Genomic DNA, 113356 nt, shown 5'->3' on the forward strand with positions numbered 1-113356 from the left:
GGTGCCGGACCTTGCCGATGCCATGCCGGTCATCAGCCCCGATGGCCTGACATGGCGGTTGCATCTCCGCTCCGGCCTGCATTTTTCCGATGGGTCTCCCGTGCGTGTGGAAGACGTGGTGGCGTCTTTCCGCCGGATATATCGTGCCGGAGGCCCGACGGCGGGATCTTTCTATGGCGGTATCGAGGGGGCTGCGGATTGTCTGGCAAAGCCTGACCGCTGCACGCTTCCCGGCGTCGAAGGACATCCGGAGACTGGCGAAATCGTCTTTCACCTGACGAAACCGGACGGCGAATTTCTCTACAAACTGGCCTTCCCCCATGCCGTGATTCTGCCCGCCACAACTCCCGCTCATGATATGGGCGGCACAACCATTCCCGGAACCGGACCATATCGCATCACGCAGTACGATCCCGGACATGGCATGGTTCTGGAGCGCAATCCGTATTTCCATATCTGGAACCCTCAGGCCCAAACAGACGGCTTCGTGGACCGTATTGAATATGATTTCGGTCTTTCGGATGAAGCGCAGGTCACGGCGGTCGAGCAGGGCCGGTATGACTGGATGCTGGACGCCAAGCCGGGGGACCGACTGGGCGAACTCGGCGCGCAATATACGGCGCAGGTCCATATCGAGCCATTGCTGGGTCTGTATTATCTGGCGATGAACACGCACGAAAAACCGTTCACCGATGTGCGGGTGCGTCAGGCCGTCAGCATGGCTGTCAACCGGCATGCCATGACGATCCTGTTTGGGGGCAGCGCGATCTCTGTTCCCCTGTGTCAGATGGTGCCGCACGGTATTCCCGGCGCGGATCTGGGACTGGACTGTCCGCAGGATGTGGAGCGCGCGCGCCGTCTGATCCGTGAAGCGGGGGTGGAGGGGGCGTCGGTCACATTGGTGGTGCCTAACCGTGCCATGGAACTGGGTATGGGCACCTATCTGCGCAATGCCTTGCAGGCAGTAGGCCTGAACGCGCAGCTTCGCCCCATCACGGCGGGCCTTGCGGAATCCTACGAACAGAATACCGCCAACCACGTCCAGATCGCGCTGGCCTACTGGTTCGCGGACTACCCCTCCGCCTCAACTTTCCTCGACGACCTGTTCGGCTGTGACAATTACCATCCCAATTCAGCCGTCTCCCCGAATGTCACTGGCTTCTGCGACCCGCACATCCAGTCTTTGTTCGATCAGGCAAAAGCCCAGATAGACCCGTCAAAAGCTGCCCCGATCTGGCAGGACGCAGGCCATGCCATCATGCAGCAGATGCCCGGTGCTCCGATAATTCAGATGAAGACAGTCGATTTTGTTTCAAAACGGCTCGGGAATTATTATTCGACTCTTCTGAACCACATGCTGTTTTCCCATGTCTGGGTGCAGTGAAGTCCGGGCGGGCGCCAGAGGATGTTTTCAGGAAAACCCTTTTCTGCCTGTTCCGCAACGGGACTGGCAATCGCGCTGGCCTCTCTCGCTTCGGCCGGAGCGGCAGGCCAGACGCTCTGTCAGTCCATTGTTGCGCGTGTGCCTGCCCATCGTGCTGCCCCCGCGACATTGCTGGATCTTCTTGATCACCCCGTAAAGGCGCCGAGACAGTCTTTTGCAGCAGGGGATATTGTTCCTTCCGGAATTTCGGAACGACGGACCTGTGTCTCTGGCGGTGCGGACTGTGCCTGGATTGCCAGCGCCTCGCTGGGAATGATGAGCATGGTGCAGGGCACTGCGGAATGTCTGGATATCCGTTTTGCGCACAGGATCGGCGCGCGGTTTTCGCCAGTGCCGTTACCGGCGGGGATCCATAACTTTCCCTGCTGGGATGAGGGGATATGGTTCGGTACCGTATCGGGTGTGCCGGCGCTGGCGGAAGAAAACGGGGCGTCCGGCGACCGCGCCCGTAGGATGGCGGTATCGATGTGGCATAAGGATGCCTGGCAGAAAGCGTGCCATCTCTTTGAAACGCATTCCATTATGCTGAAGCCCGAGTTTGCGTCCTGTGATGCCGGGGTGCCATGCGCGCAGCTTCAGAAAAAGGCGCAGGTTCTGGCCGGGCAGGCGCAGCGCAGACGTGAAATGCTCATTCCCGCCGAGGGACATTCCAAAACGGACGGGGCGCATGTTGATGCCCGCATGTCGGTTCCGGCTGGCCCGACGCCGGTGAATGGCTATCAGGATATTTTCGGCGCATCGGTTTCAGAGCAGGACGTGGCCGGACGCCGCTACCGCTTTACCGTGGGAGGCGGGATGATTGGATGGCGGATCTATGACGGCTGGCTGGTACGGGTGGAGGCCTTGCCGCAGGGGCAGCCTCCTGTTCCCGTCGCCGGTTTCCAGTTCGCGCGTGTGCCGGATCGGATCCTCTCGCTGAGGGCCTCCCCCTGAAACGGGCTGCTTACAACCCGATATCGTTACGGAAAATCTTGTCCTCCCACTGGATCGCAGACGCCCCTTCATAGGCCAGCTTGCGGGCCTCTTCCGGCGTTGCCGCCTTGGCGCAGACCGTCAGGACACGGCCGCCATCCGCGACCAGAACACCATCCGTCAGCTTCGTTCCAGCATGGAAAACCGAGACGCCTGGAACGGCTTCTGCGCGTTCGATTCCGCTGATCCGACCACCCTTTTTCGGGGCATCCGGATAGCCGTTGGCGGCCAGAACCAGCGAGATCGAATGCTCGTCCGAGAACTCGGCGGCGGCGTGTTCGAGATTGCCCTGTGCCAGTGCGGCAAGAACTGGCAGCAGGTCTGATTGCAGGCGGATCAGCAGGGCCTGTGCTTCGGGGTCGCCAAAACGGACGTTATATTCGATCAGCTTCGGCCCTTCGGTCGTCAGCATCAACCCGGCAAAGATCACCCCCCGGAATGGCGTACCACGACGGACCATCTCGGCCAGCATCGGGCGCACCATGATGTCGAGCGCTTTTTCCTGCATCTCGCGCCCGAAAGCGGGGGGAGGGGAAATTGCTCCCATGCCGCCAGTATTCGGGCCGGTATCACCATCGCCGAGGCGTTTGTGATCGCGGGCGGCACCGATCAGAACAGCTTTGTCGTCCGAGCAGAAGGCAAAAAGCGAGACTTCCTCGCCCACCAGACATTCCTCGATCACGAGCGGCATGCCGAGCCTGCGGATGGCGTCCTCAGCCTCATCCACGCTCTGTGCCACCACGACGCCCTTGCCCCCGGCCAAACCGTCCGCCTTGATGACGATAGGCGCGCCCCGACGACGCACGAATTCGATGGCCGGAGCCTCGTCTTCAAAGCGTTCCCAGCGCGCGGTCGGAATGCCGGCCGCATCGGCCACGTCCTTCGTGAACGCCTTGCTGCCCTCCAGCAGGGCCGCAGCTTTCGTCGGACCGGCGCACGGAATGCCCGCTTCGGCACAGGCGTCTGCCAGACCGGCCACCAGCGGCGCTTCCGGGCCGGGGACGATCAGGTCGATCTTCTGCTCCTGTGCGAACCGGACCAGCCCCGGAACGTCATCGGCTTTCAGCGGAACGAGCGTTGCAACGGACGCCATTCCGGGATTGCCCGGCGCCGCATAAAGAGCGGTCAGGCTCGGCGAGCGCGCAAGACATGTAGCCAGGGCATGTTCACGCCCTCCGGAACCGACCAGCAAAACGCGCATTCCGCTTATCCTTTATTCTGCACTCATGGGCTTCGTTTGAGGGCGTGCGTAGCATAGACTGGCGCCATGATGGAGAGTGATGGCGCGTCGATCCGCGGGAATGTACCGCAATATTCGGTTTCCGAGATTTCCGGTGCGATCAAACGCACTCTGGAGAGCGGATTCGGGCGCGTGCGCGTGCGTGGCGAGATTACCGAACTCAAGCGCTATCCGTCGGGGCATATTTACCTGTCGCTCAAGGATGAGGGCGGTAAGATCGCGGGTGTGATCTGGCGCGGGAGTGTCTCGCGCCTTGGCATGGCACCCGAGAACGGCAACGAGGTCATCGCGACCGGGCGCGTCTCGGCCTATGGCGAACGCTCCAGCTATCAGCTCGTCATCGACCGCATGGAGTTTGCGGGTGAGGGGGCGCTTCTCGCCAATATCGAGCGCCTGCGCCGCAAACTGCTCGAAGAAGGGCTGTTTGACCCCGAGCGCAAGAAGGCTATCCCATTCCTGCCGGCTCTTGTGGGGGTCATTACATCGCGCTCCGGTGCGGTTCTGCACGATATCATCACCACGATCAGCCGCCGCTTCCCACGCGATGTTCTGCTCTGGCCGGTTCCAGTGCAGGGCGAAGGCGCGGCATCCCAGATTGCCGCCGCCATCGAGGGCATGTCCGTTCGCCGTCCGCGCACGCCGGATGTGCTGATCGTTGCGCGCGGCGGTGGCTCTCTTGAAGACCTGATGGCGTTCAACGACGAGCGCGTCCTTCGCGCCGTCGCGGCCTGTCCGGTTCCGGTCATTTCCGCAGTCGGGCATGAGACCGACACGACCCTGATCGATCTTGTCTCAGACCGTCGCGCGCCCACCCCGACCGCCGCCGCCGAAATGGCCGTGCCCCTGCGTTCGGAAATGGTCGCGGACATGGCGCATCGCAATGCGCGTCTGACAGGCTCGCTGACCCGCATCATCCAGACGGCCCGCGCGCGGTTGGATCAGGCCGCCGCCCGTCTGCCCGACCTGCCGGGACTGCTGGATTCCGCTCGAATGCGTCTGGAGGATCGGGGGCAGCGGCTCGATCTGGCGCTGCCGTCCTTCGTCATGCGCGTCCGGCATCGACTTGATGCGCCGGGGATGCATCTGCCATCGCCAGAGCTTCTGATCGGACGCAGCCAAGCGCGTTTGCAGGCACTGCGTCTGCCCGCGCCAGAACTTTTGGTCAGCCGTGCCCGAGCCCGCCTGAACGCCCCTGCTGCCCATCTGCCGAACCCCGAGTTACTGATCGAACGTCGCCGTGCCGCCTTGCAGATGGTGTCCGGCGGTCTGGACGCGGCATGGCAGCGGTCGCTCCAGACCTTCCATTTGCGCACCGAACGCCAGCGCCTGTCGCCAGACGTTCTCAGAAGCGCCATCCGCCTTCAGCAGGCGCGGCTTCAGGGGCTGGGCAGCCATCTTGAAGCCGTCTCGCCCCGCGCCATTCTCAGTCGTGGTTATGTGCTCGTTCAGGATATGAACGGACAGCCTGTTACGAGTGCGGAAGCCCGACCTATTGCTGATCGCGTCGTTCTGTCTTTCGCGGACGGAGATCGTGGCGCAAGACTGGACAGCCTGTCGCCGCAGGGCGATCTTGGGCTTTGATTTCTTCATCCATCTGATCTGCGATCCGGAGTCTGCATGCGTTCGTTCTGGTTGAGTCTCGTTGCCTTGCCACTGCTTGCAGCCTGCGCCGAGCAGCCCACGGCCCCCGCGCGCCCTGCCGCCGCTACGACGCAGGCCCGGATCCCGCCACAGGATTTTGCGCCGGGTCTGGCGGAAGAAGCGCCTGAAGACGGCAAGAAGAAGCTGTTCAATGATCCTTCCGCGCCGCTGAACACACCGCTCTGCGGATCAGCGCTTCAGGAACAGGCACAGGCTGGTGCGGCGCTGTATCCGCAAAGTCTGGCCAGCACGAGTTCCTGTCCGCGCAATGCCTGTTTCCAGCCGCTGACCGGCACCTATATCGCGGCAACCGGGGCGCAGAGCGTCTGCCGCTGAAGCAGGTCACCGCTTCATTCAGTTTCAAAGAAAAAGGCCGGTCAGGATTTCCTGACCGGCCTTTTTTATAGGTGTGGAAAGTGCTGACGGATCAGCGCTTCCACCATCCCGCACGACGCTTCGCCGGAGCGACTTCGTCAATATTTACCGGCTGAAGGATGTTTCCATCCTCGGCAGGCGCCTCAACAGCGGCGGCCTTCGGCGTGCGACGGGTCCGGCCACGCTTCGGCTTGGCAGGCTCTTCCGCTGCGACTTCTACCGGAGCTGCCACGATTTCCGCAGCGGGTTCGGCCGGGGCTTCAGCGGCAACAGCCTTCGGAGCGCGACGGGCCCGGGTCCGGCGGGGCTTGGGTGCCTCTTCGGCTGCGGGTTCTTCTGCAGCCGGAGCAGGAGCGACGTCTGCCGCAGGGGCTTCCAGAACCGTCTCGGCAGGAGCGGCATCCACCGCCTTGGCACGGGCCGGGCGACGTCCACGACCACGGCGGGGCTTCGGAGCCTCTTCCGTTGCCGAAGCTTCCGCTACTGGAGCTTCGGTTGCGGGCTCTTCCACGACAACGACCGTTTCGACAGCCGGAGTATGCTCGATCACAACATCCGTAGGGATGCTGATCCCGGTCTGAAGGGCCTGTGTCGTCCCTTCAAATTCCGCCTGTTCGATCACGTCGAAGATGTCGAAGCTGCCACCGAACGGATCGGCAGGCGTGGGCCCCGTATAGCGATGCTGGACGGGACGCTCCTCGCGTTCTTCCCAGCGGCGCGGGTTGCGGGCGACGGGCGCCGGTGCGGCAGGACGCGCTGCGGGAGCAGGACGCCGGGGTGCCACCTCGCGGGCTTCGGCCAGCGGCTCTGCGTGGGGTGCTTCGGAGCCTTCGGTCTCCTTGACGACGCGCTTGAAGCGGGTGCGACGGCGGCCCGGAATGATGCCGTTTTCGTCGGCACTGTCCGCAACCTGGGTCTCACGCTCTTCGGGCGCATGGACGATATGGTCCTGCGGTGCGTCCGCTGCGACGTCTCCGTTATGCTCGCGACGACCGCCACGACGGCGACGGCGACGGCGGCGGCGGCCATCGTTGCTGTCCTCGTGACCTTCCGACGGCACAACATCCTCGATGATTTCCGCATCGACGACCGGCGTTTCCGTTCGTAGGGCGATCGGAGCCTGTTCTTCGATGATTTCGATCGTGCGGACGCTTTCCGGCGGACGCTCCATGGCGCGTTCCGTCCGTTCCGGAGCACGGGCCTGTGCCGGAGCCGGGATCTGGGCTTTCAGACGTTCGATCCGCATATCTGCCGCTGCAAGGTTTTCTTCTGTGCGGAAGACGACCTGCATGCGATGATGGCGTTCGATATCCGCAAGCCACGAGCGCTTGTGGTTGAGAATATAAAGCGCGATCTCGGAGCCGACATAGACTTCGATTTCGGCTGAGCGCTGGCGTGCGCCTTCTTCGTCAATGGCGCGCAGAACGTGCAGGGCCGAGCTTTCCGTCCCGCGGATGAAGCCGGTGCCCTGACAATGCGGGCAGGGCGTGAGGACGGATTCTGCGATGGACGGACGCAGGCGCTGGCGGGACATTTCCAGCAGACCGAAATGGGAAATATGCCCGACCTGGATGCGCGCACGGTCGGAGCGCAGGGCTTCCTTGAGGCGCTTTTCCACCTGTGCATTGTGGCGACGGCTTTCCATGTCGATGAAATCGATCACGACGAGCCCGGCCAGATCGCGCAGACGGAGTTGGCGACCCACTTCCTCGGCGGCTTCGAGGTTCGTGCGCAGGGCCGTTTCCTCAATGTTGCGCTGCGACGTGGACTTGCCGGAGTTCACGTCGATGGCGACGAGCGCTTCGGTCTGGTTGATGACCAGATAGCCGCCCGAAGGCAGGCGAGCGGTTGGCGAGAACATCGCGTCCAGATGGTGTTCGACATTATAGCGCGCAAACAGGCTCTGGCCGCGGTTCTGCCACAGCTTCACCTTGTTGGCGTTGCTCGGCATCAGCAGGCGCATGAACTCGCGTGCGCTCTTCCAAGCGGCTTCGCCATCCACGAGGATGTCTTCGATGTCCTTGGAAAACAGATCGCGAATGACGCGCTTGATGAGGCTTGCTTCCTCATAAACCAGCGTCGGCGCGACCGAGGACAGGGCGTGGGAGCGGATATCATCCCAGAGTTGCAGCAGATATTCGCAGTCGCGCGTCACTTCCTGCGCCGGGCGTCCGGCACCAGCCGTGCGGACGATCATCGCCATGGACTTCGGCAGGTCCAGTTCCGCAATCACGTCGCGCAGACGGCGGCGGTCAGCATCGGACGTGATTTTACGCGAGACGCCACCGCCACGCAGGGCGTTTGGCATCAGGACACAATAGCGACCGGCAAGGGAGATGTAGGTGGTCAGGGCCGCGCCCTTGTTGCCGCGCTCTTCCTTGACGACCTGCACCAGCAGCACCTGACGGCGGCGGATGACTTCCTGAATCTTGTAGTTGCGCAGGAAACGGGCCGTGCGCCGCGACGATGCGCTTTCCTCGCCCGTATCATGCTCGCCACCGACGGTTTCGGGCGCACGACGGTCGTGATTGTCACCGTCTTCGCTTTCGGAGGCGTCTTCGGAAACCGTTTCGTTGTCGGTCGCATCTTCGGCATCACCGCGTTCGGCAATTTCCTCTTCCTGGAGCGCGATGAGCTTTTCGCGATCTGCGACAGGAATCTGGAAATAGTCCGGGTGGATTTCGCTGAAGGCAAGGAAGCCGTGGCGGTTGCCGCCATATTCGACGAAAGCGGCCTGAAGGCTCGGCTCTACGCGAATGACCTTGGCAAGATAAATATTGCCCTTGAGCTGCTTCTTGGTCGATGTCTCGACGTCGTAATCTTCGACGCGGTCACCATCCATGACCACAACACGCGTTTCTTCCGCGTGCGTGGTGTCGATGAGCATACGCTTGGTCATGGAACACTGAACTCCACGACGCTCCGCAATGGCTGCCTGGGCCGGGGGGAACGTCAGATTGTGTGGGGTGGGGGGAACGGCGCAGTCCGAACGCACAGCGACGGGACATGTTGGGTCCCGTTTCACTGAGGTTGTTGGCTGCGAGCACGTTGAGTGACATTCGTCCCCTGAACAGACGGCCGGTCCGGAACTCCGGAGCCGGATGAAAAACCTGATCCGGACGGGCGTCTGGCCTGTACCGGAGTGACATATCACCAGTTCGATCCGGTCAGGACAGGGTGCGGAAGGCTAGTCGCGCATCTGTCAAACGACGGGACGTCGTGGCGGAGACAGGAAAAGGCGGGAGCGGCACGGGAAAGGTTAAGGCCCGTATCCGGTCGGACCGCGCTTTACAGGTCCCTGTCGCGCAGGATGACCGAAACTGCTGTCTGTGGCAAGTCCGGGGTAGAGGCGGCATTTTTCATTTCTGCGTGGGGCGATGTCGGCCTAAGCCTTCTGCCATGTTCCTGACAGGGTTTGGTGCTGTATGGTGGTTTCGTCATTCACCGCTGCAACCGGGAAACAAGGGATGCTGACGCGACGCATATTGGCTTTCGGCGGTCTTTCGGGAGTGTCTCTGCTGACGCCTCTGACAGCCTTCGGACGTCACCCGGTTCACGTAAAGCTGCACGCTCCCGCCGTGCATCGTGGTGCGCTGCCCCCGAAACCTCTTGTGATGCTGGACCCCGGACATGGTGGCAAGGACCCTGGCGCCATCGGGGTTTCAGGCACCTATGAAAAACATATTGCCGAAGCCGCTGCGTCCGAACTGAGCCGCCAGCTTATGGCCTCGGGCCGGTACCGTGTTGCCATGACCCGTTCCGAAGACCGGTTCATTCCGCTTGAAGGACGTGTCGAACTGGCGCAACGGCATCAGGCGCATCTCTTTATTTCCATGCATGCCGATGCCCTGCATGACAGGGATGTGCGGGGCGCGAGCGTCTATACACTTTCAGGCGGGGCGTCGGACGCGCAGACAGCATCTCTTGCACGGACGGAGAACAGTGCCGATCGCTTTGCCGGACCGGCATTCCACGGCATGTCGCCCGACGTACAGCAGATCCTTGCGAGCCTTGTTTCGGAAGAAACGCGTCGGGGGTCGGCCCATATGGCGGCCAGTGTCGTCAATTCGTTCCGGAACAGGATCGGGCTCCTGACCCATCCTTCGCGGCATGCGGCCTTCGTGGTTTTGAAATCTTCCGAAATTCCATCGGTTCTGGTCGAGATGGGGTTCATGTCGAACCGGCTGGATGAAGCGGCCCTGCGTCAGGCAGTGCACCGCACACAGGTCGCCAGCGCCATGAAAACCGCCATAGACCGTTATTTCGCAACGCATTCCGGTGTCATGACCGGCTGACCCGCTTTGTGCGCGGGGGAGACTTTATGATCATGCGGGTTGCGCATGGCGCAAGAATCGGTAATTTAACGCAGCCATGACGTTTCTTTCGATCCTCTCGCTTCGACTTATCGGCCCCTGAACGCCTTATTCTAGGCGGACAGCGCTCCGTTGCGTTCAGGGGATAACAGACCGAAAGCCACCCTGAACCAGACGAGACGATCACAATCATGACTTTTCATCACCCGTCCTTCGGCACCATCGCCGACGACCGCGTCATCATTTTCGACACCACGCTGCGCGACGGCGAACAGTCCCCCGGCTTTTCGATGAACCTCGAAGAGAAGCTCCGCATGGCTCATGCGCTCAGCGCTCTGGGCGTTGACGTGATCGAGGCCGGGTTCCCCGTGGCGTCCGAAGGCGATTTCGAGAGCGTGCGCCGGATTGCCGAGGACGTTCGTGGTTCGGTGATCTGCGGTCTGGCCCGCAGTGGTGGCAAGCGGGATATTGAATCCTGTGGCGAGGCGCTGAAGAAGGCCGAGCGTCCGCGTATTCATAACTTCATTTCCACGTCTCCGCTGCACATGAAATATAAGCTACGGATGGAGCCGGAAACTGTTCTGGACATCATCGCGTCCGGCAACCAGAAGGCGCGCCAGTACACGGATGACGTAGAATGGTCTGCCGAGGATGGTTCGCGGACCGATCCCGACTTCCTGTGTCGCTGTGTAGAAATGGCGATCCGCAATGGCGCGAACACGATCAACATTCCCGATACGGTCGGCTTCGCCACGCCGGAAGAAATGCGTGCGATCTTCACTATGCTGCGCGAGCGCGTTCCGGGTGCGGATCAGGTGATTTTCTCGGCCCATAACCACAACGATCTGGGCCTCGGCGTTGCCAACACGCTGGCGTCTGTTGAGGGCGGGGCGCGTCAGATCGAATGCACAATCAACGGCATCGGCGAGCGCGCAGGCAATGCCGCGCTTGAAGAAATCGTCATGGCCCTGCGGACCCGTCACGACCAGTACGGCAAGGTGACCGGCATCGAGACGACGAAGCTGCTGGGCATGTCCCGCATGCTGGCGACGATCACGGGCTTTGACGTGCAGCCGAACAAGGCCATCGTCGGGCGCAATGCATTCGCGCATGAAAGCGGCATCCATCAGGACGGAATCCTGAAAAACGCTGCGACCTACGAAATCATGACACCGGAGAGCGTGGGTTGGAACAAGACCTCGCTGGTCATGGGCAAGCATTCCGGCCGCGCGGCGTTCCGCGACAAGCTGGCGCAGCTCGGCTATCCGCCGCTGGAAGACGAGGCTCTGAACGCTGCTTTTGCGCGTTTCAAGGATCTGGCTGACAGCAAGAAAGTCGTGTTCGACGACGATATCCGCGCCCTTGTCGATGACGAGAGCCGCGATCATGAGCGGGTCCACCTGATCTCGTTGGAACTGGCTTCCGGGACGAAGCAGAAGTCTCAGGCCAAGCTCGAAATCAGCGTGGACGGCGCCATTCAGTACGCTGCGGTCAGTGGTAACGGCCCGGTCGATGCCGCTTTCCGCGCCATTGGTGAAGCGTTCCCGCACACAGCCGAACTGGCGCTGTTCTCGGTGGCGAACGTCACGGAAGGCACGGATGCTCAGGCGCGTACGACCGTGCGTTTGCAGGAAAACGGCAAGCTTGTGGACGGGCAGGGGGCTGATGCCGATACGGTGGTGTCCGCTGTCCGTGCCTATATTCATGCACTGAACAAGCTCCTGACCAAGCGTGAGCGTCGGGAGCCGGAAGCTCTGTCCTGATCCAACCGAAACGGTTTTCCTTTAGTCAGCGGGCATGCAGAGGATCTCTGCATGCCCGTTTTTTTTGTCCGTCACACATATTAACTATAGAATATAGTTTATATAAGCAGTAGACAAATATAACACGATCGGTATGGTTTTCTTATCTGGCCGGACAAGGAACCCTCATGCCGCATTCATGGCTCTATACGCTTTCAGGACTGCTGGTAGGCTTTCTGGTTGGAATGACCGGCGTGGGCGGTGGCTCCCTGATGACCCCGCTGCTGATCCTGCTTTTCGGCGTTAAACCGCAATCGGCGGTCGGCACTGATCTGCTTTATGCCGCTATTACCAAGATCTTCGGGACGGCACTCAATCGCCATCACGGTGTTGTACGCTGGAGGATCGTTTTTCTTCAGATAGCTGGAAGTCTTCCGGCGGGTTTGCTGTGCCTGATTTTCTTGCGTCATTTTGGTCCGAGCCCGTTCATCTCGAAACTCATCACCGAAGTGCTGGGCATCGCACTTTTGCTGACGGTACCTGCCATCCTGTTCAAGCCGTGGCTCCAGAAATGGTCTGCCAATGCTGGTACGCTGCGTCCGCAGACGGTGGATGTGCTGACGGTCGTTCTGGGTGTCGTTCTCGGAACGCTGGTCACGCTGTCATCTGTCGGGGCCGGGGCAATCGGCATGGCCGCGCTGACGGTGCTTTATCCACGTGTCAGTACGCGCGAACTTGTAGCGACGGACATCGCCCATGCCGTACCGCTGGCGCTTCTGGCCGGTGGCGGACACTGGCTTCAGGGCGCGGTCGATTCCGTTGTGCTCGTGGAACTGCTGATGGGGTCCATCCCCGGCATTCTGCTGGGAACGCTTCTGGCAGGACGGCTGCCAGAGGATGCACAGAGATGGTTTCTGGGCATCCTTCTGGCCATTATCGGCCTGAGAATGATCTGAGGCCGATGGGGCAGGGTGTTACGGCTCAGTAGCCGTAATTGCCCGGATAGCTCTGGGCCGGGGGTTGCTGCTGATAGCCACCCTGCTGGGAATATCCGCTATTGGGCGGGTAGGTATTGTTCGGATATCCATTGGGATATTGCGGCTGCTGGCAGTTCGTGTTTGGCGGACACTGGTACTGTGGCTGCATATACTGACCCTGCTGTTGCGAGTAAGCGCCCTGCTGATTGTTGTAATAGCCCTGCTGCTGGCCATAGCCGCTTTGGGAACTGGGGCGGTTAGGTGTGGTGATCGCACCTGCACCGGCACCCAGAACGCCGCCTGCCAGAGCACCGATCGCCGCGCCACGACCGCCGCCAGCCAGCGCGCCGATCGCCGCACCTGTTCCGCCGCCTAAAAGGCCGCCTCCCAGTGCGCGGGAGCCAGGGTTGTAGTTCCCCTCACATCCACCCAGAGCCATGATCGTGGCAAATGCTCCGACCAGCGCCGTGCAGCGCAGGCCAGTATGGGAAAAAGCGGTCCTCATAGTCCGAATCCTTGATCGTCTCTCACGGAGTGAGCGCTGCTTATAGCTCAATATCCGTTGCGTGGGCGGTTAGGTGTCGTTGCGGCACCAACTGCGGCCCCCGTGCCGCCACCAGCCAGCGCACCGATGAGCGCACCGCGGCCACCACCGGCCAGCGCGCCGATTGCTGCACCACCACCTGCACCGATCAGGGCGCCGGACCCGGCACGGGATCCGCTGTCATACGGGCTGCCGCAGCCGGTGAGAGCGACGCCACAGAGAGCCAGAGCTGCCAGAAAGCGGGGTGTTGTAAGGGTTTTCATGACAAATCATCCTGTTTGACGTTCCGGTCCGTCATCCGGTGATCGGTTCGGAAGGAACGGTTTCGCACTTCTAGACACATATAACGTGACAGAAGGGTGGCAGGATCGGGGCGCACGATTATTTTTTTCCATGTCCCCGGATGGGATCTGAAAAATGGGATCTGGACGCCCTGATCCCGTCGCGCGCATTATATTGACTCTCCGGGCCTTGCTGAACCTGCCGCGTCTGGTTAAGTCCACCCGCGGGGAACCGCCCCGCAATCACGATCCGCCATCTGTCACCCGCACAGAGCCGCGCCAGGAGTTTTGGATGTTTTCTCGTCTGCTGGGTCTCATGTCTGCCGACATGGCCATCGACCTCGGCACTGCCAACACGCTCGTTTATGTCAAGGGTCGCGGCATTGTCCTCGATGAGCCCTCCGTTGTGGCGATCGCCGAAGTGCGTGGCAAGAAACAGGTTCTTGCGGTTGGCAATGAAGCCAAGCAGATGGTTGGCCGCACGCCGGGAAACATCACGGCCATCCGTCCGCTGCGCGATGGTGTGATTGCGGACTTTGAAGTCGCGGAAGAAATGATCAAGCATTTCATCCGCAAGGTTCACAACCGCCGCGCTTTCGCCAGCCCGCAGATTATTATCTGCGTGCCTTCCGGCGCCACGGCGGTCGAACGTCGCGCTATCCAGGAAAGCGCAGAGAGCGCGGGCGCACGCAAGGTCATGCTGATTGAGGAGCCCATGGCGGCAGCCATTGGCGCGGGCCTGCCGGTCACGGAACCCTCGGGCAGCATGATCGTGGATATTGGCGGTGGTACGACGGAAGTTGCAGTCATTTCCCTCGGCGGCATCGTCTATGCCCGTTCCGCGCGCGTGGGCGGAGACAAGATGGACGAAGCCATCATCTCCTATATTCGCAAGACCTATAATCTTCTGGTCGGCGAAAGCTCGGCTGAGCGGATCAAGATCGAACTCGGCTCCGCCATGATGCCGGACGATCCTGCCAACCCCGACGGTCCGCTGACAGAGATCAAGGGTCGCGACCTTATTAATGGCGTGCCGCGCGAAGTGGTCGTCAGCCAGGCCCAGATCGCCGAGAGTCTGGCCGAACCCGTGATGCAGATCGTCGATGCCGTGACGACTGCGCTTGAAAACACGCCGCCCGAACTGGCCGCCGATATTGTGGACAAGGGCATCGTTCTCTCGGGTGGTGGTGCGCTTCTGTATCGTCTGGACGAGGTGCTGCGCCTTTACACGGGCCTGCCGGTCACGGTTGCGGAAAACGCGCTGTCGTGTGTCGCGCTCGGAACGGGGCGGGCGCTTGAGGAAATGCGTCGTCTGCGTAGTGTTCTGAGCAGCATGTACTGAGGACTGGCTGACGCCGGATGCTGTCCATCCATGCCCGGCAGGTGCTTGCAAAGGCCATCCTGCCTCTCCTGATCCTGCTGGCGGTCGGGCTTGTCCTTCTGGGGCTGGTCCGTCGTCCGGCCGTTGACGGCGTGCGACTGATGGCGACGGATTTCATGGCCCCGGCCTATCATGGGCTGGTCTGGCCGCAGGAACGTGCGATGGTCTGGCTGACGGATCTGCGCGGCGCGACCGATCTTGCCAAAGAGAATTCTCGTCTTCGGGACGAAAACCGCGCCCTGCGACACTGGTACGATGTGGCGGTTGCGCTGGCGGCGGAAAATGGCCGTCTGAAAAACAGCCTGCACTGGATTCCACAAACCGTTCCCCAGTACGTGACGGGGCGCGTCACCCGCGATGATGGCGGTCCGTATTCGCGGGCGGTTCTGCTGGATGTCGGCAGCGGCCATCAGGTCCGGATCGGGGATGTCGCGCTGGATGCCGCCGGATTGCTGGGGCGCGTGACGGAAGTCGGGCCGCATACGGTCCGTGTTCTGATGATCAATGACGATGCCAGTCGTATTCCCGTCACGCTGGCCTCCTCGCATGGGGATGCGATCATGGCCGGTGACGATACCGCCGCGCCGCGCCTGATCTTTTATCCGCAGGACCATCATCCCGTTGAAGGTGAACGCGTCGAGACGCGGGGCCAGAGCACGATGCCCGCCGGGCTGCCGGTCGGCACGGTGCATTACAGCGCACCGAACCGCCCCGTCGTCGTACCTGATGCGGATCTGGACCGGCTCGATATCGTGCGCGTGTTTGATTATGGCGATGACGATTCGCAGGCGCCGGATGCGCCGGGCCGCGTGCGGGTAAAGAAGCTGCCGCAGAATCCGCTTACCGGGCCGTTGCCATTTTCATGGCTGCCCAACCTGCCGGATATGCCGGGACGGGGAGGGCAATAAGCGCATGGTTGCCGAGAACTCCACGCCCCATCTGCATTCCGCAGTGGAACCCAAACAGACGTTCCGCCGCGCACTCGACATGTCCAGCCGGGCGGCGATGCCGTCGCTGTTCATCATGTTCTCCGCCATCCTGCTGTCCGCGCCGTTCGGAATCCCCGGACAGGCGCAGCTTCAGTTTGGGATTGCGATGTGTACAGTCTGGTTCTGGGCCCATAGCCGTCCCCGCTCCATGCCGGCGCTTGCAGTCTTCCTGTGCGGGCTGGTTGTAGAAATTTTCAGTTTCGGGCCGCCGGGAACGGTGCTGCTGTCGCTTCTGGTGATTTACGGCGTGGCGCATCACTGGCGTTATGGCCTGTCGCGCCTGGGATTTCTCATGGGGTGGCTGATTTTCAGCGTTTTTGCTATAATCGCCTCCTTCTTTCAGTGGGCGCTCGTGTGTCTGCACGCCGTGGCGCTGCTCTCTCCCGCACCTGGCCTCTTTCAGGCGGCGCTGACAATCGGTATCTATCCCAGCCTGACCGCGCTGTTCGTCTGGGGACGCCGCACATTTGCCAATCCCGATCAGGCCTGACAGCGTCCTTCTGCGTGCCGCGTCGAAGGCTGTTTTCTTTTCCGGATCTGAATTCCTGCCCTGATGTTTTCCCGAAAGACCCCCTTCCGCTCGCGGATACGCCAGAAACGTCAGGCTGAGCCTGTGCGTTCGGGGCGCGGCGTTTTCACGCGCCGCGCTCTGCTGGTCATGGCCGTGCAGGCCGGGGTTCTGGGTGTGCTCGGGCGGCGACTGTACAATCTTCAGGTCGTGGATGGCGGCCATCTGCGCCAGCTTGCCGAGCGTAACCGCACCAGCAAACGTCTTCTCGCGCCTGCGCGCGGCACGGTCCATGACCGTTTCGGTGTGGCTCTTGCAGACAACAAGGTCAGCTGGCGCGCGCTTTTGATGCCGGAAGAAACGACCGACATCCCGGCCGTTATCGAGCGTTTCTCCCAGATCGTGCCTTTGGACGAGCATGACCGCGCGCGTATCGAGCGTGATCTGCGACACGTCCATAAATACGTCCCTGTCACGCTGCATGAATTCCTGTCCTGGGACGACATGGCCCGGATCGAACTGAATGCGCCCTCTTTGCCGGGCGTACTGGTCGATGTCGGCTCGACGCGGCTTTATCCGTTCAAAGGACTGACCGCCCATATCGTGGGCTATGTCGCGCCTCCGAACGAGGAGGACGTGGCGAAAGACACGACACTTTCCCTGCCGGGAATGCGCGTCGGTCGTGCCGGGATCGAGCAGACGCAGGAAGCCTCCCTGCGTGGCGAGCCGGGCTCTGTGGAGATGGAGGTCAACGCGGTCGGGCGCGTCATTGGCGAGATCGACCGTGTAGAAGGGCAGCAGGGCGAGGACGTGCGTCTGACGCTGGATTCCGTTCTGCAACAACAGGTTCTTGATCGTCTCGAAGACCGTGTGGCGAGTGCGGTCGTCATGGACTGTCGGAACGGCGAAGTGATGGCGATGGTCAGCACCCCGTCTTTCGATCCGTCCCTGTTCGATTCAGGCGTGAGTCACGCGCAGTGGAACGAATGGGCCAGTGATCCGCGTACGCCGCTCGTGGACAAGGCTGTGTCCGGTCTCTACCCGCCCGGCTCGACCTTTAAGCCCGCCGTGGCGCTCGCAGCCCTCAAATCCGGTTCCGTTACGGCGCAGGACCGTTTCAACTGCCCCGGATATTACGATCTGGGCGGCGTGCGTTTCCATTGCTGGAACCGCTGGGGCCACGGCATGATCAACATGCGCGAGGGCCTGAAATATTCCTGCGACGTCTATTTCTATGAAGTCGCGCGCCGTTGCGGCATGGACCCGATCAAGGCGGTTGGCAACACGATGGGGCTGGGCGTCAAACCGGAAATTGAATTGCCACATGTTCGTTCCGGCGTGATCCCGACGCCCGAATGGCGTCAGAAGCACGGCTTTCACTGGAATGGCGGCGATACAGTGAACGCGGGCATCGGGCAGGGGTTCGTCCAGGTTACCCCGCTGGAGCTTGCCACCTATACCTCCCGCATCGCTTCGGGCCGCAATGTTCAGCCGCATCTGCTGCGGGCGACCAATGACCAGATTTCCACAATGGCTTCCACGGACGATGTGCCAAAGGTCGATCTGCCGCCGGAATTTCTGGATGTCGTACGCGGCGGCATGTTTGCGGTCGTCAACGATCAGCACGGCACGGCCCCCAAGGCGCGGCTGGACCTGCCGGGGATCCAGATGGCCGGCAAGACAGGCTCGGCGCAGGTTCGGCGTGTGTCGCGGGCACTGCGTGAATCCGGGCACTTCAACTCCATGAACCTGCCGTGGGAATACCGCCCCCATGCGCTGTTCATCTGCTTTGCGCCGTACGACAATCCGAAATATGCCGTTGCGGTGGTGGTGGAACATGGCAATGCGGGCGCGGACGAAGCCGCTCCGCTCGCCAAACTCATCATGACCGATACTCTGCTGCGCGATCCGGCCAGTGACGTCCGACCTGCCGCTCCGCAACCCCCTGTGGAGGCACAAACGCCGTCCGTCCCTGCTGAAGCCAGCGCTTCTGCTCCCACGGAGAACCCCGTTGCAGACGATCAGCCGGAGCGGGGAGCGACGCAATGAAACGCAACGGCCTGAACACGTTCGGCTTTCTCAAATCCGACCGCCGCCTCCTGCGTGCCGAGCCTGATTTCAGGCCCATGGCACGTCTGCTTCAGGTCAACTGGCTGTATGTCCTGCTGGTCTGTGTGCTGGCGGGTGTGGGCTATATCGCGCTTTATTCCGCGGGCGGAGGCTCGGCCAAGCCGTTTGCCGGGCCGCAGATGGTGCGGTTCGGCTTCGGCCTTGTCATGATGATTGCGGTCTCGCTCGTCAGTCCGCGCGTTCTGCGGATGGCGGCGGTTCCGGTCTATCTGCTTTCGGTCACGCTGCTCGCTCTTGTGTTGCGGATGGGCCATGTGGGGAAGGGGGCGGAACGCTGGATCAATCTGGCGGGAATGCAGTTCCAGCCTTCCGAATTCGCCAAAATCGGCCTCGTCCTGATGCTGGCAACATGGTTTCACCGCATCGGCAACGAGCGGATGGGCAACCCTCTGCGCCTGATCCCCCCTGCGCTCCTGACATTGCTGCCGGTCCTGCTGGTGCTCAAAGAGCCCAACCTTGGAACGGCCACCATCATTGGCGTTATCGGGGCGACGCTGTTCTTCGCGGCGGGAATGCGGCTGTGGCAGATCCTGCTGCTCGTGGCGCCGCTGCCTTTCATGGGAAAGCTGATCTACAGCCATCTGCATGACTACCAGAAGGCCCGGATCGACACCTTTCTGCACCCCGAACATGATCCGCTCGGCGCGGGCTACAACATCATCCAGTCCAAAATCGCCCTTGGTTCGGGCGGGATGTGGGGCGAGGGATATCTGCATGGCAGTCAGGGACAGCTGAACTTCCTGCCGGAAAAACAGACGGACTTCATCTTCACCATGATCGGGGAGGAATGGGGTTTCGTTGGCGGCATCGCCGTCATTACGCTGCTTGCAACGCTCGTCATGGGCGGAATGCTCATTGCGATCCGCAGCCGCAATCAGTTCGGGCGGCTGCTGGGTCTGGGCATTGCGATGGATTTTTTCCTGTACTGCGCCGTAAACCTGTCGATGGTTATGGGCGCGATCCCGGTCGGCGGTGTGCCGCTGCCCCTGATTTCCTATGGCGGCTCGGCGATGCTGACGATGATGTTCGGCTTTGGCCTGCTCATGTCCGCCTGGGTGCATCGGAACGAACGCGATCCGGGGATGGAAGACGATGAGGACTGAGTATCTGCGTGCCCTCACGATCCCTCAGGGTGGGATGTCCGTGCGTCAGATGGTGCTTTGGGGACTGCTCTTCGCAGTGGCCCTGTTCCTGAGACATCCAGGCGCACTGCTGATGGCGCAGTTCTGGGGAGAAGATTCATGGGTCTGGTACCCGCAGGCCTATGAGCAGGGTCTGGCCAGCCTGCTCAACCCGGAGACGGGATATCTCCAGACCTTCCCCCGCCTGATCGGCCTTCTGGCGCAGGGTCTGCCGTTCCATCTGGCTCCGACCCTTTTTGCGTTCGTGGCCTTTCTGGTGCAGCTCGCGCCACCTCTGTTCCTGCTCACCGGACGTCTGGATCAGGCATGGCCGGACAGGAGGTCGCGCCTACTGTTCGCGCTGTTCATGGTTGCATTGCCCAATTCCTACGAAGTGCAGGTCAATCTCACCAACTCCCAGTGGCACCTCGCCATTCTGGCGTTTCTGGTTCTCCAGAGCACGCCGCCACAGGGATGGGGGGAGCGCCTGTTCGATGGCGCAGTCCTGTTGCTGTCAGGGCTGACAGGGCCGTTCTGCGTCTTCCTGTTTCCGATCGCTCTGCTCCGGGTTGCGGCGGTCCGGGATCGTTCACATCTGATACGACTGGCGTTCGTTACTCTGTGCGTCGGGTTGCAGGCGCTGACCTATCTGCACAAGGCACATCAGCGGGTTGGCACCGAACTTGGCGCCTCGCTCATCACGGGGATGCGCATCATCGCCCTCAATATCGAGATCGGTCTTTTGTTCGGACAGCATGCGGCTGCGGATGTGGCGGGGTCGGCATTGTGGTGGCAGCACCGCAGCCCGGCGGTTGTACTCTGTCTTCTGGGTATCGCCGCCCTGATCTATGCCTGTCTACGGGGTCCCGCGATTTTCCGTGAGGCGCTTCTTGTTTCCGGGCTGACGTTTGCGGCGGCCCTGGCCCATCCTCAGGTGTCCATTGATCAGCCCCAGTGGCATGTCATGCAGTATTCCGGCTGGAGCGATCGGTATTACATCTTCGCGATGCTGACCCTGCTCGGGTCATTCTTTGTTCTCGCCAAAGCGCCGCGTCCTGCGGTGAGGGTAGCCGGGGTATCGGCGCTCCTGCTCGTCACAGCAGCCTGTATCCGGGACTGGCACTTTCCATTCTTTCCAATGTCGGATTTCTATACGAAAGCCGCGGAGTTCGAGCGCGCCCCTTCCGGAACAATCATTACTTACGGCATCCAGCCTTCACCAATGACCGCGCAGATCCGCAAACGCTGAGAGCCGACGGGTCCTGCGTGTGCCCCTCAGGTCCTGTGACGCCCGGCCAGAATATCGGCGGGTGTCCGGGCTATAGATGTCGGGGTGATGTGTTGAAGTCCGTAATCGAAGCGTCACGGGCCTCGGGCGGGAGGGCTTCGATCATGGTCAGACGGGCATTAGCGGCCTGAATCTGTGGCATGGTCACAAACGTGAATTTCCCCGCCAGATAGAGCATGAGCGGGGCCAGAACGAGCCCGACCCCGAAAAATATGGTGAAAAGCGACAGAAAAGCCGCCGCCCACAGATAGATCGCTATAGCTCCGCTACTATGACGATAGGACGTCCCGTTGCTCAGGTTCAGGACGGACAGAACACCCCATTCCCCGGTCTTTGTCTTGCGACACAGGACAAGCAGCCTGTCTCCGGCCCGGATCGGAAGCTTCCCGTTAACCTGACTGAGCGTATAGGCCCGGTTTTCGTAAAAGATATGCGTGGAGAGAATGGTGTCAGTGCGCCCATGAACCATTCCGACCGTACCGGACTGTCCGCCGACGACGCCTCCGCTGACATGTCCCTTGACGATGGCAGACGTGTCTGTGGCTTCGGCGGTAATGAGGTGAATCTGAAGCGGGTTCATCAGCGTCGCCTTTTTTGTGGAAGGGAACAGAGCGTCTGTCGGTCGACGTTCGGTCGAAGGAGAAGCGAAGGACATTCGTATCCTGCGCTTCCCCTGAAAATCAGCCCTCGATCTGCCCGAAATCGGCAATCAGGGCCGTTGTGGCGCGGAAGCGGGCCAGCAGTTTGAGGCGATTGGCTCGCACCTCCGGCTCCGGTGCATTGACCGTCACGGCCTCGAAGAAGCGATCCAGCGTCGGGCGCAGGGCCGCAATGGCCTGCATCGCATCCGTGAAACGCTCTTCTTTGAGAGCTGTTTCGATCGCAGGAACGGCCTGATCCAGATCAGTGGCCAGAGCGCGTTCTTCGTCCTGCGTATAGAGAGCCGGATCGGGTGCGCCGGTATGCGGGCCGTCCTTTTTATCCTCGATACGCAGAATGTTGGCGGCGCGCTTGGCGGCGGCAAGCAGGTTGCGCCCGTCTTCCGTCTGGATCATGTCCGACAGTGCCGAAGTTCTGGCCAGAAGTCGGACCAGATCGCCATCCAGACCGTGCGTCAGGATGGCCGCAAGAACGTCATGCCGTTCGCCTTCGCTGCGAAGCTGCACGCGCAGACGCTCGGCCATGAAGTCCGGCAGCTTGGCCAGTTCGTCACCCGTCCGGCCATTGGCGGCCTGTGCGAATAGCGTCGTCAGGTTTAGACGCAGCCCATTGTCACGGATCGTGCGAATGATGCCGAGTGCGGCACGGCGCAACGCATACGGATCGCCCGAACCGCTCGGCAGTTCGCCAATGGCAAAGAACCCGGCCAGCAGATCCAACCGGTCTGCAAGAGCAACGGCCACTGAAACCGGCGCTTTTGGCGTGTCGTCGGACTGACCGCGCGGCAGATAATGCTCGGCCACAGCGCGGGAGACGGCCTCGTCCTCGCCATCATGCGCCGCGTAATAGCCGCCCATGACGCCCTGAAGTTCCGGGAACTCGCCGACCATTCCGGTCGTCAGATCTGCCTTGGCGAGAAGACCCGCGCGTACGGCTTGATGAATTTGTAAGCTATTGAGGCCCATGGCTTCCGCCACGCAACCCGACAACATCTCTATCCGCTCGGCGCGTTCGGCCTGCGTGCCCAGCTTGGCATGGAACGTCACCGCTGCCAGCGCCGGAACACGGTCGGCCAGTTTTGTCTTTCGGTCCAGATCCCAGAAATGCCGCGCATCGGCAAAACGGGCGCGGAGCACGCGTTCATTCCCCGCCGTGGTCAGCTTGCCACCGTCCTTGAACGGCAGATTGCCAATGAAGGCGAAATACGGCGCGGCTTTGCCATCCGGATTGCGCAGCGCGAAATAGCGCTGGTTGATCCGCATGGAGACCTGCATCACTTCGGCCGGCAGATCCATGAAGGCAGCGTCGATTTGGCCTAGCAGCGGGACCGGATATTCGACCAGCCCGCAGACTTCATCGACCAGCCCGTCATCCTGCACGACGGTAATGCCATGCTGCTCCGCCAGACGCGCCACGCCGGTGCGGACCATGTCGCGGCGGCTGTCCATGTCCACGATGACCGAGCGCGTTTCAAGCTCGTCCTGCCACTGCGAGGCGGACAGGACTTCGAACGCGCCGGGTGCAAGGAAGCGATGACCTTCGGAGAGGTTGGACGCTTTTAGCCCATGCGCGTCATCCCCGTCACGGGCGATGGCGAACGGCACGACATGCCCGTCAAGCAGACACGCGATCCGGCGCAGCGGACGAACCCATGTAAAGTTCGAACCCGCCCCCCAGCGCATGGATTTGGGCCATGGGAACTTCCACAGCAGATCCGGCACGGCTTCGGACACGCGGCTTTCCGCACTCACCGGATCGAGCGACTTGTTCAGAACCCAAAAGCCGTTTTCCAGCGTCAGATCCGCCGGTGTGACGCCATGCTTGCGCGTGAAGCCTTCCAGAGCCTTTTCCGGCGCACCCTCGCGCGGGCCGCGTTCGGACACGCTGCGGGCCGGGATTTCAGCATCGATGTTTAGAACCGCCGCAATGCGTCGGGCCCCGAAAAACGTCCGCAGATCGCGCGGATTCAGACCATCAAGCGCCTTGGTCAGCAGCGATCCCAGATCGTCCGCCGCACGGGCCTGCATGCCGGAGGGGATTTCCTCGCTGAACAGTTCGAGAAAGAGTTCAGCCATGGGACGTCTCCTCACCGGCGAGCCAGGCGTCGCAGGCGGCTTTGGCAAGCGCACGGACGCGCCCGATATAGGAGGCGCGCTCGGACACGGAAATCACGCCGCGTGCATCCAGAAGATTGAACAGATGCGAGGCCTTGAGGCACTGGTCATAGGCGGGCTGAGCCACGCCAGCCTCGGACAGACGCATGGACTCGCGCTCGGCATCGTTGAAATGCGTCAGCAGCATCTGCGTGTCGGCAAGCTCGAAATTATGACGCGAATAATCCTGTTCGGCGCGCAGGAACACATCGCCATAAGTCAGGCCACGGCCATTGAAATCGAGGTCGTAAACGTTCTCGACGCCTTGCACATACATCGCCAGACGCTCAAGTCCGTAAGTCAGCTCCGTGGACGGCATGACGGTCGGAATACCGCCAACCTGCTGGAAATAGGTGAACTGCGAGACTTCCATCCCGTCACACCAGACTTCCCAGCCCAATCCCCAAGCGCCGATGGTCGGGTTTTCCCAGTCATCCTCGACGAATCGGATATCGTGCAGTTCGGGGTCGATCCCGATGGCGCGATAGCTGTCGAGCAGAAGCTGCTGGCTGTCTTCCGGCGTGGGCTTGAGCAGCACCTGATACTGGTAATAGTGCTGAAGACGGTTCGGGTTCTCGCCATAACGGCCATCCGACGGACGGCGGCAGGGCTGCACATAGGCCGCAGCCCACGGCTTGGGACCGAGCGCACGGAGCGTGGTGTGAGGGGAGAGCGTGCCCGCTCCGAGTTCGGTATCGTAGGGCTGCAAAATGGCGCAGCCCTTCTCGGACCAGAATTGATGAAGGCGCAGGATCAGGTCCTGAAAACAGAGCGGCCGGGTCGCAGACAATTCGATAGGCTCCGGTTGGCAGAAATCGGGCGCCACCTTACAGGCACCGGCCCGGAACCGGAAGGGAGCCTCCTGCGGTTGATCTTGTAGACTGGCCGTGGCTGCATCATATGATGGAGGCTCAGCAATTTCTTCATCTGGAAGGATGATGACGATGAACAACGAAGAACGCGATCTGATCGCCCGTTTCGTCGCCCGTGTCGGGGGAGGGCCGCAGGTCACGGGACCCGGCCAGCCACCGGCCGCCCCTCTGCCGCCCGTCGACCCCGAAGCGGACCGCTTCATCGCCGAGAACTTCCAGCAGTACCCGGAAGCCCGCTATCGCGTCACCCAGATGGCCGTGGTGCAGGAAGCCGCTCTGGCGCAGGCGCAGAACCGTATTCGCCAGCTCGAATTCCAGCTCCAGCAGACCCAGCAGCAACTCGCACAGGCGCAGCAGTCCGGCGGCGGCAAGCCGGGTGGGCTCTTTGGTGGTTTCTTCGGCGGTGGCAACCGTCCGCAGCAGTCCGCTCCCCCGCCGGGCTGGGGCGCACAGGCTGCTCCTCCGCCGAACTTCATGCCGCAGCAGCAATATGGTTATCCGCCGGGTTATCAGCCGGGCATGTTCCAGCGTGGCGGCTCTGGCTTCCTCGGCTCGGCCCTGACCACGGCTGCGGGCGTCGCCGGTGGCATGATGGCTGCCAACGCGCTTGAAGGCCTGTTCTCCGACCATCACAGCGGCGGCGGTGACGCAGCCGGTGGCTGGGGTACGGGCGGCGACACCATTATCAACAATTATGGTAGTGACGCTTCGAGCGCAGATCCCTTCGGCGGTTCGGGCACTGATGCCGGCAACTTCTCCAACTCCGATTTCGGCGGTGGCGATTCCGGTGGCGGAGACTTCGGCGGCGGTGATGGCGGCGGATTCGACGACATGTTCTGATCTGGCCCTGTCAGACAGTGCGTTTTCAAAAAACCCGTCCGGACCATTATGTCCGGGCGGGTTTTTTGATGTTTGCCAACCTGTCGCCCTATGCTGCGTTCGTTCTCATGACCTGACCTCTTTCCCGACCGGGAGGCCCCATCCGATGTCCCATTCCGCCCCGAATGCCGATTTCCGCGATCTTTCCGCTTTCGATGCGCTTGAAGATGGCAGGATCACTCCGTTTTCGCTGGACGGAGCGCCGGTGGTGCTTATTCGCGACGGCGAGAAAATCCACGCCTTCGCTGGGAAATGCCCTCACAAGGAAGCGCCGCTGGAACAGGGGGCGTTCTGCCGGACCGAAAAAGGCAGCGTGCTGGTCTGCCCCTGGCACAAGGCGGTTTTTGACGCGACGGATGGAAGCCTCGTCGAACCGCTGGCTCTCGATCCCCTGCCACGGTACCCGGCCCAGATTGTCGATGGGCGCGTTCTGGTCGGGCTGAAACCGGTGCAGCGTGTCGCGCCCGCGAAACGACAGGAAGGCGACAGCGTCCTGCTTCTGGGTGCCGGGGCCGCAGCCGTCAGCGCGGCGGTAACGCTCCGGGCGGAAGGCTTTGCGGGCACCATTACGATGGTGAGCGAGGAAAAGGATCTTCCCTATGACCGTACGGCCCTGAGCAAGACCGTCCTCGTCAGCGAATCCGAAAAAGCCCATGCGCCCCCGGTTCGGGAAGAAGAATTTTATACCGAGCGCGACATCACGCGCATCCGCGGCCATGTGGCACAGTTCGACCCGCAGACCCGCACCGCTACTTTGCAGGACGGGACAAAACTGACAGCCGATCATGTCCTGATCGCCACCGGAGCCGTCACCAGAAAGCCGGATATTCCGGGCGTGGACATGAAGGGCGTCTATACGCTGCATCGCGAAGCGGATGCCGAGCGGATTGCCGCCATTCTCGACCCCGATCTGGCGGTCACGATCGTCGGCGCGGGGTTTATCGGTCTGGAAGCCGCGTCTTCCCTGCGTCAGCGCGGGGTCGGGGTAACGATTGTTTCCGATAACGAAATCCCGATGGAAAAACAGTTCGGGCGTGAAATCGGCATTCGTCTGCGACAGCTTCATGAAGAAAACGGTGTGGCGTTCGTCTCGGATGCGCGGGTCACGAAAATCTATGCCGATGAGAGCGACGGTGAGAAGGCGTCGGGCGTGGAACTGGATGACGGAACCCGACTACCCGCCGCTTTCGTGCTTCTCGGCGTCGGCGTCATCCCGGCCACGGATTATGTTCTGGGGCTGGAGCGGGACAAAAGCGGTGCGATTGTTGTGAACGGCCAGATGCGCGTAACGCGGGGTGATGATGTTGGGGCCTATCCTGGCGTCTATGCAGCCGGGGACGCTTCCGCCGTCTTTCATGATGGTGCGCCACGGCGAATCGAGCACTGGCGCCATGCGGAGGTGCAGGGGCGGATCGCGGCTCTTGCGATGATGGGGCACGATACCCCGAACGTTCCGATGCCGTGGTTCTGGACGCAGCAGTTTGGCAAGAAAATCGAGCTTCTGGGCTGGGGCGAGAGCTTCGACAATGTGGCGCTGGAAGGCGATATCCGTGGTTTCAGGTTCCTCGCGACCTATCTAAAGGATGGCAAACCCATCGCGCTGGCCGGAGCCGGGCATGCCGCAGACATGGCGCGGGCTGCAGTCGATTTTGATGGTTTCATTAAGGAAAAGGCCTGAACCCGCCCCTGAGGTCGCAGAAAACTTGACATCAGAGTGCCGTCCCGGCTTCCTGCGCCCACTTATCCGCACAGGACGTTGAAGAGGCCCGCCATGCATCCATACCGCACCCATGACTGTAGCGCCCTGCGTGAAGAGAACGCCGGGCAGACCGTCCGCCTTTCCGGCTGGGTGCACAGCAAGCGCGACCACGGCGGCCTGCTGTTCATCGATCTGCGCGACCATTATGGCGTCACGCAGATCGTCATCCCCTCGGGCACGGACCTGCTGGAAAAGGTCGAGCGCCTGCGTGTCGAGAGCGTCATCACCGTGACCGGCAAGGTCGTGGTGCGTCATGGATCGCAGCGCAATCCAAACCTGCCGACGGGTGATGTGGAAGTTCTGGCCGAGGCTCTGGACGTGCGCTCCAGCGCTGAAGTCCTGCCGTTCCAGGTTGCAGGCAACGAGAACTATCCCGAAGAACTGCGCCTGAAATATCGCTATATCGACCTGCGCCGCGACAAGATGCATCAGAACATCCTGCTTCGCAGCAAGGTCATCACGAGCCTGCGCCAGCGCATGATCGCGCAGGGCTTCACGGAGTTCCAGACGCCGATCCTGACGGCCTCGTCTCCCGAAGGCGCGAGGGACTTCCTCGTCCCCGCCCGTCTGCATCCGGGCAAGTTCTACGCCCTGCCGCAGGCTCCGCAGCAGTTCAAGCAGCTCGCGATGGTTGCCGGTTTCGACCGCTACTTCCAGATCGCACCCTGCTTCCGTGACGAAGCCTCGCGCGCTGATCGTAGCCCGGGCGAGTTCTATCAGCTCGACTTCGAGATGTCGTTCGTCACGCAGGAAGACGTCTTCACGGTGCTCGAGCCCGTCCTCGCGGGCGTGTTCAACGAGTTCACGCCTGAAGGCTGGAAAATCACGGACGGCGCATTCCCGCGCATTCCGTATGCCGACGCCATGCGCGACTACGGTTCCGACAAGCCGGACCTGCGGAACCCGCTGATCATCAGGGACGTCACGGAAGCCTTCCAGGAGTCCGGTTTCGGCCTGTTCGCCAAGATCGCGGCCTCGGGTGGCCAGATCCGCGCCATTCCGGCGCCGGGTGCGGGCGACCGTCCGCGCGGCTTCTTCGACAAGCTCAACACATGGGCGCGTGAAAGCGGTGCCGGTGGTCTGGGCTACATCATTTTTGAAGCCGAAGGCGGCAAGGGCCCGATTGCCAAGAACCTCGAAGCCGAACGCGTCGAGAGCATCCGCGAAGCCTGTGGCCTCAAGGCCGGGGACGCCGTGTTCTTCGCCGCAGGCAAGGGGGACGAGGTTGCCAAGTTCTCCGGCGTTGTCCGCACCAAGGTTGCCACAGAACTGGACCTGATCGAGAAGAACGCGTTCCGCTTCTGCTGGGTCGTGGACTTCCCGATGTTCGAGCTGAACGAGGAAACCGGGAAGGTCGACTTCTCGCACAACCCGTTCTCCATGCCGCAGGGTGGGCTTGAGGCGCTGAACACGCAGGATCCGCTGACGATCAATGCCTATCAGTACGATATCGTCTGCAACGGCGTGGAACTCTCCTCGGGCGCGATCCGGAACCATCTGCCGGAAGTCATGCTGCGTGCTTTCGAAATCGCAGGCTACGGCCCCGAAGTCGTGGAAGAGCGCTTCGGCGGCATGCTAAACGCCTTCCGTTACGGTGCTCCGCCGCATGGTGGTGCCGCACCGGGTGTGGACCGTATCGTGATGCTGCTGGCCGATGAGCCGAACATCCGTGAAGTCATTCTCTTCCCGCTCAACCAGAGCGGCGAAGACCTGATGATGGAAGCCCCGGCTCCGGTCGAGCCCGCCCGTCTGAAGGAACTTCATCTGGCGCTCGACCTGCCGAAGCCCAAGCCGACCGCCAGCAAGTAACTCTCAAGAGAGTTTTTCCGCTGTTGCCTGAACGGCATCTCCTTCACGGGAGATGCCGTTTTTTTATGCCATGTGTGTTCTCACACTCACCAGTGCACTCGGATGCCTCCTGTGACGGCTGCACTGCCGCCTGCGGCACCTTGAATGGTATCGCGGTGTCCTCCGAAGAAACTCGCCGTCAGGTCCACGCCTGGAATGGCTTTCAACGGGTAGGCGAAAGTCGTCGTCACGCCTTTTTCTTCCATCAGCGGTGACTGTGTCGCGCGTTCGACATTCAGGGGGCCGATTTTTGAGAGGTTGGCCAAATCCAGCTTCATCCATTCGGCTCGGATAGAGGGGCTCGTTTCTGTCTGTTTAAAGGTTAATCTGCCTGAAGCGGTTCGGTATTTCATGCCGTCCAGTAGGGCAGGACCCCGGAGGGAGTCTGGACGAGGTATCTGTGCGCGGGCGGTATGATGTGCGGGCATGAAATAGGCGGGCGTCTGTGCGCGAAGCGGGGAGGCCCAGATACTGCCGAAAATATAGGCCGCAAGCCGCCAGTCTATGCACATGATGAAAACCCCCAACGAAAAACGATATGAAGGTCTGCGGTACTGGCGTGCGAAGCGGATGCGCAAGATGTGAGCGCGCAGCAGGGGTTGTATCAAAAAAGATACAGTCAATATAAAATATTCAAAATCAAAGACTGAAAATAAATTTCATCCTGATTTTGTGTTTTTAAGGACACAGATCAACTTCTGTATCTTTCCGTTACAGAGGCGGAAAGGGCATCCCTTCTGCAACACAAAATCATCATCTGCCCGGATTCCGCCATAGATGTGCCGCAGCCGCGCCAAGACGGTCTCGCCATCATCTTTCCGTGACAAGGCGTCATGAGAAGGAGAGCATTGATGCTGAAACATCTGTCAGGGATCTTGGCTGTTTCCGCCCTGTTTGCAGGTACGATGGCGATTGCGCCGATGTCGGGAACAGCCCATGCCCAGTTCGTGCCCTATAGCGGCCCATACCGCCAGCCGCCTCCGCCTCCGCATACGCTGCCGGAAACAATTCCGCCCCATCGCGGAGACCTGCACTGGGTGCCGGGCTACTGGCGCTGGAGCGGCAACGGGTATCAGTGGCAGCCGGGCCATCTGAGCAGAAAACCCAGTCTACGACACGCATGAGGTGGCGCAAGGGGGACAGGCGGCCTGTTCCCCTTGCGCCTTCAGACCGTGACGAGAACCGGAACGTGATCGGACGCCTTTTCCTTCGTCCGTTCGTCTCGGTCGATCACGAAAGCTGTCAGACGCTCGGTCAAGCGGGGCGACAGAAGCGCATGGTCGATCCGCAGCCCTGAGTTCCGCTGGAAGGCCGCCGCCTGATAATCCCAGAACGTGTAATGTCGGCCCGCAGGCCGCAGGGCGCGCAGGGCATCCGTCAGCCCCGTCCATTCCAGCCTGCGGAATGCCGCACGGGTTTCGGGACGGACCAGCGCATCGTCAGGTGAAAGCGCGCCGGGCGCCAGATCCTCGTCCGTCGGGCAGACATTGAAATCGCCGATGAACGCAAACGGTTTTTCCGCATCGAGCAGAACACGCGCGCGTTCCGCTAAAGCGTCAAAAAACGCCAGCTTGGTCGCGTAACCGTCTTCGCCGCCGGAATTGCCGTTGGGCAGATACAGATTGCCAATCGTGATTCCATCAAGCTCCGCCTCGATATAACGGGCAGACGGATGATCGAAGCCCGGAAGCGCATGATGCGTCACTGTGAAAGGTCGGCGTCCAATCAGGGCCACGCCATTATAGGCTTTCTGCCCCGAGGTCGCGACATGCAGTCCGGCTTCTGCGAACGCGGCCGGGAACTGGCTGTCCTCGCATTTGATCTCCTGAAGGCACAGCAGATCGCAGTCCGGATGGCGCTCCAGCCAGTTCTGAACATGATGGGCGCGGGCGCGGATGGAATTGATGTTCCAGCTTGCGAAGGTAAACGGCGTGTTGCTCATGAACTCAGGCTAGCGAAAAGCTGGTGCCGCAGCCACAGGACGAGGCCGCATTGGGGTTCGTGACCGTGAAATGCGCGCCCATCAGCTTGTCCACGAATTCCAGTTCCGCGTTTTCCAGCAGGTCGAGGCTGGTCGTATCCACAAACACGCGTGCGCCGTCCCGTTCGATGACGACATCATCCGCGGCCTGATCGCGTTCCAGCTTGAACTGATACTGAAACCCGTTGCAGCCTCCGGCCAGCACCGCAACGCGCAGCGCGAGCCCCTCAGGTTCGGGTTGCGCTGCAATGATCTCCCTGATGCGGGCGGCCGCACTGGCGGAAACACTGAAAGGCACGGTGTCGGACATGGGTTCTGGTTCCCGGACTTTTCTGAAAAGACAACTGCGGTCCTGATTATATGGCCAGAGCGCCCCCCAGAGCAAAGGGGAAGGGCAGAGGGACCACGCTTGCACCGGCACGATGCTGGCGTAGAATGCCCCCGTAAGCCGCCCGAAACGGCGCTCTCCCGGCCCGACGGCTCACGCAGGACATGTCTTGATGGTAGCGATCTACGCGGTACAGGATTCCGGCTCCCCTACGGATTTCAGAGGCCGACTCTACCCTGAAGTGGAAAGCCCGGTCCGCTCGCCCTGGCAGCGGGACCGTGACCGTGTGCTGCATTCCGCAGGCTTTCGGACCCTGCAATACAAGACGCAGGTCTTCATCAATCACGAAGGCGATTTTTTCCGCACGCGCCTGACACACTCGCTCGAAGTCGCGCAGATCGCCCGTTCCATCGCCCGTAATCTGGACCTTAACGAAGATCTGACCGAAACCGTGGCGCTTGCCCATGATCTCGGTCACACGCCGTTCGGCCATGCCGGGGAAGACGCCCTCGCGCTCGCGATGAAGGACTGGGGCGGCTTCGACCACAACACCCAGTCCCTGCGGCTCGTAACCGCGCTCGAAGCCCGCTACCACGCCTTTGATGGCCTGAACCTGACATGGGAAGCGCTGGAGGGACTGGCCAAGCATAATGGCCCCGTCAAACGTCCGACGCCCTATTTCGCGGAATACGACGCGAAACATCATCTGGATCTGCAAAGCTATGCGTCCGCAGAAGCGCAGGTAGCCGCCATGTCGGACGACATCGCCTATCACGGCCACGACCTTGATGACGGTCTGCGGGCGGGGCTGCTGTCCTTCGAGGACATCGAAGACCTGCCGTTGGTCGGAGACGCCCTGCGCCGGTCACGCGAGATGGAACGCCTGATCGGGCGTGAGGCGTCCGATCAGGCGCAGCGCGTGCGTCACGAAACCATCCGCGTCGTCATCAACCAGCTCGCCACGGACCTGACGGAACAGACGCGCCGCAACCTCGAAGCGCTCAATCCGCAGTCCGCTGACGACATCCGCCATGCCGGATATCCTGTCGTAGCGTTCAGCCCGGACATGCGAGAAGCCAACAAGGCCATCCGCAAGTTCCTCTATGCCCGCATGTACCGCCACTGGCGCGTCAACCGCATGGCGCGGAAAGCCAAGATTGCTGTACGCGAAATTTTTGAGATCCTGTCCGAAGATCCCGGCCTTCTGCCCGATCCGCTACGGGGGCGGGCGAAAGCCGCCGATGACGTGCAGCGCAGGCGTCTGGTGGCCGATTATATTGCCGGAATGACCGATCGTTTCGCGATGGAAGAACATCGACGGTTGACGGACCTCTCCGTGCTGGGCTGATAGAGCCTCTGATTTGAAGACGCGTTACAGGAATCGAGCTGAAATGGCCGCTGACACCACGACCCTTACGACTGACTGTCTCTTTGCCCGCACCCGGGTTCAGGTGTGCGAGGCTCTGCGATCGGTCGTCCCCGGCCTGCCGGAAGAGGTGGTGCAGCGCGTCGACCTGACCCCCACGCGTGACCCGTCTCACGGCGATATGGCGACGAATGCCGCGATGCTGGCCGCCAAGCCCGCGCGCCGTAAACCCGCCGATATTGCCGCCGAACTGGTCGCGAAACTCTCCGAGCTGCCGGGGATCGCGAAGGCCGAAGCCGCCGGTCCGGGCTTCGTGAACCTGACGCTCAAGCCCGAAGTCCTGCAGGGCGTGGCTGTTTTCGTTCTCAAGGCGGGCGACCGCTATGGCCGCTCGACGATGGGGCAGGGGACGCGCGTGAACGTGGAATACGTCTCCGCCAACCCGACCGGCCCGATGCATGTCGGTCACTGCCGTGGTGCGGTGGTGGGTGATGCGCTGGCCAACCTGCTCGAAGCCGCAGGCAGCCCGGTGACGCGCGAATACTATATCAACGATGCCGGAACTCAGGTCGTCGCCCTGACATGGGCCACATACTGGCGCTACCTTCAGGCCATCGGCACGGACATCCCGGCAGACGAATTCGGCGCCCTGACCCCGAACGGCCTGCAATATCAGGGCGAGTACCTGATCCCCGTCGCGCAAAGCATCGCTGAAAAGCACGGACGTTCGCTCGCCAATGCCGAAGGTGGCCCGGCAGATCCGTCCGTCTGGTTCGAGACCGTGCGTCGTGAAGCCCTGACACAGATGATGGCCGCCATCCGCGAAGATCTGGAAGCGCTCGGTATCTCGCACGAAGTCTTCGCCAGCGAGGCCGAGACGCTGGCCAGTGGTCGCGTCGATGCCGCGATCGCCACGCTCGACAGCAAGGGCCTGCTCTATGAGGGCGTGCTGGAGCCGCCGAAGGGCAAAATGCCGGAAGACTGGGAAGCCCGTCCGCAGACGCTCTTCCGCTCCACCGAGTTCGGCGACGATCAGGACCGCGCGCTTCGCAAATCCGACGGCACCAACACCTATTTTGCCAACGATATCGGCTATCACGCCCAGAAGGCCGAGAGCGCCGACGTTCTGATCGACGTCCTCGGTGCCGATCATGGTGGGTACGTCTCGCGGATGCGGGCCGCCATTTCCGCCCTGACGGACGGCAAGACCGGCTTTGAAGTCGTGATGTGCCAGATCGTCCGCGTCGTGAAAAACGGCGAACCGGTGAAGATGTCCAAGCGCGCCGGTACGTTCGTGACCCTGCGCGACCTGCTCGACGAAGTGGGCCGTGACGCCGTGCGCTTTACGATGCTGACCCGCAAGGCCGATGCGCAGATGGAGTTCGACCTGGATGCGGTCGTCGCCCAGACGCGCGACAATCCGGTGTTCTACGTCCAGTACGCCCATGCCCGTTGCCGCTCGGTTCTGCGTTCGGCCGAGACGATGTTTGGCGCGGATGCCGTGACGCCGGAAGCCCTGTGCGGTGCTGACCTGACCAACCTGTCTTCGGACGTCGAACTGGCCGTTCTGCGCCGTCTGGCCGCGTTCCCCCGCAGTGTGGAAGCCGCGGCTACGGCGCGTGAACCGCACCGGATCGCGACCTATTGCATTGATCTGGCGTCTGACTTCCACGCCCTGTGGAACCGGGGCCGCGAAGACACCACCCTGCGCTTCCTGCACGAGAACGATCGCGAAACCAGCCTCGCCAAGCTGGCGCTTGTTTCGGCCATTGCGGGAACGCTGCGCTGTGCCCTCACCATTCTCGGCGTCGTGCCGGTGGAGGAAATGCGATGACCCCGGAAAACGATCAGGGGCGCGGAAACGCCGACCCCGGCGATTATGGCCGCTCTCCGAAACAGCCTCCCGGTCCGGCCCCGGGCCCACGTCTGCAGCAGCGTTTTGATCGTGAGCGCCTGAGTAACGACTATGACGACGAACCCGCTCCGCGCCGTCGCCCGGCTACGCCTGTTAATGCTGCTGGGGCAGGGCGTCTGACGTCTTTGCTGGGTAATGATCCCGCAACACGCAAGCTGGTCGGCGGTGCGGTGGGTATCGGCGTTGTGCTGATGCTGGCGGTCGGCGGCTGGTCGCTTATGGGAACCCATCACGGCGGCATTCCCATTATCGGCCCGCCGCCCGGCCCCGTGAAGGACCGCCCCGCCGATCCGGGCGGAATGCAGATCATGAGCGGTGATGGCGGGGAAACCGACATGACTGGCAATGGCGAGGCGCATCTCGCGCCCGGCCCCGAACAGCCCGATACGAAGGCGCTGGCCCGTCAGTATGGCGTCCCCCCCGGAACGCCGGCGCAGGACCCTGCAAAGACGGATACAGCTCCGGGAAATGCTTCTGCCCCGACTGCCCCTGCGAACAGCCCGGACGCCACCGCATCTGCCGCACCCGAACAGCCTCAGTCCGCAGCACCGCCTGCGACGCCGCCGGAGAAGCCGCAGGTTCAGCCTGCTGCCCCGACGGATACTGCTGCCAATACCCCGGCTGAGGCTCCAAAAGAGGCACCGAAAAAAGAAGAAGCGCCCGTGCATCACGCGGCCCGCCCAGTTGAAAAGCCGCTTCCCGCTCCTGTGCCGGAACCCGAGAGTGTCGCGCCGCCAAAGGTCGCTGCTCCCGAAAAAACGGCCTCCAAGGCGGATGCACCGTCCGGTTCGCATGAAGTGCAGCTCGGCGCACTCGATAGTGAGGCTGCAGCCCGCAAGGAGTGGGACAGCCTGCGCCATCAGGCTCCGGCCCTGTTCGCCGGGCACACACCGCTGTTCGAGAAGACCACGCGTGGCGATCATACGTTCGTGCGTCTGCGGATCGGTGGATTTGCGGATCTGAAAGCTGCGCGGGCCTATTGCGTGAAGCTGCACGCGCAGTCCGTCGCCTGTACCCCAGCCCAGTTCTGAGCGCTGGCGTTTGAGCGAGACACTGCATCTGACGCTTGACGGGTTTGAGGGGCCGCTCGATCTGCTCCTCGACCTTGCCCGTAAACAGAAGGTGGATCTGGCGAAAATCTCCATCCTGCAACTGGTGGAGCAGTATCTGGCCGTCGTGGACAAGGCCCGTGCGGAAGCGCGGAGCCTGCGGCTGGAACTGGCGGCGGACTGGCTCGTCATGGCGGCATGGCTTGCCTGGCTGAAATCCAAACTGCTGCTCCCCGCCGAAAACGAAGATCCGGACGCCGAAGATGCGATTGAGCTTCTTCAGGAACGCCTGATCGAACTTGAACGGATGCGTGCCGCCGCCCAGTGGCTGGGCGCACAGCCCCGTCTGGGTCTGGACGTGTTCCGGCGCGGGCAGGGCGAGGACCATACCGAAATTGACCGCTCGGGCCTGCGTGTGGAGATGCCCGCGCTCATTACGGCCTATCTGTCCGCCCGGCGCAGAACAGGCCGCCGCACGGTCTATGCCCCGCGTGCCCGCCGCTACTGGAGCGTGCAGGACGCGCTGTCCCGTCTCAAACGCCTCCTCGGAACCGACAGCGTGGTCGGCTGGCACACCCTGACCTCCCTTTTGCCCGACCCGAACGAACTGGATGGAGAGGAGGGACCTTATGGACGCAACGCAGCTTTGGCCGGGACGCTGCTGGCCGGATTGGAAATGGCGAAGGGCGGGGCGCTGGAACTGCGTCAGCCCGAGGCTTTCGGTCTCATCGAATGGCGTCCCGCATCATGACCGACTCCGAAATGCTCGATCGGGCCTGCCACTTGGTGGAGGCACTGGTTTTCGCCAGTCCTGAACCCGTCAAACCGTCTGCAATCGCAGAACTTCTGAAAACCCAGTCTATCGCCATTTCGACGGATGAGGCTGTGGAGGCCGTCCGTGCACTCTATGCCGATCATGCCATCGAAATGGTGCTGGTTGCGGGTGGCTGGCAGTTTCGCACCCGTCCCGAATACGCTTCGGCTTTGACAAAAGTCGTGGAAAAGCCGCGTCGCCTGAGCCGGGGGGCGATGGAAACCCTGGCAATCGTGGCCTATCACCAGCCTTGCACCCGCGCTGAAATCGAGGCCATTCGGGGTGTTTCGCTCGGACAGGCCGTGCTCGACGCCCTGCTGGAAGACAGCCTGATTGCGCCCAAAGGCCGCAAGGAGGTGCCCGGTCGCCCTGTTCTGTGGGGCACCACGGCTCATTTTCTGGAAAGTTTTGCCCTTCCCGATCTTGCCGCCTTGCCGCGGAGGGAAGATTTCCTGCTGGATCGGGCCTCCACGGAGGCGGAAGACGATGCCCCGGACGGTTCTGCCGTAGGCGGAACGGAGCAGACAGGCTAGGAATGTCGCATGTTTGACTTCAGTTTCTCGGAAATTGCGCTGTTCGTGATGGTGGCGATGGTGTTCATCCGCCCGAAGGACCTGCCGGTTGCCATTCGCACCCTGTCCAACGGGCTGAAGGCGATGCGGCGCATGGCCTCGGAGTTCCAGTCCCATGTGGACGAAATGGTCCGTGAGGCCGATCTGTCCGAGGCGCGGGACCAGTTTCGGGATCTGAAGAGTTTCAATCTGCGTGACCGCGTCACGAAAGCCATCGACGGCGATAATTCTATCCGCCGCAGTCTGGAACTGGATGCGCCGACGAAAGCCTCCGCCGCCGCGCTGCCAAAGGTTCCGCCCGCCCCGCCGCTTCCGCCGCCGCCCTCCCTGACCGATCTGGAAACGGTGCCCTACAATGCCCGTCCACAGTTCGAGTCAGCCGTGGACCTGCCCGCGCAGGAGGAACCGGACGTCAACGAAGATGTCGTTGGCGCTCCGTCCATTCTTCCGCCCAGCACGGCACGGCGGCTCCAGCATGAGCGCTCCCGCTGGCGCGCGCCTGATATTCTGCCGCCTGTCCGGGCCATCCATGCCGGTCGGCGCATCCCCATCGCGAGCGGAAAGGACGGCGAATGACCGACACCGACAGCATCAACGACACGCCGATGCCGCTCCTCGAACATCTCGTGGAACTGCGCAAACGGCTGATCTGGTCGATCGTGACCTTCGTGATCGCCTTTGCCATCTGCTACCATTTTTCGGGCGAGATTTACCGCTTTCTGGCGGCCCCGCTCGGCAACATCATGCGCAAAAACGGCGAACAGCCGCACCTGATTTACACCGCGCTGTATGAGGCCTTCTTTACCTATATCCGCGTGGCCGTGTTCGGCGCGACCTGCCTGTCCTTTCCGATGATCGCCATTCAGGCATGGATCTTCATCGCGCCCGGTCTGTATCGTAGCGAGAAACGCGCCTTTGCGCCCTTCCTGATCGCCACGCCCATCATGTTCCTGATTGGCGCTGCACTGGCCTATTACGTCGTGTTTCCTTACGCGTGGCAGTTCTTCCTGTCCTTCCAGACGCCACAGAACACTGATGGAGGCATGCAGATCGAACTTCAGGCCAAGGTCTCGGAATATCTGACGCTGGTGACGAAAATGATCCTGGCGTTCGGGGTCTGCTTCGAGTTGCCCGTCATCCTGACGCTGCTGGTCCGTGTGGGCCTGCTGAGCGTGGCGCAACTCAAGCGTTTCCGCCGTTATGCCGTCGTTGCGTCCTTTGCGGTGGCGGCCGTCATTGCGCCGCCGGATGCGATTACGATGCTGAGCCTCGCCATTCCTCTCGTCGCACTGTACGAGGTATCCATTCTGACGGCCCGGTTCGTGGAACCGAAACCGATGGCCGCCGACGAAGACTGATGACACCTGCCGGAGCCTTGAACCATGCATGACCTGAAAGCCCTGCGCGCCGACCCGGCCGCTTTTGACGCTGCTCTCGCACGTCGGGGCCTGTCACCCGTGGGACAGCAACTCGTCAGCGAAGACGAAGAGCGCCGGGCTGCTCTGGTCGCGCTTCAGGAAGCGCAGGCTGCCCGCAAGACGATCGCCAAGGAAATTGGCCTGCTCAAGCGGCAGAAGCTCGACACTGCTGAGATTGAAGCAAAGGCCGTAGCCCTGCGGGATCAGATCGCCGGGCTTGAAGAGCGTGCCAACACGATCCAGACCCGGATCGACGATGTGCTGAAAGCCCTGCCAAACCGTCTTGACGCCTCCGTCCCGGACGGCAGGAGCGAAGATGACAACGTCGTCGTCCATGTCCGAGGCGAAAAGCGCGAGCTGGCTTTCGAGCCGAAACAGCATTTCGAACTCGGCGAAGCGCTGGGCCAGATGGACTTCCCGACCGCGGCCAAACTGTCGGGCACGCGTTTTGTGGTTCTGCGCGGTGCGCTGGCGCGTCTGGAACGCGCCCTTGGCCAGTTCATGCTCGACACCCATACGACCGAGTTCGGCTACAGCGAAACCAGCGTGCCGCTTCTGGTCAATGACGACGCGATGTACGGCACGGACAAGCTGCCCAAATTCGCCGAGGACTCGTTCCGTACCGAAGACGGCCGCTGGCTGATCCCGACCGCCGAAGTCCCGCTCACAGCGTCCGTCATGGGTGATATTCTGCCCGCTGATGCCCTGCCGATCCGCATGACCGCACTCTCGCAATGCTTTCGCTCCGAAGCCGGTTCCGCCGGGCGCGACGTGCGCGGGATGCTGCGCCAGCACCAGTTCACCAAATGCGAACTGGTCTCCGTCGTGCGTCCCGAAGACAGCGACGCCGAGCACGAACGCATGACGCAGGCCGCCGAGACGGTTCTGGAGCGTCTGGGCATCACCTTTCGCCGGATGCTGCTCTGCGCGGGCGATACGGGGTTTGGTGCTGCCAAGACGTTCGATCTGGAAGCCTGGCTACCGGGTCAGAAGGCATGGCGTGAAATTTCCTCGTGCTCCAACACGCGCGATTTTCAGGCACGCCGCATGAATGCGCGCTATCGTGCAGAAAACGGACCGGCCTTCGTCAACACGCTTAACGGCTCCGGTCTTGCTGTCGGCCGGACGATGATCGCGGTCATGGAGACTTATCAGAACGAAGACGGCAGCATCGATATCCCCGAGGTTCTGCGTCCTTACATGGGCGGGCTGAACCGCATCGGCTGAGGACACTGACGCATGATGATCACGCTCCGCTGCTTTGCCCTGAACCTGCTGGTGGCAGGCTCAATCCTGTCCACTGCACCGGTTTATGCGGCCAGCCAGATGGCGAGTCAGGCGGCCACCATGCACACGCTGCAGGGTCAGGCTCTGTATCGTGAGCGCATGGCCCTGCCACCGGGCGCTGTTCTGAGCGTCTGGATCGAGGATACGGGAGCCACGCATGGCGCGCCCCTCGTCATGGCCGAGCAGCGCGCGGAGATCCATCATGGCGTGCCCATTCCCTATACGCTGACCTACCCCGCGCTGCCGCCAGGGGGGCATTATGTGCTGAACGCGGAAATTACGGTTGAGGGGCAGCGACTGTTCGCCACGCCCGACGGAGGCACGCCGCTCGATCACCCGCAGCTTCTGCTGCGGCGTGTCGCGGAAACGACCGTTCGCGCACCGTACGGAACATGGCGAATCCAGAGTGTCGGCAATCTGAATATCCCCAATACCCCCGAAGCGCCGGGTCTGACCCTTCAACAGGATGGCACGGTGTACGGGACGGATGGCTGCAACCGTCTGATGGGCCATTTCCGGCTTAAAGCGCAGACGCTTCAGTTCCAGCCAATGGCCACGACACGAAAAGCCTGCCTGCCGCCGCTGATGGCGCAGGAACAGAAGATCGGCGCCTTCTTTCCGACCGTAACGTCATGGTCCCGGGACGGTGAAAACCATCTTGTCCTGCACGGAAATGCGACGTCTGGCACGATGGTGCTGGTACCGCAGGATGCCCAGTAGAAATTCGCTAAAAGACGGATTTTCAGGAAACTTTTCGTCCTCCGTGTTTTTTGAAAGGGCAGGGGGGTATCCTCCCTCTTTCCTTGAAAAGCGAAATAGGACTAATCTGATCCGGCTACCGCTATCTTCCAAATGGATCGAGCAGACAGAGCTTTTCGCTGATGACGCGAAAACTCTGACAGGCGGAAAATTTCTGTCGCAGAACGGGCGCAGGATGGATCGCGCCGCTGTCATCAGTCTGGAGGTTTAGACATGAAAACGGCACTTCAGCTCGGTCTCGGGCAGAAATGGACGTCTTATTCCGCATCTGACCGGACAGTGCGCGAAGTGCGCGAAATTGTGACGCTTGCCGCGGGGCGCGTCTGCTTCAGAACAGAAGGAAAGTCGCTTGTTCCGACGCAGACTTCCGAAGCGGCATACAAGGCATGGATTAGAGAAACGGAGGCCGTATTGACCAAAGATGCCATTCCACAAGCACAGCTTTCCCCCGGGCTAGAGCTTGGGCGTCGTATTCGGCTTTTGCGGGAAATGGCCGGGCTGAGCCAGAATCAGCTGGCCGAAAAAGTCGGGATTTCGCGCTCGGCCGTGGCTTTCTGGGAAACAGGCCGCTCAGGCCATGTGGGAAAGCATCTGGGCGGTCTGGCCGAAGTTCTGGGCGTGGAGCCCGAAGTTCTGCTGACGGGTATGGCCTACAAGGCGATTCAGGCAACCCTGACGCCAGATGAAGACACGATGCTTGCCCTCTACCGGCAGCTTGATCCGCTCATCAAGCTACAGGCCCAGAAATGGATCGAGCGGCGCGTGCGTCATAGCGAAGGCCAGAGCGCAAAAACTCCCCGCCCGCCCAAGTCGGCCTGAGCGAAAACGGCCTGACTTTCGCCAGGCCAGTGCCCTCTTAAGAGGGCCGTCTGCGCGTACTGCCGGGACGCTTGCCGCCTTTCGCAGGGAACGTCCGGCCTCCCGAGTGGGACCCCGGCTTTTTCGAACCCGAAAAAGAGCTTCTGTCTCCAGACTTCCCGCCGCCGCGCCCCGGACGCCCTCCGATACGCTGCTGCTTCTGGCTCTCGCGCATCCGGCTCTGGGTCCGCAGAACCTGTTCGATCCAGTCATTGAGAATGGACGTGTTGATTTCCGCGTCCTGACGGGCGGGATAAGCGTCCGGGAAGCGCAAAGCGAGCCAGCGCCACGCCACCAGCCGTTTGTGCCGCTTCTCGGCCCGCTCCAGTTCCTCACGTCCCGCCTGTTCTGGATGCGGCAGCCGCCCCGTACCCGGCGGTGGAACCGGGCGTCCGGCCGCATGGTCCGCAGCCCACTGGACAAGGCGCTGGATACCGTTGTCCCGCTCATCGATCGGGCACATGGCGTAGGTCCAGCGGGTCGAGAGATCGAGGTTTTCCACGCCCTCCAGAGCGGCCGCAATTTCGAGAGCCTGCTCCATGTCGGCGAGACGATAGTTCGGGTCATCCGCACGCAGAACGGCATGTTTGATGCGTGTCAGAACGCCATAAAGACTGTCGCTGGCAATTTCTTCGGCAACGGCCCGGACGATATCCGAATCCGGCTGAACCAGCGGGCGGAGTTCCGTCACGACTTCAGGCGGCGCACTCAGCATCTTCTTGACGAAGGTCGGGCTGCCCGCTCCGGCCAATACGCAGACCAGCCCGTTTTCATGCTTGCCGTAGCGTCCGGCGCGACCGCCGATCTGTTTGACTTCCTGCGAGACCAGATCGCGCGTCTGGCGTCCGTCGAACTTACGCAGCGCACTGAACACCACGCGCCGGATGGAGAGGTTCAGCCCCATACCGATGGCATCCGTCGCAATGAGGATATCGGCTTCGCCATTATTGAACCGGGCCGCTTCCGCACGACGGACTTCCGGGCTCAGAGCGCCGTAAACCACAGCCACGCGACGCCCGCGCGCCATGAGCTCGGCGCGCAGATCCAGCACTTCGCGGCGCGAAAAGGCGATGACAGCGTCGCTGGGCTTGAGTTCATCGAGATGCAGCGTCTCACCCGCTTTGAGCGGGCTTTTGCGTTCGAGATGGATCTCGTCCACAGGATCGTCGCAAAGCTCGGCGATGCGCTTGACCAGAGGGATGCAGTCCGGCGCGCCGAGGATGAAGACATGCCGCGCCGGGACGCCCATGATGGCTGCCGTCCAGGCGGCCCCACGGTCCGGATCGGCGAGCATCTGGGCTTCATCGATGATCGCCACATCCACCGGATTGTGGAACGGACACATCTCGACCGTCGCTGCCAGATGGCGCGCGCCCGGCATTTCAATCCGCTCCTCGCCTGTGGACAGGGATGCCGGAACGCCGCGTGAGAGTAGGGACTCGCGGAATTCATGGGCGAGCAGGCGCAGGGGCGCGAGCGCCAGCCCGCTCTCGGCATTCGCCAGCGCATTGAGGGCGGTGTAAGATTTTCCGGAGTTCGTCGGACCCGTTACCAGAGTGATGCGCCGTTTCAGCGCGCGTGCCGTGCGGAAATGGGCTGCGAACCGGTCCAGCGCCGCGACACGGGCAATGGCCGCATTGCCCGCCTTGTTGCCCAGATCCAGAACTTCCGGCCGGTCTTTCGTTCCGCTGCGCCACTGCGGGAGGAACGTCCGAAGGCGCTTGAGTTCTGTGGGATCGAAAAAGAACAGTTCGATTCCGTCCGGGCGCGTTTCGCGGCGCGCAACGGGAATCCGGTTTTCCGCAACCCAGCGCAGCGCCTCGCGGCGGGAGCAGTGCAGAACGCCGGGCAGGTCGTCGAAGCTGACGAGTCCCTCTTCCCATTGCCGCAGGCGTTCCAGTTCGCGTGCTCTGCGTTCTTCGGCGCGGGCCTGAATATCGGCCTGTTCACGGGCGCGGCGTTCTTCGGCAATCCGCAGATCGTCCTCAAAGCCCAGATCGACGCTGCCGAAGGCGCTGGCAATGCTCTGTGAGAGCTTTTCAAGCTGACCACTCGACAGGATTAGCCCGGTATCGGCCAGATCGGCGCGGACATCTTCCAGAACGGCACGCGGAGAATCACCCATCTCCTGCCAGCGCGTCATCAGGACGTCGTCCAGTGTCCGGCGCAGGGCAGGCATGTCGGCGCGCGGGTCATGGGTGCGGGCCGCCGCATCCTGCGTGTCGGCTTTACTCACCCAGACTTCACCGGCCCTGCGGCACAGATTCATGAGCTGGGATGCCCATGTCTTGCGGCGCACAACGCACAGCGCCTCGATCAACCCGTCATGGGACAGGCTTGCCTCTGGGCCTTCAAGCCTGCGCGCGACCTGACGCAGCAGGGCAGGGCGTTCGCGCGATGTAATCTCGAGCGGGCTTCCGAAATCAGCCTCGGCCCGCGCAAGGGCGCGTTCGGCCGGAGAGAGAGTGTCGGAAAGAGGGGCGTCCGGCATGGAGTCGTCTGTCATAAGAGTCTTGTGCGTCATTCCGGCATGCGCTTCAACGCACATGGGTTTCCCGAGCGGTGACGATTGGGCTAAAAGACCCGACCCTTATCAGGTCCGAGACCTGTTATCCGTTCCGCATCGGAGACAGAACCAGACATGTCTAACCCGACTTTTGCCGCCCCCACGCCCGAGATCGACGAGCCCCTGACCGGGCTTGTGCCGTTTGAAGGCCATCCGAAGCAGTACCGTCTTGCCGAGCCGAGCAAGGAATATGCGCATCTGTATCCGGCCAAGGTGCTGACGGTCCATCACTGGACGGACCGCCTGTTCAGCTTCACCACGACGCGCGATCCCGGTCTGCGTTTCGAGAACGGCCAGTTCGCGATGATCGGTATCGAAGTCGAGGGCAAGCCGCTCCTGCGCGCGTATTCGATCGCGTCCGCCAATTACGAAGACAACATGGAGTTCCTCTCCATTGCCGTTCCCGATGGCCCGCTGACCTCGCGTCTGCGCCATGTGAAGGTTGGTGATACGGTTCTGATCGGCCGCAAGCCGGTTGGTACACTGCTGCTCGACAACCTCAAACCGGGCCGCAACCTGTATTTCCTGTCCACGGGAACGGGTCTGGCGCCGTTCATGAGCCTCATCAAGGACCCTGAAGCCTATGAGCGCTATGAGAATGTGATCCTCAGTCATACCGTCCGTATTTCGGGCGAGCTGGCCTACGAGAACCACATCCGCCACGAACTGCCAGAGCACGAGTTCCTCGGTGAGTTCGTTGCCGGCAAGCTGCGCTACTACCCGGCTGTGACCCGCGAAGATTATGCCGTGACCGATCGCATCACCAAGCTGATCGAAACGGGCAAGATCTTCGAAGATCTGGGCATCGACAAGCTGGACCCCGAGCATGACCGTGTCATGATCTGCGGTTCGCCGGAAATGCTGGCCGACACCGAAGCTCTGCTGGAGCGTATGGGCTTTGAGGAAGGCAATATGAGCCATCAGGGTTCGTATGTCGTTGAAAAGGCCTTCGCCGAGCGCTGAGGTTTCAAACAGGGTACGAAAGGCCAGGATGATGCAGGATTTTGATCTGTTCGTTATTGGTGCCGGTTCGGGCGGAGTGCGCTGCGCGCGCATTGCCGCCCAGAACGGAGCGCGCGTCGCGATTGCGGAGCGCCGTCACTGGGGCGGAACCTGCGTCAATCTGGGCTGCGTACCTAAAAAACTGATGGTCTATGCGGCCGATTATGGCCGCGAAATCGCCGATGCCCCGTCCTATGGATGGGACGTCGCGCCGGTCGCCCATGACTGGTCTACACTGATCAGCGCCAAGGACCGCGAGATCGAGCGCCTCAACCGCATCTATGTTTCGATGCTGGAAAAGGCGGGCGTGACGCTGTTTACGGGCGATGCCAGTTTCGTGGACGCCCATACGGTCGAAATCGGCGCGTCCGAACTCGCACCGGACGCGCCCGTCCAGCGTGTCCGGGCAAAGAACATCGTCATCGCCACGGGCTCCACGCCCACGCGCCTGAATATTCCCGGCGCCGAACACGCCATTGTCTCGGACGATGCCTTCCATCTGGCGGACCGCCCCGAGCGCGTCGCCGTGATCGGCAGCGGCTATATTGGCCTAGAATTTGCCGGGATTTTTGCAGGGCTGGGGTCGAAGGTCGATCTGGTGTTCCGCCAGTCGCACCCTCTGCGCGGGTTCGACAACGAACTGCGCGCCCATCTCTCCGAACTGCTGCCACTGAACGGCATCAAAGCGCATCCCGGACGCTCGCCGGAGCGGATCGAGAAGATCGGCGAGGCTTTCCGTCTGCATCTTGACGGCGGCGCGATCATCGAGACGGACTGCGTGTTCATGGCGACGGGCCGTCATCCCAATCTGGCGCCGCTCAAGCTCGATAATGCGGGTGTGGCCACATGGGACGGCCGGATTCCGGCCAAGCCGGATGATGCGACCACCAACGTACCCGGCATCTATGCAATCGGCGACGTGACGGACACCTACAACCTCACGCCGACCGCCATTGCCGAAGGTCATATCCTCGCCGAGCGGCTGTTTGGCGAACCAGGCCGGGAATGGTCTTTCGCCACGACGCCCAAGGCCGTGTTCTTCTCCCAGCCGCTCGCTACGGTTGGTCTGAGCGAAGAAGAGGCCGTCCAGAGCCATGACGTGGATATCTACACGTCCAGCTTTACGCCGATGCGCCAGACCCTTTCAGGCCGCAAAGGCAAGACCCTGATGAAGCTCGTCGTGGACACAAAGAGCCAGATCGTGCTTGGCGCCCACATGATCGGCCCGGATGCGCCGGAAATCATTCAGGGCCTGGCCATTGCGATTACGGCAAAGCTGACAAAGCGGGATTTCGATCGCACGATTGGCCTGCACCCCACCAGCGCAGAGGAGTTCGTGACCATGCGAAGCCTCACACGCCACGTTCCCCGAAAAGCAGGCTGACACATCATGACGGCGCGTACTGGTCTCACGGAGGCCCGGCAGTCGGGCCGTCACAGAATTTCTGAAGGGCAAGACCGGGCATGAAGTTTGGCTGGCTGTTTGCCCCGTCCATCACGTCCGTCATGTTCGCCCTCCGCACTACGGTCGCCTCGCTTCTGGCGCTGGCGATTGCGCTGTGGATGGAACTCGGTGAGCCGCAATGGGCCGCCATGACCGTCTGGATCGTCGCCCAGAATTCGCGCGGCGAGAGTATTTCCAAAGGGCGCTGGCGTCTGGTCGGCACCGTCATCGGGATGGTGATGGCCATTGTCCTCATGGCAGCGTTCCCGCAATCGCCGTGGCTGTTTCTGCCGGCTCTTGCTATCTGGGTCGGGCTGTGCGCGGGCCTTGCCACGCTGACGCATAATTTCCGCGGTTATGCGCTCGTGCTTGCGGGCTATACCTGCACCATCATCGCGCTGGGTGCGGTGAAGGAACCGGACCACGTCTTCAACATCGCGATGGCGCGTGGAACCTATATTTTCCTCGGGGTGATTTGCGAGACGGCGATGGGCATGATCGCGCTGCCCAATGTCGCTGGGCGCGCGCGTGAAGAGCTGCGGAACCGTCTTCAGGCCATCCTCACCCGCGCCATCCCGGCGCTGACGGCCGTGCTGCGCCAGAAAACGGGCGCGACGGATGATCTGTCTGCGCTGCTGGGCTCTCTTCAGGCTTCCAGCGACCAGATTGAATTCAGCCGTATCGAGATCCGCAGCGAAGGCAACGAAGTCGAGCACGCCTATGTCACGCTCGGGCTAGTTGCGCGTGTTCTATCGCGTGGACTGGGTCTGCGCACCCGCATGACGTCCGTGACGCATCAGCCTGAAGCTCTGCGGCCGTTTCTGGAAAACATGGCCAATGCTCTGGACGGCTTGCCGGAGCGTCTGGTGACGGACCGTCGCGGAATCGGTGCCCTGATGCAGGCCGAGGCCCTTCTGGCGGAATGTCGCGGGCGCATGCAAACGGTTCTGCCACGCGACGACGAGGATTCCCTCAACGAGGGCATCATCCTCACGGGCGTGGAAGTCATGCTGTCCGATCTGTGCGAGACCCTGCGCTCCTATCGGGCCAGCGTGGATGGGGCACCAGTGTCCGAACGGCATCGCCTGACCCGCAATCCGGACTGGCGCGCGTCCATGCGCAACGGCATCCGCACGACCGTGGCGTTGCTGTTCGGGGCCTATGTCTGGGAAGTCACGGCATGGCCGCAGGGCAGCGTGTTCCTGACCTTTATCGCCGTGGTCTGCGCGCGTTTTGCAACCTTCGAGAACACCGTGCTGTTGAGTTCCGCATTTTTCTACGGTGCGGTTTTCGCGGCTCTGGGAAGCATCATCCCGGTCTTTATCGTTATGCCGGTTACGGCGAATTATCCGTTCTTCTGCCTCGTGGTCGGGTTCTTCATGATGATCGGCGGGTTGGCAGCCCGCAATCCGTCCACTGCGGTTATGGCGGCGTCATATGGGACGTTTTTTCCATTCCTGCTGGGGATGGACAATCAGGGACGTATCAACGAGCTCGGCTGGTTTAACACCACCATCGCCCTGTTGCTCGGCCTTGGAGCGGGTGTGGTGATCTTCCGTGCCATCCTGCCGTTTACGCCCGCTCGTGCGGGCGAAGTCCTGCGCTATCAGCTCAAGCGCAGCCTGCGACGTCTGGCGTTGCCGGGTGTCGTGATGGACGAATATGTCTGGATCAACGAAGGCACGCAGAGCATGGAGCGCGCCGTGCGCTTTGCGGGTTCCCTGTCCAGCGATCGGGCAGAGGCCATGCTGCGCGGAACGCTCTCGGTGCTGACGGTCGGACGAAATGTGCTGATGCTGCGTAAACTCGCACAGCATGGAAGCCTGCCTGACACAGCGGTGGCTGCAGTGGACGGGCTGGTCCGCAACCTGTCCCGCCGCAAGCTGCCTCTGACGCACACGACAGCAACCATCGACCCAACACTCGACGAGCTTTATGCGCTGGAACGTCAGTCGCAGGACCCGTCGATCCGCCACGATCTGGTTCTGGCCATTGGTTCCCTGCTGATCGTGCGGACGGAAATGCCGGTCAGCAGGGCGTTTCTCAAAGGCGCGTTCTAAGGCGCCCTCAGGGTGTGGCGAGGAAGCGGAGCAGATCCTCGTTCACCCGCTCGGCATGGGTCAGGAACAGTCCGTGCGGCGCGCCTTCATAGGAAATCCAGGTCGAACCCGGAATGGCCGCTGCGGCTTTCTCGCCGGAGATTTCCGCCGGAACGGTTGAATCACCTGTTCCATGGATTACCAGCGTCGGCACGGTAAAGGCCTGAAGATCCGGACGGAAATCGGTCGTGCCCCACGCATCCACGCAGTCCAGCGTGGCCATCGGGCTAGCCATGCTGGCCAGCAGGAAGGACCAGTCCAGCACGCCCTGACTGACGGGGTGATGGATCATGCTGACGCCGTAGAAGTCTGGAATGAAATCTTTCAGGAAGCCAAAACGGTCCTGACGGATTTTCTGCTTGATGCCGTCGAGCACGGCAATGTCCACGCCTTTAGGATTGTCGGACGTCTTGAGCAGGAACGGCACGACGGACGACAGCAGGACGGTTTTGGAAATGCGTGAACGACCATGTCGGCTCAGATAGCGGGCGACTTCGCCGCCGCCCATGGAGAAGCCGACCAGCGTCGCATCCCACAGATCGAGCTGTTCAAGAATGACCGCCAGATCGTCGGCAAATGTATCGTAGTCGTAGCAGTCGATCGGGTGGCCGGACTGGCCGAAGCCGCGCCGGTCATAGGTGATGACGCGATAACCCGCCTCCACCAGTGCAAGCGTCTGTTTTTCCCACATGTCCCCGGTGAGGGGCCACCCATGAATCAGGACGACAGGCTTGCCTGCCCCCATGTCCTTGACGTGCAGGCTCGTTCCATCAGTTGCGGTGATATACGGCATGGTTCTGATCCTCGAAGGAAGTCATACGGGGATCAGAACTTGCTGCCGGGGTTTTGGTTGCGTGTCTTACCAGCCGTTTCCGCGCGGCGCGACATAGCCGTTGCCGGTGGCGTCGCCGAGCTGGCCGGACTGCGTGTTGTTGCTACCCTGATAGGACGATCCGAACTTGGAGAGGTTTGCGCCCGTTACGGAATCACGTTCCACACCCGCCTCATGATCCGGGTCCGGGCCATGCTCGAAATCGTTGGACGGCGTATCGGAATAGCCCGGAGGCGGTTTGCGATGGCCGCGTGCCCGGAAATGCTCGCCGCCTGTCGTGGCCTGCTGCTTGGCGTCCGTCTGCCCTTGATTCGGCTGCACGGGAAGGGTCGTGCCGGAGGCATAAGGCTGACCGAACGTCGCGGTCTGGGCCTGTGCCGCCCCTGCCACCAGGGCAGTCGCCAGCAGGGCGTGGCAGAAGAAACGGGAAGAGGACAACATGTGATCCAGTCCTTGGCCGATCATGACAACAAAACTGCCTTGCAGAGTTCTGATAACGTCATGGTCTGACATTCATCGGCAAGGCGGCATATACTTTTATAATCGGCCTGCTTTGAGCCGGGTTCAAGAGTTCTTTTCCTGTGCAACGTCCCCATATGCAGGCTCATGCCGCAATTCGGGAAATTTTATCGCCGTTCGGAGAGAGGTTGATGGAGGATCTTTTCGCGTCTCTGCGTCCCAGAACCGTTCTGGCGGAGGGCGCGGTGTGGATGCCTGGCTTTGCGCTGCCGGATGCTTCTGCGCTTCATCAGGCCATTACGGAGGTGAGCGCCGTCGCGCCCTTCCGGCATTTCTACACGCGCATGGGGCCGATGTCCGCCGCCATGACCTCCTGCGGAGCCTGTGGCTGGACAGCCGATCCATCGGGATATTGCTACACCCGAACCGATCCACAGACCGGCCTGTTCTGGCCAGCCATGCCGGACGCACTTCGTCATCTGGCTGTCCGGGCGGCAGCGGAAGCGGGATATAACGGCTTCGATCCAGCGTCCTGCCTCATCAACCGCTATGCGCCGGGAGCGGGCATGGGGCTGCATCAGGACCGTGACGAGGGGCGGCCGGAAGCGCCGGTTGTATCGGTTTCCCTTGGTATCCCGGCACGTTTTGCGTTTGGTGGCACGAGCCGGAGCGATCCGAAGTGCGTCATCGAACTTCTGGATGGGGATGTCGTGGTCTGGGGTGGGACATCGCGCTTTGCATGGCATGGGCTCTCCCGCATTCGCGAAACATTCCATCCGCAGACAGGGGCCATGCGATACAATCTGACGTTTCGCGCTATCAACGTCGCGCTTTTTCAGCCATAACCAGCCCCCCGCAACTCCCGCATTCACACCTTTCCGGAGGGCATTTGATGCACCCCTCGAGCCAGACCCCGACGTCCACCAACACGATGTCCTGGTCTCCTGCAAGCTGGCGTTCCCGCCCCATCGTCCAGGCTCCATCCTATGCGGATGAAGCGGCGCTTGCTGCTGTCGAAGCTCGTCTGCATCGATATCCACCGCTGGTCTTTGCGGGGGAAGCCCGTCGCCTCAAGACCCGGCTGGCCGCAGCCTCGCGCGGGGAAGCCTTCGTCCTTCAGGGCGGCGCCTGTGCCGAGAGCTTCGACGAGTTCACGGCTGACATCGTGCGCGACACGTTCCGCGTCCTGCTCCAGATGGCGGTCGTTCTGACATTCGCTGCCAAGGTGCCGGTCGTGAAGATCGGGCGCATGGCCGGACAGTACGCCAAGCCGCGCTCGTCCAATACCGAGACGATCGATGGCGTAACGCTGCCATGCTATCGCGGTGACATCATCAATGGCCCCGAATTCACGCCCGAAGCCCGTATTCCCGATCCGCGCCGTATGGAGACCGGATATTTCCAGTCCGCCGGCGTGATGAACCTGCTCCGGGCTTTCGCGCATGGCGGCTATGCGAACCTGCATCAGGTCCATAGCTGGAATCTGGGCTTTGTGGAGCGTTCTCCGCTCGCAGCGCGCTATCAGGATCTGGCCCACCGCATCGACGAGACGCTGTCCTTCCTCCGCGCCTGCGGGTTTGACGGTTCGGCCTCGCAGATCGACGAGACGGAGTTCTACACGTCTCACGAAGCCTTGCTGCTGCCTTACGAACAGGCCCTGACCCGCGTGGACAGCACGAGCGGTGCCTATTACGACTGCTCGGCGCATTTCCTGTGGATCGGCGATCGCACCCGTCAGCCGGACGGCGCGCATGTCGAGTTCCTGCGCGGCGTGCAGAACCCGATCGGCATCAAGGTCGGCCCGACCACGACGGTTGCGGATCTCGAAAAGCTGCTCGAAATCCTGAACCCGAATGATGAGGCCGGGCGCATCACGCTGATCTCGCGCATGGGCAAGGACAAGGTGCGTGAGCATCTGCCGCCGCTGCTCGATGCCGTGAACCGCACGGGCCGCACTGTGACGTGGCTGTGCGATCCGATGCATGGCAACACCACGACCACGTCCAGCAAGATCAAGACGCGCTCTTTCGACAACATCCTTGGCGAGGTGCTCGGCTTCTTCGACGTCTTCGAGGCAGCGGGTCGTCGTCCGGGCGGCATCCATCTTGAAATGACCGGTCAGGACGTCACGGAATGCATCGGTGGTGCCCAGTGTCTCACCGAGGATGATCTGGCCGGTCGCTATGAAACATTCTGTGATCCGCGCCTTAATGCGGAACAGTCCCTTGAAATGGCCTTCCTTCTTGCTCAGGAATTGACGGGACGAGCAGGAAAGAAATAATGACCGCTTCCGATCCCCAGAATACTCCACAAGCCGCGCTCCGGCGCGCGCTTGGTACTCTCGGCCCGCTGGACGAGACAACCATCGAAGCGCGGACGGACGCCTATTTCGGGCGAACGCGGCATATCGTGGAGCATTTCGGGGATTCCCGCGTCACCTATGCGGTGTTCATCCGCCGCCCGGTGATTGCGGCCTGCGGTCTGGTCACGCAGTGGCTGAAGAACGTGGCGGAGGCGCAGGGCTTCGATCTTCAATGCCGGGAAATGTATGCCGAAGGCGAGTGGGTCGGGGCGGGCGAGCCGCTCCTGTACCTGACCGGCAGTTTCAGCCGTCTGGCGCCGCTGGAAACGCTGGTGCTTCAGCGGATCGGCTCGACCTGCGTGGCCGCGCATAATGCTTATCAAATGGCCATGGCGCTCCCCTCCATTCCGTTCCTTGCCATGGACGCCCGCCACTGTGCAGGCTTCGAGATGCAGGAACAGATGGCCTATGCGGCGGGCGTCGGCTCCCGAGCGGCTCGCAAGGAAGGCGCTCGTGGCTTCATCGGCAATGCTAATGATGCCACGGCTGGTTTCTTCGGTCTTGATGCCGGTCTGGGCACGATGCCCCATGCCCTGATCGGCTATGCAGGCTCCACGCTGCGTGCGGCGGAGATGTATGACGAAGTCTATCCGAACGATCCGCTGACTGTGCTGGTGGATTACTTCGGACAGGAAATCACGGACGCGCTCGCCGTCTGTCGCCGCTTCCCCGAGCGTGCTGCAAAGGGCCATCTGAGTGTCCGTCTGGACACGCATGGTGGTCGCTTCCTTGAAGGACTGGACCCCCAGACCTCATATGGTGTGCTTGAGCGTCACACGCCGGGCACCATCCGCCGCTATCGTTCCGATCAGGAACTGCGCGATCTGGTGGGAACGGGCGTGTCGGCGGCGGCGATCTGGCGGATGAGGGAGGCTCTGGATCATGCAGGGTTCCATCATGTCAGGATTGTTGCGTCTTCCGGCTTCAACGTCGCCAAATGTTCGACGATGCGGGACGCTCATGCCCCGATCGACGTGATCGGCAGCGGGTCCTTCATCCCCGACCGCTGGTCCGAAACCTATGCAACGGCTGATATCGTGGCCTATGACGGGCAGCCCCGCGTCAAACTCGGACGCGAGTTCCTGCTCCAGAAGGTCCGTGACAGCCACGAGACATCCAAGGACATTTCATGACCGACGATACGATTGACCCTGTCGAAGGTGCCCCGGAAAACGACCCGCAGACGGGAACGTGGAGCGTACGCATCATCGACCTGTCCGGCGCGTCGGAAGGCGAGGATGACACGGTTGAGGTGGTCAAGGACTTCATCGACCTGATGCATGCCAACGCCTATGCCCGTGCTTACGTCCGCGACAGCATCGAGCGGTGCCGCACTCCGGGTGCGAGCAGCAATGAAGTGATCGAGAACTGGTTCGCTTTCGGCGAAAATGCCGAAGTCGTGGACGCTGGCGAGGATGGCTGGAAGTCCTCCACGGAACTCGAAGACTTCGCGGCCAGCCGTGCGACCCCGATGGAGCGTGACTGGCGCGCCATTGACCCGCGTCGCCTTGTCGATGACGAGGAAATCGCTGGTCCGCCGGATGATGACGACGACGAAGACGACGAAAACCGCCACGAAGTGATCCGTCACTGAACACCGGATGCAGGGAGGGGGGCTCTCCCCTTCTTTTGCATGGCCCTTCATAAAAACCCGCTCTGGCAACGCGGCGCATCATGCGGCATTAAGGCGTCATGAAACTGCGCTTCGCTCCGTCCCCGACCGGTTACCTGCATGTTGGCAATGCGCGCCTTGCCGTCGCCAACTTCCTCTTCGCACGCCATAACGGCGCAAAATTCCTGCTGCGGATCGACGATACCGATACCAGCCGGGGCAAGCCCGAATATGAAGAGGCAATCGGCAAGGATCTGTCCTGGCTGGGGCTGAAATGGGACGAGTACGTCCGCCAGTCCGAACGGCTGGACCGTTATGCCGAAGTCATTGAAAAGCTGAAGGCAACAGGGCGTCTTTATCCCTGTTTTGAGACGGAATACGAACTGAACGCCAAGCGCGAAGCCCGCATCCGCTGCGGCAAGGCGCCGATCTATGATCGCGCGATGCTCAAGCTTACGGCTGACCAGCGCGCCCGCGCCGAAGCCAACGGCAAGACCCCGCACTGGCGTTTCCGCCTGAGCGATGGCAGCCGCAAATGGAACGACCTCGTCATGGACGAGTGCTCGGTCAAGCTGACGGCCATTTCCGATCCGGTTCTGGTGCGTGGGGACGGTACAATCCTTTACACGCTGGCTTCCGTGATCGACGATCTGGATCTGGGCATCACGCATATCGTCCGTGGTGAAGACCATGTGACCAACACCGGCGTGCAGATCGATATCGCCGAGGCGCTGGGCGCGAAGCCCAACCGCTTCACCTTCGCGCATCTCCCACTTTTGCTGGATTCCGATGGCGGGAAGCTGTCGAAGCGGTTCGACTCGCTTGCGCTGAAATCCCTGCGTCAGGATGGGCTGGAGCCGATGTCGATCGTCTCCTATCTCGCTCGCGTGGGATCGTCTGACGATCCGCAGGTCATGACGATGGACGAGGCCATTGCGGCCTATGACATCTCGCATGTTTCCAAGTCGGCCGCGCGGTTCGACATGACGCAGCTTCTCGCCCTGAACCGCCGTGCGCTGCACAGCCTGCCGTTCGAGGCCGCAAAGGCGCATCTGCCGCCGGAAGCCGACGAGACGTTCTGGAACGCCGTGCGCGGAAACGTGGATCTCTCCGCCGAGATCCCGCACTGGTGGGACGTGGTGCATGGCACGATCGTCCCGCCCTCACAGCCGGAAGACCGCGAGTTCCTTCAGCAGGCCCTCGACACCCTTCCTGCCGAGTCGTGGGGCGAGGACACCTGGAAGGACTGGACCAACACGCTCAAGGAGGCTTCGGGCCGCAAGGGGCGCACCCTCTTCATGCCGCTGCGCCTGGCCCTGACCGGTGAAGACGCAGGCCCGGAACTGCACGTCCTGCTCGGCCTGATGGGGCGCGAGCGCACGGTTTCCCGTCTGCGGGACGCTATCCAGGCCTGACCCTGTTGCCCCGTCGCGCTTGTTGAGAAGCGCGACGGGGTTGATCTTTCAGATCGCCTTGACGGACCAGAACGCCGTCCAGCTTTCGCCCGGCTTCAGATGTAACAGGCCGGGTTTCTGTGAAAAATTGCCCTTGAAGCCAACTGGCGTTGCATAGCCGTACCATGGCTCGATGCACAGGAAATCGGCTCCGGGTTTCGTCCACAGGCCAAGTTCTTTGAAGCCGCCCCAGACGAACCGGATACCCGCTCCGTCCGGACCGACCATGTCCACGGACCGGCTTTCGGGCTTCTCCATGATGAGCGCGTCTTTTTCAAAAAGCGCATCCGTCAGTGCAAGGACGTTGTCCCGGACCGGCGTATGCTGTTTTTCCGGCAAAAGCAGCCCGTCAGCGTCAATGCGCCGGACGGGCAGGGGCTCGTCATATTCAAAAACCAGCCTGTAGCTGTCTTTTGCCACGCCCTCTTTTAGCGGCCAGCGGAACGCTGGATGCGCGCCGAGGGAGGCATGGAGCGTGCTGGTGCTGTCCGGATTATGCAGATGATACGAGACGCGCAGGGTGTTGTTCTCGATCAGATAGACCAGTCGCAGCCGGAAGGCGGACGGGAAGATCGCATGGCTTTCGACGTCGTCCACCAGCTCCAGCGTGCAGCCTTCGGGTGTCCGTGCAATCCAGCGGAAGACCCGGTCCCGCGCTAAGCCGTGCTGTTTCAGCCGGACGGGCGTGCCATCGAGCGTGATCTCGTATTCTGGGAGTCGGCCAATAATCGGAAACAGGACCGGCGACTGTCTCGGCCATGCCGGTCCTGCGTTCCAGAGCAGATCGTCCGTCCCGTTATGCAAGGCGACCAGTTCGGCGCCATGGCTTCTGACCGAGGCCTTCAGCAGGCCGGTCCCGAAATCATGTCTGTCGTCTGTCACGATATCCGTCATGGGATGTCTCCTGTCAGGGGGTAGGATCAGGCGTTTGCGGCGTATCGCCCGGCTCGGTCGTATGGAAGCGACGGAAATCGACCTCCACCCGCCCGTCCGGACGATTGGCGATCATATCCGAAAAACGGTAGCCGTGTTTCACATGTCCGATTTCATAGGCATGACGGGCGAAAACAGTCTGGGATGAGATTTCGTCCGTCCCATCCATCGTGATGATGATTTCCGCGTTCTGATCGATCAGCGTCTCGGCGGACAGGCCATAAAGCGGGCTCTGGCCGTCGATCAGATGCGTGGCGTTCAGGCTGATGCGGAAGATCGGCATGTGGGACTGTACCAGCGTGAGCCGGTCGAAACGCCGGACCAGACGACCGCGCTCGTCCGGCATGAGGCGTGTGAGCGTCATTTCGATATTGGCGGACAGGATCAGGGTGCGGCGCTGGTTGGCGATGCGGATCGTGAGGGTGGGGATCACGTCGTCATAGGAGACGACCGCGACATGACTGAACAGTACGCGGGCGCGAGGGCGCGAAAAGCGGGCGAAGACCAGCCCGGTGGCGAGCGCGTTCAGCATCATGCCCGCCAGCACTTCGAACGAGACGATGGTGTTCGTCAGCCTTCCGACAGGCGACATGGTGCCATAACCGACGGTTGAAATCGTTTGAACGCTAAAGAAAATATCGTCGAGGAAATCACCGTCCGGAACGCCGCTGACGCTGTGCGGGATGATGTAATACATCAACGCAAAGCCGATATTGATGACCAGATACAGCCCGATCGAGGCCCAGAAGAACATGAACCAGCTCATGGTCATCAGGGTATGGTAGAGGTCTCCAAGAGCGCCGGAATCCAGACCTGTGCGGATGATGTCGCTGCGGCCGTTCTCTTCGAGAACATGTGCCCGGATCCTGTTGACCGTCTCGACGACGGTGGGATGTCCGTGCTGTGATTCTGGCGCCCCCGGATCAGATCGGGCTTGCATCCGTTTCCGGTGGCGCCAGTGAATCATGGGGTCAGCTCCTGTTCCTGCGGGCGCTGCTCAGTTCGCTGACAACGCCGTGAAGGGTGCGAAGCTCCTGTTCCGTGACTTCGCCTCTGGTGAAGAAATGACGCAGGTTCCGCACCATGCCGGGGCGTTTCTGCTCGTTTCGAAGGAAATTGGTCTCATCCAGATCACGGATGAGATGGGACATGAAATTCTCCATCTCCCCCTTCGTCGCCACATGCGTCTCATTGGTCATGAGTTCGCGCGGTGGCGTCATGTCCTCGGTCAGGAACCACTCATAGGCCATGATCAGCACGGCCTGTGCGAGGTTGAGGGACATGAATTTCGGGTTGAGCGGATAGCGGACCAGCGTATCGGCGCGGGCCATGTCCTCGTTGTCCAGCCCGGCGCGTTCGGGTCCGAACAGGATGCCGGTGCGCAGACCGCGGGTAGAGGCGACGCGCAGTTCGGCCGCGGCACCTCGCGCGGTCATGACCGGCTTGACCACATGGCGCGGGCGCGGGCACGTCGCGAAAATGCGGTGCAGGTCGGCCACGGCATCGTCCACCGTCTCGAACACCTGAGCCGCGCCCAAGATCCGGTCCGCGCCCGACGACGCATACCAAGCGCGTTCCTGCGGCCAGCCGTCGCGCGGGGCCACGATCCGCAGATGGAACAGGCCGCCATTCGCCATGGCGCGCGCCGTCGTGCCGATATTCTCGGCAAGCTGCGGGCGCACAAGGATCACAACCGGATCAAAATCTCCAAGGGGGCCGATATCCGCCCCGCCGTCACGTCCGGTCATGATTACGCCTTCCGCCATGTTGTGCCACCGGGGCCGTCTTCAAGGGTGATACCATCGGCAGCAAGCTGCGCGCGGATGGCATCGGCTCGGGCGAAATCGCGGGATTTGCGGGCTGCAAGACGCTCTTCGATCAGGGTTTCGACCGCACTTGCGTCTACACCGGACTGAAACCACTCGGCGGGCGTCACATTGAACAGGCCCAGCATTTTTCCGGCAGCCAGCAGGCTGGAGGCCGCGTCCTGATCGCCCTGCATGGCAGCATCCGCCAGCGGGTGAAGGGCGGCGATGGCCAAAGGCGTGTTCAGATCGTCGCATAGCGCATCCATGACCGCTGCCGGAACATCGGCACCCGGCTGCGCATTGCCGCGTTCAAGTGCCCGGTACAGCCGGTCCAGAACCCGGCGGGCTTCTTCCAGCTTGTCCCAGCTGAAATCCAGCGTGGAGCGGTACTGCGCGCCCAGATAGAGCAGGCGCAGCGGTTCCGCGGGCGAGCGGTCCAGCACTTCGCGGATCGTGAAGAAGTTGCCGAGAGATTTCGACATTTTCTCGCCGTTCGACAGCAGCATCCCGTTATGGACCCAGTGCGTGGCGAACTTGCCATGCGGATGGCAGCACATGGACTGCGCGCGTTCGTTTTCATGATGCGGAAACAGCAGGTCGTCGCCGCCGCCATGAATGTCGAAGCTCTCGCCCAGATAACGGTGTGACATGGCCGAGCATTCGATATGCCAGCCCGGACGTCCGCGCCCATAGGGGCTGTCCCAGCCCGGCAGCTCCGGCTCGGAGGGCTTCCATAGCACGAAATCGCCCGGATCACGCTTGTAGGGTGCGACTTCAACACGCGCACCCGCGATCATATCGTCGAGCGAGCGGCCCGACAGCGCGCCATAGGACGGGAAGCTGCGAACTGCGAACAGCACATGCCCTTCGGCTTCATAGGCATGTCCGGTTTCGATCAACTGCGCGATCATCTCCAGCATATCGTCGATATGATGGGTGGCGCGGGGCTCGATATCGGGCGGCAGAATGAAGAGTGACGTGAGATCTTCATGAAAGGCCTGCGTCGTGCGTTCGGTCAGGGCGGAAATGTCCTCGCCGTTCTCTTTCGCGCGTGCGTTGATCTTGTCGTCCACGTCGGTGACGTTGCGGACGTAAGTGACGCGCGGATACAGCGTCCGCAGCAGGCGAATGAGGATATCCGCGCACATCATGGCGCGCAGGTTGCCCAGATGCGCGCGGTCATAGACGGTCGGTCCGCAGAAATAGACGCGCACATTCTCAGGATCGAGGGGTGTGAACGGTCGCTTTTCGCGAAGATGGGTATCGTGCAGGCGGAGCACGTGTGCAGCAGGATCGGCCATACGCCGATCAATGCGCCAGCCTTGGTTCGGGTGCAACAGGCTTTGTTGCTCTTGTCGGCAGGTTTGACGCCTGTATTAGGGGAGCATGAGCAGCACCTTTTCCAGTCATCCGCCGTCTGACCCGACAACGCCACGCAATCATGCCTTGACGCTCGTGCGGATTGCGCTGCCGTTGGCCCTGTCGCAGCTCTCCGAAATGGCGATGGGTGTCACGGATACGGTCCTGCTTGGTGGGCTGGGTGTGACGGAACTGGCCATTGGCGGTCTGTCCAGCACGTTCTTCTTCACGACAATGGTGACGTTTCAGGCCATTCTCGGTGGGGCAGGGGTGCTTCTGTCGCATGGGCGCGGCGCGGAAGATCATGGCCGCACGTCACATGACGGCCGCAGCGTCATGAGCGCGACGCTCGTACTCGCCATTGCGGTTTTTGTTCCGTGTGCCCTGCTGCTGGCTTTTTCGAAAACCATCTTCACGGCCATCGGTGAACCGGCGGAAGTCATCACACATGGCAGCCGCTTCATTGATATTCTGCTGTTGTCACTTCTGCCTGATCTGGCTGTCATTGGCGTTCTGCGTGTCGCGCTGCCAGCGCTCGGCGCTGAGACACTGCTGCTCTGGATCATGCCCGCAATGGCGGTCTGCAATGGGCTGACCAATGCGGCGCTGATCCACGGCTGGGCTGGGCTTCCGGCCATGGGGCTTTATGGTTCCGCAACGGCCACGACCCTGACGGGCTGGGTCGTCAGCTTTGCCCTGTTCGGTCTCTGCTTGACTCATGAGCGCGTCAGGGCGGTTCTGAAGCCAGCGCCTGTGCAGTGGGCCGTCATGAAGGATCTGCTGAAGCTCGGCGGCCCGATGATGATGGGGGCTGCGGCGGAAATCCTGATGTTCCAGATCACCAGTCTGCGTGCCGGTGAACTCGGAACGCCCAGTCTTGCGGCGCATCAGGTTGCGGTTAATGTCAGTTCGCTGCTGTTCATGGTGTGTCTGGCGATCGGTCAGGCGACAAATGTGCGTGTGGCGTACTGGCGCGGAGCGGGGCGTATGGAGCAGGGCCGCCGCGCGGCTCTGACCGGAATGGGCATCGTTCTGATGTGGAGCCTTGCCACATCCTCGCTGCTGCTGATCTGGCCTGAAAAGATCCTGCCGCTTTATTTCTCGAATCGTGCGCCGGACCCCGAAACCACAGCGCTTGTCGTAACGCTTCTCAAGATCGCCGGGCTCTACCAGATCGCAGATGGTCTGCAATGCGTCTTCAACGGTGCGCTTCGGGGCTGCGGAGATGCCGTGACGCCCATGCTGATTGCCATGGCGAGTTATGGTCTGGTCGGACTGGTGTTCGGAGGATGGCTGGCCTTCCACCAGCATGTTGGCGTGGAAGGCCTCTGGATCGGTATGGCGCTGGCACTGGCCACGACCTGCGTGGCCTTCGGGATCAGGCTGCTTCGCGTGATGCGGAAGCCCGCGCCTGCCATATCGTAAACCCGTAGATCACCAGTCCCAACACCGAGAACAGCGCCCCGCCCCAGCCAACGGACCCCAGCCCCAGCCCTGAACTGACCAGCACCGCCCCCAACCATGCTCCGAAGGCGTTGGCGAGATTGAACGCCGAATGGTTGAGTGAGGCGGCGAGCGTCTGGGCATCTCCGGCGACTTCCATCAGGCGGGTCTGGAGGGCAGGGGAGAGCATGATGATTCCGGCTGGAACCAGAAAGGTGATTGGCAGCATGGCGTAGGGCGAGGGTAGCAGCAGCCAGAAGCCCAGCATGAAGACAATGCTTCCCGTGAAGGAGACGATCACCGTCCGGTCGATGCTGCGGTCAACCATGGCTCCGCCAAACGCATTGCCCGCCACCATGCCCAGTCCCCATACGACCTGATAGACAGCCACGAGCCAACCCGGAAGCTGCGTCACTTCCGTCAGTCCGGTCGTCAGAAAGGTGTAGATCCCGAACAACCCCCCAAACCCGACCGCGCTGGTCAGCAGCGTCAGCAGAACCTGCGGGCGTTTGAACGCGCCGAGTTCGGTGAGTGCGGTTGCGCCCGGATGAGGCCTGTCACGCGGTGCGAAGAACCAGATCCCCACAAAACACAGAGCACCCAGAGCCGCGATCGTGCCATAGGCCACACGCCATCCCACGTGATTGGCGGCATAGGTCGAGAGTGGCGACCCGATAACGGTCGAAATCATGATGCCTGACAGCACCCGTCCGACCGCCCGTCCGCGCCGGGCGCGCTCGACCATTGACGCGCCGATCAGCGCTGAAACGCCAAAGAAAGCCCCGTGAGGCAGGCCCGTGATGAAGCGCATGAGTTCGATGCCCGCAAAGCTGGGCATCAGGATGCTGCCAATATTGCCCGCGATGAACAGGCATAACAGGCAAAGCAGAAGCGTGCGGCGTGGCAGGCGCGCGCCCAGGATCGCAATCAGCGGCGCTCCGATGACGACGCCCATGGCATAGGCGGAAATAGCCCAGCTTGCCTGAGAAATGGTGATGTTCAGGGAGTGTGAGAATTCCGGCAGCAGACCCATCATGGCGAATTCGCCGGTGCCGATGGTGAATGTCGCCAGCATGAGGGACAGCATGGCCGGTTCGACACCGTGGGGTGGGCGCACCCGTTCGACGTCGAGAGGTTCGATGGAGTCCATAAGGAGAATTCCGGGAATGGAGGTCAGGACCGTCCTGCCAGTGCCGGATCGTGAAACGCAGTCGTGGCTCCCCATCTCGGAGGAGCCACGACGAACAGATCAGTTCTCGGTCGGCAGTCGGATGGTCTGACCCGGATAAATGTCATCCTTGGCCGTGACAAGCGGTTGATTTGCATCAAGCAGTTCATCGCCGGTGATGTCCTGCGGCAGCTTGTCCGCCACTTCGTCCAGCGTCTTGCTCGTCTTGATTTCCAGAAACTCCGGCTCCGGCGTTCCGGCCGGGACGGCAATTTCGGCTTCAACAGCCGAGACGCCTGCAACATTGCCTGCCGCAAGAATCATCTGGTCGCGGTCCTTGGCATTGTCCGCCTTGCCGCGCAGATAGATCGTGCGATCGTCGATCACCAGATGGGACATGTGCATCTGGGCGAGGCCGAATCTTTTGAAGGCACGCTTGATGACGCTCTCCCCGGGCTTGGGGGGCAGAGGCGCATCAAGGGACTGCACCAGTCCTTCGAGGGAACCTTCGCCGATACGGCCGGCTTTGGGATTGAAGCGGTAGGTTTTCATACGGAAACTCGAAAAAACGTGTTGCTCCCCTTCAGGAGTGCTCGGGAAAAAGCGAAGGGGAGTTCCGGACAGTTAGCGCAGCCGGAGTTGATGTGGTTGCGTACTTTCCGCGCCCCCACTGCAAGAAAATGACATGGCTTGCAAGCAGGTTTTGATTGACCCCGCCCGGGGACTCCTGTAGGCGCGACGGCACAGCCGGAAACGTGGACGTACCGGCCGGTCCAACAGCGCGGGAGTCTGCAATCCCGCCGGCCCGGCATCTGGGTGCGCGCCCGCTCTTTCCAATCCGGGAGAGGGCCTACCGGCACAACAAAACGGATCGCCATGCAGCATGGGGCGGTTCTGATGAGTACAGGGGTCAACCCATGTCAAAGCGTCTTGAGAGCAAGTACAAGATCAACCGCCGCCTCGGCGTCAACCTCTGGGGCCGTGCCAAGTCCCCGGTCAACCGTCGCGAATACGGCCCCGGCCAGCACGGTCAGCGCCGCAAGCAGAAGCCGTCCGACTTCTCCATCCAGCTGATGGCCAAGCAGAAGCTCAAGGGCTACTACGGCAACATCAGCGAGAAGCAGTTCCGCAAGTATTATGACGAAGCCGTCCGTCGCAAGGGCGATACGTCCGAGAACCTGATCGGTCTGCTCGAGCGTCGTCTGGATGCCGTCGTGTACCGCCTGAAGTTCGCGATCACGCCGTTCGCATCGCGTCAGTTCATCAGCCACGGCCACGTCACGGTCAACGGCAAGAAGGTGAACATCCCGTCCTACCTCGTGAAGGAAGGCGACGTCATCGAAGTCCGTTCCTCCTCCAAGCAGCTCGCCATCGTGCTTGACGCTGTCCAGACGGGTGAGCGCGACACGCCGGAATACGTTGAAGTCGATCACCGCCAGATGAAGGGCACGTTCCTGCGTGTTCCGGTTCTCTCGGACGTGCCGTACCCGGTGCAGATGGAACCGAACCTGGTCGTCGAGTTCTACTCCCGCTGATCCTGAGCCGGGCCTCATGGCCCGGATCGGAACGCGACCGGAAAATGCCGGATGGGATTTCCCATCCGGCATTTTTTTGTTCTGGCTGGGCGAAGCGTTCATGATGTATCGTTCTGTTACCGATTGATGCGATCTGTATCGCATAGGGGGCAGAGGTACATGCGGGCTGGACTGTGGGTCATTCTGATTGTCGCGGGCCTCTGTGCTTTCGCTCAGGCTCGGGGCATCAATACGTTCATTGCGCCCGACATGCATTATCACCCACCCCCGCCGGGGCCGCATCCCATTCATTGTAAGGATGGAAGCATTGTCTGGACACCCAGACGCTGTCGGGTCATTCCGCCTGTCATGGAGCGTACGACGGCAGGAAAGACAGTAGATTCCGTACGCAATGTCGTGCGCAGCCTCACAGGGCATACACTGGGGTTTCGCTGGTAAGTTAGCGTGGGAACGGACCCTTTCTCCCTTGACGGAAAAAGCCGGTTTCTCCACATTGCGCCTCCCAACGGAAAAGCACATTTTCCGGGTGTCCTCTGCTGTTGTCAGACGTGCTATCTGACCCCCGGACACTGCGAGGGAGCCGGTCCCGGACTTCTCCCGGATTTGCTGTTGTCATCGGAGGCATCATGTCAGAGGCGCAGAGCGCTGAAATCAGCCGCGAGATCGCTCGCCGGCGTACGTTCGCAATCATTTCCCATCCTGACGCCGGTAAGACGACCCTGACCGAACGCATCCTGCGGGCGGGTGGCGCGATCCAGATGGCGGGCAATGTCCGCGCCAAGGGCGAACGCCGCCGCACGAAGTCCGACTGGATGGGCATCGAGCGCGACCGTGGCATTTCCGTCGTGACTTCGGTCATGACGTTCGAGTACGGCGACTGCGTTTTCAACCTGCTCGACACTCCGGGCCATGAAGACTTTTCCGAAGACACCTACCGGACCCTGACGGCCGTGGATTGCGCGGTCATGGTCATCGACGCCGCCAAAGGCATCGAAGACCGGACCCGCAAACTCTTTGAAATCTGTCGCCTGCGCGACATTCCCATCGTCACCTTCATCAACAAGATGGACCGTGAAGCGCAGGACTGTTTTGCGCTGCTTGACGAAATTGCCAACACGCTCGCGCTGGACACGTCTCCGGCCACATGGCCGATCGGACGTGCTGCCAAGTTCATCGGCACATACGATCTGCGGACGCAGACAGTGCATACGAAAGAGCCCGTTGGCGAAGACGACCCCCGCATCATCCAGATGCGCCAGGAAGTCGAACTTGCCGAAGCCGCATTGCCCCTGTTCGATCGGGAGTCCTTCGATGCGGGCCATCTGTCTCCGGTCTTCTTCGGCTCGGCCATGAAGGAAATCGGCGTCACGGATCTGCTCGACGCGCTTGTGGCTTATGGTCCCGCACCCCGTGCGCAGCAGACCGAAACCCGCGAGGTCAAGGCTTCCGAAGATCAGGTTACGGCGCTGATTTTCAAGATTCAGGCCAATATGGACCCGAACCATCGCGACCGTATGGCCTTCGCCCGCGTCTGTTCCGGTCGTCTGACCCGTGGGATGCGGTTGAAGCATGTCCGGACCGGCAAGCAGTTCGCCCTGCACACGCCGCAGTTCTTCTTCGCCCGCGACCGCCAGCTTGCCGAAGAGGCGTTTGGTGGCGACGTCGTCGGTATTCCGAATCACGGCACATTGCGGATCGGCGATACGCTGAGCGAGAGCGAAGACCTGCGTTTCACGGGCGTGCCGCACTTCGCCCCCGAAATCCTGCGTCGGGTCCGCCTCGATGACGCCATGAAGGCCAAGAAGCTGCGTCAGGCTCTCGTGGAACTGGCCGAGGAAGGCGTGGTTCAGCTTTTCCGCCCGCAGGATGGCCTTTCGCCGATCGTGGGTGTGGTCGGAACACTTCAGCTCGACGTGCTTCAGTCGCGTCTGCTGGGCGAGTATGGTGTGACCATCGGTTTCGAAAGCACGCCTTACTCGCTGGCCCGCTGGATCACGGGTGACCGTGCCAAGATCGAGATGTTCCAGGACATGAACCGCTCCGCCATGGCCGACGATCTGGACGGAGACCCGGTTTTCCTCGCGACCTCCTCTTTCATGATGCGTCGGACCATCGAGATGAACCCCGATCTGGCGTTTCACGACATCAAACAGATCGGCATGTCAGCCGCGTAAACATCAAAACCCCGCTCTGCAAGGAGCGGGGTTTTTCTTTACAGCCCCATCAGGGACAGAATATCGGCAAAACTGCGTAGCGACGCACCCTGCACAACCAGTGTTCGTCCGATCTGGAGCGCTTTCTGTCGTGCCAGAAGCCGATCCTTTTCGGTGCTGCACACTCCATAATCGGCGACCTGCGCAAACCCGATTGTGCGCCGGATCATTTCAAGCCCACAGAACCCGGCCGTATCGCGCAGAATGTCGTGCAGGAACGTCTCGATCAGATCCTGACGGGCCGCAGGTCCGGACAAAGCCCACTGATCGCCACCCTCCTTTGAGAGGCTGGAGCGTAGTTCCGTCGAGAAGTTCTGCCACAAGGCCAGCATTTCGTCTCTGAGGAACGCAGCCTTGTGGGGGACGGCGCAGAGATGCAGCGCCAGATTGCCCAGATAAAGCCCGCAGTCGAACCCGACCGGCCCCATAGTGGCGAACTCACCGTCAATGACGCGGACATCCGAACCGTCCAGCATGATGGAGCCGGTATGCAGGTCGCCATGAAGCAGCGCCTGCCTTGCTGTCAGGAAACGCTCCTGAAGCCGGCCAACAGCCTGATGCAAATTCTGGTCGTTCTGAAGCGCTTTCACGTCTTCACGCAGACCGGCCTCCGGCTCCGGGTTACGATCACAGACGCGGTACGGGTCCGTGAGGATCAGATCGACCGTAATGCGGGTGAGGGCGGTATTGCCGGAAAACTGTTCCAGCAGGCGGGCGCCGGTCTCAAACGGCTGGTTCACCCATCCCGTCGCCTGCACGGTTCTGGCCACATAGGTTCCGATCACGGCGGAAAATCCCGGAAGCGCACGATCCGCGATCAGCGCCGATCGCAGAACTTCATGAGCCGTCAGACATTCCATGACGATCAGAAACAGATCTGCATCATAGGCCAAGAACTCCGGCATCAACCCCGGAACGGCAGGCGCCATAGTCTGCATATAGCGCGATTCATACAGCGCCCGCTCCAGTGGCATCGGCCAGTCAGGAGCAACGCGCACATGGGGCAGCGCCTGTTTGCAGCACAGTGCCCCCGTCGGACCCGTGACCAGAAACACCGTGTTGAGGTTGCCGTCGCTCACCTCCTGAATGGTCCAGTCGTCAGCCTTGCCGCCCAGACGCTCCGAAAGCTCCGGTTGCTGTACGAGCCAGTCCCGCAGGCCCGCAGCATCCAGAATATGATAGGTCATCGGTTTTGCTCCAGCATGGCGGAGAGGGTGGGGACGAGCAGCGCGGGAAGTGGCGTATCAGGCCGGATCAGCATCAATGTTTGATATTCGGCATTGCCCAGACGGCTGCAACGTTCTTTCAGCGCTTCGAAATCCAACATAGTGGTAATCTTCATGCCGACATCCACGATATGCGTTTGCGGATGTTCACAGGCTAGAAGACAACTTTCGATCTGACATTCCGTCTCAGCCACCCCGAGTTCTTCAAAACATTCCGCCATTAACTGGGCTGCAAGATCAATCTGCGCTTCGCCAGCACGGCTTTCCACATTGCCCGCCGGAGCGCCCTGCCAGTATCCGGGCAGGTACAGGGACTGTTCCGAGCGCTGCCCAATCACGATCCCGTCTGTCGTCCGGAAAAGACCCACAACTGCCAGTGGGCGCAGAGAATCTGCCCCATACAGATCTGGTTCCCGCATCTGGGCCAGAACCCGCCTGTATTCCGACCAGTGCCCACGGATGATGTCTGCTTCGATCACATCGGCGCAGAAAACGCGTCCGTTATAGAGCGTGGGATGCTTCGCAAGCGCGGCATTCCAGTGCGATGCTACGCGACTTTCGATTTCTGGGGGCAGTTCTGGCATAGCCCGCTCAACTCGAACCACGACCTGAGGGGCCAAAGGGGTAACGGGCCATGCAGATCGGAAATCAGACATCGATCGCTCCGGGCGGGACAGCGGGAAGGGTACCCTTCATGGACTGGAACCTTCGGCCCTGCAACGCTCTATCAGGGCATGTCCAGCCGGATCGAAACCGGGCAGTGATCCGAAAGACCCACAGGAGCCGTATCGTTTTTATAGGTCATGACCTGCAGGCTGTCCGGCACGAGCCAGTTCCGTGCCGCATTGCCCAGCAGGATATGGTCGATGAAATATTCGCCGCCCCAGCAGGGACTGGCCTTGCCCGCCGTCGTTAGCATGACAGGTGTTTCAGTCTCGATCTGCTGCATCAGCGGATCATGCAGCGTCAGGCGCCGGTTGAAATCTCCCAGAACGGCATAGGCCTCGCCCTCGTCCTGCCGTTCGAGCATCCAGTCCTGCATGACGCGAACCTGCTGATATAGGGTAGGGCAAGAGTGTTGACGCTGGTTCAGCGGCTGGTCCCAGCATCCCGTCTTGAGATGTACGACCAGCAGACGCAAACTGGCGTGCGCATCACTGATGGTGACATCCAGACCACCGCGAAGTTGGTGAGGTGCATCTGATGCTGCGACATTGAGGGCAGAAAGTTCCTCATTGACCGTCACATGCAGATCGCGACGTACGGCGACACCCACCCTCTGCACCACCGCATCAGGCGTCAGGAGAATCTGATATGTTTTGGGGTTGAAAACCCGGGAAGCGGCGATCGGGCCGTCCACTTCCTCAAAAGCCACGACATCTGAGTCCAGATGTCGGGCATAGGCCGCGAGTTTTGAAAAATCGCGGTGCTCTCCCCCCGGAACGTCATCTGGCAATGCGCCATCGCCCGAGGGGCGAAGGGTCAGCCAGTCCATGTTCCAGGTCGAGAGTTTCAGAATATGCGCTGAAGCTGTTTCCATGCTGGCAATCCCGATAAGACCGGCCAGCAGGGAAGCTGCGGCCTGTTTCAGGCAGCCTGTCCTTCGGTAGCGCACATTTCTTCAAGCACGTTCTCGACGGTGCGTGTCTTGCGTGTGCTCTCATCAATGATGAGGATCTCTCCCTTGGGAATGTCGTAGAACCAGCCCTGTAGCTTCAATTCACCCTGCGCCAGCGCCCGCACGACGGCAGGGTGCGTGCGCAGATGCACAAGCTGGAGCATGACGTTGTATTCGGCCAGCGAACGGATATCTTCCGGGCCAGCATCTTCTGCCTTGAGGTTCCCAAGTGCGGCGCGGGCGGCTTCGCCATGACGCATCCAGCTCTTGACCGTCGGCAGATTGTCCAGCTTCGGGGAGTTCAGGTCCATCAGTGCGCCCATCGCGCCACAGTTGGAATGCCCGCAGATGATGACGTTCTTCACCTTGAGTGCGCCGACCGCATATTCGATCGCAGACGACACACCGCCCAGCATCTCGCCATAAGCCGGCACGATATTGCCGACATTGCGTACGATGAACAGCTCACCCGGCTCCGTCTGAGTAATCAGACTTGGGCTGATCCGGCTATCGGCGCAGGTGATGAACAGGGTTGACGGAGACTGACTGGAAGCCAGGCTCTCGAACAGTTCCGCACTCTCGGGATAAACGTCCGTTTCGAATTTCCGGACGCCGCCCAGCAGTTTCGCCAGAGTATCACGACCACAGGCCATGGTGTTCTCCTTCATCTTGAACTACCGGGCAGTTAGAAGGCTTTATCAGGACAGGTAAAGCATGATTCCGGTCAACCCATGCTTTGTCACTGCCCTGACATACCATGATGCGATTGCTTATGCTGCTCCCAATGTCGTGCGCAGCATTGCAAAGACCGCATCCGCATTGGCATCCGGGCCGCCGGCCTGAGCCATATCCGGCCGGCCGCCGCCGCCTTTTCCGCCCATCAGCGCGGAGGCCTCACGGACGAGCTTCACCGCATCCAGACGGTCTGTCAGGTCCTTGGTCACGGCAATCACAATGCTGCCACGACCATCCGCATTGGACATCAGCGCCACCACGCCGGACCCGATCTGCTGGGAAATGCTCTCCGCCAGACCCTTAAGTTCCTTGGGACTGACATCTCCCAGATCGCGGGCCGAAAGCGTGATGCCGTTGATGCTCTCGGTTGCGTTTGTGCCTTCGCCGGTGGCCAGCTTGCGCTGGAGATCGGACACCTGCGACGTCAGGGATTTGCGCTCTTCGAGCAGCGCCGCCACACGGGCAGCAGCGTCGGCCACGGGAACCTTGAGCAGATCCGCGATCTGCTTCAGGCGGTTCTCGGTTTCCAGTGCCAGCGCTTCGGCTGCCAAACCGCAGACCGCTTCAATCCGCCGCACGCCAGCCGAGACACCGCTTTCCGAAACGATCCGGAACGGCCCGATCTCGCCCACGCGGCCCACATGCGTGCCACCGCACAGTTCGATGGAATAGGCGGCACGATCATCGTCGCCATTGCCCATCGAGACGACGCGGACCTCGTCGCCGTATTTTTCGCCAAAGAGCGCCATCGCGCCTTCCGCGACGGCTTCTTCCTGCGTCATCAGGCGCGTCTGGACCGGAGCATTCTCGCGGATGCGGGCATTGACCTCCGCCTCGACTGCCGCAAGTTCCTCACCTGTCAGCGGACGTGGCTGGCTGATATCGAAGCGCAGACGCTCAGGCGCATTCAGGCTACCCTTCTGCGTGACATGGGTTCCGACCTGACGGCGCAGGGCTTCATGCAGCAGATGGGTCGCGGAATGATGGCCACGAACTGCCGTGCGGCGGGCGTGATCGATCTCGGCATGAACCGCCATCCCCGGCTTCAGCGTGCCTTCGACAACCCTGCCGTAATGCACGATCAGATCGCCGTTGCGCTTCTGCGTATCCGTAATTTCGACGCGCAGGCCGGCGGCTGTCAGCGTTCCATGATCGCCGACCTGACCGCCGCTTTCGCCGTAGAACGGCGTCTGGTTCAGCAGGATCGCAACCGTATCGTCGCCAGCAGTGGCCGAAGCCAGTTCGTCATTGCCACGGAAAATGCCCTGCACTTCCGCATCGGATTTTTCCGAAACATAGCCGAGGAACTCGCTGGGACCGTGCCTGTCGCGTGCATCGAACCAGACCGTCTCGGCAGCGGTGTCACCCGATCCAACCCAGGCCGCGCGCGCGCGCTTGCGCTGCTCGGCCATGGCGGTCTCGAAGCCGGTTTCGTCAACCGTGCGTCCCTTTTCGCGCAGGGCGTCCTGCGTCAGATCGAGTGGGAAGCCGAACGTGTCATACAGCTTGAACGCCACATCGCCGGGGAGGGCTTCCGTTTCGCCCAGACGGTCCAGTTCATCGGAGAGCAGCGTCAGGCCACGCTCCAGAAGTGCTGTGAAGCGTTCTTCCTCGCCCTTCATCGTCTGTGCGATGAGCACCTGATGCTGGACCAGTTCGGGATAAGCCGCGCCCATCTGCTGGATCAGCGCCGGGAGCAGGCGATAGAAGACAGGCTCCTTCGCGCCCATCATATGCAGATGGCGCATGGCACGGCGCATGATGCGACGCAGCACATAGCCACGCCCTTCCTTGGACGGCAGCACGCCATCGGCGATCAGGAAGGCGGTAGAGCGCAGATGGTCGGCGACAACGCGGTGGCTGGACTTGAATGCCCCATCCGCGTCCTGATGCATCACATCAGCCGAGGCTTCGATGAGCGCACGCATGGTATCGGTATCATAATTGTCCCGTTTGCCCTGCATGATCGCGGCGAAACGCTCCAGCCCCATACCCGTATCGATCGAAGGGCGGGGCAGCGAGTCACGCGAACCGTCCGGCTGATCGAGGAACTGCATGAACACGAGGTTCCAGATCTCGACGAAACGGTCGCCGTCTTCGTCCGGGCTGCCCGGAGGGCCACCGAAGACGCTGTCCCCATGGTCGTAGAAAATCTCGGAACACGGACCGCACGGTCCCGTATCGCCCATGCGCCAGAAGTTGTCGGACGTCCCAATGCGGATGATCCGATCATCGGACAGTCCGGCGATTTTCTTCCAAAGTTCCGCGGCGTCTTCGTCTTCCGCATAGACGGTGGCGAGCAGCTTTTCTTTTGGTAGTCCGAAATCGCGTGTCAGCAACGTCCAGGCGAATTCGATAGCTTCGGGTTTGAAATAATCTCCGAAGCTGAAATTCCCCATCATCTCAAAGAACGTATGATGGCGCGCCGTGTAGCCAACATTATCGAGATCGTTGTGCTTGCCGCCTGCCCGCACGACTTTCTGCGCCGTGGTGGCGCGGGAATAGGGACGGGTTTCCTGACCGGTGAAGACGTTCTTAAACGGCACCATGCCAGCGTTGGTGAACAGCAGTGTCGGGTCATTCTGCGGCACCAGCGATGCCGACGGAACAATGCGGTGGCCTTGTGCACCGAAATATTCGAGAAAGGCCGATCTGATATCGTTGGTGCTGGTCATGATAAGGGAGCGTCAGTTCCGGAAAAGCAGGGAAATCGTCTGCCTGTCCTAGACTATTGTAGCGGCCTTGGAAATGCAGCCTTCAGTCATTGTGGTCATGCAGTCTGAAGGTGTTATTCTCCAGACCCGACAGATCCGGTTCGGGCTCCGGTGCCGTCAGTCCGGCGGCAGGGATCTCTACTGCCATCTGGACGAGTTCCAGCGGAGTTTCCGGTGTCTGGGCGCGAAAGACGAGGCGTCTCGAAAGATTGAAATTGGCGATCATGCCGCACAGTGCGCCTGCGGCCAGTGCCAGTGCAGGAAAATGCACGGTCAGTGGAACCGTAGCGTAAAGCAGGAAAACCATTCCACGGTTGAGGAGAAATCCGAACGAATTGGCCAGCAGGAATCGAAGCCATTGCAGGACCATATGCTGGTTGTCGTTGGCTGAGAGCCGAAAAGTCCAGAAGCGGTTGAGGCACCAGTTTCCGGTCGCTGCCACGAAATAGGCAATCAGCGTTGCTGCGACCAACCCTGCTGGCTGACGCAACAGGGATACCGTTCCCCAGTCCACAAGAAATCCGAGAGCCCCGACAACCCCAAAACGCAGGAACTGGTCAATGATTTCCGGGCGGCTGCGCGGATAAAAGATACGGCTGCGTCGCAAGGGACCATGTCTCCGGTGTGTCGGGTGGAGTGGCTCTAGCGTGCCGGGAAAGAGACATGCAAGGGCGTTCTGTCTTCAGTCTGGATGAGCGCATAAAGAAAAAGGCGCCCCGAAGGACGCCTTTCTCAGAAACCGAAGTCGAAGACCCCGGCGTCAGATCATGTCTGGATTACTTCAGGATGATCTCGACGCGACGGTTCTGCGGCTCGCGGGTGTTCGGGCCGGTCGGCACCAGCGGGTTGGATTCACCGTAGCCGTGGATGTCGATGGCAGCAGCCGGGACACCGTCACGGATCAGTTCAGCCTTCACGCTGGAAGCGCGACGGTTGGACAGGCCGAGGTTGTACTTCACGCCGCGCGGACCCGGGTGAGCAGCGGAGTTATCCGTGTAGCCGTTGACTTCGATGCGCGTCGTCTGGACGTGCGTGGAAGCCTGGGCTGCCTGGGCAACGATCTCACGGGCGCGGCCCGTCAGGTCAGACTTGTCCCAGTCGAAGAACACGAGATACGTGCGAGCCGGGGTCGGAGCGGGCGGAACGATGACCGGAGCCGGCGGCGGCGGCGGGGGAGCCGTGTCGAAGGCATAGCGCAGGCCCAGGATGAACTGGTGCGAGAAGCGCTGGTCGAAGTTCACGTTGCCCTTGTGAACGCCGGAAGCGTTGTAGGACGTAGCGCGATACGGACCGTCTGCGAAGGTCTGGCCGATGAAACGGTATTCCGTCGTGACTGCCAGGCCCGGAACATTCGGGATGTCGTAGGCTGCACCGACGATACCCTGATACGCGAAGCTGCCCTGCGTTCCGCCCATGCGGGTCACATTGCCATTGTCGTACTGGGTCGTGGTCGGGTTGTAGTGCTGCCACAGGTAGCCAGCGCCAACACCGACGAACGGCGTGACAGGAACGTTCAGGCCGAAGTTGGCGAGATCGATGTCATACAGGACATTGACGAGGCCGCCGTAAGCCTGATCGGAACCGCGGGTGGAACCCGTTGCTGCCGTGTGGTTGCGGTGGTTGAGCTGAGAGTAGTTGTACAGACCCTCGACTTCAACGCGCAGACCGTTGCCGAAGCCCCAGCCGAATGCACCAAAACCAGTGAAACCGTCGTGGTGACGATACTGAGACTTGGAACCAGCATTGCTGCTCGTACCGTCTGCCTGTGTCGTCGGCGAGAAATGACCGTGCTGGTTCTGGACCAGATTGTACCCACCACCCAGGTCGACATAGGGACCGGTGATCGTGCTGGCCATGGCAAGCGACGGTGCGGCGACCATCGACGTCATGGCAAGGAGTGCCGTGCGGAGACGCATGTTTTCGTCCTCTTAGTGACTAACGTTCGAGCCGTTGGAAAATGCTTTCACCAACGGACCCAGCGCGATGCATAAGCGCATATAGAACTCAGAGTTCCCGGCGACAAAGCCACTCAGGGGGTTCCAGCTCTACTCGGGGAAAGGGAGTGACATAAAAGCCACAATCCATTTCGCCCGCTTTACGATCTACGCCTCGCGTCTACGCTGCCTTAGCTCAAGGTTCCAGCCGACGCCAGAGCCTCCCGCAGAAAGCAGCTATGCAAAAGGAGTTGTAAAACAGCTATTTAGCCGAGGTATGACGAAATTTTAACATTCATCACGGGCGGCAACCCTCGCTTACAAGCAGATTACGCACTGTTTCTGCGGGAATTTCGCGTGTGGAGAAGGCTTTTCCAATTCCGCGCAACAGGACGAACGCAACCTTTCCGTCCTGCATTTTCTTATCCCGAGTCATGTGGTGCAGAAGTATTTCTGCCGAGAACGAGTCCCTGAACCAGTCAAAGCTCACCGGCATACCCAAACTGCGCAGATGCCGGTCCAGTCGATGCAGGTCTTCGACGGGGGCATAACCCAGCTCCACGGAAAGCGCCATCGCCAGATGAATGCCGATTGAAACCGCTTCGCCATGCAGAAGCCGCCCGTCATATTCCAGTTCCGCTTCCAGAGCGTGACCGAAAGTATGCCCCAGATTGAGTAGGGCGCGTCCTCCGACAGAAGCCTGTTCCTTTTCGTCGGCAGCCACGACGGCCGCTTTGAAAGCACAGGCGCGGCGCACGGCTTCCGCAAGAGCCGCGGGATCGCCTTCCAGAACATTCTGTCCGTAGTTTTCGCACCAGGCGAACAGGTCCGGATCTGCGATCAGGCCGGATTTGACGATCTCGGCATAGCCAGCAATGCGCTGACGACGGGGCAGGGTGGCCAGAGCGGACGTGTCGGCCAGAACGGCCACAGGTTGATGGAACGCTCCGATCAGATTTTTGCCCGCCGCCGCGTTGATGCCGGTCTTGCCGCCGACGCTGCTGTCTACCTGAGAGAGCAGCGTCGTGGGGATCTGCACGAAAGGCAATCCGCGCAAGGCCGTTGCTGCAACAAAACCGGCAAGATCTCCGACCACGCCACCTCCCAGCGCCACGATGGTCGTCTTGCGTTCGATCCCTGTGGACAGAAGCCGGTTCATCACGTCGCCGTAACAGGCGAGGGATTTGCTCTCCTCGCCGCCTGAAACCGAAATCACGTCCGCACGGATGCCCGTTTCTTCGAAAGACGCCAGCAGGCGCGGCAGATGCAACTCCGCTACGGTGCCGTCAGTAATGACGACCACGCGCTTTTGCGGAAGATGTGGGGCGAGCAGGGCACCGGCACGGGAGATAAGATCTGGCCCGATCAGCACGTCATAGCTGTGATGGCTGAGCGAAACATGGACCGTTTCCGGTCTGCGATATTCGGCCAGAACTTCCCGTACGCGTTGCACGCCCTGTTCCACGGTCTCATCCCCACAATCGATAATGATGTCTGCTTCGGCATAAACCGGATAGCGCAGCCCGACGAGGCGCTCCAGAACTTCGTCAGGGCGCCCCTGAGCCAGAAGTGGTCGTCCCGGACGGCCCGCAACCCGTTTAACCAACACATGCACGGGCGCGCGCAACCAGATCGAAACGGCATGGCGACGGACCAGCCGACGCGTCTGGGCATCCATCCATGCCCCGCCACCCGTCGCAAGGATGCAGGGTGGTCCATCAAGTAGGCGCTGGATGACGCGTCGTTCGCCGTCTCGAAACGCTGCTTCGCCATGGCGCGCAAAAATTTCGGGAATCGAACATCCGGCAGCGCGCTCGATTTCGACGTCCGCATCGACGAACGGCAGACCACAGATCTGGGCAAGGCGCCGTCCGATGGTGGTTTTGCCAGCACCCATCATCCCGACGAGGACAACCGTGCGTGACGGGATGCCGTCGGATGAGAAAAAGGGTTCCGACTTGGCTGAAAGGGAGAATGGCAGGCGTGACATGCCCTGCTACCTATCATAGGAGAAGGGGCACGTCCTGCCCTCACTTCGAGACCTTAGTTCATGGCCAATATCGATCGTTCCATTTTCCGCCTGCCGTTCATTGGCGGAGCTGTTGCCGTCCTTCTCGTTCTGGGCGCTGGCGGAGCGTTCCTGCGTCTGGGCATGACCGCTACCCCGCCGGAACAGACCATGGTGCACAAGGATCTGTCAGGCGCTGCTTTTGCAAGCTCCGCCGCGCCACAGGCCGAACTGCCGGCAATGCCGCCTGTGCCGACGACCCAGACGCATGTCGCACCTGTTGCCGCTTCTGGCACGACTCCGGCAGCCCCGGTTGCTGCTCCCGCCGCTGCGCCCCTGACGCCTTCGACTCCGCTGCCGACGATGCCTGCTCCCAAGGCCGCCCCGGTGCAGTCCATGCCTGCTCCTCCGGCTTCCGCTCCCGCGCATTGATCAAGCCATCATGCCGCGCTCTGGTGACCGCAGACATGTCGAGGCTTTCCTTGAGATGCTGGCCGCCGAGCGCGGGGCGGCCCTGAAAACCCGGCAGGCCTATGCTTCCGATCTTGCCGATTTCGCAGCGCACTGCGCACCCGTGTCCCTCTGCGACGCTCAAGGGAGGGAGGTTCAGTCCTATCTGGCTGAACTGTCCCGCGCCGGTCTGGCGGCACGGACGGCGGCACGGCGGTTGTCCTGCCTGCGCCAGTTCTATCGTTTCCTGATGCTCGAGTCGGTGCGGGAAGATGACCCGACCGAACGGCAGCAGGCTCCGAAGGTCGCGTCCTCTTTACCCAGACCGCTCGACGAGGCAGAAATCCGCCTTCTGCTTGAGGTCGGTACGCGAGGGCACGAAAACGAACGTCGGGATATCGTCTCTCGGGCCGCGCTGGAACTGCTTTACACGACCGGATTGCGCATTTCCGAACTGCTCGCTTTGCCCGCGACCTGTGTGCATGTGCGTGGCCCCATGCTGCTGGTGCGGGGCAAAGGTGGCCGGGAGCGTCTGGTGCCTCTGTCCCAAACTGCGCGTGAGGCGGCCGACCAGCTTGTGCATTTCGATCGCGACCTCGGCAGTCCGTGGCTTTTTCCGGGGCGTAATCCGCAAAAACCGCTGACGCGACAGGGATTTGACAAGATCCTGCTCGCCTGCGCCCTAAAGGCCGGAGTAGATCCCGACCGCGTCAGTCCGCATGTTCTGCGGCACTCTTTTGCCAGTCATCTTCTGGCGCATGGGGCCGATCTGAGGGCGCTTCAGATGCTGCTGGGGCATGCGGATATCGCCACGACCCAGATTTATACGCAGGTCATGTCGGAGCGCCTGCGACAGGCTGTGAGCGCGCATCATCCGCTGGCCCGTAAAGGCGTGTCTGAACGCGCGGAAGACTGACAGAAACATTCCGCCTGTCGCAGGGACTGTTTCCCGGCGCGCAGGCGTGCTATCGGGCGGCCATGCGCCAATTCCTAGATTTCGAGAAGTCGGTCGCCGAACTCGAGACCAAAATCGACGAACTCCGCCAGATGGGCAGCCAGGGCAAGGCCTCCGGCACCAGCGGCATCAATATCGATGACGAGATTGCCCGTCTGTCCGAAAAGGCCGACAAGCAGCTCCGCTCGACTTACTCCAAGCTGACGCCGCTGCAGAAAGTGCAGGTGGCCCGTCACGCCCAGCGCCCCAAGGCTCTGGATTATGTGCGTCTGCTGACGACGGATTACACACCCCTGTCCGGCGACCGCGCTTTTGGTGACGATGATGCCATGATCGGTGGTCTGGCCCGTTTCCGTGGAGAGCCTGTCGTTATCGTCGGGACCGAGCGTGGTCACGACACCGAGACGCGCCTGAAGCACAATTTCGGTATGGCCCGCCCCGAAGGCTATCGTAAGGCGCAGCGCCTGATCGAAATGGCCGGACGTTTTGGTCTGCCGGTCCTAAGCTTTATCGACACTGCCGGTGCGTGGCCGGGAATCGATGCTGAAGCGCGGGGACAGGCTCAGGCCATCGCAAAGTCGATCGACGTGTGCCTCAAGGCTCCCGTACCGTTGATCGCGACCGTGATTGGTGAAGGCGGTTCGGGTGGTGCCATCGCCATTGGTGCGGGTGATCGCATCCTGATGCTCGAACACTCGATCTATTCCGTGATCTCGCCGGAAGCTGCGGCCTCCATTCTGTGGCGTGATCCGAAGCTGGCCCCTGCCGCTGCCGAGGCTCTCAAGCTCACCGCGCAGGATCTTCAGTCCCTTGGCCTGATCGACCGGATCGTCCCTGAGCCCATCGGCGGCGCCCAGCGTGCGCCGGAAGAAGCCGTCATGGCGATCGGAAATGCGATTTCCGAAGAACTCGAGACCCTCAAAGGCCTGACAGGTCCGGCGCTGATCCAGAAACGTCGGGACAAGTTCCTGTCCATGACCCGCACTCCTCTGCACTGAGGTCTTCCTGAAAGCCGCTGCTCCTTCGCAGCGGCTTTTGTGTTTTCAGACTGTCTGCCTGTGCGGAGGTTCACCTGCCAGCGGCTCGCGCCCATGCGCCATGATGAGATCATGAATCGCCTGCGCGGCTTTCCCGACAATCTCGCTGTCATAGCCCTTGGCTACGAGAGCCACGCCACTTGCTCCGTCTGGCAGGTGATAGGGATAGGACCCCAGATCAATCGTCGGAAAGCCTTCCTGCAACGTCGCCAGATCAGAGGCGAAATCCCCTTCCTTCAATCCCGCAGCATACCAGCTTGCGGAAACGAGAGGGGCGCCCTTTTCCATCTGCGGCACCAGCCATGCGACCATGGACGCAAAGATCGACGGCACCCCGGCCATCACATGCACATTACCGATGCTGAAACCGGGCGCCACGGACACCGTGTTGAGGATGGGTGTTGACCCTTCCGGCAGATAGGCCATGCGCTGCCGGGCTGCGTTGAAGCGATCCGCCCCCAGCGCCGCTTCCAGCAGACGGAAACTTTCTTCATGACGAACCAGCGGGGCGCCCATGGCCGTGGCCACGCATTCGGCGGTGATGTCGTCATGCGTCGGCCCGATTCCGCCGGACGTAAACACGATATCGAAAGCCGCGCTGCATTCACGAACCGTACTAATGATCCGTTCCGCAATATCGGGAATGACACGGACTTCCATGAGCCGGATGCCTTGCGCATTGAGCGCCTGAGCCAGAACGCGCGTATTCGCGTCCTGCGTGCGTCCCGAGAGGATCTCGTTGCCGATGACGAGAAAACAGGCAGTTTTTTGAAGCATGTGTCCGCTCCTGATAGTCTTCGCCACAGAACGTAACGGGTCGTCCCGCGTTGTCGAGAACAAACCTACCCCGAATTTTGGTTTTCATCAGGAGGAACCATGACCAGCAGCCCGCTTCATCAGCCCGAATGCCTCCTGGATCTGCATGCAACACTGGGGGAAGGGCCGGTCTGGATTTCCAGCGAAAAGTCCCTTTATTTCGTCGATATCCCCGAGGCGAGAATTCACCGTTTCACACCCGCGACGGGAGCTCATGAAAGCTGGAGCGCGCCGGACCGTGTGGCCTTTCTTCTGCCGGTCGAAGATGGGACATTCCTTGCGGGCATGCCTGACGGTCTGCGCCGTTTCGATCCGAAGAACGGCACTTTTTCGGATCACAAACTCGTTGAGCCTGAGAAACCCGGCAATCGTCTGAATGACGGCTGTGTCGATCCGCAGGGGCGACTTTGGTTCGGGACGATGGATGATGGCGAGGAACAGCCTTCCGGCTCGATCTATCGCGTTGTGCACGAAGGGGCCGCCCTGAACGTGACGCATCATGATGAAGGCTATACCGTCTCCAATGGCCCTGCCGTCTCCCCCTGCGGAAAGACGCTCTATGTCTGCGACAGCCCGGAACAGACGATTTATGCTTTTGACATTCAGCCCGATGGCGCACTCGCAAACGAGCGGGTTTTTGCGCGGCTGGAACAGGGATATCCCGATGGGATTGTGACCGATAGCGAGGGCACGCTCTGGTGCGGCGTGTGGGGTGGTTCGCGCGTGATGCGTTTCAGGCCGGATGGCACGGCACTGCCGTCCATTTTCATGCCGGTTACAAACGTGACCAAGGTTGCGTTCGGAGGAGACGACCTGAAGACTGTTTTCGTGACAACGGCCCGCAAAGGACTGGATGCCGATACGCTGGCGAAGGAGCCGCAGGCCGGGTCTCTGTTCGTGTTCCGCACGGATGTTGCGGGAGCGCCCCAGCAGGTCTTCCGTCTGAACTAGCCCAGAAGTTCCTGCAAAAGTGGGATCAGGGGCAGATCCGGGTCCGGCATAGGATAACGACCCAGATCCGATGCCGAAACCCATTCCAGCGTCTGGCCTTCGCGCGGGGTGGGAACGCCCCGCCAGCGCCGCACCACATATAGTGGCATCAGCAGATGAAACGGCCCGGCATTTTCGCTGACGAACGTGAAGGGTGCCAGACAGGAGCCGGTCAGATCCAGTCCGAGTTCCTCACGCATTTCCCGGATCAGCGCCTGTTCCGGCGTCTCATCGCGTTCGACTTTGCCGCCGGGAAATTCCCATAGCCCCGCCAGACGTTTGCCTTCCGGTCTTTTGGCGAGAAGAATCCGTCCCTGTGCGTCCAGAAGTGCGGCTGCCACGACCAGCAGCGTTCGCGGCTTGGGCGCTTCCACAACGGCAAGAGTCACTTCGGTCTGCTGCACAGGAGCCTCAACCGGCTCTGGCACTTCAGAAAGAAATGTTGTCCGGGACAATTCGAACAGATCAATCGGACAATCCTGTCCGCGCGACACGAAGCGTCGGCTGGACGTGCCCGTCTTTGCAAAACCGAGCTTGCCAAGAACCGCAATAGAGGCCGCATTGTCCTGCGCTGCGTCCGCAGTAATTTTCTCCAGACGCAGAACCGTCAGTCCCCATTCGATCACACGCCGGGCCGCTTGAGTGGTCAGGCCCTGTCCCCAGACGCTCGGAGCCATCCAGTATCCCAGCGATCCGAAACGCCGGTCATCAGACAGAACAAGACCGATCGCGCCCAGAAGCGATCCATCACGGGTGATGGCGAAATGATGGGCGCTGCCCTGCGTGCTGTCATGACGTGTGGAGTCGATCCACTGTTCCGCCAGATCGCGCGGATACGGAAAGGGCAGGCGACTGAGCATCCGCACGACGCTCCAGTCATTGATCAGACGATGGACGGCCGGGGCGTCTTCCGGCTGCAGGGCGCGCAGAACGAGGCCCCCTGCCTTGAGTTCAGGTGTCATGTCAGGATTGTGAAACCTGCTGTTCTGTAGGTTTGTCGGCTGGAACGCCGCACCGGGCCAGAAGCCGACGCAGCATGTTGATGACCGGGAAAACTTCCTGATTGCGGTCGCCGCCCTGTTCGTTCCACGCAGCCTGTTCCAGTTCCACGATGTCCCGGTCTTCTTTGAAGATCCGCTCCGTGAACGCGACGAGGAACGGCCACGCGATGTCCAGAACCAGCTTCGCCTTCGGGCGACGGATCGAAAGCAGTCCGAAGACGCGGCAGGTCTTCTGTTCCGCATCCTGCGGGACATAGACGATCCACAGATCCATAACCGGCGGTTCGTCGCCCGTTGCGATGCGAAGTGTCTGGTACGGATATTCCGTCCGGATCGTCATGACGTCTTTATGAGCGTATTTTTCGCTCGCATCCCGGCGTTCACCGAAAATGAACGTCTCACCCCAGGGCTGCTTGCCGCCGGTTCGGGCAAAACTATAGCGCGCTTCGACCAGTGTGGGTTCGTCCCGCCCGCCCAGAAAGCGGGGCTTCATCTGGCCCATCTGCTTCATGTGCATGAACTGGTGGTTCATATCCATCAGGTTTTCATGCATGAAACTGTAATGGCACGCGACCGTCTCGCCGAAGCGGCGCGTCTTGTATTCGGGATTGCCGACCGAACCCATCTGCGGGAATGGTGTGCTTTCGGCTTTCGCGGGATCGCCCGGGAAAATGAAGATCAGGCCGCCTTCCTCGCGGCACGGATAGGTCCGCACGCCGTTCGGCAGCTTGCCCTTGCCCAGATACGGCACATCGATGCACCGCCCCGAACGGCCATAAGCCCAGCCGTGATAGCAGCACTGAACTGCTTCACCGCTGACCTTGCCGAGGCTGAGCGGCACCTGACGATGCGCGCAGCGGTCCTCCAGTGCAAAAACGCTGCCATCCATCGGGCGCACGAGTGCGATCGGCTGTCCGGCATAGCGCGTGCCAATCGTCTTGCCGCGCTTGAGTTCACGCGACCATGCGACCGGATACCAATAATCGGGATTGGACAGGACGCGCCGCAGATCTCCTGTCTTGCGGACCACATCCTCCACGGGAGAATATTCGCCGATATTCGGGTCGATCACCCGATCCGTGTCCGAAGAAGAGTTTTCGACAGCAGAAGAGACAGAAAGCGTCTGCGACATGAGTATCCTGATCCGTGATGAAACCGCGACATCGTTTTGCTGAGAACAAACCTAACAGGCAAAGCCCCACCACAGGAAGCGATCATTCACTCTCACAGAGCGCGTCTTTCCCGCAACATGCGGCACAAAAACCACCTTTTTCGTGTCATTGAAACATCATCTAGCAATGCTGGCGCTTTTCGCAGTGTGCAGGCACGTTTAGGAGACCGCTTCCCAAAGTTCACAAAACCTAGATTCCGGAGTTTCGTCCACGGTGCGAACCAGATCCCTGCTGCTGTCCTCCATCGCACTGTTCGCAGTCCGCCAGTCTGCTCTGGCGGCAGGGCATCAGCCTCTTCCGGCGGCCGATGATGCTTCACCGGTGTCGGTGTCTGCACACCCGGCGAAGCATCATGCCCCGAGAACAACTCCGAAAGCTGTTTCTGGCGCATCTGCACGGAAGAGCGCGGAACGTGCCGCACCGGCCCGTCGCAAGACCGAGGTTCTGGAATCCCGCGCGACCGAAAGCGTCGCTGTTACGGGACGGCAGCTGACGGGTCGTGATGCCGAGCAGGCTGTCTCGAAAGCCATCATGCGCCAGTATGTTCCCGGAACCAGCGCCTACAAGATGCTGGACCGTACGCCGGGCGTGAGCTTCACTTCCACCGATCCGTTCGGCATCGACAGTTTCGGCGCTAATCTCTACGTCCGTGGCTTCTTCATGAACCAGATGGGCGTGACGGTGGATGGCGTTCCCCTGAACGATCAGACTTACCAGTCCGTCAGCGGCATGAGCCTGGCCTCCGCCATTATTCCAGACGACATCCAGTCCATGCGGATGTCGCAGGGCGCAGGGTCTGTTGAGCTGCCTTCCATGAACACGCTGGGCGGGACGATCCAAATCGGCTCTTCGGACCCCGACGACAAACGCGGCGGCAAGGTGAGCCAGTCCTTTGGCAGCTATGGCTCCTATCGCACCTATGTCCGGCTGGATTCCGGCAAGCTGAACCAGACCGGCACGAAGCTCTACACCTCCTATGCCCGGACCGACGAAGGCATGTGGATGGGTAGCGGCGACCAGTTCATGCAGCAGGTCGATGCGAAACTCGTACAGCCGATCAACGAACGCAGCCGCATGTCCGCTTTCTTCAACTGGTCCAGCCTTGCCCAGTGGAACTATCCCGATACGTCCATCGGAATTCTGAAGAATCTCGGCTGGCGCACACCGCATCTTTATCCGAATTACGCGCTGGCTTACGGCATCGCCAACGGCACGCGCCCCTATCCGGCGGGTTATGACAGTGTTCCCGGTATCGATGGCTCCAATATCGCCATGTATGATGGCGGTCAGGCCGAAACCAATTACATGGGCGGTCTGCATTTCGACCTTGCCCTCACTGACCATCTAACCTGGAACAGTACGATCTACGGTCATAGCCAGACTGGCTATTACAGCTATACCGACAGCGACCCCGACGATCAGGTTGAGGGCGGTGCGCCTCTTTCCGAGGAAGTCTGGCAGAACCGTCAGGAACGCTACGGCTTCGATACCAGCCTGCGCTACAAATGGGGTCGCCATACGATTGAAGGCGGTGTCTGGTACGAGAACAACAACCAGCAGGCCGGGCTCTTCAATTACCGCGAGCCGATCTTGGGGCAGGGCGCACCGCTCAAGGCCGTTGGACCTTATGATGTTTACGGCCCGGCCTATCTGGAAGGTTACAACTTCCAGTGGAACACCAATGTCATGCAGTTTCACCTTCAGGACAGCATCCAGCTGGCCGAAGGTCTGACACTGCACGCCGGGTTCAAATCCATGACCGCCACCACATCCGGCGGCGCACAGTATAATAATGCTGACTGGACGGGTGCTGACGCCCTGCCGAACGGATCGCTGACGGCGTCTCAGGCCTTCCTGCCACATGTCAATCTGGACTGGCACATCAACCGCCACCACGAGATCTATGTTGACGTGGCCGAGAACATGCGCGCCTACGAGGTCTCGGCCTATGGTGTCGCAAACTCGGTCTATTCCGTGCAGGATCAGGCGACGTTCCAGGCGCAAAAGAAGTCTCTCGAACCGTCAAAGGCTTGGGTCTATCTCGGTGGCTACCGCTATTCGTCGAAGCTTCTTCAGGTGAACGCGACGGTCTATCACGCCAGCCTGATCCACCCGATCCTGGCCGCAGCCGTTGGCTCCTTGACCAACCCGGTCTCGCAGGTCATTGATTTCGGCCATATCTCCATGACGGGTGCCAATGGTGACATCACCATCACGCCGATCGACGGTCTGAGCATCAGCAACAATCTGAGCTACAACAAAGGCACCTACGACCGAAACGTCGATACGGTCGGCGGCTATTACGCGCTGGCTGGCAAGAATATCGTCAACTATCCGGCATGGATGTACAAAACGTCCGTTGCCTATAGCTGGAAGGGCATGACAGCGCATTTTGATGCGAACTACTACAGCCGCCGCTATTACAGCTTCATGAACGACACCTCGATCGGCGGCTACTGGCTGGCTAACGCCGGTGCGCAGTATCGTTTCGGCAAGCTCAGCGTTCTCAAGGACGTCACGGCGAGCTTCAATGTCTATAATCTGTTCAACACCAAATACATCTCCATGATGGGTGAGAACGACAACCCCGCTGTCGGCGATTATCAGTCCATGGAACGCGGCCCCGTCCGTGAATTCTTCGGCACCGTCAGCGCGTCGTTCTGACCGACGGGCAAGGCAGGCGGCGCTTCGGTCCGCCTGCTTTCATCGTTAGGCATAAGCTGAAAGAAGTGCCGGGTCAGGGTCATCTGTATTCCGGCCCTTCAGGCATGCGCGGGCTGCGCTCACCATGCGCCTGCCGCGTTGCGCTGTCCGTCGGAACAGCTGCCGCAGAACCAGCATGTTTTTCCCTATGCTTGTCGTCAGCACCATGAACGCAATGCTGGATGCTGCTTCGATAAAGGACGTCACTTCAAAACTGGTCGCAAAAGTCAGCAAATCGGGAGCCATCCGCATACTGCTGGCAAAACCATCATGCCCCAGCAGCCATGTGGCACAACTTACAAACAGAATAGTTACCAACGCGAGCATTCCTAAAGTGTAAGGAAACTCTCTCACCCATCTGCAGGGGCGCGTCACAAGTCTATCACGACAGATTCTGCCGATGGATGTATCTGGGGCGGCATAAGCCAGAAAGAATGCGGCGATTATCATCAGGATGATCATATTATTACTCTCGTATCTTCAATGTTTTGTGCTAGTAAAAATAACCGTAAAATTCAGGCATCCTGTTCGGGTGTTACACCTAGTTCCGCAGCCAGATCGCTGATGAACTGCGAGGCCACGCGGCCGGACCGGCTGCCGCGCGCCATGGCCCATTGCAATGCCTTCCGCCGCAGTTCCTCGCGCGGAACCGGCAGCTTGTAATAAGCCGCATAAGCCTCGACGATCGCCAGATAATCGTCCTGCGTTGCGCCATACAGTCCGATCCAAAGACCAAACCGGTCCGAAAGCGAGACCTTTTCCTCAATCGCCTCGGATGGATTGATCGCGCTGCCCGTCTCGTTCTCGATCATCTCCCTCGGCATCAGGTGTCGCCGGTTGGACGTGGCGTAGATCAGGACGTTCTCGGGCCGACCGCCGATGCCACCATCGAGCACGGATTTGAGAGATTTGTAATCCGCGTCCTGACTTTCGAACGAAAGGTCATCGCAGAACAGGATGCAGCGGCGTTTAGTGGTCCGCAGGACAGCCAGCAGTTTTGGCAGGGACGCAAGTTCGTCACGCTGGATCTCGATCAGGGCCAGTGTTCCGCCGTTCTTCGCACGCTGCTCCGCGTTCACCGCTGCAACGGAGGCTTTCACGAGCGAAGATTTCCCCATACCGCGCGCGCCCCAGAGCATGACGTTGTTGGCGCTGAAGCCTTCCGCGAAATTCCGCGTGTTGGCCATAACCTGATCCATCTGACGCTTCACGCCCTGAAGCAGGGACAGGGGCACGCCCGAAACCTTCTCAACCGGAGTCAGTACGCCCAGCGCGGCCTGCCACAGAAAGGCGTCATGTTTGTGCAGGATATCCGCGCTCGGCGGAGGCGGACTCATGCGCTCCAGACTGGCGGCAATACGTTCGAGAGCGCTGAGCAGGGCGTGGTCGGTCATGGAAAAGGGTTCCGCTCTGAAAGAAGTTGAGATCAAAAGACATCGGCGCCACGCTTGACGGGCAGCCCCCGGACGATATGGTCCCCGCCAGCTTCACTCAAGACTGGACCCTGACATCCATGAGCAGTCTGTTCATTTCTTCCGCCCAGGCCGCCGATGGTGGTGGTCTGCTCTCCAACCCGCAGGTGCTTCAGTTCGCCCCGATGATTTTCATCTTCGTGGTGTTCTATTTCCTGCTGATCCGTCCCCAGCAGCAGCGCGCGCGCAAACTGCGTGACGAGCAGGGCTCCCTGCGTCGCGGCGACCGGATTGTGACGGCCGGTGGCATCGTCGGCGTCGTGCAGGCGACCCGCGATGACAGCGATGAAGTGGATGTCGAGATCGCTCAGGGCGTGCGCGTGAAAATCGTTCGCAGCACGATCACGAATATTACGTCGCGTGAAAAGCCAGCCAACGATTCCTGAACTGGAACTTGCAGAGCCGTTCACGAAAAAGCCCCGCCCGGGAAACCGGACGGGGCTTTTTTTGATCTGATGAACCCGAAAAGGGATCAGGCAGACTTCAGTTCAGCTTCCGCAAACTCGTAGTTGGCGAGCTTGTCCAGAAAGTTCGTGACATAGTCCGGACGGCGGTTGCGGAAATCGAGGTAGTAGGCGTGTTCCCAGACGTCGAGGCCAAGCAGGGCCTTGCCCTGACCTTCGGCCAACGGGTTGGAGCCGTTTGCCGTCTTTGTCACGGCCAGCTTGCCGGACTTGTCCAGTACCAGCCAGGCCCAGCCCGAACCGAACTGCGTCGTGGCGGCCTGTTTGAAGAGCTTCTTGAACTCGTCGACGGAGCCGAAGTCTTCAGCGATTTTCTTTTCCAGACCAGCCGGAATCTTGCCGCCCTTCGGGGAGAGGTTCTTCCAGAACAGGACGTGGTTCCAGTGCTGGCCCGCATTGTTGAAGACCGGCGCGATTTCAGGCTTGCCGTAGGAGAACGTAACGATCTCCTCAAGCGTCTTGCCAGCCAGTTCCGGTTTGCTTTCCGCGAAACCGTTCAGAGCCGTGACATAGGCCTGATGGTGCTTGCCGTGGTGCAGTTCCAGCGTTTCCTGGCACATGCCGGCATCGGCGAGAGCATTTTCGGCGTAGGGCAGGGTGGGAAGTTCGAAAGCCATGATGTCACTCCTTGGCAGAATAAGGCGAGGTGACCGCCCTCAGGGACGGTCGCTCCCGCGTATCGTTCTCATTTATGAGGAAGATTGGCAACGCTGTGTTCCATCGCACCGATGAGGGCCGAGTAATCCTCATCCGCATGCAGACGGTTTGAAAGGGCCAGTGCCTGATCGGCAACAGCCATGCCCGGCATGAACGCGCCGACCTTGCGACCGGCATCCAGCAGAAGTCCCATGTCCTTGGACATGAGGCGCGTGGGGAACTGCGACGGGAATTCCCGGTTCTGGCCCATCTTCAGCTTGCGCTTGTGATGCGGGCTGACGACCGCCACCTGTTGCAGCGTCTCGAACACGACATCGCGGTCCAGTCCGGCGGCAAGACCGTAAGACACGCCTTCAGCCACGATATTGAGCGTCGCGCCCATCACACCATTCACAACCAGCTTCAGGCGCGCCGCAGAACCCGCTGGACCAGCATGGATCGTCAGCTTGCCAATGACGTCCAGAACCGGCTGGGCCCGCTTCACCACGGATTCGTCACCGCCCACCAGCATGACCAGATCGCCGCTTTCGGCTTCCGGCGTACTGCCGGACATAGGCGCATCAAGCAGGGAAAAGCCATGTTCGACGGCAAGTTTTGCAAAAGCGTCCGCCTGATCCGGCGAGACGGTGGAGGTATCGAGGACAAGCTTGTCAGCCGTCAGAGCGGCAAGCGCACCGTTTTCGCCAGACAGGGATTGAATTTCCGCTGCATCGTTCGGCACGCAGAAAATGATGATCTCAGCGGCTTCGGCAATTGCGCGGGGTGAGGGCAGCATCTCCGTCTCGTCCTTGCCGCCTGAAGGCGCGAACGCCACAACCGGGTAGCCAGCCTTTCGCAGGTTGGCGCCCATACGCTGAGCCATCGCGCCGTAGCCGATAAAACCGATTTTAGGACGGGGCATGGATACTGGCTCCTTATGATGCGTTACGACAGACTCACGCATCATAGGTGCCAGAGTTTCTCAAAGTCCGGAAATTGATCATGGCACTTTTTCAGTACCCCAGACCCCAGCCGTCCGAGATTACGCCGAAAGAAGCCTATCTTTCCCGACGCGCTCTGATCGGCGGTGCCGTAGCCCTGAGCGCGCTTGCCACTACGGCAAAGGCTGCCTCCCTCCAGACACATCCGGGTCCGTATTCCGGTAATCTGACGCCGACGCCACACGAAGACGTGACTCATTATAATAATTTTTACGAGTTCGGGATGGGCAAGGCTGATCCTGCGGCCCGCTCCCAGGATTTCCATCCGCTCCCATGGACGCTGGAAATTACAGGCCTCGTCCGCAAGCCCGTCCGTCTGGATGTCGAGCAGCTTCTGCGTTCTGCAGCGATGGAAGAGCGGATTTACCGGATGCGCTGCGTCGAGGCGTGGTCCATGGTCATTCCGTGGGACGGTATTCCGCTTGCGAGCCTGCTGAAGGATGCCGATCCCGATCCACGCGCCACCCATGTCGCTTTCGAGAGCGTTCTGCGCCCGTCGGAGATGCCCGGACAGAGCGATGGTCTGTCGGGGATTCAGTGGCCTTATGTGGAGGGTCTGCGTCTGGATGAGGCCATGAATCCTCTAACGCTGCTTGCACTCGGCGTTTATGGCGAAACGCTTCCGAACCAGAATGGCGCGCCCATTCGTCTGGTCGTCCCGTGGAAATATGGTTTCAAGGGCATCAAGTCCATCCAGCGCATTCGCCTGCTGGATCACGAACCGCCGACGACATGGAACCGTCTCGCTTCCGATGAATACGGCTTTTATGCCAACGTCAATCCGCAGGTCGATCATCCCCGCTGGAGTCAGGCGACAGAGCGCGTCATAGGCGCACATTCCCTGTTCGGCGCTACACGGCAGCCGACGCTGATGTTCAACGGATATGGCGAACAGGTGGCGGATCTGTATCGCGGCATGGATTTGCGGAAAAACTTCTGATGTCCTCAGACCCTGCGTCCGCCTTAAGAGCCGTAAAACGACACTGGCGCGTCATTCTGTATCCGATCGGCATGATCCCGGCTGCATGGCTCGTCTGGCAGGGGCAACATGGGGCGCTTGGTGCCGATCCGGTCAATGTGTTCGAGCGGTCACTGGGGCTTTGGGCCTTCCGCTTTCTGCTGGCCTGTCTGGCGCTGGCTCCGCTGAAACGCTTTGCGGGCATCAACCTGCTCCGATACCGACGCCTCACAGGGCTACTGGCGTTTTTCTACGCCAGTCTGCATGTGCTGGCCTATATCGGTCTGGATCACGGGTTTGACTGGGGCGTCCTGTGGATAGACATCACGCGCCGCCCCTTCATTATTCTCGGGATGAGCGCGCTGCTTCTGCTGGTCCCCCTCGCGCTGACCTCAAATGCGTTTTCGATGCGCCTGATGAAGCGGCGCTGGAAGGTGCTGCACAGGCTGATCTACCTGGCCGCAGTTCTGGCGGGCATCCACTTCTTTCTGTCGTTCAAGACACTGAACGCTGTCTCCGCGCCGTATCTGGCTGGTCTTGCACTGCTTCTGTTGTGTCGTGTCCTGCCTGAAAAACGGAGATAAGCGGGCTCTGAACCAGAGCCCATCGGTTTCTCAGACAGTTGGACGCAACGCTGCACGGATTTTGGGAGAAAGCTCCGTCAGGGCCGAACGACGCTGAGTCATCATTTCGGCTGGGAATGGCGTATTGGGGAAATGGCATCCATCGGCCAGAAGCAGGCCATCGGGAAGATGGGTGATTTCGCCGGGGCGGAAATCAAGGCGAGACAACGGAATGCCGCATGCCCCCAAAACCACAATATGCGCGCTGATTCCAAGTGTGAGGACCAGTTTCAGCCTAGGCATACTCTGAAGTTCGGTACAGAGAGCGGTGCTGCAGGCTTCGAGTTCGGACGGAAGTGCCAGCGGCTGTGGCGACAGGGGCTGCATGACTCTGGTGATCCGTCCCAGAATGGCCTCTGGTCCGGCAAGGGCTGTGTCGAAAACGATGTTGTTGGCGTCCAGAAAGGACGCCAGTGTCGCCGTGGCGTCTTCCGGATCGAGGCAGACAATCAGCATTTCGGCTGAGAGCGGCCCTGTTCCTGACCGCGTGCCTTCTGTAAAGGCAGGGAGCGGAGGCGGGGCGGGGATCGTTCCGGTAGAAGCCCGAGGGGTCATGAGTCGTTGGTCTCGTCACTGTTGATATCAGCAGGATGACGAACCGGCCCCTGTCGGGGAGGATTGCGTGGTTCGGCCTGACGCCGTGTGAACGACGGCGCAATGTCAGCCAGTTCCACAAACATATCCGCCTGGCGCCGCAGATCGTCTCCGATCATGGGCGGGGTCGAACGCATCGAGGAAATGACCGTAACCCGGACCCCGCGCGCCTGCGCAGCCTCAACGGCGCGACGCAGATCGGAATCACCGCTGATGATCACGGCGTGATCAAGGCGGCCCGACTGTTCCAGAAGATCCACTGTCAGTTCGACATCCATGTTTCCCTTGATACGCCGTCTTCCTGAAGGATCCGTAAACTCCCGCGCAGTTTTTAGCACGAGATGATACCCGTTATAGGAGAGCCAGTCGGTCAGCGGCCGCAGCGGAGAGTAGTCGTCTGTTTCGGGCATGGCGGCGTAATAGAAGGCCCGCTGGAAAAGGCAGGCATTTTCAAACAGTTTGCGAAGGCTGCGGAAATCGACTTCAAATCCCAGATTGCGGGCGGCGTGATGGAGGCTGGCGCCGTCAATGAAAAGTGCGGTGCGTTCGTTCTGGCGCAAAAGCATGTAGAGTAATCCTGATATATAAAATATGTCGCCCCACGCGAGAGAGGCAGAGGCTGCCATCCAGCTGCGACCAGGCATGGAGGCACTCGCGTTCAATTCCGGAGGTGGGGCAGGCGCCGATTGCATTCGCATGAACTGCATGTTATTGCCAGCGTTCTCTCTTATTTTATTCTTTTGTCTTACCCGAAGGGGGCCTGTCGCATGGCGCGCGTAACCGTCGAAGATTGCATCGAGAAGGTTTCTAACCGTTTCGAACTGGTCCTGCTGGCCGCCCAGCGTGCCCGCGGCCTTTCACGCGGTGAGGAAATCCGTCTCGATCGTGAAAACGACAAGAACACGGTCGTTGCCCTGCGTGAGATCGCTGAAGACAAGGTGAGCCTGCCCGTTCTGCGCGAAGGGATCATCCGTTCGCTGGCCCGCGCGCCTGAGCCGGAGCCCGTGGACGAAGAAGTGCTGGATCTTATCCCGACGGACCAGAATATTTTTGGCCTGCAGGATGTCTCTGCCGAAGAAGAGCATGCTCACATGGCCGAGAACATGTCCGCTGACGAAGCTGCTGCCATTGAAGCCGAACTGGGTGGTCGGGGTCGCCGCTGATCTCTGACCGGCTTTACTGAGAGAGGAATGCTTCATGCCCGATGCATCTCCTCCAACTACGTCCCCGCCTGTCGCAAGCGGGGACTTCAAGCCGTCCATCGCCGGACTGCTGCGACGAATCGAAAGCTACGATCCGTCGGCCGATCTCGCGCAGATCGAGGCTGCTTATGATGTGGCGGCCAACGCCCATAACGAGCAGCGTCGCGATAATGGCGACGCCTACATCACCCACCCTATTGCTGTCGCCAATATCCTTGCGGGTTTCCGCATGGATGCGACCTCCATTATGGTGGGGCTACTTCACGATACTGTCGAAGATACCGGTGTTTCCTGTGACTCCCTGAAAGCCCGCTTTGGCGAGGATGTTGCCGCGCTCGTTGACGGGGTGACGAAACTGACGCGGCTCGAACTCCAGTCCGACCGCACCAAGCAGGCCGAAAATTTCCGTAAGCTCGTTCTGGCCATGTCGCGGGATATCCGCGTTCTGATCGTCAAGCTGGCCGATCGCCTGCACAACATGCGCACACTTCATTATGTGCAGCGCACGGACCGCAGGCAGCGTATCGCCCGCGAGACGATGGACATCTACGCGCCGCTCGCCGAGCGCATCGGTATGGACCGCGTTAAGACGGAGCTTCAAAACCTTTCTTTCGCTCAGCTCGAACCCGAAGCCGACGCGACAATCCGTGCGCGTCTGAACTTTCTACGGGGGCAGGGGGCTGACGTCATTGAACAGGTCCGTCAGGAACTGATGGCCCTGTGTACGGAAACCGGGATCGACAGGGTCGAAGTCACGGGGCGCGAAAAATCGCCCTATTCGATCTGGGAAAAGATGCAGCGCCGGAACGTGGCGTTCGAACAGCTTTCGGACATTATGGCCTTCCGCCTGCTCGTTCCCACGCGTGACGCCTGTTACATGGCGCTCGGAGCAATCCACGGCGCCTATCCGATGATCGCCGGTCGCTTCAAGGACTACATTTCCACTCCCAAGGCCAACGGCTACCAGAGCCTTCATACCGGCGTGACCCTGCGCCATCCGCGCAACCAGAAAATCGAAGTCCAGATCCGCACTGCCGAAATGCACGATCTGGCTGAAAACGGTGTGGCGTCTCACTGGGCTTACAAGGAACACGCAACCCCCAGCGAGTGCGAAGCCGCGGCCCTGTCGTCAGCCTTTGGCGCGCCGACCCGCAAGCTGCGCTGGGTGCAGGATCTTCTGGAAATCCTTGAGGACAGTCAGGCTCCTGACGAGTTCCTCGAAAACACCAAGCTGGAACTCTATCAGGATCAGGTTTTCTGCTTCACCCCCAAGGGGCAGCTGATTTCCCTGCCGCGCGGTGCCACTCCCGTCGACTTCGCCTATGCCGTGCACAGTCAGGTCGGTGATACCTGTGTTGGCGCCAAGGTAAACGGACGCCTGATGCCGCTGCGGCATGAATTGCAGAATGGCGATCAGGTCGAAATCATGACCGCCCGTGGCGGGACGCCGTCGCCGTCCTGGGAGCGTTTCGTCGCAACGGGCAAGGCCCGCGCCCGTATCCGGCGTTTTGTGACGCAGCAGCAGCGGCAGGGCCATATCGACAACGGTCGTGCCGCCATCGCCAAGGCTTTCCGTCAGGAAGGCGTGGACGGTTCCGAAAAGGTACTCGACGGTATCCTCAAGGAACTTCGTCAGGCTTCGGTTGAAGATCTGTACGTCTCGGTCGGCAACGGCCAGCTTGGCCCCAAGGATGTCGTCAACACCGCTTATCCCGAGCTGCGCCAGAGCGTCCGTGCGCCCCGGATGGTGCCGGGTCTGTCGCCCCGTTTCGGGCAGTCCCTCATGCTGGGATCGGGGCATGGTGCCCCGAAAACGACGGCGCATTCGGGGAGTACGATCAAGGGAATCGGTTCGGGGATCGCTATCAGTTTTGCCGGCTGCTGCCGTCCCCTGCCGGGAGACCCGATCGTCGGCATTATCGCGCAGGGCAAGGGCGTCACCATTCATCGGCGCGGCTGTCAGAACCTGTCCAGTTTCGCGGACACGCCCGAACGTTTTTTGGAAGTGGACTGGGATTACGAAGCCCTTGGCCGCCGTCAGGGCGCCGAGCCCTATACGGCCCGACTGTCGGTGGTGGCTGCCAACGAGCCCGAGGTTCTCGCGACCCTGACGAACGTGGCCGCAAAGCACAATGGTAGTGTCCTTAACCTCAAGATCGTAAACCGCCAGCTCGATTTCATGGAAATTCTGGTGGATCTGGAAGTAAAGGATCTGCGTCACCTCTCGTCCATGATCGCGGCCTTCAGAACGGCTGTGGGCGTCATGCAGGTCGAGCGCGCCAAGGGGTGATTTCATGATCCTCGGAATGGGGACGGATCTGTGCATGATCTCGCGCATTGAGAAAAGCGTCGACCGCTTTGGCGACCGCTTTCTCATCCGCGTTTTCACAGAAGCCGAACGCAGTTATGCCGACCGGCTTTCGGGAGTCGCGCGCATGGGCAGCTACGCCAAGCGTTGGGCCGCCAAGGAAGCCTGCGTCAAAGCACTGGGAACCGGCTTTGCCCATGGGGTCCAGCTTCAGGATATCGGGGTCTGTAACGGCCCGAGTGGTGCTCCTGAATTGCAGCTCTCCGGAAGAGCAAAGGAAGTCCTGCATCAGTTGACGCCTGCGGGACAGAGCGCCCAGCTTCTGGTCAGCCTGACGGATGATCCTCCGTTCGCACTCGCGCAGGTCATCATACAATCTGTTCCGTCGGGGCTGTCTGGACAGTCCGGGCCGATTGAAGCGCTCGCCAACGCCGCCAAGCTGCGTTAAGAGCGTCTGATGATCAAGGAGAACAGACCCGTGCAGGGTTCAGAAAGTACGGGTGACAAGCCCGGACGCCGCGAAGAGACGCTTGGCGAAAGCATCCGTTATTTCTGCGTGCTGTTGCTGGCGGTGTTTGCCGTGCGCTCCCTTGTGGTGGAGCCTTTCAATATCCCTTCCGGTTCGATGATTCCGACACTGCAGATCGGCGATTTCGTTCTGGTCTCGAAGTTCAGCTACGGATATTCCCGCTTTTCCTTTCCGTTTTCGCCAAACGTCTTCAGTGGCCGGATTTTTGGCTCCGAGCCCCATCGTGGCGATGTTGCGGTCTTCCGTTTCACGCGTGATACGTCCGTGGATTACATCAAGCGCATCATCGGTCTGCCCGGCGACCATATCCAGGTCACGGGAGGGCATCTGATTCTCAACGGAATCGAAGTTCCCCGGACGGCGCTTGGTCATTACGAGGTACTCGACGAGAACAACCGCCTCCTCAGTGGTAAGCTCTATCGCGAAAGCCTCCCCGGAAGCGGCGGACGTCCGCCGGTCGATCATGATATTCTCAAGCTGACGGATGACGGTTTCGCAAACGATACGCCGGAATATGTGGTGCCGGAGGGATCGTTTTTCGCCATGGGCGATGATCGCGACGACAGTGCGGACAGCCGTTTTCAGGGTGATGGCCCGGACGATCTCGGGTTCGTGCCCATGCAGAATCTTGTTGGTCGTGCGCCGATCGTTCTGTTCTCGATGGATATGCGTCATCCCGCATGGCAGTTCTGGTACTGGCCGACCGAAATCCGCTGGAACCGCTTCCTGCATCTCGTCACATGAAGCTCTCCTCAACAGACGCCCTAGCGTCGATGCAGTCAGCGCTCGGGCATGATTTTGCAAAGCCTGAACTGCTGAGCGAAGCGCTGACCCACCGGTCTGCCGTGTCCGGCCGTGATCCGCGTCGCGCGCGTCGTAGCCAGCGCCCCAAAGGCACGGGTTCGAACGAGCGTCTTGAGTTCATCGGAGACCGCGTTCTGGGTCTGTTGATGGCGGAATGGTTGCTGGAACGCTATCCGGATGAGCAGGAAGGCGCACTCGGGCCGCGCCATGCCCATCTGGTGTCCCGCACGGTTCTGGCTGAAATCGCCGATCAGGTCGGGCTTTCCGGCTCCCTCCAGATTTCCCCACATGAGGAAGATGCCGGGATCCGGCGTCTGTCCAGCATCCGGGCTGATGCGATGGAGGCTCTGTTGGGAGCGCTCTATCTGGATGGCGGTCTGGAACCGGCGCGTCGCGTTGTCCGCCAGTACTGGCAGCACCGGCTCGATACTGCCGATCGGCCGCACAAAGAGCCCAAGACCCTGCTACAGGAATATATGCTGTCACAGGGTCTGCCGCTTCCGAATTATGAACTCCTGTCTTCGGATGGACCCTCCCATGCGCCCGTTTTCCGCGTCAGTGTGACGACGCTTGGGCAGACGGGAACGGGAGAGGCCGGCAGCAAGAGGCTGGCAGAAACGGCAGCGGCAACCGCCCTGCTGAAACGTCTCGGTCAGAATGTGGCGTCCTGAGATGTCATCAACAAAGGATCAGAACATGACCACGCGCTGCGGTTTCGTGGCTCTCGTCGGGGCTCCGAACGCGGGGAAATCCACCCTGCTCAACCGGATTGCCGGAGCCAAGCTGTCCATCGTCAGCCCCAAGGCGCAGACGACCCGTTTCAGGACGCTGGGCATCGTCATGCAGGACAATGCCCAGATCATCCTCGTGGATCTGCCGGGTATCTTCAAGCCACGCCGCCGTCTCGACCGGGCCATGGTCAACGCTGCCTGGTCCGGGTCGCAGGACGCGGATCTGACGCTGCTTCTGGTGGATGCGAAGTCGGGTCTGCGCGAGGACGTCCGCGAAATCATTGCGAAACTCGCGGAGAGCAAGGGCCGTATCTGGCTCGTTCTCAACAAGACGGACCTCGTGGAGCGCGGCGAACTGCTCCCCCTCACGCAGGAAATCGGCGGTCTGATCAGCGTGGAGCATGTCTTTATGCTAAGCGCGCGTTCGGGCGAGGGCGTGAACGATCTCATGGCCCGTCTGGCGACCGAACTGCCGGAAGGTCCGTTCCTGTATCCTGAAGATGACCTGACCGACCTGCCGGATCGCCTTCTGGCTGCCGAACTGGTTCGTGAGCAGATCTTCATGCAGACGCATGAGGAAATTCCCTATCAGGCCACAGTCGAGACCGAGAGCTTCAAGGAACGTCCCGACGGCTCGGTGCGGATCGAAGTGACGATCTATGTGTCCCGTCCTGGACACAAGGCCATTTTGATTGGCGAGGGCGGTCACAAGATCAAATCCCTAGGGGCGCGGGCGCGCATGGAGCTTCAGGAACTTCTCGATCGCAAGTGCCATCTTTTCCTGAACGTCAAGGAGCGTGCAGGATGGGACGAGGAAAAGGCCCGGCTTCGCGCCATTGGTCTGGACGACTGAAAAACACAGGTGCCGGAGCGTTTGAAATCCGGCATCCTGACATCGCTTGTTCCAATCCCGTTGCGTCTGTATGACGGGCGCAAATCAAGACACCACATCCAGCCGGAGACGGGCATGACGATCGAGAACCCAGAACAGAGCTCCTCCTACAAACGTGTCCTGCTCAAGGTGTCCGGCGAGGCGCTGATGGGCGATGGGCCGTCGGGAGTCGATCCCGCGATGGTGGACATGGTTGCCGCCGATATCGCTGAAGTGCGGGCTTCGGGCGTAGAAGTTTGCCTCGTGGTCGGAGGTGGCAACATTTTCCGCGGTCTGGCCGCGGCCGCCAAGGGTATGGATCGTGCTCAGGGTGATTACGCAGGCATGCTGGCAACCGTCATCAATGCGCTGATGCTACAAAACGCGCTGGAACGCCGCGGCATGGAAACGCGCGTCATGACCGCGATCCAGATGGCCTCGATTGCCGAGCCCTATATCCGTCGTCGCGCCGTGCGCCACATGGAGAAGGGCCGGGTTGTCATTTTCGCAGCCGGTACGGGCAATCCGTTCTTCACAACGGATACGGCGGCCGCTCTGCGTGCAAACGAGATGGAATGTGACGCGCTCTTCAAGGGAACGCAGGTGGATGGTGTTTATTCCGCTGATCCGCGCCGTAATCCGGACGCCCAGCGTTACGACCGCCTGACCTATCTCGAAGTCCTCGCCCGCGATCTGAACGTCATGGACGCTGCGGCCATCAGTCTGGCCCGCGAAAACAGATTGCCCATCGTGGTTTTCAACATGCATGCTCCTGGCTCTTTCAGCGCGGTCATGCGTGGGGAAGGGCGTTTTACCAAGATTATCGAAGCGGACTGATCTTCGCATTTTCAACGAAATCTTCAGGCTTTGTCCTGAGACCAACGTCGAACTGAAAGGAACAGCTCATGCCTGCTGACCTGAATGACCTCATCGCCGATCTGACCCGCCGTATGGACGGTGCGATCGAAAGTCTGCGCCGGGACCTTTCCGGCCTGCGTTCGGGCCGCGCCAGTCCGAACCTTCTGGAGCCGGTCCGCGTCGAAGCCTACGGGTCCGAGGTGCCGCTGTCACAGGTCGGCTCCATCGCCGTTCCTGAGGCCCGGATGCTGACGGTTTCCGTCTGGGACCGCACGGTCGTGGGCGCCGTCGAACGCGCCATCCGCGACAGTGGCCTCGGCCTCAACCCGTCCACGGACGGCCAGACGGTCCGCGTTCCCATTCCGGCCCTGACCGAAGAGCGCCGTAACGAACTCGCCCGTGCCGCTGCCCGCTATACCGAAAATGGCAAGATTTCCGTCCGTGGCGTACGTCGCGACGGTATGGAGCAGACCAAGGCGCTGGAAAAGAAGAGCGAGATCAGTCAGGACGATATGAAAACCTGGACTGACGCTATCCAGAAGCTGACGGACCAGTACATCAAGAAAGTGGACGATATTTTCGCGGACAAAGAACGCGAGATCAAACAGGTCTGATTGCGCATTTGCCCTTAGGATCTTTTCCCCGCTCTGAAGGCACGGTCTCCTCTCCCGCCGGGGGAGGAGCGAATGCTGTTCCCGTTCATGTCGCTGTGATCATGGATGGAAATGGCCGCTGGGCACGTGCGCGTAGACTCCCGGTAATCGCAGGACACCGTCAGGGTGCGGAATCCGTGCAGAAATGCGTCCGTGCGGCTATCCAACAGGGTGTGCGTTACCTCACGCTCTATGCATTTTCTTCCGAGAACTGGCGGCGTTCGACGAAAGAAGTCGGGGATCTGACGTCTCTGCTGCGCTTTTATCTGCGTCACAAGATCAACGAACTTCATGCGCAGGGTGTCCGACTGCGGATCATCGGCGAACCGGAGCGGTTCGAAGACCCTCTGCGTGAAGAGCTTCGCCGCGCTGAAACCCTCACACTTCACAACACGACGCTGACCCTCACGCTCGCGCTGTCCTATGGTGGCCGTGCGGAAATCGTACAGGCCGCGCGTCGTCTCGCCGAAGATGTGGTTGCAGGCCGGATTACACCTGACAGCATCACTGAAAACACGCTTCACGACGCGCTGCAGACGGCTGATATGCCTGATCCCGATCTGGTAATCCGGACCAGTGGCGAATGTCGGCTGTCCAATTTCCTGCTCTGGCAGAGTGCGTATGCCGAGCTGATTTTCATGGACGTGCTCTGGCCCGATTTTGGTGAGTCAGAATTTCTGGATGCCCTGTCACGTTTTGCCGGTCGTCAGCGCAGATTTGGTGGACGCCCCGCATGAGCAGTGCTTCAGCACGCTGGTCCGATCTGAGATTGCGTCTTCTCTCGGCCGCGGTCCTCGTGCCGGTTGCGGCTTTCTGCATCTGGCGCGGTGGTCTGGTCTATGATGCCCTGATCCTGCTGGCGATGTTCGGTCTGGTCTGGGAGGGCGAGACGCTTATTCGCCAACCTCTGAAAACGTGGCGTGGCGGTTTGCTGCTCGCCTGGCCCGTGATTGCTGGCCTTGCCGCTCTGAAAGGGGAGTGGAGCACCGCCTTCTGGATGATCTGGCCCACGCTGATTTTTGGCTTTCCTGCCAGCGTTCCCGTCGTAATTTCCATTGTTGGGGGCCTGTCGCTTCTGTGGCTGCGTCATCTACCTTTTGGGATGGCGTCCGTTCTTTTCGTTCTGTCCGTCGTGATTGCCAGCGACAGCTTCGCGTATCTGACAGGTCGTGTTTTTGGTGGCCCGAAGCTCGCTCCGTCCATTTCTCCGGGCAAAACCCGCTCCGGCGCGATCGGAGGGCTTCTTGGAGCGTCTCTGGCGGGCGGTCTTGTCGCTTGGCTAGCCGTGCCGGGGACGCAGATCGGTGGTCTGATCTGCGGTGCGGTCTTGGGAATTTTTTCCCAAAGCGGGGATCTTCTGGAAAGCGCGGCCAAACGTCGGTTGGGCGTGAAAGATTCAGGACGCCTCATCCCCGGACATGGCGGCCTTCTGGATCGCTTCGACGGTCTTCTCGCAGCGGCTCCTGCGGCGGCCCTGTTATCTCTTGCGGTGGCAACGCAGCCTTTCTGGTCCATCCTTCCTGCACATTTACCTACTTCTTACGGGAGTTCTTCGCATGACTGACGGTTCTGCACGGTCCACACGCCGTCGCATCACAGTGCTGGGCAGCACCGGCAGTATCGGAACCTCCACGGTCGATCTCCTCGCCCGAATTCCGGATGAGATCGAAGTGCGGGCGCTGGTTGGAGGCTGCAATGCGTCGCTTCTGGCAGAACAGGCCCGTCTTTTGAATGCCGAAGTGGCTGTTCTGCATGACGAAAGCCGTCACGACGAACTGAAATCGCTGCTTGCAGGCACTGGCATCCGGACGGCCGCCGGTCGTCAGGCTGTGATCGAAGCCGGGGCCATGGAAGCCGACTGGACCATGGCTGCGATTACGGGTGCTGCGGGTCTGGAGCCCACACTGGCTTCCGTTCGCAACGGACATGCTGTGGCTCTGGCCAACAAGGAAGCGCTCGTTTGCGCGGGCGATGTCATGCTGCGTGCCGTGTCTGAAGCCGGAGCCACCCTTCTGCCCGTCGATTCGGAACATAACGCCATCGCCCAGTCTCTGGGCGGCTGCGATATGGAAACCGTTGAAAAGATTATCCTGACGGCGTCCGGTGGTCCGTTCCGTCAATCGACGCTTGAAGACATGCGTGCAGCCACGCCGGAAAAAGCTCTGAAGCATCCGACATGGTCGATGGGCGCCAAAATCACGATCGATTCGGCGTCCATGGCCAACAAAGGTCTGGAAGTCATCGAAGCCGCACGTCTGTTTGGCCTGACCGAAGACCGGATCGACGTTCTGGTTCATCCGCAGTCTGTCGTGCATGGTCTCGTGCAGTTCCGGGACGGCAGCCTCGTCTCGCAGATGGGCTCTGCCGATATGCGTATTCCCATTGCCCACACGCTCGCCTGGCCCAAGCGAATGGAGACGCCTTGCGGACGTCTGGATCTGGCCGCCTATGGCCGTCTGGAGTTTGAAGCGCCGGATGAAGTGCGGTTTGCCCCGCTTCGTCTTGCCCGACAGGTTCTGCGGGCAGGTGGTGCGGCCCCAGCGGTATTCTCCGCTGCCAACGAAATCGCCGTCGAGGCGTTTCTGAACCGCCGTATCGGGTTCCTTGGTATTGGCGAGACGATCGATGCTGCCCTTCAGGCCATGACTGAAAATCCCGAGCTTAAAAGTCTGGATGATGTCCTGCACTGGGATGCGCGTGGCCGGGAGCTTGCCGAGGTTCATATCCTGCGGACCAGCGGGCATCTGCGAAACCACCTCAGCGAGGCCGCTCTGAATGCATGATCTTCTGCGGACCATTCTGGCCTATGTCCTGATTCTGGGCATTCTCGTCTTCATTCACGAACTTGGGCATTATCTTGCAGCGCGCTGGCGCGGCGTGAAGGTCGATACGTTTTCGATCGGCTTCGGCCCCGCACTCTATCGCTGGCATGACAAGTCCGGGACCGAGTGGCGGATCAGCGCCATTCCTCTGGGCGGTTTCGTCAAACCGCACGGCTTTGAAGGTCCGGAAGATGCGACCGAAGAACAGAAAGCCGCTTGGATTCCGGGGCGAACATTCCATGACAAACCCGTGGGATCGCGGGCGATCGTCATTCTTATGGGGCCGGTCTTCAATTTTCTCTTCGCCATTCTGGCGTTCACGGTGCTGTTCGCAGTCGTGGGCAAGCCGGAGCTTCATGGCGATATCTCACAGGTTGTCGTGGGAAGTCCTGCGGACCGTGCCGGGATCAAGCCGGGCGACGTGATTACCCAAATTGGAGAGACCCACATCCTCGGCGCCGAGGATGTGATGAACACCGTCTCCTCCCATCCAGGTCAGCAGACAGTTCTCGGGATCCATCGTGGTGCTGAGAATCTCAGTTTACCTGTCACATTTGATACCGTGAAAAATGGGGGTCATGAGATGGGTAGCCTCGGGGTTGCTTTTGCCATTTCCCGCGGACGTCCGGTCTCGCTTCCCTCGGCTTTCATTATGGGCATTGAGGAAACCTGGGACAAATCGGTCATGACCTTGCAGGGCGTCTGGCAGATCGTCAGCGGCCAGCGGAGCGCCAAGGAACTGGGAGGTACGATTCGCATCGCGCAGCTCTCAGGACAGGTCGCCAGCTACGGTCTGGCCAGCATCATCTCCTTTATGGCGCTGCTTTCGATCAATCTTGGCCTGATCAATCTCTTTCCAATTCCCGTGCTCGATGGGGGGCGTCTGGTCTTTTATGCGTGCGAACTGGTCCGCGGTCGCCCCGTCTCGCGCCGGGTCCAGGAGATCAGCATGCAGGTCGGAATGGCGCTGATCGGCGCTCTTTTCCTCTTTTCGACATTCAACGATCTGACCAACATCGGACTGTTTCACTGGATCTTTCACGCAGTAAGCTAAATATTCTGAAAAGACTTGTGATACAGTTGAACACGTCAGGGCATCTTGCGCGGGGCAGGGGTTATCGGATACCTCGGCCAGTGGCGTAACGTGTCAGTCGCCTGCAAAAAATATGTTACAAGGAAAGCCGGTTTGTCAGGATCACGGTCAAGAGGTTCCCGGTCTTCGAACACGCGTCTGATGCTTCTTGCATCAGCCTGTCTGCTGCCGGTCGTCCTCGGAACAGCCCAGGCGCGTTCCGTTCGTCATCAGGCCCCGGCATCAGCCCCCGGCGGAAACATCATCCAGGCGATCTCGGTCAAGGGAAATACCCGGATCGAGACGAGCACGGTGCTGTCCTACATGGTCGCCCAGCCGGGTGACACGTTCAATCAGGACGACCTCGACCGTTCTCTGAAGACGCTTTACGCCACCGGTCTGTTCAAGGACGTCACGCTGCACCGCGATGGCAATACGCTTCTTGTGGATCTCGTTGAGAACCCGATCGTTAATCGCATCGTGTTCGAAGGCAATCATGCGCTGAAGGACGAGGATCTCCGCAAGGAAATCAGCCTGCGTCCTCGCGCGGTGTTTTCGGCGGAAACCACGGCGGCCGACCGTCAGAAGATCCTGAACCAGTATGCCGGCAAAGCCCGCTTTGGCGCGACTGTCACGCCGCAGATCGTCAGGCTGTCTCATAATCGCGTCGATGTGGTGTTCAACATCAACGAAGCCCAGCAGACGTTGATCAAGAAGATTGTCTTCGTCGGCAATCACGCCTTCAGCGAAGCGCGTCTGGCACAGGTCATCTCGTCCAAAGAATCGATCTGGTACCGCTTCTTCTCGTCTTCGGATGAATACAATCCCGAGCGCATCAAGTACGATGCCGAGCTGCTGCGTCGTTTCTATCTGCATAACGGCTTTGTGGATTTCCACATGGTCGATGCAACGGGTGAGCTTTCTCCCGATCACAAATCTTTTTACATCACCTTCACCGTCCATGAAGGTGACCGGTATCGTCTGGGCAAGATGGACGTCCGTTCCAGCGTTCGCCATGTGACGCCGGAAATGCTCCGCCCGCATATCGAGCTGTTCCAGCACCAGATTTATGACGGCACGGCGATCCAGAACAACACCAAGAATATGCAGGAATGGCTGCAGGCTACGGGTCATCCGTTTGCCATGGTCCGTTCGGAAATCGCCCGGAACCCGGAAAAGCGTGTTGTCGATCTGCTGTTCGATGTGACCGAGGGCCCGCATGTCTATGTCGAGCGCATTGATATCAATGGCAACACCATCACGCATGACGACGTAATCCGCCGGAACCTCCCGATGGCGGAAGGGGACCCGTACACCCCGTTCGATCGCAAATATTCCAAGTTGGGTCTTCAGGATCTGGGTTATTTCAGCTCCGTTTCCGTTGATCAGACGCAGGGCTCCGCGCCCGACCGCGTCAACGTATCCGCAAACGTGGTCGAAAAGCCGACTGGCGAATTCTCGCTGGGTGGTGGTTATTCAACGGACGTCGGCATTCTCGGTAACGCCTCGATCAAACAGCATAACCTGCTCGGAACGGGTGTGGATGCCGGTATTTCGGGAACAGTCGCCTATTACGAAAAACAGGCCGACATCTCGATCACGGACCCGTACTTCCTGAACCGGAACCTCGTGGCGGGCGCGGATTTCTACTTCATCCAGAACAACTACCAGACGTATCAAAGCTATAAGGAATCCCAGTACGGCATGAGCCTGCGTCTGGGTTATGCCTATAACCGCTATCTGTCGCAGTCGTGGAACTATACCCTCGTTGATCGTCAGGTCGGTAATTTCTACGATGCTTCTGCGGTTGCTTCTGATCCGAGCCTGATCCAGTGGGTCCCCTCGATCTATGTCCAGCAATCTGCTGGCTGGTCGTTGCTGTCGCAGCTCAGCACGTCCATAACCTATGATCGTCGTGACCAGCGGGCAAAGCCGCACTCCGGTTATATGTTTAAGGTTGGTGGTGACTTTGCGGGTCTGGGCGGTAACTCCAAATATGCCCGCGTTAAGGCTGACGGCGCCTATTACCTGCCGCTTGATGACCTGACCGGAAACCATGACTGGACCTTCCAGTTCAAAGGTGGCGTCGGTTACATGGGAGACTGGAGCTCCAGCGGAAACCGCAACATCATTGATAACTTCTATCTTGGTGGTGAAAACCTGCGAGGCTTCCTTCAGGGTGGTGTTGGGCCGCGTTCAGGCCATCTTAAAATCAACGGCGTTTATATTCCGGCTCAGGGACAGGAAGATCTTCTGGGTGGTCGTTTCATGTATACGGCCTCCGCACAGCTTAACTTCCCGCTGCCCATGGGGGACGATCTCGGAATTTCCGGTCGTGGCTTCATTGATGCCGGTAGTCTCGCGGGTGTGCGCGTCAAGCATCTTTACACGAACCGTACGAATGACGGGGACAACTATACCCCGATCACCGGTGACAATCTGATCCCGCGCGTTTCTGGCGGTCTTGGTGTGTCGTGGAAGAGCCCATTTGGCCTCGTCAACATTGATGGCGCCGTGCCGATCCGCAAAGAACATGGCGACCGTCTGTATCCGCTGCGTTTTGGTTTTGGCCAGCAGTTCTGATCTGCCTAAACCTTTTGCCATCCTGTTTTCCAACCCCTTGCCAAGAGGTGGTCATGACCCTCAATTCCCTGATGCGCACGGTTTCGGCCGGCGCGCTTCTGGCCGCGTCCCTTTTTGTCTCTACTCCGGGCGCCCACGCTCAGGCTGCTGGCGGCAATGGTGGCTGGTTCGTTCCCAAAGCCGCTCATCCTGATGCTCCGCCGCCGCGCCCCGTTCAGCGTCGCGTTCCCGAAGCCGCTCCTGAAGAGGAAGAAGAAGCCGCTCCTTCCGATCAGCAGCAGGCTCCTCCCGTCCTGCCTCTGCCTCCAATCCCGGCTCCTCCGAGCATTGCCAAGGGCGCTCCGCCTCCGGCTGCCATTATCGGTGTGATCAATGTTCAGGCCGTCATGCAGATTTCCAGTGCATGGCAGGAAATCCAGCAGGTTCTGGGCGCGCGTCGGGATCGTCTGGCGCAGGCTGTGCAGCGTGAAGAGGCTGCGTGGCGTGGTGAGCAGCAAAAACTGCAGGCTCAGGCTCGGACTCTGACATCCGACCAGATTCAGCTGCGGGAGCGTCACCTTCAGGAACGTCGCGCCAAGGACCAGCATGATTTCGGCGGTCAGGCCCGGATTATTCAGGAAGCAGCTCAGGTCGCCATGCACCAGATCGAGCGTGAACTGGAGGAGCCCAACGGCATTATCGCTGCCGTTGCCGCTGCGCATAACATGAACCTGATCCTGCATGCCGAGCAGGTCGTGTTGCATGTGGGTGGTCAGGATATTACCGAAGAAGTCGGTGCGCAGCTTAACAAGACGCTGCCGCATGTCTTTATCCCCGACGACGGTGTGGATCCGGAACAGCTCGCTCGTTCCGGCAAGATGCCGACAACCGCTGACGAACAGCGGCAGGCTCAAGGGCCACAGGCTCAGGGCGCGCAAGCCCAGCAGGCTCCAGCCTCTGCACCGAGCGAGTCCGTTCTTCGTCAGCATCACTGAAGCGAGTGACCGTGTCTGAAATGACAGCAAACGAGACCCGTCCCGGCGATAGCCGTTTTTTCCAGCGTTCCGGACCTTTTGGTCTGGAACAACTGGCTGAGGCCTCTGGTAGCGAGATCGTTGCGTCAGCCTCAGGCAAAAATGTAGCAGCGTTTCGGGGCGTGGCTCCCCTGCATGTAGCTGGACCTGACGAGGTCAGCTTTCTCGATAATCGTCGGTACCTGCCGCTTCTGGCCGAAACGAAAGCGGGCGCTGTCATTCTGTCGCCTGCGTTTTCCGACAAGCTGCCGCCGGATACGGCTGGATTGGTCTGCAAAGCGCCCTATCTCGCCTGGGCCCGTGTCGCCACATTGTTCCATCCCGATCCGCAATCTACCGGAATCCGGCATCCGACAGCCTGCATCGCAGATGATGCAGAGATTGGCGACAATGTTGAAATCGGTCCCTTTGCCGTTATCGGAAGCGGAGCCCGTATTGGTCGTGACACCATCGTGGCCAGTCATGTCAGCATTGGTCAGAGCGTTGAAATCGGTTCGCGGTGCCGTATCGGTGCTCATGCCGCCATTTCTCATGCGCGTATCGGCGATCGCGTTACGCTCTATCCCGGCGTCCGTATTGGGCAGGATGGTTTCGGGTTCGCCGTCGGGCCGGAAGGGTTTGAAACCGTTCCACAGCTCGGTTTGGTCGTTCTCGAAGACGGCGTGGAAGTCGGCGCCAATTCCACGATTGATCGCGGGTCCATGCGGGATACGCTGATTGGTGCAGGCACCCGCATCGATAATCTCGTGCAGATCGGTCATAATGCCCGTCTGGGACGGTGCTGCATCGTGGTGTCGCAGGCGGGGATTTCCGGTTCCACGGAGCTGGGTGATTTCGTCACCATCGCCGCGCAGGCCGGTCTGATCGGACATATCAAGATTGGTTCCAAAGCCCGGATTGGCGCCCAGTGTGGCGTTATGTCGGACGTGGATGCGGGTGCCGACGTTATCGGTAGCCCTGCAATGCCGTTCCGCGAGTTTTTCCGGAATGTCGCCACCTTGCGGAAGCTCTCCCGCAAAAGCAGTGACTAGCCGCCCTGTGGCGCGGATGGTAACTCCCCCTCAGGTTTGCTAAGGGAAGCCATTCGCGCTGCCACTGGGTAGCAATTGACAGACAACACCGCTTGAAGGGCATGGTGAAACGATGGACCGAGTGGACGCTCCAGCCGAACAGATGACTCCCGCGACAGACGCCGCCGCTGCAGGCCATCAGCTTCCGCAGAGCATCGACATTCTCAAGATCATGCAGTCGATCCCACATCGGTATCCGTTCCTGCTGATCGACAAGATGGTCGAGATCCATGCCGGGCAGTCCGCCATCGGCATCAAGAACGTGACGGTCAACGAGCCGTTCTTTCAGGGGCATTTCCCCTCCCATCCTGTCATGCCCGGCGTCCTGATCGTGGAAGCCATGGCCCAGACCGCAGCCACGCTGGTTGTGATGACTTTGGGTGAAGCGTTTGAAGGCAAGCTGGTTTATTTCATGACGATCGAAAACGCGAAGTTCCGCCGTCCGGTCGGCCCCGGAGACCAGCTCCGCATTCATGTGGACAAGGAGCGTTCTCGCGCGAATGTCTGGAAGTTCAAGGGTGTGGCCCGCGTTGAGGGCGTGGCTGTGGCCGAAGCGACCTTCAGTGCGATGATCATGGGTTGACGTTGATGCAGATGGCAGGGAAGCGTCCCGAAACCGCTGAAATCCATGCGACTGCTCTCGTTGATCCGCGTGCGCGCATCGGCGAAAACGTGCGGATCGGTCCCTGGTGTCTGGTTGGCCCCAATGTTACCATTGGTGACGGGGTTTGCCTGCACGCATCTGTCATCGTGGATGGGTACACGACTCTACGCGAAAACGTGGAAGTCTATCCGTTCGTGACGATCGGACTTGCCCCGCAGGATCTGAAATATGCTGGCGAACCCACACTCTGCGAAGTGGGCGCCAATACGGTCATTCGTGAAAATGTGACGATCCATCGTGGTACGGCGCAGGGTCATGCTCTTACGCGCATCGGCGCGAACTGTCTGATCATGGCCAATTCCCATGTGGCGCATGACTGCGTCATCGGTGACCGTGTCATCATCGTCAATAATGTCGTCATGGGTGGTCATGTCGAAATTGATGATGATGCCAAAGTCATGGGATCGGCGGCACTGCACCAGTTCGTCCGCATCGGGCGCGGGGCTGTCGTCGGTGGCGTCTGCGGCGTGGAAATGGACGTTATTCCTTACGGAAGCGTTCTGGGCAATCGCGCTCGTCTGGTCGGGTTGAACTGGATCGGCCTGAAACGTTCGGGCGTTGGTCCTGAGGAAATGCAGGCTATGCGCCGTGCGTTCCGCACGCTTTACCCTCGTTATGGTGCGACGGAAGCTGTTCTTGAAAGCCGTATTGCTGAAGTCAGGGCAGAATACGGGCGTCTCCCGCGCATTGCCGAGATGCTGGACTTCATGGAAGCGCCAAGTCGTCGTGGCCTGACACGGGTTGCGCGTCAGGAAGGACAGTCCGAAACCGAAGGCGCCTGAGCGTGGGCGATCGGGGCTGCATTGGCATTCTGGCTGGCTCGGGACCGCTCCCTTCGCAGGTCGCCGCTGCTGCCATTGCCAAGGGGCGCAAGGTTTTCGTCATTGGCTTCCGTGATTTCGCCGATCGCGCGCTTCTTGATCCTTACCCGCATGAGATTATTCGCCTTGCTGCTGCAGGCGATATTCTCGGAACTCTGAAGAAAAACAACTGTCGCGAACTGGTCCTGATCGGACCGGTTCGTCGCCCTGCATGGCGGGATCTGCGTCCCGACGCTGAGGGCGCGCGCATTCTGGCACGTCTCGGTCGGGCGATTTTTTCCGGCGATGACGGGCTTCTCGGCGCAATCGTCCGTGTCCTTGGCGAAGAGGGCTTTCTTGTCCGGGGCGCGCACGAATTTCTCGAACACGCTACGGGTCGTTCAGGGACATTGGGGCGTGTTTTGCCTGACGCGCAGGCCAGACAGGACATTGCTCGTGGTGTCGATGTCCTCAAAGCGATGGCTGTCCTTGATATCGGTCAGGGATGTGTGGTCCAGAACGGACTTGTTTTGGCAGTCGAGGCCTTGGAGGGTACCGATGCCATGTTGGGTCGTTGCGGGCGCCTGATGCAGGCAGGAAGTGGTGGCGTTCTGGTGAAGATGCCCAAGACCGGACAGGATCTTCGGGCGGATATGCCGACGATCGGGCCGGAGACACTGGAAAACGCGGCCCGGAACGGATTGCGGGGCGTTGCGTTCCAGCCGGGAGTAACGCTCATGACGGACCCTGACGGCTGCGTGAAACTGGCGGATCGTTACGGGCTGTTTCTGTATGGGCTGACACCGGAAGATCTGAAGGACAAGTGATGAGTACGTTTCTGCATACGATGGTGAGAATCCGGGATATCGACCGGAGTCTGGCATTCTACAAGCTCCTTGGCATGAAGGAGCTTCGTCGCAAGGAAGTCCGGGAAGGGCGCTACACGCTTGTTTTCATCGGATTCGATGATAACGAACACGGCCAGGCCGAAATCGAACTCACCTATAACTGGGATCAGGAGTCCGACTACGAGGTCGGGACCGGCTTCGGACATTTTGCAATTGGGGTTCCGGACGTGGCGGCTCTTGTTGAAACAGTCCGTACTGGTGGCGGCAAGGTGACACGGGAAGCCGGTCCGTTGAAATTCGGAACGATCATCATCGCCTTTGTTGAAGACCCCGACGGCTACAAAATCGAGCTTATCGAGAAAAAGTAGAGTTTTTAAGCAGTTTCAGGGCTTTTTCCAGCGCCTCGATGATGGTTTGCGCGTTCTGCTGGACGGTCCCGTCCTTGTGGCTGCTGAGAATATCGGCACAGAGGAGGGCAGGGGCCAGAGCATTGCGCAGGTCGTGGCGAAAGGTGGCGGCGTCCTGAAGCGCTGTGCCAGAAGACGGATTGTTACTGGACTCGGTCATAGGTTCAAGTTCCTGTAGCTCTGGCATTGACATGAAGGGCCTGCGTGCTTACAAGCCCGGGTCTCAATAACCGGGCGTTTCGTGCGCCCGATCGACGCGGATGTCCAGCAGTTGAGGCGTCCGCCTGGTTTTTAAGGATCAACGTCATGAAGCGCACGTATCAACCCTCCAAGCTGGTTCGCAAGCGTCGTCACGGTTTCCGTACGCGTAGCGAAACCGTCGGCGGCCGCCGCGTACTGGCCAACCGTCGCACCAAGGGTCGCAAGAAGCTCTCCGCCTGAGTTCGACCCAGATCGGTACGACCCATACACCGAGCCGTCTTAAAAAACGGCCGCAGTTTCTGCGTGTAGCCGGGAAAGGGCGCAAGGTCGCCACTCCCGGCATGGTTGTTCAGATCCTGCCGGATGACACAGCGACCGAAACCCGCGTTGGTTTCACGGTCACGAAAAAAGTCGGTAATTCTGTCATCCGTAACCGCACCCGCCGTCGTCTCCGCGAGGCTCTTCGCCTCGTTGCACGGGAAGACGGTTTGCCTTCCGGCGATTTCGTCCTCATCGGGCGGGACAAGACCCGTGGGCGCGAGTTCTCCCTGCTCAAAGACGATCTGCGACAGGCCCTTCGTAAAGGTCTGGATGTCAATTTCCGGGAAAAACCTTCTGGAAATCCCAATCACGCCCGGAATCGGACGAAATGATTGCGTCCCTCATCAGGAAAGCCGTCACGGCCCTGATCCTGTCGCTCATTGACGCCTACAAGCTCTTCATTAGTCCATTCATCGGCACCAACTGCCGGTTCGATCCGACATGCAGTACTTATGCGCTGACGGTGATCCGCGAGCATGGCCCCATTCGTGGTGGCTGGCTGGCCATGCGCCGGATCGGGCGCTGCCATCCCTGGTCGGAAGGGGGCACGGATCTGCCTCTAAAGCCACACCGGCATTAAAAACACCCGCCACCTATTGTTTTGGATGCGGTTTTCGGCCACTTGAAGCGCAAGCCCCATTCAGTGAGACGAAAGACCGGCATCCGCCCGATGGACATCAAGCGCATTATTGCGGCCACACTTCTCTCGGCCCTTATCCTGATCGGTTTCGACTATTTCATGCCGAAGCCCCATCAGGACGATCCCCATTCCGTCCCTCATGCGCCCGCTGCGCAGGTTCAGTCCAGCGCGCCTGCTGCCGCGTCTGACACATCTGCGGAGACGCAGGTTGCCGCACGGCGTATCCCACTATCCGGACCGGACGTGAAGGGATCCGTCAATCTGAAGGGCGCTGTTCTGGATGATCTGATTCTCACGAAATATCGCGAGACGCTTGCCAAAAACAGCCCGCTCGTGCGGTTGCTGGACAAAGCGGGAAGCGCGCATCCAAATTTCGTTGTGATCGGCTGGACGAATGCTCCCGGCTCCAACGCCCATGTGCCGGACCTGAACACGGTCTGGGACAGTGCGGACGAAACGCTGACGCCGGACCATCCGGTGACGCTGCACTGGGATAACGGGCAGGGGTTGGTGTTCTCCATCCAGATTGGGCTGGACGACCACTATATGTTTGCCGTGAACCAGACGGTCGAGAACCACTCCGCGCAGCCTGTGGCGCTTGTGCCGTTTCAGCGCGTCCAGCGGGACTATGACGCGCCGGAAGGGGCTTTCACCGCGCATGAAGGTCCGATCGCGGTCGTCGGTGGCCGGATGCAGGACGAGAGCTACAAGAACCTTCGCAAGGGTGCTGACCACCCGGACCATGTCTCCTGGTCTTCGACGGGAACGAGCGGCTGGGATGGTATCAGTGACAAGTTCTGGCTGACAGCCGTGGCGCCTGCGGACGGCACGCCCGTTATGGCGAGCTTCGCTTATGTCCCGGGCGCGCCGGCATCATATCAGGTTGGGATGTCCACACAGGCTCCCCAGCAGATCATGCCGAACGGCTCCATCACCGAAAAAAGCCATGTCTTTGCCGGTGCCAAGGTCCTCAGCTTGTTGCAGGCTTACAGTAAGCAGCTTGGAATCCCTGATCTGGATAAGGCGATTGACTTCGGCTGGTTCAGCTTCCTGACCCGTCCGCTGCTGACGCTTCTGCACTGGTTGTATCTGCATATCGGCAATTTCGGTCTTGCGCTGATGGCGCTGACGCTGATCGTCAAGATCGTTCTCTTCCCGCTGGCCTCCAAGGCGGCCCAGTCTTCGGCGCGGATGCGTCTGCTGGCACCCAAGGTCAAGGAAATCCGGGAGAAGAACAAGGACGATCCGATGGCCATGAACCAGAAGGTCATGGCGTTGTATCGCGAAGAGAAGGTCAGCCCGGCCAGCGGTTGTCTGCCGATGCTGATCCAGGCTCCGATCTTCTTCTGCCTGTACAAAATCCTGAATATCAGCATTGACGCCCGTCATGCGCCGTTCTTCGGCTGGATCCGCGATCTGTCGATGCCGGACCCGACGAACGTCTTTAACCTGTTCGGACTGCTGCCCTTCGATCCGACGCATTATTCCTCATTCCTGCATGTCAGCATCTGGGGGGCGGCGCTCGGCCTGACGTTCTGGCTGCTACAGCGCCAGACCAGTTCGACCGCAAGCCTTGATCCGGCGCAGGCACGCGTGATGCAGTTCATGCCGCTGGCTTATGTGTTCTTCATGTCCGGCTTCCCGGCCAGCCTTCTGGTCTATTACACATGGAATAACCTGCTGACGGTCGCGCAGCAGATGTTCATACAGCGCCGGACCGCTCTCCCCGTTCCGGTGTCCCGGACCTGAGGCATGATGAAAGAAATACCCGGGCCTCCGACCGAGGCCCAGATCGAGGATGGGCGGCTTCTGTTCGCTGGAGAATGTGAGTTCTTCTTCGGATCGCAGAAGATCGACCAGCTTCCTCCCATCGGTCGGCCCGAAGTGGCTTTTGCCGGACGCTCCAATGTTGGCAAATCGAGCCTCATCAATGCGCTGACGGGGCGTCGTGCGCTGGCACGGGCCTCTTCCGAGCCGGGGCGGACCAAGCAGCTCAACTTCTTCAATCTCGCTGACCGGATCTCTCTTGTAGATATGCCGGGCTACGGGTTTGCCAAGGCTGCGAAGTCGGTCAAGGAAGACTGGCAGGACATGATGTT

108 protein-coding genes (2 of these 108 running past the window's edge) are annotated in these 113356 nt (G+C 60.6%); 71 read left to right on the forward strand and 37 right to left on the reverse strand.

The window, feature by feature from the left end:
- Both JK208_RS01325 and JK208_RS01330 read left to right on the forward strand, forming a co-directional pair.
- Positions 1-1384, forward strand: partial view of an ABC transporter substrate-binding protein gene (locus tag JK208_RS01325; protein WP_249201865.1) — the 3' portion only. Its footprint begins 275 nt before the window's first position; 1384 of the gene's 1659 nt are visible here — the last part of the coding sequence; its start codon lies beyond the left edge, outside the window; its stop codon occupies positions 1382-1384.
- Between the two features lie 21 nt (positions 1385-1405).
- A complete protein-coding gene (locus JK208_RS01330; protein ID WP_211574053.1) occupies positions 1406-2377 on the forward strand; it encodes a hypothetical protein in 972 nt (323 codons plus the stop codon).
- A 10-nt stretch (positions 2378-2387) separates the two neighbouring features.
- Here the strand turns inward: JK208_RS01330 and purD are convergent, their stop codons facing one another.
- Complete coding sequence (gene purD, locus JK208_RS01335) at positions 2388-3617, reverse strand: phosphoribosylamine--glycine ligase (protein WP_211574054.1); 1230 nt, start codon at positions 3615-3617, stop codon at positions 2388-2390.
- A gap of 66 nt (positions 3618-3683) precedes the next feature.
- Here purD and xseA point away from each other — a divergent pair, with 66 nt between their 5' ends.
- Together xseA and JK208_RS01345 are read left to right on the forward strand one after the other, a co-directional pair.
- The gene (xseA, locus tag JK208_RS01340; RefSeq protein WP_211574055.1) at positions 3684-5237 is read left to right on the forward strand and encodes an exodeoxyribonuclease VII large subunit; all 1554 of its coding nucleotides are present in this window, start codon (positions 3684-3686) and stop codon (positions 5235-5237) included.
- A gap of 36 nt (positions 5238-5273) precedes the next feature.
- Entirely contained in the window at positions 5274-5633 is a 360-nt protein-coding gene (locus JK208_RS01345) for a hypothetical protein (RefSeq protein ID WP_194261632.1), read from the forward strand.
- Between the two features lie 91 nt (positions 5634-5724).
- On the opposite strand, the gene JK208_RS01350 is transcribed toward JK208_RS01345, so the two are convergent.
- A complete protein-coding gene (locus JK208_RS01350; RefSeq protein WP_211574056.1) occupies positions 5725-8571 on the reverse strand; it encodes an Rne/Rng family ribonuclease in 2847 nt (948 codons plus the stop codon).
- A gap of 568 nt (positions 8572-9139) precedes the next feature.
- Between JK208_RS01350 and JK208_RS01355 the strand changes: the two genes are divergently transcribed.
- From JK208_RS01355 to JK208_RS01365, 3 genes are all read left to right on the forward strand, one after another.
- Positions 9140-9967, forward strand: coding sequence for an N-acetylmuramoyl-L-alanine amidase (locus JK208_RS01355; RefSeq protein WP_211574057.1), 828 nt, complete (start codon positions 9140-9142; stop codon positions 9965-9967).
- A 209-nt stretch (positions 9968-10176) separates the two neighbouring features.
- Positions 10177-11748 (forward strand): 2-isopropylmalate synthase, encoded by a 1572-nt coding sequence (locus JK208_RS01360; protein ID WP_194261629.1) that lies wholly within the window; start codon positions 10177-10179, stop codon positions 11746-11748.
- 167 nt (positions 11749-11915) lie between these two features.
- Positions 11916-12683 carry a sulfite exporter TauE/SafE family protein gene (locus tag JK208_RS01365; RefSeq protein WP_211574058.1) on the forward strand — a complete coding sequence of 256 codons (768 nt, stop codon included), beginning with the start codon at positions 11916-11918 and terminating at the stop codon, positions 12681-12683.
- Positions 12684-12708: 25 nt separating this feature from the next.
- Here JK208_RS01365 and JK208_RS01370 read toward each other — a convergent pair whose 3' ends face one another.
- Together JK208_RS01370 and JK208_RS01375 are read right to left on the reverse strand one after the other, a co-directional pair.
- Positions 12709-13209 (reverse strand): hypothetical protein, encoded by a 501-nt coding sequence (locus JK208_RS01370; RefSeq protein ID WP_211574059.1) that lies wholly within the window; start codon positions 13207-13209, stop codon positions 12709-12711.
- A 47-nt stretch (positions 13210-13256) separates the two neighbouring features.
- Entirely contained in the window at positions 13257-13511 is a 255-nt protein-coding gene (locus tag JK208_RS01375) for a YMGG-like glycine zipper-containing protein (RefSeq protein ID WP_062110705.1), read from the reverse strand.
- 310 nt (positions 13512-13821) lie between these two features.
- Here JK208_RS01375 and JK208_RS01380 point away from each other — a divergent pair, with 310 nt between their 5' ends.
- The 6 genes from JK208_RS01380 (at position 13822) to JK208_RS01405 (ending at position 20907) form a co-directional block, all read left to right on the forward strand.
- Positions 13822-14871, forward strand: a complete 1050-nt coding sequence (locus JK208_RS01380; protein WP_062033912.1) for a rod shape-determining protein — start codon at positions 13822-13824, stop codon at positions 14869-14871.
- 17 nt (positions 14872-14888) lie between these two features.
- A complete protein-coding gene (gene mreC / locus JK208_RS01385; protein WP_099285422.1) occupies positions 14889-15818 on the forward strand; it encodes a rod shape-determining protein MreC in 930 nt (309 codons plus the stop codon).
- A gap of 4 nt (positions 15819-15822) precedes the next feature.
- Positions 15823-16389 carry a hypothetical protein gene (locus JK208_RS01390; RefSeq protein ID WP_211574060.1) on the forward strand — a complete coding sequence of 189 codons (567 nt, stop codon included), beginning with the start codon at positions 15823-15825 and terminating at the stop codon, positions 16387-16389.
- A gap of 63 nt (positions 16390-16452) precedes the next feature.
- Entirely contained in the window at positions 16453-18456 is a 2004-nt protein-coding gene (mrdA, locus tag JK208_RS01395; protein ID WP_211574061.1) for a penicillin-binding protein 2, read from the forward strand.
- Complete coding sequence (gene rodA, locus JK208_RS01400; protein ID WP_211574062.1) at positions 18453-19640, forward strand: rod shape-determining protein RodA; 1188 nt, start codon at positions 18453-18455, stop codon at positions 19638-19640. Before mrdA ends, rodA begins: the two co-directional genes overlap by 4 nt.
- The gene (locus tag JK208_RS01405; protein WP_211574063.1) at positions 19630-20907 is read left to right on the forward strand and encodes a hypothetical protein; all 1278 of its coding nucleotides are present in this window, start codon (positions 19630-19632) and stop codon (positions 20905-20907) included. The genes rodA and JK208_RS01405 overlap by 11 nt, the downstream gene beginning before the upstream one ends.
- A gap of 70 nt (positions 20908-20977) precedes the next feature.
- Here the strand turns inward: JK208_RS01405 and JK208_RS01410 are convergent, their stop codons facing one another.
- The 3 genes from JK208_RS01410 to JK208_RS01420 are packed head-to-tail and all read right to left on the reverse strand — an operon-like array spanning position 20978 to position 24549.
- On the reverse strand, positions 20978-21601 hold the full coding sequence (locus JK208_RS01410) for a hypothetical protein (RefSeq protein ID WP_211574064.1): 624 nt from the start codon (positions 21599-21601) through the stop codon (positions 20978-20980).
- 25 nt (positions 21602-21626) lie between these two features.
- A complete protein-coding gene (gene glyS / locus JK208_RS01415) occupies positions 21627-23681 on the reverse strand; it encodes a glycine--tRNA ligase subunit beta (RefSeq protein ID WP_211574065.1) in 2055 nt (684 codons plus the stop codon).
- The gene (locus tag JK208_RS01420; RefSeq protein ID WP_099285417.1) at positions 23674-24549 is read right to left on the reverse strand and encodes a glycine--tRNA ligase subunit alpha; all 876 of its coding nucleotides are present in this window, start codon (positions 24547-24549) and stop codon (positions 23674-23676) included. The genes glyS and JK208_RS01420 overlap by 8 nt, the downstream gene beginning before the upstream one ends.
- A 154-nt stretch (positions 24550-24703) precedes the next feature.
- On the opposite strand from JK208_RS01420, the gene JK208_RS01425 reads away from it, so the two are divergent.
- The 3 genes from JK208_RS01425 to aspS all read left to right on the forward strand — a co-directional run bounded on the left by JK208_RS01425 (position 24704) and on the right by aspS (position 29078).
- Complete coding sequence (locus JK208_RS01425; protein WP_211574066.1) at positions 24704-25471, forward strand: DUF2076 domain-containing protein; 768 nt, start codon at positions 24704-24706, stop codon at positions 25469-25471.
- 145 nt (positions 25472-25616) lie between these two features.
- The gene (locus tag JK208_RS01430) at positions 25617-27188 is read left to right on the forward strand and encodes an FAD-dependent oxidoreductase (protein WP_211574067.1); all 1572 of its coding nucleotides are present in this window, start codon (positions 25617-25619) and stop codon (positions 27186-27188) included.
- Between the two features lie 93 nt (positions 27189-27281).
- The gene (gene aspS / locus JK208_RS01435; protein WP_211574068.1) at positions 27282-29078 is read left to right on the forward strand and encodes an aspartate--tRNA ligase; all 1797 of its coding nucleotides are present in this window, start codon (positions 27282-27284) and stop codon (positions 29076-29078) included.
- A gap of 86 nt (positions 29079-29164) precedes the next feature.
- On the opposite strand, the gene JK208_RS01440 is transcribed toward aspS, so the two are convergent.
- Positions 29165-29395 (reverse strand): hypothetical protein, encoded by a 231-nt coding sequence (locus JK208_RS01440; RefSeq protein ID WP_249201866.1) that lies wholly within the window; start codon positions 29393-29395, stop codon positions 29165-29167.
- A 573-nt stretch (positions 29396-29968) separates the two neighbouring features.
- On the opposite strand from JK208_RS01440, the gene JK208_RS01445 reads away from it, so the two are divergent.
- Complete coding sequence (locus JK208_RS01445; RefSeq protein ID WP_062033715.1) at positions 29969-30241, forward strand: YXWGXW repeat-containing protein; 273 nt, start codon at positions 29969-29971, stop codon at positions 30239-30241.
- A 41-nt stretch (positions 30242-30282) separates the two neighbouring features.
- Here JK208_RS01445 and xth read toward each other — a convergent pair whose 3' ends face one another.
- Positions 30283-31059, reverse strand: coding sequence for an exodeoxyribonuclease III (gene xth, locus JK208_RS01450; RefSeq protein ID WP_211574069.1), 777 nt, complete (start codon positions 31057-31059; stop codon positions 30283-30285).
- A 4-nt stretch (positions 31060-31063) separates the two neighbouring features.
- A complete protein-coding gene (locus JK208_RS01455) occupies positions 31064-31408 on the reverse strand; it encodes an iron-sulfur cluster assembly accessory protein (RefSeq protein ID WP_194261616.1) in 345 nt (114 codons plus the stop codon).
- A 190-nt stretch (positions 31409-31598) separates the two neighbouring features.
- Between JK208_RS01455 and JK208_RS01460 the strand changes: the two genes are divergently transcribed.
- The 10 genes from JK208_RS01460 to JK208_RS01505 all read left to right on the forward strand — a co-directional run bounded on the left by JK208_RS01460 (position 31599) and on the right by JK208_RS01505 (position 41425).
- Positions 31599-32774, forward strand: coding sequence for a deoxyguanosinetriphosphate triphosphohydrolase (locus JK208_RS01460; RefSeq protein WP_211574070.1), 1176 nt, complete (start codon positions 31599-31601; stop codon positions 32772-32774).
- 43 nt (positions 32775-32817) lie between these two features.
- Positions 32818-34626 (forward strand): arginine--tRNA ligase, encoded by a 1809-nt coding sequence (gene argS, locus JK208_RS01465; RefSeq protein WP_211574071.1) that lies wholly within the window; start codon positions 32818-32820, stop codon positions 34624-34626.
- Positions 34623-35738, forward strand: coding sequence for an SPOR domain-containing protein (locus JK208_RS01470; protein ID WP_211574072.1), 1116 nt, complete (start codon positions 34623-34625; stop codon positions 35736-35738). The genes argS and JK208_RS01470 overlap by 4 nt, the downstream gene beginning before the upstream one ends.
- Before the next feature lie 10 nt (positions 35739-35748).
- On the forward strand, positions 35749-36507 hold the full coding sequence (locus JK208_RS01475) for a ScpA family protein (RefSeq protein ID WP_211574073.1): 759 nt from the start codon (positions 35749-35751) through the stop codon (positions 36505-36507).
- On the forward strand, positions 36489-37103 hold the full coding sequence (gene scpB, locus JK208_RS01480) for an SMC-Scp complex subunit ScpB (RefSeq protein ID WP_211574074.1): 615 nt from the start codon (positions 36489-36491) through the stop codon (positions 37101-37103). The genes JK208_RS01475 and scpB overlap by 19 nt, the downstream gene beginning before the upstream one ends.
- A gap of 9 nt (positions 37104-37112) precedes the next feature.
- Positions 37113-37718: a Sec-independent protein translocase protein TatB gene (gene tatB, locus JK208_RS01485; RefSeq protein WP_211574075.1), complete on the forward strand. Its 606-nt coding sequence runs from the start codon at positions 37113-37115 to the stop codon at positions 37716-37718.
- Positions 37715-38500 carry a twin-arginine translocase subunit TatC gene (tatC, locus tag JK208_RS01490; protein ID WP_062033683.1) on the forward strand — a complete coding sequence of 262 codons (786 nt, stop codon included), beginning with the start codon at positions 37715-37717 and terminating at the stop codon, positions 38498-38500. The genes tatB and tatC overlap by 4 nt, the downstream gene beginning before the upstream one ends.
- Positions 38501-38524: 24 nt before the next feature.
- A complete protein-coding gene (gene serS, locus JK208_RS01495; protein WP_211574076.1) occupies positions 38525-39787 on the forward strand; it encodes a serine--tRNA ligase in 1263 nt (420 codons plus the stop codon).
- A gap of 12 nt (positions 39788-39799) precedes the next feature.
- A complete protein-coding gene (locus tag JK208_RS01500; RefSeq protein ID WP_211574077.1) occupies positions 39800-40567 on the forward strand; it encodes an META domain-containing protein in 768 nt (255 codons plus the stop codon).
- 252 nt (positions 40568-40819) lie between these two features.
- On the forward strand, positions 40820-41425 hold the full coding sequence (locus JK208_RS01505; RefSeq protein WP_194261607.1) for a helix-turn-helix domain-containing protein: 606 nt from the start codon (positions 40820-40822) through the stop codon (positions 41423-41425).
- 37 nt (positions 41426-41462) lie between these two features.
- Here JK208_RS01505 and JK208_RS01510 read toward each other — a convergent pair whose 3' ends face one another.
- Positions 41463-43955: a helicase-related protein gene (locus JK208_RS01510; RefSeq protein WP_249201868.1), complete on the reverse strand. Its 2493-nt coding sequence runs from the start codon at positions 43953-43955 to the stop codon at positions 41463-41465.
- A gap of 150 nt (positions 43956-44105) precedes the next feature.
- Between JK208_RS01510 and JK208_RS01515 the strand changes: the two genes are divergently transcribed.
- The 3 genes from JK208_RS01515 to JK208_RS01525 all read left to right on the forward strand — a co-directional run bounded on the left by JK208_RS01515 (position 44106) and on the right by JK208_RS01525 (position 48536).
- Positions 44106-44993, forward strand: coding sequence for a ferredoxin--NADP reductase (locus JK208_RS01515; RefSeq protein ID WP_194254312.1), 888 nt, complete (start codon positions 44106-44108; stop codon positions 44991-44993).
- Between the two features lie 28 nt (positions 44994-45021).
- Complete coding sequence (gorA, locus tag JK208_RS01520) at positions 45022-46416, forward strand: glutathione-disulfide reductase (RefSeq protein WP_211574079.1); 1395 nt, start codon at positions 45022-45024, stop codon at positions 46414-46416.
- 80 nt (positions 46417-46496) lie between these two features.
- Positions 46497-48536: an FUSC family protein gene (locus JK208_RS01525; RefSeq protein WP_194266609.1), complete on the forward strand. Its 2040-nt coding sequence runs from the start codon at positions 46497-46499 to the stop codon at positions 48534-48536.
- 7 nt (positions 48537-48543) lie between these two features.
- On the opposite strand, the gene JK208_RS01530 is transcribed toward JK208_RS01525, so the two are convergent.
- Both JK208_RS01530 and JK208_RS01535 read right to left on the reverse strand, forming a co-directional pair.
- Positions 48544-49368 (reverse strand): alpha/beta fold hydrolase, encoded by an 825-nt coding sequence (locus tag JK208_RS01530; RefSeq protein ID WP_211574080.1) that lies wholly within the window; start codon positions 49366-49368, stop codon positions 48544-48546.
- Between the two features lie 66 nt (positions 49369-49434).
- Positions 49435-49848, reverse strand: coding sequence for a hypothetical protein (locus JK208_RS01535; protein WP_174694200.1), 414 nt, complete (start codon positions 49846-49848; stop codon positions 49435-49437).
- A 209-nt stretch (positions 49849-50057) separates the two neighbouring features.
- Here JK208_RS01535 and alkB point away from each other — a divergent pair, with 209 nt between their 5' ends.
- The 5 genes from alkB to gltX all read left to right on the forward strand — a co-directional run bounded on the left by alkB (position 50058) and on the right by gltX (position 55255).
- A complete protein-coding gene (alkB, locus tag JK208_RS01540) occupies positions 50058-50711 on the forward strand; it encodes a DNA oxidative demethylase AlkB (protein WP_211574081.1) in 654 nt (217 codons plus the stop codon).
- A 47-nt stretch (positions 50712-50758) separates the two neighbouring features.
- A complete protein-coding gene (locus JK208_RS01545; protein WP_194266801.1) occupies positions 50759-52147 on the forward strand; it encodes a class II 3-deoxy-7-phosphoheptulonate synthase in 1389 nt (462 codons plus the stop codon).
- Entirely contained in the window at positions 52147-53361 is a 1215-nt protein-coding gene (locus tag JK208_RS01550; RefSeq protein ID WP_206033143.1) for a nicotinate phosphoribosyltransferase, read from the forward strand. The genes JK208_RS01545 and JK208_RS01550 overlap by 1 nt, the downstream gene beginning before the upstream one ends.
- Positions 53358-53822, forward strand: a complete 465-nt coding sequence (locus JK208_RS01555; RefSeq protein WP_211574082.1) for a hypothetical protein — start codon at positions 53358-53360, stop codon at positions 53820-53822. Before JK208_RS01550 ends, JK208_RS01555 begins: the two co-directional genes overlap by 4 nt.
- 98 nt (positions 53823-53920) lie before the next feature.
- On the forward strand, positions 53921-55255 hold the full coding sequence (gene gltX / locus JK208_RS01560) for a glutamate--tRNA ligase (RefSeq protein WP_211574083.1): 1335 nt from the start codon (positions 53921-53923) through the stop codon (positions 55253-55255).
- A gap of 48 nt (positions 55256-55303) precedes the next feature.
- Here the strand turns inward: gltX and JK208_RS01565 are convergent, their stop codons facing one another.
- From JK208_RS01565 to cysS, 4 genes are read right to left on the reverse strand one after another with little or no spacing between them, the layout of a single operon-like run.
- Positions 55304-56188, reverse strand: coding sequence for an aldose 1-epimerase family protein (locus JK208_RS01565; RefSeq protein ID WP_211574084.1), 885 nt, complete (start codon positions 56186-56188; stop codon positions 55304-55306).
- A 13-nt stretch (positions 56189-56201) separates the two neighbouring features.
- Positions 56202-57167, reverse strand: coding sequence for an ion channel (locus JK208_RS01570; RefSeq protein WP_249201869.1), 966 nt, complete (start codon positions 57165-57167; stop codon positions 56202-56204).
- Between the two features lie 31 nt (positions 57168-57198).
- Positions 57199-57975: an RNA methyltransferase gene (locus JK208_RS01575; protein WP_211574086.1), complete on the reverse strand. Its 777-nt coding sequence runs from the start codon at positions 57973-57975 to the stop codon at positions 57199-57201.
- A 2-nt stretch (positions 57976-57977) separates the two neighbouring features.
- The gene (gene cysS, locus JK208_RS01580) at positions 57978-59336 is read right to left on the reverse strand and encodes a cysteine--tRNA ligase (RefSeq protein ID WP_211574087.1); all 1359 of its coding nucleotides are present in this window, start codon (positions 59334-59336) and stop codon (positions 57978-57980) included.
- 85 nt (positions 59337-59421) lie between these two features.
- Here cysS and JK208_RS01585 point away from each other — a divergent pair, with 85 nt between their 5' ends.
- The gene (locus JK208_RS01585; RefSeq protein WP_211574088.1) at positions 59422-60819 is read left to right on the forward strand and encodes an MATE family efflux transporter; all 1398 of its coding nucleotides are present in this window, start codon (positions 59422-59424) and stop codon (positions 60817-60819) included.
- Here the strand turns inward: JK208_RS01585 and JK208_RS01590 are convergent.
- Positions 60773-61987 carry an MFS transporter gene (locus JK208_RS01590; protein ID WP_206033151.1) on the reverse strand — a complete coding sequence of 405 codons (1215 nt, stop codon included), beginning with the start codon at positions 61985-61987 and terminating at the stop codon, positions 60773-60775. The genes JK208_RS01585 and JK208_RS01590 overlap by 47 nt on opposite strands.
- A gap of 99 nt (positions 61988-62086) precedes the next feature.
- Positions 62087-62557, reverse strand: coding sequence for a BON domain-containing protein (locus JK208_RS01595; protein WP_062033644.1), 471 nt, complete (start codon positions 62555-62557; stop codon positions 62087-62089).
- A 365-nt stretch (positions 62558-62922) separates the two neighbouring features.
- Here JK208_RS01595 and rpsD point away from each other — a divergent pair, with 365 nt between their 5' ends.
- The 3 genes from rpsD (at position 62923) to JK208_RS01610 (ending at position 65714) form a co-directional block, all read left to right on the forward strand.
- Complete coding sequence (gene rpsD, locus JK208_RS01600) at positions 62923-63540, forward strand: 30S ribosomal protein S4 (RefSeq protein WP_099285388.1); 618 nt, start codon at positions 62923-62925, stop codon at positions 63538-63540.
- A gap of 159 nt (positions 63541-63699) precedes the next feature.
- Entirely contained in the window at positions 63700-63978 is a 279-nt protein-coding gene (locus JK208_RS01605) for a hypothetical protein (protein WP_211574089.1), read from the forward strand.
- Positions 63979-64166: 188 nt separating this feature from the next.
- Complete coding sequence (locus tag JK208_RS01610) at positions 64167-65714, forward strand: peptide chain release factor 3 (RefSeq protein ID WP_211574090.1); 1548 nt, start codon at positions 64167-64169, stop codon at positions 65712-65714.
- A gap of 38 nt (positions 65715-65752) precedes the next feature.
- Here JK208_RS01610 and mtnK read toward each other — a convergent pair whose 3' ends face one another.
- From mtnK to aroB, 8 genes are all read right to left on the reverse strand, one after another.
- Entirely contained in the window at positions 65753-66940 is a 1188-nt protein-coding gene (gene mtnK, locus JK208_RS01615) for an S-methyl-5-thioribose kinase (protein WP_211574091.1), read from the reverse strand.
- Positions 66937-67635: a hypothetical protein gene (locus JK208_RS01620; protein WP_211574092.1), complete on the reverse strand. Its 699-nt coding sequence runs from the start codon at positions 67633-67635 to the stop codon at positions 66937-66939. Before JK208_RS01620 ends, mtnK begins: the two co-directional genes overlap by 4 nt.
- 71 nt (positions 67636-67706) lie before the next feature.
- A complete protein-coding gene (locus JK208_RS01625) occupies positions 67707-68519 on the reverse strand; it encodes an endonuclease/exonuclease/phosphatase family protein (RefSeq protein WP_211574093.1) in 813 nt (270 codons plus the stop codon).
- 47 nt (positions 68520-68566) lie between these two features.
- Positions 68567-69250: a carbonic anhydrase gene (locus tag JK208_RS01630; protein WP_211574320.1), complete on the reverse strand. Its 684-nt coding sequence runs from the start codon at positions 69248-69250 to the stop codon at positions 68567-68569.
- Between the two features lie 117 nt (positions 69251-69367).
- Positions 69368-72007: an alanine--tRNA ligase gene (gene alaS / locus JK208_RS01635; protein WP_211574094.1), complete on the reverse strand. Its 2640-nt coding sequence runs from the start codon at positions 72005-72007 to the stop codon at positions 69368-69370.
- 82 nt (positions 72008-72089) lie between these two features.
- A complete protein-coding gene (locus JK208_RS01640; protein ID WP_211574095.1) occupies positions 72090-72653 on the reverse strand; it encodes a GtrA family protein in 564 nt (187 codons plus the stop codon).
- Between the two features lie 169 nt (positions 72654-72822).
- On the reverse strand, positions 72823-73962 hold the full coding sequence (locus JK208_RS01645; protein ID WP_099285380.1) for an OmpA family protein: 1140 nt from the start codon (positions 73960-73962) through the stop codon (positions 72823-72825).
- Positions 73963-74278: 316 nt separating this feature from the next.
- Positions 74279-75970, reverse strand: coding sequence for a 3-dehydroquinate synthase (gene aroB, locus JK208_RS01650; protein ID WP_211574096.1), 1692 nt, complete (start codon positions 75968-75970; stop codon positions 74279-74281).
- A 60-nt stretch (positions 75971-76030) separates the two neighbouring features.
- On the opposite strand from aroB, the gene JK208_RS01655 reads away from it, so the two are divergent.
- The 3 genes from JK208_RS01655 (at position 76031) to JK208_RS01665 (ending at position 78391) form a co-directional block, all read left to right on the forward strand.
- Positions 76031-76420, forward strand: coding sequence for a hypothetical protein (locus JK208_RS01655; protein ID WP_211574097.1), 390 nt, complete (start codon positions 76031-76033; stop codon positions 76418-76420).
- Positions 76421-76430: 10 nt separating this feature from the next.
- Positions 76431-77354: a tyrosine recombinase gene (locus tag JK208_RS01660; protein WP_211574098.1), complete on the forward strand. Its 924-nt coding sequence runs from the start codon at positions 76431-76433 to the stop codon at positions 77352-77354.
- 62 nt (positions 77355-77416) lie between these two features.
- Positions 77417-78391, forward strand: a complete 975-nt coding sequence (locus JK208_RS01665; protein ID WP_099285566.1) for an acetyl-CoA carboxylase carboxyltransferase subunit alpha — start codon at positions 77417-77419, stop codon at positions 78389-78391.
- A gap of 45 nt (positions 78392-78436) precedes the next feature.
- Here JK208_RS01665 and JK208_RS01670 read toward each other — a convergent pair whose 3' ends face one another.
- Complete coding sequence (locus JK208_RS01670; protein ID WP_211574099.1) at positions 78437-79207, reverse strand: molybdopterin-binding protein; 771 nt, start codon at positions 79205-79207, stop codon at positions 78437-78439.
- 99 nt (positions 79208-79306) lie between these two features.
- Between JK208_RS01670 and JK208_RS01675 the strand changes: the two genes are divergently transcribed.
- Complete coding sequence (locus JK208_RS01675) at positions 79307-80197, forward strand: SMP-30/gluconolactonase/LRE family protein (protein ID WP_211574100.1); 891 nt, start codon at positions 79307-79309, stop codon at positions 80195-80197.
- On the opposite strand, the gene JK208_RS01680 is transcribed toward JK208_RS01675, so the two are convergent.
- The gene (locus tag JK208_RS01680; protein ID WP_211574101.1) at positions 80194-81198 is read right to left on the reverse strand and encodes a bifunctional GNAT family N-acetyltransferase/(deoxy)nucleoside triphosphate pyrophosphohydrolase; all 1005 of its coding nucleotides are present in this window, start codon (positions 81196-81198) and stop codon (positions 80194-80196) included. The genes JK208_RS01675 and JK208_RS01680 overlap by 4 nt on opposite strands.
- Before the next feature lies 1 nt (position 81199).
- Complete coding sequence (locus JK208_RS01685) at positions 81200-82369, reverse strand: aromatic ring-hydroxylating dioxygenase subunit alpha (protein ID WP_211574102.1); 1170 nt, start codon at positions 82367-82369, stop codon at positions 81200-81202.
- A 253-nt stretch (positions 82370-82622) separates the two neighbouring features.
- Here JK208_RS01685 and JK208_RS01690 point away from each other — a divergent pair, with 253 nt between their 5' ends.
- Positions 82623-85073, forward strand: a complete 2451-nt coding sequence (locus JK208_RS01690) for a TonB-dependent receptor domain-containing protein (protein ID WP_211574103.1) — start codon at positions 82623-82625, stop codon at positions 85071-85073.
- A gap of 45 nt (positions 85074-85118) precedes the next feature.
- Here the strand turns inward: JK208_RS01690 and JK208_RS01695 are convergent, their stop codons facing one another.
- Together JK208_RS01695 and JK208_RS01700 are read right to left on the reverse strand one after the other, a co-directional pair.
- The gene (locus JK208_RS01695; protein WP_211574104.1) at positions 85119-85574 is read right to left on the reverse strand and encodes a hypothetical protein; all 456 of its coding nucleotides are present in this window, start codon (positions 85572-85574) and stop codon (positions 85119-85121) included.
- A 53-nt stretch (positions 85575-85627) separates the two neighbouring features.
- Positions 85628-86506: an ATP-binding protein gene (locus tag JK208_RS01700; RefSeq protein WP_211574105.1), complete on the reverse strand. Its 879-nt coding sequence runs from the start codon at positions 86504-86506 to the stop codon at positions 85628-85630.
- A 119-nt stretch (positions 86507-86625) separates the two neighbouring features.
- On the opposite strand from JK208_RS01700, the gene yajC reads away from it, so the two are divergent.
- A complete protein-coding gene (gene yajC / locus JK208_RS01705; protein ID WP_099285371.1) occupies positions 86626-86970 on the forward strand; it encodes a preprotein translocase subunit YajC in 345 nt (114 codons plus the stop codon).
- 86 nt (positions 86971-87056) lie between these two features.
- Here yajC and JK208_RS01710 read toward each other — a convergent pair whose 3' ends face one another.
- Together JK208_RS01710 and JK208_RS01715 are read right to left on the reverse strand one after the other, a co-directional pair.
- Positions 87057-87665 carry a superoxide dismutase gene (locus JK208_RS01710; protein ID WP_211574106.1) on the reverse strand — a complete coding sequence of 203 codons (609 nt, stop codon included), beginning with the start codon at positions 87663-87665 and terminating at the stop codon, positions 87057-87059.
- A gap of 68 nt (positions 87666-87733) precedes the next feature.
- Positions 87734-88606, reverse strand: coding sequence for an NAD(P)-dependent oxidoreductase (locus JK208_RS01715; RefSeq protein WP_194261579.1), 873 nt, complete (start codon positions 88604-88606; stop codon positions 87734-87736).
- Positions 88607-88686: 80 nt separating this feature from the next.
- Here JK208_RS01715 and msrP point away from each other — a divergent pair, with 80 nt between their 5' ends.
- Together msrP and msrQ are read left to right on the forward strand one after the other, a co-directional pair.
- Positions 88687-89625, forward strand: coding sequence for a protein-methionine-sulfoxide reductase catalytic subunit MsrP (gene msrP / locus JK208_RS01720; RefSeq protein ID WP_211574107.1), 939 nt, complete (start codon positions 88687-88689; stop codon positions 89623-89625).
- Entirely contained in the window at positions 89625-90227 is a 603-nt protein-coding gene (gene msrQ / locus JK208_RS01725; RefSeq protein WP_211574108.1) for a protein-methionine-sulfoxide reductase heme-binding subunit MsrQ, read from the forward strand. Before msrP ends, msrQ begins: the two co-directional genes overlap by 1 nt.
- A 30-nt stretch (positions 90228-90257) precedes the next feature.
- Here msrQ and JK208_RS01730 read toward each other — a convergent pair whose 3' ends face one another.
- Entirely contained in the window at positions 90258-90821 is a 564-nt protein-coding gene (locus tag JK208_RS01730) for a hypothetical protein (protein WP_211574109.1), read from the reverse strand.
- Positions 90818-91426, reverse strand: coding sequence for an NYN domain-containing protein (locus JK208_RS01735; protein WP_194261575.1), 609 nt, complete (start codon positions 91424-91426; stop codon positions 90818-90820). The genes JK208_RS01730 and JK208_RS01735 overlap by 4 nt, the downstream gene beginning before the upstream one ends.
- Before the next feature lie 201 nt (positions 91427-91627).
- Here JK208_RS01735 and rpoZ point away from each other — a divergent pair, with 201 nt between their 5' ends.
- From rpoZ to gloA, 19 genes are all read left to right on the forward strand, one after another.
- Complete coding sequence (gene rpoZ, locus JK208_RS01740; RefSeq protein WP_062033888.1) at positions 91628-92023, forward strand: DNA-directed RNA polymerase subunit omega; 396 nt, start codon at positions 91628-91630, stop codon at positions 92021-92023.
- A gap of 34 nt (positions 92024-92057) precedes the next feature.
- Complete coding sequence (locus JK208_RS01745; RefSeq protein ID WP_211574110.1) at positions 92058-94352, forward strand: bifunctional (p)ppGpp synthetase/guanosine-3',5'-bis(diphosphate) 3'-pyrophosphohydrolase; 2295 nt, start codon at positions 92058-92060, stop codon at positions 94350-94352.
- 4 nt (positions 94353-94356) lie between these two features.
- Positions 94357-94818, forward strand: a complete 462-nt coding sequence (gene acpS / locus JK208_RS01750) for a holo-ACP synthase (RefSeq protein WP_194261573.1) — start codon at positions 94357-94359, stop codon at positions 94816-94818.
- A gap of 30 nt (positions 94819-94848) precedes the next feature.
- Positions 94849-95643, forward strand: coding sequence for a signal peptidase I (gene lepB / locus JK208_RS01755; protein ID WP_211574111.1), 795 nt, complete (start codon positions 94849-94851; stop codon positions 95641-95643).
- Positions 95640-96374, forward strand: coding sequence for a ribonuclease III (rnc, locus tag JK208_RS01760; RefSeq protein WP_211574112.1), 735 nt, complete (start codon positions 95640-95642; stop codon positions 96372-96374). The genes lepB and rnc overlap by 4 nt, the downstream gene beginning before the upstream one ends.
- Positions 96375-96399: 25 nt before the next feature.
- The gene (era, locus tag JK208_RS01765; RefSeq protein WP_211574113.1) at positions 96400-97287 is read left to right on the forward strand and encodes a GTPase Era; all 888 of its coding nucleotides are present in this window, start codon (positions 96400-96402) and stop codon (positions 97285-97287) included.
- A gap of 114 nt (positions 97288-97401) precedes the next feature.
- Positions 97402-98142, forward strand: coding sequence for a UMP kinase (gene pyrH, locus JK208_RS01770; RefSeq protein WP_099285561.1), 741 nt, complete (start codon positions 97402-97404; stop codon positions 98140-98142).
- Between the two features lie 68 nt (positions 98143-98210).
- Complete coding sequence (gene frr, locus JK208_RS01775; RefSeq protein WP_062033538.1) at positions 98211-98777, forward strand: ribosome recycling factor; 567 nt, start codon at positions 98211-98213, stop codon at positions 98775-98777.
- 101 nt (positions 98778-98878) lie between these two features.
- Positions 98879-99553 (forward strand): polyprenyl diphosphate synthase, encoded by a 675-nt coding sequence (gene uppS, locus JK208_RS01780; RefSeq protein WP_211574321.1) that lies wholly within the window; start codon positions 98879-98881, stop codon positions 99551-99553.
- Complete coding sequence (locus JK208_RS01785; protein WP_211574114.1) at positions 99550-100380, forward strand: phosphatidate cytidylyltransferase; 831 nt, start codon at positions 99550-99552, stop codon at positions 100378-100380. The genes uppS and JK208_RS01785 overlap by 4 nt, the downstream gene beginning before the upstream one ends.
- Positions 100373-101599, forward strand: a complete 1227-nt coding sequence (gene dxr, locus JK208_RS01790) for a 1-deoxy-D-xylulose-5-phosphate reductoisomerase (protein WP_211574115.1) — start codon at positions 100373-100375, stop codon at positions 101597-101599. The genes JK208_RS01785 and dxr overlap by 8 nt, the downstream gene beginning before the upstream one ends.
- On the forward strand, positions 101592-102692 hold the full coding sequence (gene rseP / locus JK208_RS01795) for an RIP metalloprotease RseP (protein WP_211574116.1): 1101 nt from the start codon (positions 101592-101594) through the stop codon (positions 102690-102692). The genes dxr and rseP overlap by 8 nt, the downstream gene beginning before the upstream one ends.
- 180 nt (positions 102693-102872) lie before the next feature.
- On the forward strand, positions 102873-105293 hold the full coding sequence (gene bamA / locus JK208_RS01800) for an outer membrane protein assembly factor BamA (protein ID WP_194261565.1): 2421 nt from the start codon (positions 102873-102875) through the stop codon (positions 105291-105293).
- Between the two features lie 53 nt (positions 105294-105346).
- Entirely contained in the window at positions 105347-106267 is a 921-nt protein-coding gene (locus JK208_RS01805) for an OmpH family outer membrane protein (RefSeq protein ID WP_211574117.1), read from the forward strand.
- A 20-nt stretch (positions 106268-106287) separates the two neighbouring features.
- Positions 106288-107337 carry a UDP-3-O-(3-hydroxymyristoyl)glucosamine N-acyltransferase gene (lpxD, locus tag JK208_RS01810; RefSeq protein WP_194261673.1) on the forward strand — a complete coding sequence of 350 codons (1050 nt, stop codon included), beginning with the start codon at positions 106288-106290 and terminating at the stop codon, positions 107335-107337.
- A gap of 142 nt (positions 107338-107479) precedes the next feature.
- Positions 107480-107959, forward strand: coding sequence for a 3-hydroxyacyl-ACP dehydratase FabZ (gene fabZ, locus JK208_RS01815; RefSeq protein ID WP_211574322.1), 480 nt, complete (start codon positions 107480-107482; stop codon positions 107957-107959).
- Positions 107960-107964: 5 nt separating this feature from the next.
- Positions 107965-108822, forward strand: coding sequence for an acyl-ACP--UDP-N-acetylglucosamine O-acyltransferase (gene lpxA / locus JK208_RS01820; RefSeq protein WP_211574323.1), 858 nt, complete (start codon positions 107965-107967; stop codon positions 108820-108822).
- 2 nt (positions 108823-108824) lie between these two features.
- Positions 108825-109667 carry a UDP-2,3-diacylglucosamine diphosphatase LpxI domain-containing protein gene (locus JK208_RS01825; RefSeq protein ID WP_211574118.1) on the forward strand — a complete coding sequence of 281 codons (843 nt, stop codon included), beginning with the start codon at positions 108825-108827 and terminating at the stop codon, positions 109665-109667.
- Positions 109667-110056, forward strand: coding sequence for a lactoylglutathione lyase (gene gloA, locus JK208_RS01830; protein ID WP_194261562.1), 390 nt, complete (start codon positions 109667-109669; stop codon positions 110054-110056). Before JK208_RS01825 ends, gloA begins: the two co-directional genes overlap by 1 nt.
- Here the strand turns inward: gloA and JK208_RS01835 are convergent.
- Positions 110040-110255, reverse strand: a complete 216-nt coding sequence (locus JK208_RS01835; protein WP_228125349.1) for a hypothetical protein — start codon at positions 110253-110255, stop codon at positions 110040-110042. The genes gloA and JK208_RS01835 overlap by 17 nt on opposite strands.
- A gap of 146 nt (positions 110256-110401) precedes the next feature.
- On the opposite strand from JK208_RS01835, the gene rpmH reads away from it, so the two are divergent.
- From rpmH to yihA, 5 genes are all read left to right on the forward strand, one after another.
- Positions 110402-110536: a 50S ribosomal protein L34 gene (gene rpmH / locus JK208_RS01840; RefSeq protein WP_062033507.1), complete on the forward strand. Its 135-nt coding sequence runs from the start codon at positions 110402-110404 to the stop codon at positions 110534-110536.
- Between the two features lie 11 nt (positions 110537-110547).
- The gene (gene rnpA / locus JK208_RS01845) at positions 110548-110949 is read left to right on the forward strand and encodes a ribonuclease P protein component (protein WP_194266795.1); all 402 of its coding nucleotides are present in this window, start codon (positions 110548-110550) and stop codon (positions 110947-110949) included.
- Positions 110946-111197: a membrane protein insertion efficiency factor YidD gene (yidD, locus tag JK208_RS01850; RefSeq protein ID WP_211574119.1), complete on the forward strand. Its 252-nt coding sequence runs from the start codon at positions 110946-110948 to the stop codon at positions 111195-111197. Before rnpA ends, yidD begins: the two co-directional genes overlap by 4 nt.
- 90 nt (positions 111198-111287) lie before the next feature.
- Complete coding sequence (gene yidC, locus JK208_RS01855) at positions 111288-113006, forward strand: membrane protein insertase YidC (protein WP_211574324.1); 1719 nt, start codon at positions 111288-111290, stop codon at positions 113004-113006.
- 6 nt (positions 113007-113012) lie between these two features.
- Positions 113013-113356, forward strand: the 5' portion of a protein-coding gene (gene yihA / locus JK208_RS01860; RefSeq protein ID WP_194261669.1) for a ribosome biogenesis GTP-binding protein YihA/YsxC. It continues 337 nt past the right edge of the window; only the first 344 of its 681 coding nucleotides appear in the window; the start codon lies at positions 113013-113015; its stop codon lies beyond the right edge, outside the window.

It is taken from the genome of Gluconobacter sp. Dm-74 (assembly GCF_018256135.1).
In the GTDB taxonomy this organism is placed as follows: domain Bacteria; phylum Pseudomonadota; class Alphaproteobacteria; order Acetobacterales; family Acetobacteraceae; genus Gluconobacter; species Gluconobacter cadivus.

Coding starts and splice junctions, on each gene's coding strand:
- JK208_RS01685 (WP_211574102.1), bottom strand. CDS start 82,369: ATGTCGCAGACGCTTTCTGTCTCTTCTGCTGTCGAAAACTCTTCTTCG.
- yidC (WP_211574324.1), top strand. CDS start 111,288: ATGGACATCAAGCGCATTATTGCGGCCACACTTCTCTCGGCCCTTATC.
- JK208_RS01370 (WP_211574059.1), bottom strand. CDS start 13,209: ATGAGGACCGCTTTTTCCCATACTGGCCTGCGCTGCACGGCGCTGGTC.
- rseP (WP_211574116.1), top strand. CDS start 101,592: ATGCATGATCTTCTGCGGACCATTCTGGCCTATGTCCTGATTCTGGGC.
- JK208_RS01625 (WP_211574093.1), bottom strand. CDS start 68,519: ATGGAAACAGCTTCAGCGCATATTCTGAAACTCTCGACCTGGAACATG.
- JK208_RS01550 (WP_206033143.1), top strand. CDS start 52,147: ATGACCGCTTCCGATCCCCAGAATACTCCACAAGCCGCGCTCCGGCGC.
- JK208_RS01455 (WP_194261616.1), bottom strand. CDS start 31,408: ATGTCCGACACCGTGCCTTTCAGTGTTTCCGCCAGTGCGGCCGCCCGC.
- JK208_RS01710 (WP_211574106.1), bottom strand. CDS start 87,665: ATGGCTTTCGAACTTCCCACCCTGCCCTACGCCGAAAATGCTCTCGCC.
- uppS (WP_211574321.1), top strand. CDS start 98,879: ATGGATGGAAATGGCCGCTGGGCACGTGCGCGTAGACTCCCGGTAATC.
- JK208_RS01785 (WP_211574114.1), top strand. CDS start 99,550: ATGAGCAGTGCTTCAGCACGCTGGTCCGATCTGAGATTGCGTCTTCTC.
- JK208_RS01595 (WP_062033644.1), bottom strand. CDS start 62,557: ATGAAAACCTACCGCTTCAATCCCAAAGCCGGCCGTATCGGCGAAGGT.
- JK208_RS01360 (WP_194261629.1), top strand. CDS start 10,177: ATGACTTTTCATCACCCGTCCTTCGGCACCATCGCCGACGACCGCGTC.
- rodA (WP_211574062.1), top strand. CDS start 18,453: ATGAAACGCAACGGCCTGAACACGTTCGGCTTTCTCAAATCCGACCGC.
- JK208_RS01835 (WP_228125349.1), bottom strand. CDS start 110,255: ATGACCGAGTCCAGTAACAATCCGTCTTCTGGCACAGCGCTTCAGGAC.
- rpsD (WP_099285388.1), top strand. CDS start 62,923: ATGTCAAAGCGTCTTGAGAGCAAGTACAAGATCAACCGCCGCCTCGGC.
- JK208_RS01805 (WP_211574117.1), top strand. CDS start 105,347: ATGACCCTCAATTCCCTGATGCGCACGGTTTCGGCCGGCGCGCTTCTG.
- fabZ (WP_211574322.1), top strand. CDS start 107,480: ATGACTCCCGCGACAGACGCCGCCGCTGCAGGCCATCAGCTTCCGCAG.
- JK208_RS01605 (WP_211574089.1), top strand. CDS start 63,700: ATGCGGGCTGGACTGTGGGTCATTCTGATTGTCGCGGGCCTCTGTGCT.
- gloA (WP_194261562.1), top strand. CDS start 109,667: ATGAGTACGTTTCTGCATACGATGGTGAGAATCCGGGATATCGACCGG.
- JK208_RS01570 (WP_249201869.1), bottom strand. CDS start 57,167: ATGCAAGCCCGATCTGATCCGGGGGCGCCAGAATCACAGCACGGACAT.
- JK208_RS01430 (WP_211574067.1), top strand. CDS start 25,617: ATGTCCCATTCCGCCCCGAATGCCGATTTCCGCGATCTTTCCGCTTTC.
- acpS (WP_194261573.1), top strand. CDS start 94,357: ATGATCCTCGGAATGGGGACGGATCTGTGCATGATCTCGCGCATTGAG.
- serS (WP_211574076.1), top strand. CDS start 38,525: ATGCATGACCTGAAAGCCCTGCGCGCCGACCCGGCCGCTTTTGACGCT.
- pyrH (WP_099285561.1), top strand. CDS start 97,402: ATGACGATCGAGAACCCAGAACAGAGCTCCTCCTACAAACGTGTCCTG.
- frr (WP_062033538.1), top strand. CDS start 98,211: ATGCCTGCTGACCTGAATGACCTCATCGCCGATCTGACCCGCCGTATG.
- JK208_RS01695 (WP_211574104.1), bottom strand. CDS start 85,574: ATGATCATCCTGATGATAATCGCCGCATTCTTTCTGGCTTATGCCGCC.
- JK208_RS01700 (WP_211574105.1), bottom strand. CDS start 86,506: ATGACCGACCACGCCCTGCTCAGCGCTCTCGAACGTATTGCCGCCAGT.
- JK208_RS01440 (WP_249201866.1), bottom strand. CDS start 29,395: ATGAAGCTGGATTTGGCCAACCTCTCAAAAATCGGCCCCCTGAATGTC.
- JK208_RS01390 (WP_211574060.1), top strand. CDS start 15,823: ATGGTTGCCGAGAACTCCACGCCCCATCTGCATTCCGCAGTGGAACCC.
- JK208_RS01590 (WP_206033151.1), bottom strand. CDS start 61,987: ATGGACTCCATCGAACCTCTCGACGTCGAACGGGTGCGCCCACCCCAC.
- JK208_RS01660 (WP_211574098.1), top strand. CDS start 76,431: ATGCCGCGCTCTGGTGACCGCAGACATGTCGAGGCTTTCCTTGAGATG.
- JK208_RS01555 (WP_211574082.1), top strand. CDS start 53,358: ATGACCGACGATACGATTGACCCTGTCGAAGGTGCCCCGGAAAACGAC.
- rnc (WP_211574112.1), top strand. CDS start 95,640: ATGAAGCTCTCCTCAACAGACGCCCTAGCGTCGATGCAGTCAGCGCTC.
- JK208_RS01530 (WP_211574080.1), bottom strand. CDS start 49,368: ATGCCGTATATCACCGCAACTGATGGAACGAGCCTGCACGTCAAGGAC.
- JK208_RS01330 (WP_211574053.1), top strand. CDS start 1,406: ATGTTTTCAGGAAAACCCTTTTCTGCCTGTTCCGCAACGGGACTGGCA.
- alaS (WP_211574094.1), bottom strand. CDS start 72,007: ATGACCAGCACCAACGATATCAGATCGGCCTTTCTCGAATATTTCGGT.
- JK208_RS01445 (WP_062033715.1), top strand. CDS start 29,969: ATGCTGAAACATCTGTCAGGGATCTTGGCTGTTTCCGCCCTGTTTGCA.
- lpxD (WP_194261673.1), top strand. CDS start 106,288: ATGACAGCAAACGAGACCCGTCCCGGCGATAGCCGTTTTTTCCAGCGT.
- JK208_RS01460 (WP_211574070.1), top strand. CDS start 31,599: ATGGTAGCGATCTACGCGGTACAGGATTCCGGCTCCCCTACGGATTTC.
- JK208_RS01410 (WP_211574064.1), bottom strand. CDS start 21,601: ATGTCCTTCGCTTCTCCTTCGACCGAACGTCGACCGACAGACGCTCTG.
- JK208_RS01730 (WP_211574109.1), bottom strand. CDS start 90,821: ATGACCCCTCGGGCTTCTACCGGAACGATCCCCGCCCCGCCTCCGCTC.
- glyS (WP_211574065.1), bottom strand. CDS start 23,681: ATGGCTGAACTCTTTCTCGAACTGTTCAGCGAGGAAATCCCCTCCGGC.
- JK208_RS01380 (WP_062033912.1), top strand. CDS start 13,822: ATGTTTTCTCGTCTGCTGGGTCTCATGTCTGCCGACATGGCCATCGAC.
- mtnK (WP_211574091.1), bottom strand. CDS start 66,940: ATGACCTATCATATTCTGGATGCTGCGGGCCTGCGGGACTGGCTCGTA.
- mrdA (WP_211574061.1), top strand. CDS start 16,453: ATGTTTTCCCGAAAGACCCCCTTCCGCTCGCGGATACGCCAGAAACGT.
- aroB (WP_211574096.1), bottom strand. CDS start 75,970: ATGTCACGCCTGCCATTCTCCCTTTCAGCCAAGTCGGAACCCTTTTTC.
- JK208_RS01670 (WP_211574099.1), bottom strand. CDS start 79,207: ATGCTTCAAAAAACTGCCTGTTTTCTCGTCATCGGCAACGAGATCCTC.
- JK208_RS01425 (WP_211574066.1), top strand. CDS start 24,704: ATGAACAACGAAGAACGCGATCTGATCGCCCGTTTCGTCGCCCGTGTC.
- JK208_RS01510 (WP_249201868.1), bottom strand. CDS start 43,955: ATGCCGGACGCCCCTCTTTCCGACACTCTCTCTCCGGCCGAACGCGCC.
- JK208_RS01405 (WP_211574063.1), top strand. CDS start 19,630: ATGAGGACTGAGTATCTGCGTGCCCTCACGATCCCTCAGGGTGGGATG.
- purD (WP_211574054.1), bottom strand. CDS start 3,617: ATGCGCGTTTTGCTGGTCGGTTCCGGAGGGCGTGAACATGCCCTGGCT.
- rpoZ (WP_062033888.1), top strand. CDS start 91,628: ATGGCGCGCGTAACCGTCGAAGATTGCATCGAGAAGGTTTCTAACCGT.
- dxr (WP_211574115.1), top strand. CDS start 100,373: ATGACTGACGGTTCTGCACGGTCCACACGCCGTCGCATCACAGTGCTG.
- aspS (WP_211574068.1), top strand. CDS start 27,282: ATGCATCCATACCGCACCCATGACTGTAGCGCCCTGCGTGAAGAGAAC.
- msrP (WP_211574107.1), top strand. CDS start 88,687: ATGGCACTTTTTCAGTACCCCAGACCCCAGCCGTCCGAGATTACGCCG.
- gltX (WP_211574083.1), top strand. CDS start 53,921: ATGAAACTGCGCTTCGCTCCGTCCCCGACCGGTTACCTGCATGTTGGC.
- xseA (WP_211574055.1), top strand. CDS start 3,684: ATGATGGAGAGTGATGGCGCGTCGATCCGCGGGAATGTACCGCAATAT.
- JK208_RS01565 (WP_211574084.1), bottom strand. CDS start 56,188: ATGACGGATATCGTGACAGACGACAGACATGATTTCGGGACCGGCCTG.
- JK208_RS01365 (WP_211574058.1), top strand. CDS start 11,916: ATGCCGCATTCATGGCTCTATACGCTTTCAGGACTGCTGGTAGGCTTT.
- JK208_RS01355 (WP_211574057.1), top strand. CDS start 9,140: ATGCTGACGCGACGCATATTGGCTTTCGGCGGTCTTTCGGGAGTGTCT.
- xth (WP_211574069.1), bottom strand. CDS start 31,059: ATGAGCAACACGCCGTTTACCTTCGCAAGCTGGAACATCAATTCCATC.
- JK208_RS01350 (WP_211574056.1), bottom strand. CDS start 8,571: ATGACCAAGCGTATGCTCATCGACACCACGCACGCGGAAGAAACGCGT.
- JK208_RS01535 (WP_174694200.1), bottom strand. CDS start 49,848: ATGTTGTCCTCTTCCCGTTTCTTCTGCCACGCCCTGCTGGCGACTGCC.
- JK208_RS01645 (WP_099285380.1), bottom strand. CDS start 73,962: ATGCGTCTCCGCACGGCACTCCTTGCCATGACGTCGATGGTCGCCGCA.
- alkB (WP_211574081.1), top strand. CDS start 50,058: ATGGAGGATCTTTTCGCGTCTCTGCGTCCCAGAACCGTTCTGGCGGAG.
- JK208_RS01545 (WP_194266801.1), top strand. CDS start 50,759: ATGCACCCCTCGAGCCAGACCCCGACGTCCACCAACACGATGTCCTGG.
- JK208_RS01575 (WP_211574086.1), bottom strand. CDS start 57,975: ATGACCGGACGTGACGGCGGGGCGGATATCGGCCCCCTTGGAGATTTT.
- JK208_RS01610 (WP_211574090.1), top strand. CDS start 64,167: ATGTCAGAGGCGCAGAGCGCTGAAATCAGCCGCGAGATCGCTCGCCGG.
- era (WP_211574113.1), top strand. CDS start 96,400: ATGACCACGCGCTGCGGTTTCGTGGCTCTCGTCGGGGCTCCGAACGCG.
- rpmH (WP_062033507.1), top strand. CDS start 110,402: ATGAAGCGCACGTATCAACCCTCCAAGCTGGTTCGCAAGCGTCGTCAC.
- bamA (WP_194261565.1), top strand. CDS start 102,873: ATGCTTCTTGCATCAGCCTGTCTGCTGCCGGTCGTCCTCGGAACAGCC.
- JK208_RS01745 (WP_211574110.1), top strand. CDS start 92,058: ATGCCCGATGCATCTCCTCCAACTACGTCCCCGCCTGTCGCAAGCGGG.
- scpB (WP_211574074.1), top strand. CDS start 36,489: ATGGCGTCCCGCATCATGACCGACTCCGAAATGCTCGATCGGGCCTGC.
- JK208_RS01630 (WP_211574320.1), bottom strand. CDS start 69,250: ATGGCCTGTGGTCGTGATACTCTGGCGAAACTGCTGGGCGGCGTCCGG.
- cysS (WP_211574087.1), bottom strand. CDS start 59,336: ATGGCCGATCCTGCTGCACACGTGCTCCGCCTGCACGATACCCATCTT.
- JK208_RS01620 (WP_211574092.1), bottom strand. CDS start 67,635: ATGTCTGATTTCCGATCTGCATGGCCCGTTACCCCTTTGGCCCCTCAG.
- JK208_RS01345 (WP_194261632.1), top strand. CDS start 5,274: ATGCGTTCGTTCTGGTTGAGTCTCGTTGCCTTGCCACTGCTTGCAGCC.
- yidD (WP_211574119.1), top strand. CDS start 110,946: ATGATTGCGTCCCTCATCAGGAAAGCCGTCACGGCCCTGATCCTGTCG.
- argS (WP_211574071.1), top strand. CDS start 32,818: ATGGCCGCTGACACCACGACCCTTACGACTGACTGTCTCTTTGCCCGC.
- msrQ (WP_211574108.1), top strand. CDS start 89,625: ATGTCCTCAGACCCTGCGTCCGCCTTAAGAGCCGTAAAACGACACTGG.
- yajC (WP_099285371.1), top strand. CDS start 86,626: ATGAGCAGTCTGTTCATTTCTTCCGCCCAGGCCGCCGATGGTGGTGGT.
- mreC (WP_099285422.1), top strand. CDS start 14,889: ATGCTGTCCATCCATGCCCGGCAGGTGCTTGCAAAGGCCATCCTGCCT.
- JK208_RS01675 (WP_211574100.1), top strand. CDS start 79,307: ATGACCAGCAGCCCGCTTCATCAGCCCGAATGCCTCCTGGATCTGCAT.
- JK208_RS01515 (WP_194254312.1), top strand. CDS start 44,106: ATGTCTAACCCGACTTTTGCCGCCCCCACGCCCGAGATCGACGAGCCC.
- JK208_RS01525 (WP_194266609.1), top strand. CDS start 46,497: ATGAAGTTTGGCTGGCTGTTTGCCCCGTCCATCACGTCCGTCATGTTC.
- JK208_RS01655 (WP_211574097.1), top strand. CDS start 76,031: ATGGCCAATATCGATCGTTCCATTTTCCGCCTGCCGTTCATTGGCGGA.
- JK208_RS01665 (WP_099285566.1), top strand. CDS start 77,417: ATGCGCCAATTCCTAGATTTCGAGAAGTCGGTCGCCGAACTCGAGACC.
- JK208_RS01500 (WP_211574077.1), top strand. CDS start 39,800: ATGATGATCACGCTCCGCTGCTTTGCCCTGAACCTGCTGGTGGCAGGC.
- JK208_RS01680 (WP_211574101.1), bottom strand. CDS start 81,198: ATGACACCTGAACTCAAGGCAGGGGGCCTCGTTCTGCGCGCCCTGCAG.
- JK208_RS01585 (WP_211574088.1), top strand. CDS start 59,422: ATGAGCAGCACCTTTTCCAGTCATCCGCCGTCTGACCCGACAACGCCA.
- JK208_RS01715 (WP_194261579.1), bottom strand. CDS start 88,606: ATGCCCCGTCCTAAAATCGGTTTTATCGGCTACGGCGCGATGGCTCAG.
- JK208_RS01735 (WP_194261575.1), bottom strand. CDS start 91,426: ATGCTTTTGCGCCAGAACGAACGCACCGCACTTTTCATTGACGGCGCC.
- gorA (WP_211574079.1), top strand. CDS start 45,022: ATGATGCAGGATTTTGATCTGTTCGTTATTGGTGCCGGTTCGGGCGGA.
- tatC (WP_062033683.1), top strand. CDS start 37,715: ATGACCGACACCGACAGCATCAACGACACGCCGATGCCGCTCCTCGAA.
- JK208_RS01470 (WP_211574072.1), top strand. CDS start 34,623: ATGACCCCGGAAAACGATCAGGGGCGCGGAAACGCCGACCCCGGCGAT.
- tatB (WP_211574075.1), top strand. CDS start 37,113: ATGTTTGACTTCAGTTTCTCGGAAATTGCGCTGTTCGTGATGGTGGCG.
- JK208_RS01505 (WP_194261607.1), top strand. CDS start 40,820: ATGAAAACGGCACTTCAGCTCGGTCTCGGGCAGAAATGGACGTCTTAT.
- lpxA (WP_211574323.1), top strand. CDS start 107,965: ATGCAGATGGCAGGGAAGCGTCCCGAAACCGCTGAAATCCATGCGACT.
- JK208_RS01375 (WP_062110705.1), bottom strand. CDS start 13,511: ATGAAAACCCTTACAACACCCCGCTTTCTGGCAGCTCTGGCTCTCTGT.